This window comes from Xanthomonas sp. NCPPB 1132 (genome assembly GCF_056629235.1).
The window spans coordinates 3,094,826-3,207,762 of sequence record NZ_CM152819.1 but is presented as its reverse complement, the minus strand read 5'-3'; the positions used below and the strand labels follow the sequence as shown (position 1 = coordinate 3,207,762).

Below are 112,937 nucleotides of genomic sequence, written 5' to 3'. Positions count from 1 at the left end.
AAGCTGGCGACGCCGGCCGTGCCGAGGATCAGCATGGTCACCAGCGGCCCGGATTCCAGCGACATCAGCGCCATCGCGCCGGCCTCGCCGCGGCGGCCGTACTGCTGCATGAGCGCGGCGAACAGGCCGGCGTTGGTCATGTCCATCGCCGCGACCAGCGCCAGCACCGACATGCCGCTCCACAGGCCGGCGACGATGCCGCCCTGCGGCAGCAGGCGCGCGGCGATCACCGCGGTCAGCCACGCCACCGCGATCTTGGTCAGTACCAGCACGCCGGAGGCGCGCAGCACGCGGCCGCCGCTGCGCAGCCGGATCGAGGCGCCGAGGCAGAAGCACCACACCGCCAGGATCGGCACCAGCCCGCTGATCAGGCCCTGGGTGAATGAGCCGAACCAGGCGCCGGCCTGCGGCCACAGCGTGTGGCAGAGGGCGCCGAGCAGCAGTGGTGCCAGCATCATGCCGCCGGGAAGACGTTCGAGCGTGTGCTTGATCCGCATCGAGAGCTCCGTGTGTGGAGGCGCGGCGCGCGGCCGCGGCCCGACGACGGCGCCGGACGGGCGGTGTTGTACCGCAGCGCGGCGACCGGCGGGTGTCGCCGCGCGTGCGTGCGCGAGCCTCGGTTCAGTCGTGTTGCGGCCGTGGCATCGCCGGTCGCGCTTGCGCCGTGCGCCACATCGCATGTGCGCGGCCGAACGCGTCACGCCCGTGCGGCGGACCCCAGCAGCTTCAGCAAGGCCATCGCCGCTGCGGGATTGCGTTCCTTGGCGGCGCTGATGAAGTAGACGAAGACCTCGCGCGGCGTGGTCTTGGCCACGCTCGTATCCGCGTGCGGCAGCGTTTGCGGATCTTCGCCGCGGCGCCAGGCCTGTGCGTGCGCGGCCCAGGCCTGCAGTTCCTTGGGCGGGTAGCCATGGGCGAGGTCGGCGCGGCTGCGCATCAGCCGTGCATAGACGAAGTCGGTGCTCAGGTCGGCGAAGGAGGGAAAATCGGGCGAATCGGTGAACACCGTGGCCACGCCGCGCAGGCGGGTCAGCTGCAGCAGTTCCGGGCCGACACAGGCCGGATCGCGCACTTCCAGCACGTGGCGCAGCCGGTGTCCGCCGACCTTGTGCGGCAGCAGGTCGAGGAACGCGGCCAGGTCGTCCAGGTCCAGGCGATGGCCGTGCTCGAACTGCCACAGCAGCGGGCCGAGGCGATCGCCGAGACTGGCGATGCCGCCGACGAAATCCTCGATCTGTGTGCCGGCGCCGGCCAGCCGCCGCAAGGCGGTGATGCGCTTGGGCGCCTTGGCCGAGAACACGAAGCCCGGCGGCGTCTCGTCGCGCCAGCGCGCATAGGTCTCCGGCTTCTGCGCGCCGTAGTAGGTGCCGTTGATCTCGATGCTGGTGACGTGGCGGCTGGCGTACTCCAGCTCGCGGCGCTGTACCAGGCCCTGCGGGTAGAACATGCCGCCGCGCCATGGTGCGTAGGTCCAGCCGCCGATGCCGACGCGGATGCCGTCCGGCGCGGCCGGGGCGGAGTCGAAGAGGTCGTTCATGCGGGCGTGTCCGGCTGCGGGCGGGGGGCGATTGTGCCGCAGCGTGGGGTTGCGGGGTGTCGTCGCGAGACGCAGGGGCTGGACGTGTCGTGGCGATGGCGGCCGTGGCCTGCGTGGGGGTTCGGGGCGTGCGCGAGGTCGTATGGCGTACCGGCGGGCGCTTGCGGGGAAAAAGATGGAACGTGGTTGTGGCGTCGCGCTGCCTGGCTTGTCGACGTGGGCCATCAGCGCAGGCACCGGTCGAAGCGACAGTCGCCACGACGGCACTCGCCGTCGCTCTGTGGGCCTGCCGCAAACCGCCTGGCAGGCTCTACACTCGCCAGGTGCGCGCGCGGTGGCGTGCGGCTTCGGTTCCCCTTCTTCAGGAGCGACGCAGTTGAAGAGCATCTCGATGGGCTGCGGCCTGTTGCTGGCGATGAGCGCCACCGTGCAGGCGCAGGCGCCGGCCCCCACCGCAGTTCCCGCACCGGCGCCGGCCGCATTGCCGCCGGGGCTGCAGGATCTGGACGCGCAGGTGGAGCGCGTGCGCAAGCAGTTCGACGTGCCGGGCATCGCCATCGCCATCGTCAAGGACGGGCAGGTGGTGCTGGAGCGCGGCTATGGCGTGCGCGAACTCGGCAAGCCGGAACCGGTGGACGCGCAGACCCTGTTCGCCATCGCCTCCAACACCAAGGCCTTCACTGCCGCGGCGCTGTCGATCCTGGCCGACGAGGGCAAGCTCAAGCTGGAAGACCGGGTGGTGGACCACCTGCCGTGGTTCCAGATGTCCGATGCCTACGTCACCCGCGAGATGCGCGTGCGCGACCTGCTCAGCCATCGCAGCGGCCTGAGCCTGGGGGCGGGTGATCTGCTGTTCTGGCCGGCCACCAGTTACAGCAACGAAGAAGTGGTGCAGCGCCTGGCGCACGTGCCGCTGAAGGGCGGCTTCCGCGACCGCTACGCCTACGACAACATCCTCTACGCGGTGGCGCAGAAGCTGATCGAGCAGGTGTCCGGGCAGAGCTACGCCGACTTCGTGCGCCAGCGCATCTTCGTGCCGGTGGGCATGACCGGCGCGCGCATCAACAGCGACCATCTGCAGCCGGGCGATGCAGCTGCGGTCGGCCATGCGAAGTTCGATTTCCGCGAGCTGCGCACGGTGGCGCCGCTGACCTGGTCCAACAATTCCGGCGCCGGCGGCATCTACGCCAACGTGCACGACATGGCCAAGTGGATGCAGGTGCAGCTCGACGGCGGCCGCCTGCCGGCGGCCGATGGCCAGGCGCGGCAGTTGTTCAGTGCGCAGCGCCAGCAGGAGATGTGGCAGATGATCACGCCGATCGCGATCTCCGAGCCGAGCGTGCCGGAACTGCTGCCGGCCAGGCCCAACTTCGCCGGTTACGGCGAGGGTTGGAGCCTGAGCGACTACCGCGGGGCCAAGCTGGTCTGGCACACCGGCGGCTGGCCGGGCATGGTCTCGCGGCTGACCCTGGTGCCCGAGCGCAAGCTGGGCGTGATCGTGCTGACCAACCAGGAGGTCGGCGCCGCCTTCAACGCGATCACCTTGCGGGTGCTGGACGCCTACCTGGGCGCGCCGGCGACCGACTGGACCGCCGCCTACGCCAAGGCCGTGGCCAAGGCCGACGCCAACGCCGACGAGGACTGGGCCAAGCACGTCGCGGCGCGCGACGCCAAATCCACGCCGTCGCTGCCGCTGTCCGGCTACGCCGGCACCTACCGCGACCCGTGGTACGGCGACGTGGTGGTGCGCCAGCAGGGCAAGCGCCTGGAACTGCAATTCAGCAAGACCGCGCAACTGGTCGGCACCCTGGAGCACTGGCAGCACGACACCTTCATCGTCCGCTGGCGCGACCGCTCGCTCAATGCCGACGCCTTCATCAATTTCGCGCTCACGCCCGACGGCAAGGTGCGCGAGGCGCGCATGCAGGCGATCTCGCCGCTGACCGATTTCAGCTTCGATTTCCAGGATCTGGTGCTGACGCCAGAGTGAAGGCCGGGATTGGGGAGTGGGGATTCGGGATTCGTAGGAGTCAACTGTCATGCACCTGCGATGGCAGGAGGAGCGTACGGGGCCTGATCGCGCGCGATGGCATTGAGCCAGCGCAGGAACTTGTGCATGCAGGCGACGATGGCGACCTTGGCCGGCTTGCCCGCTGCGCGCAGGCGCGCGTAAGTGTTGGCCAAGGGGGATTTGGCGCGGATGCTGGCCCAGGTGGCCATGTACAGCACGCGCCGCACGTCGGCACGTCCGCCTTTGATGCGGCGCTGGCCTTTCCAGCAGCCGCTGTCGTGATTGAACGGGGCCAGCCCGACCAGGGCAGCGAGCTTGCGTGGCGGCAGCGTGCCCAGCTCTGGCAGCCGCGCGGCCAGAACCGCGCGCAGGATCGTCCCGAGCCCAGGCACCTTGGGTAGGCTTGAGCAGGTCTTGCCCTGCCGCTCGATCTCCTGCGTCAACGTCTGGATCTGCTGGTTCAGCAGGGCGATCACCTCTCGGCAGCGGTGTTGCACCTTGGCGCTGGTGATGTGCTCCAGGCGCCGCCGATGGACATCACGCTGGCTCACCAGGGTGGCACGCAGGTCCAGCAGTTCGCGAAGAGACTGCTGGTGCTCGGGTGCCACGGGCGTGGGCATGGTCGGGATGTGCTGGGCGGCGATGGCCAGCAGGCGCGCGTCCAGGGCATCGGTCTTGGCATGCAGGCCCAAGGCCTGGGCGAGCTTGCGCGGACGATCGGCAGGCATCCGCACCACGGGCAGGTCGGCCTGCCGCAACACTTGCAGCACGGCATGTTCGTAGCCGCCACTGGCTTCCAGCACGATCCGCTCGCAGCCCAGCTCGGCCAGGCGCTGGGCCAGCGCACGCTGCCCCTGTGGCGTATTGGGTTGGGTCCAGGTCTGCTCGTCCGGCAGGACATGAATGACCAGTTCGGCCTTGGATACATCGATCCCGACATGGCGTCGCATAGACGTTCTCCGCAGTAGACTTATGGACGAGAGCGCTCCTGCCGATGCCCATGCTTGTGGAGTTCGAGCTCGTCACTCGGGCAACTGTTCGGGCTTGTCAGGCAGGAGAACCGGAGTGCGGCGGCGCTGACTCCTACTCGTGCTTGCTGGCACTGCGGCTAAACGGCCTGCCGCACTCCGCTCTCACCTGCAACGATAGACCCTTATTTGACACAAGCGGCTTCAGCCGCGACCGGGCTTTACCGAGAAGGCCCGGTCGCGGCTGAAGCCGCTCCTACAGGTGGATGAAGCGCGCAGGGAGCCGCTTTTGCGAATCCCCAATCCCGAATCCCCAATCCCAGCGTCACGGTCAGTGACGCCATATACGCTACCCTGACGCCCCTTTTCAGGCATGACGTGGCGATGTTCCGCTGGTTCGAGTCCCTGATCGAGGTCTTTCCGAAGATCGAGACGCAGATGCCGCCGCGTGGGGTGGTGCGCTTCTATCTGCATTACCTGCGTCCGCTGTGGCCGCTGCTGCTGGCCACGCTGCTGGCCGGTCTCGCGCTGGCCCTGGTGGAAGTGGCGATGTTCGACTTCCTCGGGCGTATCGTCGACATGGTCGCCGAGCAGCCGGGGCCGGACTTCTTCCAGCGCCACGCGGGCGAACTGCTGTGGATGGCCTTCATCGTGCTGGTGGCGCGGCCGCTGTTCGTGGCCCTGCACAACCTGCTGGTGAACCAGGCGATCGTGCCCGGCCTGAGCAACCGCGCGCGCTGGCTGATGCACAACTACGTGGTGCGGCAGAGCCTTGGCTTCTTCCAGAACGACTTCGCCGGGCGCATCGCCAACCGGGTGATGCAGACCGGCACCTCGCTGCGCGAGTCGGCGGTGCAGATGGTCGATGCGCTCTGGTACATCGTGGTCTACACCGGCAGCGCGCTGTACCTGTTCGCGCAGGCCGATCCCTGGCTGATGGCGCCGCTGCTGGTGTGGGTGCTGGTCTACGTGGGGCTGATGGTCTACTTCGTGCCGCGGATGAAGCAGCGCGCCTGGATCGCCTCGGACGCACGCTCCAAGGCGATGGGCCGCATCGTCGACGGCTACACCAACATCGCCACGCTCAAGCTGTTCTCGCACGCCGGGCGCGAGCAGGCCTACGTGCGCGAGGCGATCGACGAACTGGCGGTCAAGCACCGCGGGCAGACCCGCATGACCACGGCGATGGACAGCGCCATCGCCATCGTCAACGGCTTCCTGATCGCGGTGACCTGCGGGCTGGCGCTGTGGCTGTGGAGCCGCGGCCAGATCAGCGTCGGCGCGATCACCCTGGCCACCGGCCTGGTGATCCGCATCCACAACATGTCCGGCTGGATCATGTGGACGGTCAACGGCATCTTCGAGGACATCGGCGCGGTGCAGGACGGTATGGAGACCATCGCGCAGCCGGCACAGGTGCAGGACCGCGCCGACGCGGTGCCGCTGCGCGTGGAGCGCGGCGAGGTGCGCTTCGAGCACATCCACTTCCACTACGGCAAGCGCGGCGGGGTCATCGCCGGGCTCGACCTGCAGGTGCGCGCGGGCGAGAAGATCGGCCTGGTCGGGCCATCCGGTGCCGGCAAGTCGACCCTGGTCAACGTGCTGCTGCGGCTGTACGACCTGGAGCAGGGCCGCATCCTGATCGACGGGCAGGACATCGCCGGCGTCACCCAGGAGAGCCTGCGCCAGCAGATCGGCCTGGTCACCCAGGACACCTCGCTGCTGCACCGCTCGATCCGCGACAACCTGCTGTACGGCCGCCCCGATGCCAGCGAGGCGCAATTGCGCGCCGCCGTGGCCAAGGCGCGCGCCGACGAGTTCATCGAGCAGTTGCAGGACGGCGAGGGCCAGCGCGGCTATGACGCGCAGGTCGGCGAGCGTGGGGTCAAGCTGTCCGGCGGCCAGCGCCAGCGCATCGCCATCGCCCGCGTGCTGCTCAAGGACGCGCCGATCCTGATCCTGGACGAGGCCACCTCGGCGCTGGATTCGGAAGTGGAGGCGGCGATCCAGGACAGCCTGGACGAGCTGATGGCGGGCAAGACGGTGATCGCGATCGCCCACCGGCTCTCCACCATCGCGCGGATGGACCGGCTGGTGGTGATGGACCGCGGCGCCATCGTCGAGACCGGCACCCATGCCGAACTGGTCGCCCGCGGCGGCCTGTACGCGCGGCTGTGGGCGCGCCAGACCGGCGGCTTCGTCGCGGCGGACTGACAACGGCGCCGCGCCAGGCGGCTGCGGCGCAGCGGAGCAGGGCACGCCTGGCGGCGCTGCAGGCGGGCGGCGAGACGCCGTGCCTGGCCCAGGGGCGGCGCCCGCCGCCCGGCAATGCGACAATGCGCGGCTTACCGACGTTCGCCAGACCATGTCCCGATTGCAGTTCCAGCTCCACACCACCGACGGCGCCGCCCGTCGCGGCCGCCTGACCTTCCCGCGCGGGACGGTCGAGACCCCCGCGTTCATGCCGGTGGGCACCTACGGCTCGGTCAAGGGCGTGCTACCCGAGCAGATCAAGGCGCTGGGCGCGCAGATCATCCTCGGCAACACCTTCCACCTGTATCTGCGCCCGGGCCTGGATGTGATCGGCGATCACGGCGGCCTGCACGGCTTTGCCCGCTGGGACGGGCCGATCCTCACCGATTCCGGCGGTTTCCAGGTGTTCTCGCTGGCGCATCGGCGAAAGATCAGCGAGCAGGGCGTCACCTTCGCCTCGCCGACCGACGGCGCCAAGGTGTTCCTGGGGCCGGAGGAGAGCATGAAGATCCAGCGGGTGCTCGATTCGGACATCGTGATGATCTTCGACGAGTGCACCCCGTACCCGGCCACCGAGGACGTGGCGCGGCGCTCGATGGAGCTGAGCCTGCGCTGGGCGCAGCGCTCGCGCGACGCGCACGATGCGCTGGGCAACGATGCGGCGCTGTTCGGCATCGTCCAGGGCGGCGTGCATGCGGACCTGCGCAGCCGCTCGATCGAGGGGCTGCAGGCGATCGGCTTCGACGGCTACGCGATCGGCGGCCTGGCGGTGGGCGAGCCGGAGCACGAGCGCAACGCCATGCTCGAGCACCTGCATCCGCGCCTGCCCGGCGACCGCCCGCGCTACCTGATGGGCGTGGGCCGGCCGGAGGACCTGGTCGAGGGCGTGGCCCGCGGCGTGGACATGTTCGACTGCGTGATGCCGACCCGCAACGCGCGCAACGGCCACTATTTCACCTCGTTCGGCACGGTGCGTATCCGCAACGCCAAGTACGAGCGCGACCTCGACCCGATCGAGCCGGGCTGCGGCTGCCACGCCTGCAGCAGCGGCTACACCCGTGCCTACCTGCGCCACTTGGACCGCTGCAACGAGATGCTGGCGCCGATGCTCGGCACCCTGCACAACCTCTGGTACTACCAGAAGCTGATGGCCGACATGCGCGCGGCGATCGCCGCGGGAACCTTTGCCCAGTTCCGGCGGTCCTTCTATGCGGCGCGCGGGGTCGAAGCCACGCCACTCCCGTCGGAGCAAGGCTAAAGCCCCTCTCCCCCCGGGAGAGGGGTTGGGGTGAGGGTCCGGGCGCAGCCTCGTGCAGTCCAAGTGACACGAGGGTCCGGGCGCAGCCTCGTGCAGTCGAAAGGACACGAGGCTTCGCCCGTACCCTCATCCGCCGCTGCGCGGCACCTTCCCCCGAGAAGGGGGCCGTGGGTCCCGTAGGGAGAAGGGAAGGGCGCGGCGGCCGTTCCGGGGGCAAGGGGAAGATCGTGGCATAATCGGCGGCTGCTTGCCGCCTCAAGGCAAACCAGCGGTCCGTGCCCCCAGGGCGGCGGGCTGCCCAAACCATAGGACGCACCCGATGAATCCGCTCGATTTCCTGATCCCCGTCGCCCAGGCCCAGACCGCCGGCGGCACCGCCCCGGCCGGTGGCGGCCTGCAGATGTTCCTGCTGCCCATCATCCTGATCGCGGTGATGTATTTCGTGATGATCCGGCCGCAGATGAAGCGCCAGAAGGAACACAAGTCTATGCTGGACAAGCTCGGCCGTGGCGACGAGGTCATCACCTCCGGCGGCGTGGCCGGCGTGGTCACCGACATCGGCGACAACTTCATCACCATCGAAGTGGCCGACAACGTGCGCATCCGCGTGCAGAAGGGCGCCGTCGGCAATGTCCTGCCGAAGGGCACGCTGAAGTCCGCCTGATCCATTTCTCCTACTGCTAGGCGCGACGCCGGCGTGGCGTCGTGCGGGGTCCCGCAATGCTCGAGTTTCCGCGCTGGAAGTATGTCCTCATCCTGATCGTGCTGGCGTTGAGCGCGTTGTACGCGCTGCCCAACGTGTACCAGAAGGATCCGTCGGTCCAGATCACCGCCAGCCGTGGCGGCAAGATCGACGACGCCCTGCGCGAGCGGGTCCTCGCCGACCTGAAGACGGCCGGGATCACCCCGAAGCGGGTCGACAAGGAAGGCGACAGCCTGATGGTACGCCTGCCGAACCTGCAGGCCCAGACCCGTGCCAACGACGTGCTGCGCCAGCAGGTGGGCGAGAACTACACGGTGGCGCTGAACCTGGCCTCGACCGTGCCGGACTGGCTGTCGCGGCTGGGCGGCAAGCCGATGGTGCTGGGCCTGGACCTGGTCGGCGGCGTGCACTTCGCGCTGCAGGTGGACCAGAAGGCGGCACTGGAAAAGCGCCTGGACGCCTTCGCCGAGGACATTCGCACCACCTTGCGCGACGCCCGTCTGGCCTACCGTTCGGTCGAGCGCCGTCCGGACAACAGCATCCAGGTCAGCCTGGGCGAGGGCGTGGACGCCAGCGCCGCGCGCGCCGCCATCGCCAAGGCGCAGCCGACCCTGAGCTATGCGGTATCCGGGCAGACCATCACGGTCACCGTGCCGGAGGCGGAGCTGAAGCAGATCGCCGCCGGCGCCATCGAGCAGAACCTCACCACGCTGCGTAACCGCGTCAACCAGCTGGGCGTGGCCGAGCCGATCATCCAGCGCCAGGGCGACGACCGCATCGTGGTCGAGCTGCCGGGCGTGCAGGACACCGCCGAGGCCAAGCGCATGATCGGCGCCACCGCCACGCTGGAGTTCCGCGGCGTGGTCGACGGCAATGCCGAGGACGCGGTGCGCAGCGGCAACATCCCGCCCGACGCCAAGGTCTACCGCCTGCGCGACAGCGGCGCCCCGGTGCTGCTGAGCAAGCGCGTGCTGGTGTCCGGCGACCAGATGGTCAACGCCACCGTCAGCACCGACCAGAACGGCATGCCGGCCGTGGCGGTGACGCTCAACAACGCCGCCGGCCAGCGCATGTTCGACTACACCAGCGCCAATACCGGCAAGCTGATGTCGGTGGTCTACATCGAACGCATCCCCACCGTGACCATGGTCGACGGCAAGGAAGTGCGCAGCGTGCGCGTCAACGAGGAGGCACTGGCGCCGACCCGCATCGCCGGCGTGTTCGGCAAGAACTTCCAGACCACCGGCCTGGAGAAGACCGAGGCCGAGAACCTGGCCAAGCTGCTGCGCGCCGGTTCGCTGGCCGCGCCGATGGACTTCGTCGAGGAATACGTGATCGGCCCCAGCCTGGGCGCGGAGAACGTGGAGCGCGGCATCACCGCAGTGGTCTACGCGTTCCTGTTCACCCTGGTGTTCTTCAGCGTGTACTACCGCATGTTCGGCCTGATCACCTCGGTCGCGCTGCTGATGAACCTGCTGATCGTGGTCTCGGTGATGTCGCTGTTCGGCGCCACCATGACCCTGCCGGGCTTCGCCGGCCTGGCGCTGTCGGTGGGCCTGTCGGTGGACGCCAACGTGCTGATCAACGAACGTATCCGCGAAGAGTTGCGGCTGGGCGTGCCGCCGAAGTCGGCGATCGCCGCCGGTTACGAGAAGGCCGGCGGCACCATCCTCGACGCCAACCTCACCGGTCTGATCGTCGGCGTGGCGCTGTACGCGTTCGGTACCGGCCCGCTGAAGGGCTTCGCGCTGACCATGATCATCGGCATCTTCGCCTCGATGTTCACCGCGATCACCGTGTCGCGCGCGCTGGCGGTGCTGATCTACGGCCGTCGCAAGAAGATCAAGTCCGTGGCGATCTGAGCCACGCACGCCACCTTCCGCACGTCCCCGCGCCGGCAGGCGCGGGGTCCAAAAAATCGCAGAGCGGTCTCCAATGAAAATCTTCCCGCTTCACCTGATCCCCAACGACACCAAGATCGACTTCATGCGCTGGCGGCACCCGACCCTGGTGCTGATGCTGGTGCTGGCGCTGGCCTCGTTCGCGGTGATCTTCGCCAAGGGCTTCAACTACGCGCTGGAGTTCACCGGCGGCGCACTGGTGCAGACCAGCTTTCAGAAGCCGGTCGACGTGGACCAGGTGCGCGAGCAACTGGGCAAGGCCGGCTTCGAGAACGCGCAGGTGCAGAACGTCGGCAGCGGCAACGAGGTGGTGATCCGCCTGCAGCCGCAGGGCGAGCACAACAACGAGGACATCACCAAGAACCTCGCCGAGCAGGTGCGCAAGGCGGTGAGCACGCCGCAGAACCCGGCCACGGTCAAGCCGGGCGAGTTCGTCGGCCCGCAGGTCGGCAAGGACCTGGCGCTGAACGGCGTCTACGCCACGGTGTTCATGCTGGTCGGCTTCCTGATCTACATCGCCTTCCGCTTCGAGTGGAAGTTCGCGGTGGTGGCCAGCCTGACCGCGCTGTTCGACCTGCTGGTGACGGTGGCCTACGTGTCGGTCACCGGCCGCGAGTTCGACCTCACCGTGCTGGCCGGCCTGCTGTCGGTGATGGGCTTTGCGATCAACGACATCATCGTGGTGTTCGACCGCGTGCGCGAGAACTTCCGCAGCCTGCGCGTGGAGCCAATCGAGGTACTGAACCGCTCGATCAACCAGACCCTGTCGCGGACGGTGATCACCGCGGTGATGTTCTTCCTGTCGGCGCTGGCGCTGTACCTGTACGGCGGCGAGTCGATGGAAGGCCTGGCGCTGACCCACATGATCGGCGCGGTGATCGTGGTGGTCTCCTCGGTGATCGTGGCGGTGCCGCTGCTGTCGATCGGGCCGTTCCAGGTCACCAAGCAGGACCTGCTGCCGAAGGCGAAGGATGTGGAGGCGCTGGCGCGTCGGCCCTGATGGGGCTGGGAGGGGGGAATCGGGAATGGGGAATCGTAGAAGCATGATTTTCTGGGCCTGAAACACTCCTCCTGCGAACAAAAAAGCCGCGCGGATGCGCGGCTTTTTCTTTTTGTGGATGCCGGGGCTTTAGTGGGGGCGATTTCCGCTTTGTGTAGGAGCGGCTTCAGCCGCGACGCGTTACCGGTAAGGCATCGCGGCTGAAGCCGCTCCTACAGGAACGTCTGCAGGGTTGCAGCGCGTGCCGGCATCATGGGACTGGGCCGTCGACGACGGCCCGTCCCTCTACAGTGTCCGTGCCGTGTGGGGCGTTCCGACTAGGCCGCGTTGGCGGTCGCGCGGGCGACCAGTTGCGCCACCATCGGGTAGGTCTCGCTGCGCACCTGGAACTGGCCCACGATCTCCACCAGGTCGCCGGCCTGCTGCTCCATCGCGCGTGCTGCGGCGGTGGCTTCTTCGACCAGGGCGGCGTTCTGCTGGGTGGTCTCGTCCATCTGGGTGACGGTCTGGTTGACCTGCTCGATGCCGGCGGACTGCTCCTGCGAGGCGGCGGCGATCTCGCCCATGATGTCGGTGACGCGCTGCACCGAGGCCACGATGTCCTGCATCGTCGTGCCGGCCTGGGCGACCAGGGTCGAGCCCGCGCTCACGCGCTCGACCGAGTCGTCGATCAGCGTCTTGATTTCCTTGGCGGCGCTGGCCGAGCGCTGGGCGAGGGTGCGGACCTCGCTGGCGACCACGGCGAAGCCGCGGCCCTGTTCGCCGGCACGGGCCGCCTCCACCGCGGCGTTGAGCGCCAGGATGTTGGTCTGGAAGGCGATGCCGTCGATCACCGAGATGATGTCGGCGATCTTCTTCGACGCGGTCTCGATGCCGCTCATGGTGTCCACCACCTGGCCGACCACCGCGCCGCGTTGCGAGGCGACCGCGGCCGCGCCGGCGGCGAGTTGGTTGGCCTGGCGTGCGTGCTCGGCGTTCTGCTTGACCGTGGCGGTCAGCTCCTCCATCGAGGCGGCGGTTTCCTCCAGGCTGGCGGCCTGCTGCTCGGTGCGGCGCGACAGGTCGTCGTTGCCGCTGGCGATCTCGCCGGCAGCGGTGTCGATGCTGGCCGCGGCCTGCTGGATGCGGCCGACCATGTCGGTCAGCTGCGCGACGGTGGCGTTGGCGTCGTCGCGCATCCGTGCAAACACGCCGTGGAACTCGCCCTGCATGGTCTGGGTGAGGTCGCCGGCGGCGATCGCGCGCAGCAACTGCGACAGCGCCGCCAGGTTGGTCTCGGTGCCGGTCATCATCGTGTTGAGGTTGGCGACCATGTCGTGGAAGGCGTGGCGGAAGCGCTGCGCTTCGCCGCGGCGCGAGAAGTCACCCTGCGCGGCGGCGCGCACCAGCAGGTCGATTTCGTGATTGATCGCGCCGAGGTTGCGCTTCACCTTGGCCATGGTCTCGGTCAGGATCGCCATCTCGCCGGGGAACTGCTCCAGGTCGCGGCTGAGGTCGCCTTCGGCGTACTCGCCCATCAGCGCGATCAGCCGCTGGTTGACCGCGATATGGCTGTGCACCAGGGCATTGGTGTCGCGCACCATGCGCCCGTAGTCGCCGGGGAAACGCGCTTCGTCCATGCGGAAGCTGATCTGGCCGGCGGCATGCTGCCGGGCCATCTCGGTCTGCGCCTGGATCACCGTGCGCAGCTCCTCCTGTATCTGCCGCATGTCGTTGAGCAGCGACGGCGCCTGCGTGCGCAGGCGCACGTCCTGCGACAGGTCGCCGCTGGCGATGCGGCGGACCACGTCGGCCGCGTAGGCGGGCTCGCCGCCGAGCTGGCGCATCAGGCTGTTGCGTACCAGCAGGCCGAGCAGGATCGCCGCGACGATGCCGACCAGCATGCCGCCCAGGCTGGTCCATTCGCCGGACTGCGCGCGCGCCTCGCTCTCGGCCTTGCGCACCTGCAGCAGCGCGCGTTCGGCGTTCTCGTACTGGCCGATGGTGGCGCGCAGCCCGTCCATCTGCTGCTTGCCGACGGTCCGGAACGCTTCCAACTGGGCGTCGTCGCTGTCGGCGACGGTGTTGCGCATATGCTCCACCGCCTTGCGCTTGGTGGCCATGAACTGCGCGTAGTCCTGCATCAGGGTCTGCAGGCGCGCCTGTTGCGCCGCGTTGTCGGCGGTCAGCTGCTTGGACTCCTGCCATTGCGCCTGGAACTCGCGTTCGCCGAGCTCGAACGGCTCCAGGTAGGAGGTATCGCGGGTCAGCGCGAAGCCGCGTGCGCCGCTCTCGATGTTGAGCAGGCTCACCAGCATGCGGTCGCCGAGGGTGATGACCTTGTAGGTATGCGCGTCCAGCGCGGCGGCGCTGGTGAACTTGCGGAAGCCGATCAGGCTGGTGATGCCCACCAGCAACAACATGGCGATCACGCCGCAGAAGCCGATTGCCAGGCGCTTGGTGACGGTGAGATGATGGAAGGACACGCGAGATCTCCGATAGATGCGAGAGAGCGGCGCCACCGGCTCCATTGCCGCAGGGACGGCAACGCAGGCACGGATCAGCGGGGGAAATTCGGGCAGAAACCCGCATCTGTATCGGCCGCGTTTTCGGGATCTTTAGGGGTTTTTTGCCGATCTCAGCGTGCGCATCGCCCCAGGCCGCGGTGCCTGCATGGCGCACGTCGTAGCGCGTTCTTCTACGCAAGCGCCAATCAAGCAGCGGTGAAGCGAACGACGTGCAGTGCGTGAGCATGGCGTGAGGCGTCTGGTGCGCCGTGTGCCGCCTCGGTCGATATGCCTTTTTTCGCAGGGCGCGGCCGGCATCGCGCGCGGCGATCGCCGGGAATCCCCGGGTGCGTGATCTGCGAATGTCGGGCACAAAAAAAGCCGCGCAAGTGCGCGGCTTTCTGCTGTTTCGATGTCGCTGCGCCGGCGCAGCGCCGGTCGCTTCGCTCAGAACTTCGCGTCGAACTCGCCGGCGAAGCCGGTGTTGACGATCAGCTTCTGCAGCGCGTCGCCGACCTTGAGGTTGCCGGCCACCACCTGGAACTGCTGTGGGCCGCGGTCGTCGATGCGGCCCAGGGTGCCGCCCTTGAAATCGGTGACGCGGCCGCCGGCCTCGCGCACCAGCAGCACGCCGGCGGCGATGTCCCAGGCCTTCACCCCGGCTTCGAAGTAGGCGTCGCTGCGGCCGCAGGCGACATAGGCCAGATCCAGCGCCGCCGAGCCGGTGCGGCGGATGTCCTCGGCCTGCACCAGCAGCGCATCCACGCACTTGAGCTGCGGGCTGGCGCGCTTGCGCTCGCGCGGGGCGAAGCCGGTGTGGACCATGGCGCCGTTGAGTTCCTTGCGCTCGCTGACGCGGATGCGGCGGTCGTTGAGCACCGCGCCGTTGCCGCGGCTGGCGGTGAACAGTTCGTTGCGGAGCGGATCGAAGATCACCGCGTCGACCGGCTCGCCGTTCTCGACCAGGGCGATCGACACGCAGTAGTGCGGAAAGCCGCGCAGGTAGTTGCTGGTGCCGTCGAGCGGGTCGATCACCCACATGTAGCGGCCGCCGCCCTGCACGCCGCCTTCCTCGCCCATCACGCCGTAGTCGGGATAGGCGCGGCGCAGTTCCTTGACGATCACCTTCTCCGCATCGGCATCGACTTCGCTGGCGTAGTCCATGCGGTCCTTCTGCACCACGTTCAGTGCTTCCAGGCGGTTGATGTGGCGCAACAGGACGTTGCCGGCGAGGCGGGCGGCCTTGACCATGACGGTGACGGCGGGTTTTTGCATGGCAAGCGCTCCCGAGAAGGCGGAGGTGGGTCTGGAGGAGGAAAAGAGCAGTCCGGCGCCAAGGCCGGCCGCACAGTTTACCATCTACGCCCCCGTTCTCTTCGCCTGCCGTGCTGCCATGACCGATTCCACCCGTATCCGCTTCGTCCTGGTCGGGACCCAGCATCCCGGCAACATCGGCGCGGCCGCGCGCGCGATGAAGACCATGGGGCTGTCGCGGCTGGTGCTGGTGGCGCCGGAGTGCGAACTCGAGACCGAGGCCTACCGGCGTTCTGCCGGGGCCGAGGACCTGCTGCAGCAGGCGCCGGTGTTGCCCGAGCTCAGCGACGCGGTGGCCGATTGCCGGCTGGTGCTGGGCTGCACCGCGCGCAGCCGCCGCGTGTCGCTGGAGGAACTGCTGCCGGCCGATGCCGCGCAGCGCCTGACCGCGACCAGCGCCGAGCCGGCGGAAGTGGCGCTGGTGTTCGGCCGCGAGCGCACCGGCCTGACCAACGAGGAACTGCAACTGTGCCATGCGGCCGTGCACATTCCTTCCGATCCGGCGTTCAGCTCGCTCAATCTGGCCGCGGCGGTGCAGGTGCTGGCCTACGAGCTGCGCCTGGCGCACTTGCGCGGCGTCGCCCCGGCGCCTGTGCCGGCACCGGGCTTCCGCGAGGCGCCGGCCAGTCATGCGCAGGTGGAAGGCCTGTTCGGGCAGTTGGCCGAGACCCTGGACGACATCGACTTCCACAAGGGGCGCGCCCCGGATTCGGCGATGCGCAAGCTGCGCCGGCTGTTCCTGCGCACCGAGCTGACCGAACAGGAGGTGCGCCTGCTGCGCGGCGTGCTGTCCGATGCGCAGCGCATGGCGCGGCTGGCCGGACAGGCCGGAAACTGAGGCCCGTCAAGGCGCGAAGGCGACGAGTGCGGCACCTGTCTCGAGGCACGGGCCGGGCCAGGGACACCGGCACGGAAGGCGCCATTCTGTGACGCTGTCACCGGCATGCGCTTTCGGCTAGGCTTTGCAAGGTCTATTTGGGGATCGCGGTTTGTCCAGTTCGCGTTGGCGGGTGGTCGTGGTGTGGCTGGCGCTGGCGATCTGCTGGCCCGCGTCCGTGCACGCGCGGCCCTCGGTGCTGGTGCTGGGGCGCATCAGCGACAACCCCAAGGCCCATTACGAGCAACTCAAGCCGCTGCTGGACTACGTGGTGCCGCGCATGCGCGAGGTCGGCATCACTTCCGGGCAGATCCTGATGGCCCGCGACAGCCAGCAGATGAGCAGTTACCTGCGCCGTGGCCGGGTCGACTGGGTCACCGAGACCGCCGCCACCGCCATGGCGCTGGAACAGCGCGGCGGCGCCAAGCCGCTGCTGCTGACCGAGCGCAACGGCGTGCGCCAGTACCACACCGTGTTCTTCGTGCGCCGCGACGGGCCCGTGCATGACCTGTCGGACCTGAAGGGACATACCCTGGCCCTGCAGAGCGCGCTGTCCACCAGCGCCTATCTGGTGCCGATGATGACGCTGTTTGAGCACGATCTGCACCCGGAGATCCTGCTCTCGACCAAGGACCAGCCCTCGGCGGACACGGTCGGCTATGTGTTCGCGCGCTCGGAGCTGAACATCGCCGCCTTCGTGCACAAGCACCTGGTGGATGCGGGGGCGTTCAGCAACCTCGACTGGGACGACGAGCGCCGCATTCCGCCGGCGTTCCTGCGCGATTTCCGGGTGATCTACCGCAGCGAGCCGTATCCGCGCGCAGTGGAGATGGTGCGCAGCGACCTGCCCACCGAGGTGGAGACGCGCTTGCGTGAGGTCCTGCTGCATGCCGCCGACGACCCGCAGGGGCGCGCGGCGCTGCGCCAGTTCTTCGGGACCTCCGGGTTCTATCCGATCGATCCGGCGTCGCAGAAGCGCCTGGACAGCCTGCGCGCCGGCGTGGCGCGGGTGAGGCTGGAAGTGGAATGAAGAGCATGCGTTTCGGGTTGCAGGCCAGGTTCCTGCTGGCCATGGGCGTGGCTGCGCTGCTGGTGATGGCGATCCTTGCCCTGCTGCTGGAGCGCCAGGCGGCGATGCAGCGCGAGGTGCGCACGCTCAGCGGCAACGCCATCCACAGCCTGTTCGACAGCAGCATGCGCACCCGCGGCGAGTCGCTGGCGCGGCAGTTGGCCGATTCGCTCGCCAATCCGGTGTACTACTCCGACCTGGACGCGATCGGCACGCAGGTGCGCGGCGCGCTGGGCTATGTCGCGGTGGCCTATGTGCTGGTCTACGACGCCGATGGGCGGCTGATCCACGACGGCAGCGAGGGCATGGCGGGGTACGGACAGCGCATGCGCGGGCCGATGGCCGAGGCCGCGATCCGCGCAAAGGGGCTGCTGGCCCAGGAGTCGCCGGAGTTCCTCGACGTGTCGATGCCGATCATGATCGGCGACCAGCGCGTGGGCGGGGTCCGGGTGGGCATGTCCTGGACGCGTGCGCAGGAATACGAGCGCAAGGCCGGGCAGAACCTCGACCAGCGCCTGGGCGAACTGGGCAAGCGCCATCTCGGCTGGTTGCTGCTGTTGCTGGCCGCGCTGGGCCTGACCGCGGCGATGGTGACGGTCTACGTGCAGCGCACCCTGGTAGCACCGTTGCGCTGGATGGCGGCGGCCGCGCGCCAGATCGAGGCCGGCAACTATGCGGTGGAGCGTCGCGACAGCGGCCGCCACGACGAGGTCAGCGAATTGCTGCGCGCGTTCGGGCGGATGAGCGAGGCGATCGCCCGCCACGACCGCGATGTGCGCCACATGGCCTACACCGATGCGTTGACCGGGCTCACCAACCGGCTCGCGTTCCGCGAGGCGCTGGACCATCGCATGCTGTCGGCACGCGCCTCGCAACGCCGGCTGGCGCTGCTGTTCGCTGATATCGACGACTTCAAGCGGATCAACGACACCCTCGGTCACGAGGCCGGCGACGAAGCCCTGCTGCAGTTCGCGCGGCGCATCCAGCTGGCCGTCGAGCAACTGGGCGGCGACGACGCGCTGCTGGCGCGCTTCGGTGGCGACGAGTTCGTGATCCTGGTGGAGGACGCGCAAGCGGCCAAGGTCGCCACCGCCCTGGCGCAGCGGCTGGTGCAGGAACTGCGCGAGCCACTGCGGATCCAGGGCCGCGAGGTGTTCATGGGCACCTCGATCGGCATCACCGTCTATCCGGGCGATGCCGAGGATGCGTCGGCGCTGTTGAAGAACGGCGACATCGCCATGTACCAGGCCAAGCTGGCCGGCAAGAACTGCCACCGCTTCTACAGCCGCGCGATGGACTATGCGGTGGAGCGGCGCGTGCACATGGAGCACGAGCTGCGCGGCGCCTGGGAGCGCGACGAACTCAAGCTGGCCTACCAGCCGATCTTCCGCACCCAGGACCGGCGCATGGTCGGCGTGGAAGTGCTGCTGCGCTGGCAGCATCCGGCGATGGGCACGATCTCGCCGACGGTGTTCATCGACGTGGCCGAGCAGAGCGGGCTGATCGAAAGCATCGGCCCCAAGGTGCTGCGCGCGGCCTGCAGCGAGGCCACCCAGTGGCGCCGCGCCGACGGCAGCGCCGACCTGTTCGTCTCGGTCAACGTCTCGCCGCGGCAGTTGCGCAGCGGCGATCTGCCCGAAGTGGTGGCCGACTGCCTGCGCGAGTCCGGGCTGCCGGCGGCGCAACTGCACCTGGAACTGACCGAGACCGCGGTGATCGGCGACGAGCTGCAGGCGGCAAGCATGCTGGCGCGGCTGCACCGCACCGGCGTCAAGGTCTGGCTGGACGACTTCGGCACCGGCTTCTCCGGCCTGAGTCACCTGCGCCAGGTGCCGGTGGACGGGGTCAAGATCGACAAGAGTTTCGTCGCCGACCTGCAGCGCGATCCGGACGATCTGGCGCTGACCACCGCGATCATCGCGATGGCGCATTCGCTGGACATCACCGTGGTCGCCGAGGGCATCGAGCAGGAGGCGCAGTTCGAGCTGTTGCGCGAGCGCGGCTGCGAACTGGGGCAGGGCTTCTGGCTCAGCCGCCCGCTCAGCGCCGAGGAGTTCCGCCAGTTGCTGGCCAGCGAGGATGCGTCGCCGGCCGATGCCTGAGGGTTGCCGCGGCGCCGCGGCCTGCGGCCGCCGCTCGCGTGGCGGTCGCCATCGCGCGGGTCAGGGCATCAATGGACGCTTGCCGGTGTCGCCGGCGATCTCGCGCACCAGCTTCGGCACCAGGTAGCCAGACAGGCGCGCGGCCAGCGCCTGGTGCAGCGCCAGCGCCGTGGCATCGTCGACTTCGAAATGGGCCACGCCCTGCACCCGGTCCAACTGGTGCAGGTAGTAGGGCAGCACGCCGGCGGCGAAGCTGCGCTCGCTCAGCGCGGCCAGCGCCTCCACGCTGTCGTTGACCCCGCGCAGCAGCACCGCCTGATTGAGCAGGTGCGCACCGGCCTCGCGCAGGCGCGCCAGCGCGGCATCGACGCCGGCATCGAATTCGTTGGCGTGGTTGGCGTGGATCACGAACGCCAGCGGCCACGGCAGTGCGCGCAGCCAGGCCAGCAGTGGCGCGTCGACGCGTTCGGGCAGCACCACCGGCAGGCGGCTGTGGATGCGCAGGCGCTTGAGCTGCGGCAGCGCCGCAAGCGCCTCGGTGAGTTCGACCAGTTTCGGGGTGGCCAGCGACAGCGGATCGCCGCCGGACAGGATCACTTCCTCGATGCTGGGGTCGGCCGCGATCGCCGCCACCGCCGTGCGCCAGCCATCGCGCGCGGCGGTCTCGTCGGCATACGGAAAGTGCCGGCGGAAGCAGTAGCGGCAGTGCACGGCGCAACTGCCGGTGGCCACCAGCAAGGCGCGGCCGCGGTATTTGTGGATCACCCCGTCGGCCTTCTTGGCCGCGGTGTCGCCGACCGCATCCAGGGCGAAGCCGGCGACCAGGCGCTGCTCGTCGTCGATCGGCAGCACCTGGCGCAGCAGCGGATCGTGTGGGTCGCCCGCGCGCATGCGCGCGACGAAGCTGCGCGGCACGCGCAGCGCGAACTGCGTCGCAGCCTGTTCGGAGACGTCCAGCGCCTGCGGGTCCAGGTCCAGCAAGGCCAGCAGTTCGCGCGGATCGCGCACCGCGTCGCGCCAGGCCTGCTGCCAGCGCGGCGGCGCGGCGGCGGGCAGGGGCGGGGACGGCTGCATCGGGCGGGGGGCTGCGGTTATCATAGGCGGTCATCACACGAGCGCCCGCCGTTGCGGCGGAGCTTCCATTCTATCCGGCCGGCCGCCGAACGCGGCGGGTTTGCCTTACCCGAGGAGTTTCAGATGGCCAGCTACGGCATGAACGACGTCAAGAACGGGATGAAGATCCTGGTCAACAGCGAGCCTGCGATCATCACCGATACCGAATACGTCAAGCCCGGCAAGGGCCAGGCGTTCACCCGCGTCAAGTACCGCTTCATCAAGTCCGGGCGCGTGGTCGAAATGACCATGAAGGCGACCGACAGCGTGGAAGCGGCCGACGTGGTCGACACTGACATGCAGTACCTGTACAGCGACGGCGAGTACTGGCACTTCATGCAGCAGGAAACCTTCGAGCAGGTGCAGGCCGACAAGGCCGGCGTCGGCGACGCCGCCAAGTGGATCAAGGGCGAGGAAGATTGCGTGGTGACGCTGTGGAACGGCACGCCGATCCAGGTCACCCCGCCGAACTTCGTCGAACTGAAGATCGTCGAGACCGACCCGGGCGTGCGCGGCGACACCTCCGGCGGCGGCGGCAAGCCGGCCACCCTGGAGACCGGCGCGGTGGTGCGCGTGCCGCTGTTCGTCGGCCAGGAGGAAGTGATCCGCGTCGACACGCGTTCGGGCGAATACGTCTCGCGCGTCAAGTAAGCCGGCACGCCCGCGGCCGCCGCCGGCCGCGGGCATGCGCACGCGCTGGCGTGCGGCGGCCAGGCAGCGCCAAGCGCCGGAGCGCCGCGCGGCGGTGAAGGACCACCTCGCTTCCAGGAATTTCCGTGACCACCAGCCACGCCGACAGCGTCGACAGCAAGTACCCGCACGACCGCGTCGTGTTCTTCAGCGATGCGGTCTTCGCCATCGCCATCACCTTGCTGGCGGTGGAGATCAAGGTGCCGGGGCATGCCGAGGTCGAGGCCGCCGGCGGCATCCTGGCCGCGCTGCACCGGATGCTGCCGCTGTTCATCGGCTTCGCGGTCAGCTTCCTGGTCACCGCGCTGTTCTGGAAGTCGCATCTGCAGCTGTGCCGGCACATTCGCCAGTTCGACGACCGGCTGATCTGGCTCAACGTGCTGCAGTTGCTGCTGATCGGCCTGCTGCCGTTCTCCACCGCGCTGTATTCGGACTATTTCGGCAGCCACGAGGCCTTCTCGGTGTACTGCGCGCATCTGGCGGCGATCGGCCTGGCCGGATACTGGCTGCATGCCTATGCGGTGCGCAAGGAAGGCCTGGCGCAGCGACTGGGTCCGCTGCAGACGCAGGCGATGAAGCTGCGCGCGGCGGTGTCGCCGGTGGTGTTCGCGTTGTGCATCCCGGTGGGCATGGTCGCACCCTGGCTGGGCCGCTTCGGCTTCCTGGCGATCTTCCTGCTGCAGTGGCTGGTGCTGCGCGTGTATCAGCGGCGCATCCGCCAGGCCCAGACGGCACCGGCACCGTGATCCTTCCTTTTCCAGAGTCCCTGCGATGACCTCCATTCCCGAATCCTGCGACCTGCTGATCGAAGCCGGCTACGTGGTCCCGATCGAGCCGCATGCGGTGGTGCTGGAAGACCACGCGGTGGCGGTGCGCGGCAGCGAGATCGTGGCGGTGCTGCCGACCGCCGAGGCGCGCACGCGCTTCGCCGCCGCGCGCACCGTCTCGCGCCCGGACGCGGCGCTGCTGCCGGGCCTGGTCAACGCGCACACGCACAATCCGATGACCCTGCTGCGCGGCATCGCCGACGACCTGCCGCTGATGGTGTGGCTGCAGCAGCACATCTGGCCGGTGGAGACCGCGGTGATCGGCCCGGAGTTCGTCGCCGACGGCACCGCGCTGGCCATCGCCGAGATGCTGCGCGGCGGCACCACCTGCGCCAACGAGAACTACTTCTTCGCCGACGTGCAGGCCGCGGTGTACAAGCAGCACGGCTTCCGCGCGCGAGTCGGCACGGTGATCATCGATTTCCCGACCGCCTGGGCCAAGACCTCCGACGAGTACTTCGCCCGCGCCTGCGAGGTGCACGACCAGTGGCGCGGCGATCCGCTGGTCGGCATCGCCTTCGCTCCGCATGCGCCGTACACGGTCAACGACGCCAACTTCGAGCGGGTGCGGATGCTGTCCGACCAGCTCGAGGTGCCGGTGCACCTGCACACCCACGAGACCGCGCAGGAAATCGCCGACTCGCTCAAGCAGTACGGGCAGCGCCCGCTGGCGCGGCTGGACCGGCTGGGCCTGGTCAACGACCGCCTGATCGCGGTGCACATGACCCAGCTCACCGACGCGGAGATCCACCTGTGCGCCGAGCGCGGGGTCAGCGTGGTGCATTGCCCCGAATCCAACCTCAAGCTCGCTTCCGGGTTCTGCCCGGCCTGCGCGCTGCAGCGTGCGGGCGTGAACCTGGCGATCGGCACCGACGGCTGCGCCAGCAACAACGACCTGGACATGTTCAGCGAGAACCGCACCGCGGCGATCCTGGCCAAGGCCGTGGCCAACGACGCCACCGCGCTGGACGCGGCCAGCACGCTGCGCGCGGCCACCCTGGGCGGCGCGCGCGCGCTGGGCTTCGGCGAGACGATCGGCTCGATCGAGCCGGGCAAGCAGGCCGACCTGATCTGCGTGGACCTGTCGGCGCTGGAGACCCAGCCGCTGCACAACGTGCTGTCGCAACTGGTGTACGCCACCGGCCGGCAGCAGGTCAGCGATGTGTGGATCGCCGGCCAGCCCAAGCTCAGCCAGCGCGTGCTGGTGGACATGGACGTCGACGCGCTGGTCGCCAATGCGCGCGAATGGCGCGAACGTATCCGCAGCGTCCACGCCTGATCCGCTATGTTCGCCGTGCCGCGCCGCGCGCGCGGCCCCAACGAGAATCCGCCATGACCGCTTCCGCCGCCAACGCCTCCGCCAATTTCGATCAGGCCGAACTGGACAAGTTCGGCGCCCTGGCCACCCGCTGGTGGGACGCCGACGGCCCGCAGAAGCCGCTGCACGCGCTCAACCCGGTGCGCCTGCGCTACGTCGCCGAGCGCCTGCCGCTGCGCGGGGCGACGGTGCTGGACGTGGGCTGCGGCGGCGGCCTGCTCAGCGAGGCGCTGGCCAAGGAGGGCGCGCAGGTCACCGCCATCGACCTGTCGCCGGAACTGATCAAGGTCGCGCGCCTGCACCAGTTCGAATCCGGGGTCGAGGTCGACTACCGCGTGCGGTCGGTCGAGGACCTGGCGGCGGCGCAGCCGGGCAGTTTCGATGCGATCACCTGCATGGAAATGCTCGAGCACGTGCCCGATCCGGCGGCGATCGTGCGCGCCTGCGCAACCCTGCTCAAGCCCGGCGGACAGCTGTTCCTGTCCACCCTCAACCGCACCCCGGCCGCGTTCGCCCTGGCCATCGTCGGTGCCGAGTACGTGGCACGGCTGCTGCCCACCGGCACCCACCGCTACCAGGATTTCATCAAGCCGGCGGAACTGGCCGCCTGGTTGCGCCAGGCCGAACTGCAGCTGCGCGACGTCAGCGGCCTGGCCTACGAGCCGTGGCGCAATCGTGCGCGGTTGTCGTCGCGGACCGAGGTGAATTACCTGGCGTGTGCGGCAAAGCCGGGAATCGGGAATGGGGAATAGGGAAGCGCCGCTGCCGCGGCGAGGGTATCCGCGGGTGGTGCTGTTCGATCTGGATGGCACGTTGCTGGACAGTGCGCCGGATCTGCTGGCCGCGGCCAATGCGCTGCTGGCCGAGCACGGGCGTCCTGCGCTCGACCTGGCGCAGTTGCGGCCGGTGGTGTCGAAGGGCTCGCGGGCGATGCTCGGCGTCGCCTTTCCGGATCTGCCCGCGACCGAACGCGATGCGCTGATCCCGGCGTTCCTGCGCCACTACGAGGCGCTGATCGGGCGCCATTCGCAGCCGTTCGGCGGCATCCCGGAACTGCTGCAGCGACTGGAAGACGCCGGCAGCGTGTGGGGCATCGTCACCAACAAGCCCGAGGCGCTGGCCCGGTTGATCCTGCCGCAGTTGCAGTGGGAGAAGCGCTGTGCGGTGCTGATCGGCGGCGACACGCTGCCCGAGCGCAAGCCGCATCCGTTGCCGCTGCAGGTCGCCGCGCAGCGGCTGGGCGTGGCGCCGCACGAGGTGGCCTACGTCGGCGACGACGAACGCGACATCCTCGCCGCGCGTGCCGCCGGCATGGCCTCGGTGGCGGTGCTGTGGGGCTACCGGCTGGACGAGGACGATCCGCTGGCCTGGCGCGCCGATGCGATGGTCGCTGCGCCCGTCGAGTTGCACGACGCCGCGGCTTGGCCGGTCAGCCCCGCCGTTCCTTGAAGCCGGGCGCTATCGCCGCGTTTGCAGCGACGCCGCGTAGAAGCCGCGACCGCCGTGTCGCTGCCGACGCGCCGACACCGCTCGGCATCTACCTATCACGCACGTAAACTGCGCGTTCTGCGCGACGACGCGCTCACTCCCGCGTTGCGCGACCTCTCTGTTGCGCGCGCCTGAATCCGGATCCACCGATCGCATGAGCAGTTCGTCCGCCCTGGATGCCTTCCTCGACAAATGGCGCCGCCGCTGGCCGGAATGGGCCGTGGCCGAGGCCTTCGTGCCGGCGCCGCAGCGCGCCCGCACCGTGGCCTGGTTCGCCCTGCTGCAGGAGTTCGACGACATCCTCAACATCCCCGGCGATCCGCTGCCGGCCGACGCCAAGCTGGCGTGGTGGGGCGAGGAACTGCGCAGTTGGGCCGGGCAGCGCTCGCGGCATCCGCTGGGCCGGGTACTGGAGCCGGTGGCCGCGCCGTGGACGCAACTGGCCGAGGCCTTGCCGAGCCTGCCGCAGGCGCGCGCGGCGGCGGCGGACACGGCGCATGCGCTGGAGCGGCTGGAGCCGTTCGCGCAGGCGGTGGTCGCGGTCGAGCGCGCACTGTTCGAGGCTCCCGCCGAGGGCGCCGCAGTGCCGGTCGCGCTGCAGGTGCTGGCGCAACGCCTGGCCGAGGGCGGCGCCGCGACCGCGCCGCTGGCGCTGCGCGGCGGCGAGGAGCCACAGCAGCGCGAGCGCTGGGCGCAGGCGCTGCTGAAACCCTGGCCGCGCCGCGTGCGTGGCCCGCGTCCGCGGCGCATCCTGTCGGCGCTGGCGCGTGCGCGGACCGTGCAGCAGGCGGCCGTCACGCCCAGGCCGCCCGGACAGATGGCGACGCTGTGGCGCGCCTGGTGGGCCGGGCTGGGCTGAGCCCGCCCGCCCACCGCGCCGGCATGCCTCAGGGCGCGCTGCCGGCGCCGCTGTTGGCGTACTCGTAGAAGCGGTTGGCCGAATTGCTGCAGTTGCTGCTGCAGTACGGCCGGCCGATGGTCGAGGCGTTCCACGGCGCGCTCTTGCGGATGTGCCCGCCCAGCGTCGAATCGCGGATCACCACCTTGCCGTTGGGCGAGGTGCCGTCGACGTAGTTGGACAGGCTGCCCACGCTCTCGTCCCAGGCCCGCCCCAGCCACACCGTGCCGCTGCCCGGACTGCCGACCGCATCGAAGGTGCTGCCGATGGCCAGGAAGCCGTAGCTGCTGCCCGGCCGGGTGCTGGGCGCGAAGATCACCCCGCCGTCGTTGGTGCCGCGGCGCGCGGCGGTGTAGCGGATGGTGCTGCCGGCGAACACCGCCACGCCCGAGCCGAAGATGAAGTCGGTGTCGCCCTCGATGGTGCCGCCCTTGAAATAGGCGCGGATCACCGTGTTGGCGCTGCCCGCGCTGACCAGCAGGGTGTCCTGGTTGCCGGTCAGCACCACGTTCTCCAGCACCGCCTTGTCGCCGCGCAACGCCAGCGCCACCGCCGACTGGTTGCTGCCGCTGTAGGTACCCTCGACGTAGCTGTTGACGATCGCCAGGTTGCGGGCCTGGAACTGCGCGGCGCGCACGGTCACGGTGCCGCTGTCGGAGGTACCGACGGTGCTGCTGGCGGCGTTGCTGGCGCAGGGATGGGTGGCGCTGCCGGTGGGCTTGGGCGTCGGGTTGGCATTGCCGAAGCGGATGGTGGTGCTGGCCGGGCTGCCGCCCAGGCCGAACAGGGTCAGCGGCGGCGCCGCGGCGGGGACGCAGACCACTTCGGTGTAGGTGCCCGGCGCCACGCTGATGTAGCGGCGCATGCTGCCGCCGGCGGCGACCGCGGCGTCCACCGCCGCCTGCACGGTGCGGTAGCGGGTGCTGCCGTCGGCCGCCACCGCGTAATCGGCCTGCAGCAACGCGACCCCGCCGCTCGGATCCCAGTTGTCGGTGACCAGCGCGCCGATCGGGCCGGCCTGGGCCAGGTGGCGGGCGACGGTCTGGTTGGCCGCCTCGCTGCTGGTCAGTTGCGGGCGCGACGCAGTGCCGGTCAGGGCCGGGGCATCGGCGACGACCCCGCCTGCCAGGGCGAGGGTGGAGGAAAGCAGCAACCAGCGCGATACGGTCATGGAAAGCCTCCGCTCAAGGATAGGGATCCGCGGCGGCGCTTGGTATGATACCGGTGTCATTCGCTCGTGCGATCCGGTGCCGTTCGCGGACCGGCGATAGTAGGGGCGTTCGCGTGCCGATGCCGGCCGACCTCGCAGCCAGAGGGCGGTTGTGTCGTTTCCATCACGATCAAGGATCCTCCGCCGCTGCCGAGCGCGTGGCGACGGGGGCGTACACGCTCATTCCAAGGGCGAAAGGGCCAAGGATGCGACGTTTCAGGACCTTGGCGGCCACGCCTTCGCGGCACTGCGGCATGCACCTGCGCAAACCTTCGCGAGCGTGCTGCGTGCGTGATGGCACCGTGAATTTGGATACGAGCGCCGCCGCGGCGTGCGCTACGCTCGATGCGGATCTCATCTGGAAGCCCATCGATTGAAGCGCCTGTGCCGTTGGTGCTGCCTGCTGCTGTGCCTGGGGATGGTCGGGTCGGCATTGGGGCAGGAGCTGCTGTTGCAACGGCTGGCCGCCGACCCGCCGGCGCCGGAGGTGGTGGCCGGGCGCCACGATGCCGCGTTCGCCGATGCCGGCCACGGCGCGACCCTGTACGAGCGCAGCAAGCGACCGACCTGGTGGCGCATCCGCGCCGACCGTGCGATCGGCAGCGAAGGCCAGCCGCAACTGGTGCTGCAGGCGCCCTACCTGACCCGGGTCGAGGCCTGGGTGCCGGGCTGCACCACGCCGACCCGGCGCGCGATCTACGGCGCCGACGCGGACCTGCGCTACTCGACCCGCGCCCTGGTGATCGCCCTGCCGCACGGATTGCCGGCCGGTGCCTCGATCTGGCTGCGGGTGCATGCGCCGGCGGCGATGCCGATGCCGGTGGGCATCGTGCCGCTGGCGCAGGTGCAGCGCGATGACCTGCGCTACGTCGGTTGGCGCGCCTTCATCCTCGGCTCGACCGCGGTGCTGGCGATCCTGGCGATCGCGTTGTGGGCGCGCCTGCGCGAGCCGATCTACGGGTACTTCACCGCCAACGTGATGTGCGTGCTGCTGTACCTGCTCGGCCTCGGCGGCGAGGCGCGCGCGGTGCCGGGCCTGGCCAGCGTGTTCGCATCCTCGCCGACGCCGATGCGCATCGTTGCCGCGCTCGGCGGCTTCTTCATCATCACCTTCCAGCGCCGGCAACTGGAGATGCAGCGGCAACTGCCGCGGCTGGACCGGGTGCTGCGGCTGTGCGCGCTGTTCCTGCTCGGCATCGCCGTGGCCTGCCTGCTGTCGGACGCGGCGGTGCTGAGCGTGCTCGGCAACCTCGGGCTGATCGTCGGCGCCGCACTGCTGCTGCCGTGCTGCCTGTTGCTGGCCTTGCGCGGGCAGCGCTACGCCTGGCCGTTGCTGGCCTCGTGGACCCCGCTGTGGATGCTGTGCGTGCTGCGCTGCCTGGAACTGACCGGGTGGTTGCGCCTGGACCTGGCCGCACCGGTGCTGGCGCACGGCATCAGCCTGGCGCTGGCGATCTCCTGCCTGCTGGTGACCTTCGGTCTGGCCGAGCAGATCCTGGAACTGCGGCGCGACCGCGATCGCGCCAGCCGCCTGGCGATGGTCGACGAACTCACCGGCCTGCTGACCCGCGCGGCGCTGCAGCAGCGCCTGGCCGAGGCGCTGGAGGACGCCGCGCGCCACGCGCAGCCGCTGGCGCTGGCCTACATCGACATCGACGATTTCAAGCGCATCAACGACCTCCATGGCCACGCCGGCGGCGACGCCTGCCTGCGCTGGGTCGCCGCCTGCGCGCGGGCGCGCCTGCGCAGCAGCGACACGCTCGGCCGCCAGGGCGGCGACGAGATGCTGCTGCTGATGCCCGGCGCCACCCTGGAGGCGGCGCGGCGCGTGGCCGAGGACATCCGCCAGCACATCGCCGCGCAGCCGCTGCCGCGCGAGGGCCAGGCGCTGTCATGCACGCTGAGCGTCGGCGTGGCGCAATGGCAGCGCGGCGAGAGCGCCGCGGCGCTGTTGCAGCGGGCCGATGCCGCGCTCTACGCCAGCAAGGCCGCCGGCCGCAACCGGGTCAGCGTTTCCGCATCCACCGCGTCACCCACCAAGGAGCCTCAGCCATGACTGCACAGCCCGCTTTGCCCGCGTTCGCTCCCGATCAGTTGCAGGTCGGCGACATCCTGTTGCAACTGGGCTGCGGCCCGGTCTCCGAACTGATCGCCTGGTGCGGCGACAGCATCTACAGCCATGCCGCCATCGTCGCCGACAACGGCGAGCTGATCGAGGCGGCGGCCAGCGGCGTGCGCCGCTATCCGCTGTCGCAGCGGCTGACCGACACCACCAACTACCTGATCATCGACGCCTACCGGCCGCTCAGCTACGCCTGCGTGGCGCTGGACGATGCCGATCGCGCCAGCGTGCTGGCCAAGGCGCAGTCGCTGCTGGGCGTCCCGTACCCGCTGGACAGCCTGGCCACGCTCGGCCTGCTGGTCGCCATACGCGGCAAGTGGCCGCAGCACTGGCTGGCGCGGATCGTGGTGCGCGAGGCGCTGGACCATCTGGTCCGCGACAACCCCTCGCACATGGTGTGCAGCGAAGTGGTGTACCGCGCGCTGGCCGAATGCGATGCGACGCCGCCGGGCCGGCTGGCGCCGCAGATCGTGCTCAGCGGGCCGACCCACATGCCGTTCCCGCCTTTGGACTGGAAGGCGCTGTGGCAGGAAGTGTGGCAACTGCTGCATCCGCAGCGGCAGCAGGCGCTGGGCGACATCGCGCAGCGCCTGGCGGCGGTGGAGGGCGCACCGGCCAGCCTGGCCGCCTCGGCGCTGACCACGGTCGCCGACGACGACCTGCTCAGCCGCGCCAACGCGGTCCGCGCCGGCCTGGGCCTGCCGCCGCTGGCGCCGGTCACCGATCAGGTGGAAGACAACGGCAGCCTGCTGCGCGAAGCCGGCGAAGAAGCGCCGGGCACGCCGTTGCCGCATCCCAATCCCAAGCTGGTCATGCCGCTGGATCTGGCCAACAGCCCCTCGCACGTGGTGCTGGGGCGCTTGTTGGAGGTGGTCACACCTGCGTAGGAAAGGCTGCGCGCCAGCGCATTGCACGAGGCTGCGCCCGTACCCTCATCCGCCCCTTCGGGGCACCTTCTCCCGAGGGGAGAAGGAAGAGCGCTCGCCACTCTCCCATTGGGAGAGGGGTCGGGGTGAGGGTGCGGCCTCCCGGCCACGCGCGCCAACGCACCTGACCCACCAACGCTCTACGGCTGCTTCGTGCGCTCCAGCACCAGCAACGGATCGATGCGCACATCGAACCAATTCATCCCCCAATGCAGATGCGGCCCGGTCGCGCGCCCGGTGGCGCCGACCGCGCCGATCACCTGACCCTGGGCGATGCGGTCGCCGACCTTCACGTTGATTCGCGACAAATGCAGGAAGTTGGAGCTGACGCCGTAGCCGTGATCCAGCAGCACGGTGCCGCCGGTCAGGTACAGGTCGGGAGCGGCGAAGGTGATGACGCCGGCGGCCGGGGCCTTGACCGGGGTGCCGGTGGGCACGGCGATGTCCATGCCGGAATGCCCGGCGCCGGGCTGGCCGTTGTAGACGCGGGCGTTGCCGAAGCGGCCGCTGATGCGGCCCTGCACCGGCCAGATGAACGGTGCGGCGAAATCGGTGCGCGGATCGTCGCGGTCGCGCGCGGCGGTGACCTGGGCCTGTTCGCGCTTGATCCGCTCGGCGATCGCCGGCGGCGGGTTCACCGTCTTCGGCGGCACGCCGTTGACCTGTTCCAGCGGCCAGTCGCGCGGCGTCACCGCGATCTCGACGGTTTCGCTGCCGCCATCCGGGCGCTGCACGGCGATGCGCAGCGGGCCGCGCTCGTCGCGGCCGATGCCGAACACCACGCTGCCGTAATCGCTGACCCGCAGGGTGCGGCCGGCGTACTGCACGCGGCTGCCGGGCGCGACTTTGCCGATCACCAGCGCGCCCTGCGAGGCGCTTTGCGGGAACACGCTGCGCGCCTCGGTGCCGGCCGCGGCCGGCGTCTGTGCATGCAGCGCCGGGGCGACCGGTGCGGCCAGCAGGACCAGCGCCAGTGCGGCGCCGGACACCAGGGCGCCGCGCATCAGCGGTCGAACGCCAGGCGCTGCCCGTTGGGGCTGCCGACCAGGCGGGTGCCGTCCCAGGCCAGCACGCCGTTGACCCAGGTCGCGGCGATCTTCGAGCGGAAGCTGCGGCCCTCGAACGGCGACCAGCCGCACTTGGACAGCACGTCCTCGCGGCGCACGGTGAACGCGGTGTCGTCGATCAGCACCAGATCGGCGTGGTAGCCCTCGCGCAGGAAGCCGCGCTCGTGCACGTCGAACAGCAGCGCCGGCGCGTGCGCGAACTTGTGCACCACCTGGGCTACGCTGAGCCGGCCTTCATGGACCAGTTCCAGCGCCGCGACCAGCGCGTACTGCACCAGCGGCAGGCCGGACGGCGCCTGCGCATACGGCTTGCTCTTCTCTTCCCAGGTGTGCGGGGCGTGGTCGGTGGCGAGCACATCGATCACGTCCTCGGCGATCGCGCGGATCAGCGCCTCGCGGTCGCTGGCGTCCTTGATCGCCGGGTTGCACTTGATCAGGTTGCCGAGCGTGGCGTAGTCGGCGCGGTCGAAGCGCAGGAAGTGGATGCAGGTCTCGGCGGTGATGCGCTTGCCCTGGATCGGGCCGGGCGTGAACAGTGCCAGTTCGTCGGCGGTGGAGATGTGCAGCACGTGCAGGCGGGTGCCGTGCTTCTTCGCCAGCGACACCGCCAGCTGCGAGGACTTCAGGCAGGCCTCGCGCGAGCGGATGTCCGGGTGCATGTCCGGGGTCAGCGCATCGCCGTACTTCTGCCGGAACGCGGCCAGGGTCGCGTCGATGGTCGGGGTGTCTTCGCAGTGGGTGATGATCGGCGTCGGCGCGTCGCGGAAGATCGCATCCAGGGTCTGCGGGTTGTCGACCAGCATATTGCCGGTGGAGGCGCCCATGAACACCTTGATGCCGGGCGCTGTCTTCGGGTCCAGGGTCTGGATCGCGGCCAGGTTGTCGTTGCTGGCGCCCAGGTAGAAGCCGTAGTTGCCCCAGGCGCGGCCGTGCGCGGCGTCGTACTTGGCCTGCAGCGCGGCGGCGTCGAGCGTCGGCGGGTTGGTGTTGGGCATGTCCATGAAGCTGGTCAGGCCGCCGGCCACCGCCGCCGCCGATTCGGTGGCGATGTCGCCCTTGTGGGTCAGGCCGGGTTCGCGGAAGTGCACCTGGTCGTCGATCATCCCGGGCAGCAGCCAGCGCCCGGCGGCGTCGACCACGGTCTCGCCCTCGCGCGCGGCCAGTTGCGGGGCGATCGCGGCGATGCGGCCATCGGCGATACGCAGGTCGCCCTGGGTTTCGCGGCCTTCGTTGACCAGGCGCGCGTTGACGATCAATGTGGAAGCGGACATCAGTGTTTTCCTTGGCAGCGGCAGGGTGGCGGCGCCGTGGGGTCGGGCACCGGGTCGAACCCGCCAGGATGGAAGGGGTGGCAGCGGCCGACGCGACGGGCGGCCATCCAGCCGCCGCGCACTGCGCCGAAACGGGCGATGGCGGTTACCGCGTACGCCGAGCAACTGGGCACGAAACGGCAGCGTGGCCCGAGCAGCGGGCTGATGAAGCGCTGGTACAGGCGCAGCAGGGCGATGAGAGCGCGGGCGATCACGCCACCATGATATGCCACTGTGCTCGACTAGGCGGGTCGCTCGGCGTATACGCCGCGTTGTTGCCGCGGGGGGTAGGGTAGGCTATAAAGGCCCGCTTTCCCGGGCCCCGGGAAGACCAAGGAAGAGCGTTCGTGGCTGCTAAAAAACCTGCAAAGAAGGCCGTCCAGGCCGCCAAGAAGCCTGCCAAGCCCGTCGCCAAGAAAGCGACGGTGTCCGCCGCCAGCAAACCGCCGAAGAAAGCCGCGCCTGCGAAGCCGGCGGCCAAGGTCGCCCCGGCCAAGTCGGCCAGCAAGGCCGTGGCCAAGAAGCCGGTGGCCAAGCCGGTCGCGGCGGCGCCGGCCAAGTCCGCTCCCGCCAAGAAAGCCCCGGCCAAGAAGGCGCCCGCCAAGCCGATCGCGGTCGCCAAGGCCTCGGCCAAGCCCGCGTCCGCCGCCAAGCCGGCAGCGAAGAAGACACCGGCGGCCAAGCCCGTGGCCAAGGCCGCGACCGCGCCCGCCAAATCCAAACCGGCCACTGCCCCCGTTGCACCCGCGGTGACCACCTCCGTACCGAAGTCGGCGCCCAAGCCGGCTGCGGCCAAGCCTGTCCCGGTCAAGCCCGCCGCGCCTGCCGCAGCACCGGCCCCCAAGCCCGTTGCCGCCAAGTCCGCCGCGCCGTCGACCCCGCCACAAAAGAATCCCGTGTCCGTTTCGAAATCCTCCGCGAAAACCCCCACCAAGTCCGAATCCACCCCGAAGGCGCCGGTCGCCAAGCCCACCGGCAAGGTCGCCGTGGCCGTGACCGCCAAGTCGAATGCGCCGGCCAAGCCGGCCAAGTACAAGGTGGTCGAGTACAAGACCGACGAGGCCACCGGCCGCCCGATCCTGCCCAAGGGCTACAAGCCGGCGGCGGACGAGGAGTACATGAGCGCGCTGCAGCAGGAGTACTTCCGCCAGCGCCTGCTCACCTGGCGCGCCGACCTGGTCGAGGAATCCAAGCAGACCATCGAGAACCTGCGCGACGAAGTCCGCGACATCGGCGACGAGGCCGAGCGCGCGACCCGCGAGACCGAGAACTCGCTGGAACTGCGGACCCGCGACCGCTACCGCAAGCTGATCGGCAAGATCGACAGCACGCTCAAGCGTCTGGACGCTGGCGACTACGGCTACTGCGTGGACACCGGCGAAGAGATCGGCCTGGAGCGCCTGGAGGCGCGCCTGACCGCCGAGCGCACCATCGACGCGCAGGAGCGCTGGGAGCACCTGCAGAAGCAGCAGGGCGACTGAGCGATCTCCGCCTTCAATGCGTCAAGGCAAGGCCCCGCTCGCGCGGGGCTTTGCGTTTTGGTCACCTCATCGCCGGTCCAGGCCGTTCGCCTGTCGGCGATGCCGCCTGTGGAAACCGGCGCCGCGGCATCGACGTGATGCTCGGCCGCGGGCCGATCCTGCGCGACGAGCCGCCTTCCTCTGCGTGAATGGGGCGTCGCGTGGTGGTTACACCGCGGCGTGAGCGACGGCGCCCTTTAGCGCACGCCGTTGACCAACCCGCTTTGCGCGTCCTTGCTGATCTGCAAGCCGGGGAGGGCGAAACTGTCCAGGTCCTGCTTGGTGGCTGCGAGGTCCAGCCCGACGATCGCCGACGTCTCCGGATCGACCTCCAGGCCCAGCGGCATCGCGGCGAACTGCACGTAGTCGCGGCTGGCGTTCCATTGCGGCTGCCCGCCGATGGCCTGCAATACCCGGTCGATGTGCGTGCCGGCCGGCTGGCCGAGCAGATCGAACGGTAACGGGGCGTCTGGACTGGCGGAGGCGATCAGGTTGGTGACCCGGTCGTTGCGAAAGCGCACCGCCAACGGCTGTAGCGGAGAGCGGTCGCCGGCTGTGGTTGCTGCGCCAGTTGCGCGTTGAACCCGCGCGGATACAGATACACCACACTGAGCGTGTCCGGATGTGCCGCATCGCTGCGGGTGATGTCCGGCTGCCCCAGTGCGGCCAGCACCTGTTGTTTGCGCATGCCGAGCGCGACGGGTCCGAGACGCGCGCACGGCGGGGGCAGGGTGGCGGCGCTGCTGGTGCCTGCAAAGGCCTGATGCAGCGCATGCGTGCAGGCCGCCGCATCGCTGCCGGCGGCACGAGCCTGCGGGTAGGCCATGCAGAGAGCGAGCAGGCCGAACAGCGGGAAGAACCGGGATGCCATGAGAAATCTCCGTGACGGGGGAGTGCGTGGCGAGGACCGGAGCGCTCCCGTCCTCGCCACAGGGTGAGTTAGTTGCCGTGCCAGCCTTCGCGGTGCCCGTAGGCGGTGATGAACGCGTTGCGCTGGTCGCTGTTCAACGATGACCACTGATCGGACGGATTCAGGCCCGAATTGGTGGTGATCGTGGTGATCATCTCCGAGGTCGGATTTTCGCCACTGCGTCTGCACCGACGCCGTAAGCGCCTGCGCGGCGATTACATCCGCTGCCCCTTCGGCGCTCCCTCGTTGGAGCACGCCAAGGTCAGGTCAAGTTGACGTACCGTCCAACGCGACGGCGTGTCCATCGTCCCCAGTGCACGGATGTGATAGGCGGGGCAGTCCGCATCTTCCTCTGGGTTGTTCTTGATGTCGCAGTTGCCTTCGATCAGGAAGGCGTTGTTCCCTTCGACACCGGTGCTGGCAAATTTCAATGCGGGGCAGCTGCCGAAGAGCCTCGACAAGACGATGTCGTTCTTCAGTACATACGCGATCGCCTGTTCTCCATCTGCTTGGGAAGAGGCTTGATGCGCGTGCAACGATCCTGGTACGGCAATAGCGAATGCCAACGCCATGCCTATGCACGGTAACCCAAAGGCTTTCATGTGGAGAACTTCAATAGGTGGTTGTCTGCCGGGTTGGCGGCGTCGCGCGTCCATTCCGAAAAGCGGGTTGAAACTTAATTCGTGGGAGATAATTTCGGCGGCTTCTTTCGTCATCCTTTCCGTACTTGATGGCTTTTTATCTTGTCTACAAATTGCGCTATCGTGGCGTTGGCGGGGTGCTGATTTGATCCTCAAATTCAACTGTTTAGTGCGGGAACTGCAGCGTCTTCGATAGCAATAGAAAGGTTTTAAATGTGCCTGTCATGACGGTGTCGCATAATACGGCGAGTGGTATATCGCCGTGTCGATGCTGGCAATCAATGTCATTGCTCGCAAATTATTTCAATCATGTATCCGGGGTTGCGTCGATAATGGAGTGCCGTCCTTGAACCGCAATGCCGACCTGGCCGAGTCATCCGTGCCCACGCGCCGCCGTCGCTGGCGCTTGCCGATCCTGATCGCCTTGTTGTTGCTCGCGGTCATTGCGCTGGGTCCACGGGTCAGCGTGGCCCTGCCGCAGGTGGCGGCGCCGGCGGTGCCGCAGAATCCGCTGGCGTTGCAGGCGTGGATCGATGCGCGCGAGCGCGCCATGCCGGGGCTACGCCCCGACAACCAGGCGCGGATCGTCTGGGCCGATCCGGCGCATCCGGGGCGCCGCGCGTGCGCCATGGTCTATCTGCACGGCTTTACCGCCAGCCAGGGCGAGGGCGCGCCCACGCACGTGCGGCTGGCGCGCAGCTTCGGCTGCAATCTGTATCTGCCGCGCCTGCCCGGGCACGGCTTGGTCGCGGCCGATGCGCTGCGTGGGGTCGATGCCGGGCGCCTGCTCGCCGGTGCGGCCGAGGCGCTGGCGGTGGCGCGTGTGCTCGGCGAGCGGGTAGTGGTGATCGGCAATTCGATGGGCGGCGCGCTGGCGGTGCAGGCGGTGGCGGCGAATCCGCGCCAGGTGCAGGCGCTGGTGCTGTGGTCGCCGCTGGTACGCGAATACGGCGACCAGTTGCAGCCGATGCTGTGGCCGTGGGGCGCGCAACTGTTGGCGTGGACGCACAACGGTGGCGATCCGATCCTGCGCTATCCGGTCGACAGCGCTTACTGGGCCGACGCCACGCACCTGGACGGTTACCGCGCGCTGGCAGCGCTGACCCGCGGCGGCATGCAGTCGGCGACCTATGCGCGCATCCATGTGCCGGTGTTCCTGGGCTACTACTATCGCGATCCGCAGCACCAGGACCGCACGGTGTCAGTGGCGGCGCTGCAGGCGATGTTCAAGCAGTTGGGAACGCCACCGGCCTTGCGTCAGGCAGTGGACTTTCCTGGGGCGGACAATCACGTGCTGGCCTCGCCGATCCGCTCGCACGCCGTGCCGGCGGTGTTCGCCGCCACCTGTCGGTTTCTGGCGGGGCAGGGCGGCCTGGTGCAGCCGGCCGGCGTGCCGGATTGCGCGCATGCCTGGGCCGACGACGAGGCGCAGGCGCGCGCGGTGGCGGCCGCGCGCTGAGCGCGGTCGTTGTGGCGAATCGAGGAAGCAGCGCGGTGCGGATCATGCATCGGCGCCAGGGCGCGTGATGCATGAAGAGCCGCGTTGTTTCGCGCCCGAGCGGCGACGACGCGCACGCGCGCCGTCAGCCGGGCCTACTGCAGGTCGCGCAGATCCAGATTGCGCAGCTTGGGCGCCTTCCACGCGGTGATGCCGACCACGCCCAGGGTCACGCAACCGCCCAGCACCACCGCCGGCACCAGGTGGATCAATCGCGCCATCACGCCGTCGTAGAACGCGCCAAGTTCGTTCGACGAGCCGATGAAGATGCCGTTGATCGAGGACACGCGGCCGCGCATCGCGTCCGGCGTGGCCAACTGCAGGATGGTCTGGCGCACGATCACCGAGACGCCGTCGCACATGCCGTAGACCAGCAGGATCGCCGCCGACAGCCAGAAGTGCCGCGACAGGCCGAAGGCGATGGTGCACAGGCCGAAACCGGCCACTGCCAGCAGCAGCACGCGTCCGGCATTGCGCTGCAGCGGGTGCCGCGCCAGCCACACGCCGACCAGGATCGAACCCAGTGCCGGCGCGCCGCGCAGGATGCCCAGGCCCTCGGGGCCGTAGTGCAGGATGTCGTGGATGAAGGCCGGCAGCATCGACACTGCGCCGCCCAGCAGTACCGAGAACATGTCCAGGGCCATCGCCCCGAGCATGATCTGGTTGGAGAACACGAACTGCGCACCTTCGGCGATGCTGCGGAAGATGGGTGCGCGCGGGCCTTCGTGCACCGGCTCGGACACGCGCAGCAGCCACAGCGCCAGCAGCGCCGCGCTCGAGGCGCCGATGGCGGTGCCGTAGGCCAGGCTCTTGCCGCCCCAGCCGACCAGCAGGCCGCCCAGCGCCGGGCCGATCACCATGCCGGCCTGGAATGCGACGCTGCCGACGCTGGCGCCGCGCGCATAGGCCTCGCGGGGCAGGACGCGGGCGAACAGCGCGTTGTACACCGGCGACAGGAACGCACGCGCCGCGCCGGTCAGGGCGATCGCCGCATAGATCGGCCACACGCCCTGCGCCGCCAGCCAGCCGCGGCTCACCGCCAGCAGCACCGCGGCGGTGGCGACCAGGCCGACGCTGGCGAGCATGCCGAGGTAGCGCCGTGGCAGGTGGTCGACCAGGTAGCCGGCGAACGGGGCGATGCAGAAGAACGGCAGGATCTCGGCCAGCCCGATAAGGCCCAGCGAGAACGGATCGCGGGTGATCTCGTAGATGTGCCAGCCCACCGTGACCGCGACGACCTGGTAGGACAGCATCGCCAGGATGCGGTAGGCCAGCACCAGGGCGAAGCCGGGGTGCGCCAGCAGCGTGCGCAAGGTCTGCGGCGGGGTGGGCAGCGGCGCGCTCATGCCTGCTGGGCGCGTGCGGTGTCCTGGATGAAGGCCAGCAGCGCGGCTAGGCCGTTGCTGCGGGTCGGCGACAGATGCTTGCCCAGGCCGATGGCGGCGACGAAGTCCGGCGCGGTGGCGAGGATGTCCGCGGCGCTGCGCCCGGAATAGACCCGCAGCGCCAGATAGATCAGCCCGGAGACGATCGCCGAATCGCTGATCGCATGGAACACCAGTCGCTCGGCATTGCCCTCGGGCACGATCCACACCATCGACTGGCAGCCGTGCAGGCGATGCTCCTCGGTCTTCCAGTGCTCGGGAAAGGCGGGCAGCTTGCGGCCGAGGTCGATCAGGTACTGGTAGCGCTCGGACCAGTCGCCGAAGAAGCCGAATTCCTCGGCGATGGCGGCCTGGGCGTCGGCGGGCGTGGGTTCGAGCGGAAAGTCGGTATCAGTCATCAGCAATCCAGAATCAAGCGATGGAAAGCCCCTCTCCCTCCGGGAGAGGGGTTGGGGTGAGGGTCCGGGCGCAGCCTCGTGAACTTGTCCATGCGAGTCGCTTCGCGTCGTGCCCTCATCCGGCGCCCGTACCCTCCATCCGCCCCTTCGGGGCACCTTCTCCCGAGGGGAGAAGGGAACAGCCGCGCTTCTTCTGACTTCGCGTGTGGTGTTCACCCACGCTTCCAACGTACACCCTGCGGCGTGTCCTCCAGGACAATGCCGGCGTCGGCCAGTTCCTGGCGGATGGCGTCGGCGCGGGCGAAGTCGCGGGCGTGCTTGGCGGCACTGCGGGCGTCAATCAGCGCCTGGATGCGGGCGTCGTCGTCGCTGCCGGCGCCCTGGAACCAGACCTGCGGATCCTGCTGCAGCAGGCCCAGGGCGAGGCCGGCGCCGAGCAGGCGGGCCTTGGCCTGGCGCAATGCGTCGGCACGTTGCGCCGCATCGGCAGGATCGGGACCGCCGGCCGGCGCCGCCTCGCGCAACGCCTGCCGCGCCTGGGTGGCCAGGCTCGACAGCACCGACAGCGCCAGCGGTGTGTTGAGGTCGTCGTCCAGTGCGTCTTCGATCTCGGCCGGAATGACCGCCTCGGCGTCGATGGCGTGCAGGTCGCGCAGCGTGCCATAGAGGCCGTCGAGCCGGGCGACCTGGGCCTGGATCAGGGCGTCGGACCAGTCCAGCGGCTGCCGGTAGTGCGCGCTCAGCAGCGCGCAGCGCAGGGCCTCCGGCCGATGCCGCTCGATCAGGTCGTGCACGGTCTCGATGTTGCCCAGCGACTTGCTCATCTTGGCGCCGCTGAAGGTCAGCATGCCGTTGTGCAGCCAGACGCGGGCGAAGGTCGCGCCGCCGTGGGCGCATTCGCTCTGTGCGATCTCGTTCTCGTGGTGCGGGAACTGCAGGTCGACGCCGCCGGCGTGGATGTCGATGGTCTCGCCCAGATGCGCGGCGGCCATCGCCGAGCACTCGATGTGCCAACCGGGGCGGCCGCGGCCCCACGGCGAGTCCCAGCCGGGCAGGTCGTCGCTGGAGGGCTTCCACAGCACGAAGTCGCCCGGGTCGCGCTTGTACGGGGCCACCTCGACGCGGGCGCCGGCCAGCATTTCCTCCGGGTCGCGCCGCGACAGCTTGCCGTAATCGGCGAAGCTGGCCACCGCGAACAGTACGTGGCCTTCGGCCGCGTAGGCGTGGCCGCTGGCGATCAGCCGCTCGATCATCGCCACGATGTGCGGGATGTGTGCGGTGGCCGCCGGCTCGATGTCCGGCGGAGTCACGCCCAGCGCGGCCATGTCCTGGCGGTAGATGGCGGCGAAGCGATCGGTGATGGCCGAGATCGGCACGCCCTGCGCCTGCGCGGCGGCGTTGATCTTGTCGTCCACGTCGGTGATGTTGCGGGCGTAGCGCAGCTTGCCGTAGCGGCGCCGCAGCAACGCCGCCAGCACGTCGAACACCACCGGGCCGCGGGCGTTGCCGATGTGCGCGTAGTTGTAGACGGTGGGGCCGCAGACGTAGAGCGTCGGGCCGGCCGCCGGATCGAGCGGTTCGAAGGCGTCGACCCGGCGGGTCAGGTTGTTGTGCAGGCGCAGGCTCATCGGCATCGGCGGTGGGGAAACCGCCCGATTCTACCGGCAGCCGTCCCGGGGCGGGCGCGGGGAGCGCCTTTCGGCTCGCGTTCAGCCCGACGCAAGCCGCCATGCCTACACTCGTGGGTCTGCCCTTGCGAAGCTGCTGCCGATGCGCCTGAACCCGTTGTTGCCGCTGGTCGGCCTCCTTGCCTGCGCCGCGGCGCCGGCCTGGGCGCAGGACTCCGAGGCGCGCAACCGGGTGGTGGTGATCGAGAACGTCAAGCTGGACTACGCCCAGGTCCTGAATGTGGAGCCGGTGTACCAGACCCTGCGCGCCACCCGCACCGAGCAGCAATGCGACCCGGCCCCCGCGCCTGCCCCGGCGGCGCCGGCGCCCAAGCCGGCCGAGGACGACAGCCGCTTGAACCGGTTGATGGATTCGGTGAAGGACATCTTCAGCCGCCGCCACGAGGAACCGGTCCCGGCCGCTGCGCCGGCCACGGCGCCGAACGGCGGACGCAACTGCCGCATGGTCGAGGTCGGCCGCGAGTTCCGCCGGCCCATCGCCTACGACGTGGACTATGTCTACAAGGGCACCAAGTACCGCTCGCGGCTGCCGGAAGATCCGGGCAACCGGCTGCGCATCCGCGTCTCCGTGGCCCCGTACGTGCCCGACGCGGTGGTGGTGCCGCCGCGCTGAGCGCCGCGTGCGCTTGCGCCTGTGGCGTGCGCGTGCGAGGATGCGCGCCGATGAAAGCGAACCTGCCCCAGCACGATCTCAGCGCCGCACGCATGGCCTCGGGCATGACGTCGCGCGCGCGTCGACCGGAATCCCACATTCTCGCTGGGTAACCGGAGCGTCGTGCCGTTCGTTCTGAAAACCCAGCCCGAGGCTGGGTTTTTTCGTTTTCATCGGCCGGAAAAGTTTCACCCGTAAAGAAACAACCCACAGCACCTCCCGCGCGTCCCGCGTCCCCACCGCTGCAAAGGATCGATCGATGTCTCTGAAGCACTTCTTGAACACCCAGGACTGGAGCCGCGCCGAGCTCGACGCGCTGCTGACCCAGGCGGCGCTGTTCAAGCGCAACCGCCTCGGCAGCGAGCTGAAGGGCAAGTCGATCGCGCTGGTGTTCTTCAACCCGTCCATGCGCACCCGCACCAGCTTCGAGCTGGGCGCGTTCCAGTTGGGCGGCCACGCGGTGGTGCTGCAGCCGGGCAAGGACGCGTGGCCGATCGAGTTCGACCTGGGCACGGTGATGGACGGCGACACCGAGGAGCACATCGCCGAGGTGGCGCGGGTGCTGGGCCGCTACGTCGACCTGATCGGCGTGCGCGCGTTCCCGAAGTTCGTCGACTGGGCCAAGGACCGCGAGGACGTGGTGCTGAAGAGCTTCGCCAAGTATTCGCCGGTGCCGGTGATCAACATGGAGACCATCACCCACCCGTGCCAGGAACTGGCGCATGCGCTGGCCCTGCAGGAGCACTTCGGCACCCGCGACCTGCGCGGCAAGAAGTACGTGCTGACCTGGACCTACCATCCCAAGCCGCTGAACACCGCGGTGGCCAATTCCGCGCTGACCATCGCCACCCGCCTGGGCATGGACGTGACCCTGCTGTGCCCGACCCCGGACTACGTGCTCGACGAGCGCTACATGGGCTGGGCCGCGCAGAACGTGCAGGAGAGTGGCGGCGCGCTGACCGTCAGCCACGACATCGACAGCGCCTACGCCGGCGCCGACGTGGTCTACGCCAAGAGCTGGGGCGCGCTGCCGTTCTTCGGCAACTGGGGCCCGGAGAAGCCGATCCGCGACCAGTACCAGCACTTCATCGTCGACGAACGCAAGATGGCGCTGACCAACAACGGCGTGTTCTCGCACTGCCTGCCGCTGCGCCGCAACGTCAAGGCCACCGACGCGGTGATGGACTCGCCCAACTGCATCGCCATCGACGAGGCCGAGAACCGCCTGCATGTGCAGAAGGCGATCATGGCGGCGCTTGCGTCGCAGGCGGGAATCGGGAATCGGGAATAGAGAATCGGTACAGCAACAGCGTTAGCCCCCACTTTTACGCGTGATAAGGAAACAACCATGAGCACCGCTTCCACCAATCCCGACTCCCCAATCCCCAATCCCGGCACCAAGGACATCGTCCTCGCCTTTTCCGGTGGTCTGGACACCAGCTTCTGCATCCCCTACCTGCAGGCCAAGGGCTATGCGGTGCACACGGTGTTCGCCGACACCGGCGGCGTGGATGCCGAGGAGCGCGACTTCATCGAGAAGCGCGCGGCGGAACTGGGCGCGGCCAGCCACGTCACCGTCGATGGCGGCCCGGCGATCTGGTCCGGCTTCGTCAAGCCGTTCGTGTGGGCCGGCGAGGGCTACCAGGGCCAGTACCCGCTGCTGGTGTCCGACCGCTACCTGATCGTCGATGCCGCGCTCAAGCGCGCCGAGGAGCTGGGCACCAAGACCATCGCCCACGGCTGCACCGGCATGGGCAACGACCAGGTGCGCTTCGACCTGGCGGTCAAGGCGCTGGGCGACTACGAGATCGTCGCGCCGATCCGCGAGATCCAGAAGGAACACACCCAGACCCGCGCCTACGAGCAGAAGTACCTGGAGGAGCGCGGCTTCGGCGTGCGTGCCAAGCAGCAGGCCTACACGATCAACGAGAACCTGCTCGGCCTGACCATGTCCGGCGGCGAGATCGACCGCTGGGAAGCGCCGGGCGAGGGCGCCCGCGGCTGGTGCGCGCCGCGCAGTGCGTGGCCGACCGAGCCGCTGACGGTGAAGCTGAAGTTCGTGCAGGGCGAGGCGGTCGAGCTCGACGGCAAGGCGCTGCCGGGCGAGCAGATCCTGGCCAAGCTCAACAAACTGTTCGCGCCCTACGGCGTGGGCCGTGGCGTGTATACCGGCGACACCGTGATCGGCCTGAAGGGCCGCATCGTGTTCGAGGCGCCGGGCCTGGTGTCGCTGCTGGCCGCGCACCGCGCGCTGGAGGACGCGGTGCTGACCAAGCAGCAGAACCGTTTCAAGCCGGACGTGGCGCGCAAGTGGGTGGAGCTGGTGTACGAAGGCTTCTACCACGATCCGCTGAAGACCGACCTAGAGGCGTTCCTGAAGTCGTCGCAGGCGATGGTCAACGGCGAAGTGACGCTGGAGACCCGCGGCGGCCGCGTCGATGCGGTGGCGGTGAAGTCGCCGCACCTGCTCAACGCCAAGGGCGCGACCTATGCGCAGTCGGCGGACTGGGGCGTGGCCGAGGCCGAGGGCTTCATCAAGCTGTTCGGGATGAGCTCGACGCTGTACGCGCAGGTCAATCGCTGACGCTCCGAAAAGCCCCTCTCCCTCCGGGAGAGGGGTTGGGGTGAGGGTACGGGCGAAGCCTCGCAATAGTTGATTGCGCGAGCTTCGCTAGGATCTTCACCTGCTAGCGCGATTGGCTTCACCAGGCTTCGCTCGTACCCTCATCCGCCCCTTTGGGGCACCTTCTCCCGAAGGGAGAAGGAACTGTCGTGATGGACCCCATGCACGCACTGCGCATCAGCACCGACAAGCAGGAACTGGATCTGCCGTTGATCCATCGCTTCCTCAGCGAGCAGGCCTACTGGAGCCTGGGCATCCCGCTGGACACGGTGCAGCGGGCGATCGCCGGTTCGCTGTGCTTCGGCGGCCATCTCGACGACGTGGGGCAGGTGGCGTTCGCCCGGGTGATCACCGACGGCGCGACGTTCGCCTATCTCGCCGACGTGTTCGTGCTCGACGCCTACCGCGGCCGCGGCTACGGCAAGCAACTGGTGGCGGCGGTGATGGCCCACCCGCAGCTGCAAGGCCTGCGTCGCTTCATGCTCGCCACCTCCGATGCGCATGCGCTGTATGCGCAGTACGGCTTCGCCGCGCCGGCGCGGCCGCAGACGCTGATGGAAGTGCTGCGTCCCGACATCTACCAGGCCGCGGCGACGGCCGCCTGATCCGATCCGCCATGACCGACCTGCTCGAATCCACCCTGAGCCACCTGAAAGAACTGGTGTCCTTCGACACCCGCAATCCGCCGCGGGCGATCGGCACCGATGGCATCTTCGACTACATCCGCGCGCAGCTGCCCGGTTTCGCGGTGGAGGTGATCGACCACGGCGCCGGCGCGGTCAGCCTGTATGCGGTGCGCGGCGCGCCGAAGTATCTGTTCAACGTGCACCTGGACACGGTGCCGGATTCCCCGCACTGGAGCGCGGATCCGCACAGCATGCGGCGCCTGGACGATCGCGTGGTCGGCCTGGGCGTGTGCGACATCAAGGGCGCGGCGGCGGCGCTGCTGGCCGCGGCCAATGCCGGCGATGGCGATGCCGCGTTCCTGTTCTCCAGCGACGAGGAAGCCAACGACCCGCGCTGCATCGCCGCGTTCCTGGCCCGCGGTATCGCCTACGAGGCGGTGCTGGTGGCCGAGCCGACCATGAGCGAGGCGGTGCTGGCGCATCGCGGCATCAGTTCGGTGCTGATGCGTTTCGCCGGCCGCGCCGGGCATGCGTCCGGCAAGCAGGACGCCGCGGCCAGCGCGCTGCACCAGGCGATGCGCTGGGGCGGCCGTGCGCTGGACCACGTGGAGTCGCTGGCGCACGCGCGCTTCGGCGGGCTGACCGGGCTGCGCTTCAACATCGGCCGCGTCGAGGGCGGGATCAAGGCCAACATGATCGCGCCGGCGGCGGAGCTGCGCTTCGGTTTCCGGCCGCTGCCGTCGATGGACGTGGATGCCTTGCTGGCGACCTTTGCCGGCTTCGCCGCGCCGGCCGCGGCGCATTTCGAGGAGACCTTCCGCGGGCCGAGCCTGCCGTCCGGCGACATCGCCCGCGCCGAGGACAAGCGCCTGGCCGCGCGCGACGTCGCCGATGCGCTGGAACTGCCGATCGGCAACGCGGTGGACTTCTGGACCGAGGCCTCGCTGTTCTCTGCCGGCGGCTACACCGCGCTGGTCTACGGCCCGGGCGACATCGCCCAGGCGCACACCGCCGACGAGTTCGTGACGCTGGAGCAACTGCAGCGCTACGCCGACTCGGTGCACCGCATCATCAACGGCGCGCGCTGAGCCGCGCGCCCTCCCACGCCGCCCGGACCGATCCCGCGATCGCGTCCACCCTGGATTCCTTCGGACACCGCCCCACGCCATGCACGCCAACCGCCAAACCCGCCAGACTATCGTGCGCCTGCTCTCGAGCATGGCCAGCGCGAAGGAGATCAGCCAGTACCTCAAGCGCTTCTCGCAACTGGACGCCAAGCGCTTCGCCGTGGTCAAGGTCGGCGGCGCGGTGCTGCGCGACGACCTGGAGGCGCTGACCTCCTCGCTGTCGTTCCTGCAGGAAGTGGGCCTGACCCCGATCGTGCTGCACGGCGCCGGCCCGCAGCTGGACACGGAACTGTCCGCCGCCGGCATCGAGAAGCAGACCGTCAACGGTCTGCGGGTGACGTCGCCGGAAGCGCTGGCGATCGTGCGCCGGGTGTTCCAGGCCTCCAACCTCAAGCTGGTCGAGGCGCTGCAGCAGAACGGCGCGCGCGCCACCTCGATCACCGGCGGCGTGTTCGAGGCGCAGTATCTGGACCGCGACACCTACGGGCTGGTCGGCGAGGTCACCGCGGTGAACCTGGCGCCGATCGAGGCCAGTCTGCAGGCCGGCTCGATCCCGGTCATCACCAGCCTGGGCGAGACACCCAGCGGGCAGATCCTCAACATCAACGCCGACTTCGCCGCCAACGAACTGGTGCAGGAACTGCAGCCGTACAAGATCATCTTCCTCACCGGCACCGGCGGCCTGCTCGACGAACAGGGCCGGGTGATCGATTCGATCAACCTGTCCACCGAGTACGACCACCTGATCGCGCAGCCGTGGATCCATGGCGGCATGAAGGTGAAGATCGAGCAGATCAAGGACCTGCTGGACCGGCTGCCGCTGGAGTCGTCGGTGTCGATCACGCGCCCGGCCGACCTTGCCAAGGAGCTGTTCACCCACAAGGGCTCGGGCACCCTGGTGCGGCGCGGCGAGAAGGTGCTGCGCGCCACGGCGTGGAGCGAGCTGGACCTGCCGCGGCTGAAGACCCTGATCGAATCCAGTTTCGGCCGCACCCTGGTGCCGGACTATTTCGACACCACCAAGCTGCTGCGCGCCTACGTCAGCGAGAACTACCGCACCGCGGTGATCCTGACCGACGAGGGCGGCTATACGTATCTGGACAAGTTCGCCGTGCTCGACGACGCGCAGGGCGAGGGCCTGGGGCGCGCGGTGTGGAACGTGATGCGCGAGGAAACGCCGCAGCTGTTCTGGCGCTCGCGCCACAACAACCAGGTCAACATCTTCTACTACGCCGAGTCCGACGGCTGCTTCAAGCAGGAGAAGTGGAAGGTGTTCTGGTACGGCCTGGACACCTTCGAGCAGATCCAGCACTGCGTGGCGCATTGCGCCACGCGCACGCCGACCCTGCAGGGTTGAGCGGAATCGTCCAGAGGACCCAGGCCATGTCCAGCATCGATCCCGAGCTTCCCGAATCCTGGCGCCAGGTGCCGACGCTGCGCGGCCGCCACGTCAGCCTGGAGCCGCTGCAGGCGGCGCACGCCGAGGGTTTGCGCAACGCCGTGCGCGACAGCGGCCTGGAGGCGCTGTGGTACACCAACGTACCAGCGCCGGAGCGGGTGGACGCCTATGTCGCCGCCGCGCTGGAGGTGCAGGCGCTGGGCCGGGTGCTGCCGTTCGTGGTGCGCGATGCGCAGGGCGAGATCGTCGGCAGCACGCGCTTCTACGGCCTGGATCCGCAGGTGCCGACCCTGTCGATCGGCTACACCTGGTATGCGCCGCGGGTGCAGCGCAGCGGCCTGAACACCGAGGCCAAGCTGCTGCTGCTCGGGCATGCCTTCGATACGCTTGGCTGCCTCAGCGTGGTGTTCGAGACCAGTTGGTTCAACCACGCCTCGCGCACCGCGATCGCGCGGCTGGGGGCCAAGCAGGACGGCGTGCTGCGCAACCACAAGCGCCACGCCGACGGCACCCCGCGCGACACCGTCATCTTCTCCATCATCGACACGGAATGGGCCGGGGTGAAACGCCACCTGCAGTTCCGCCTGGATTCGCACGCATGAACACTCCCATTCATTCCATCGGCATCGTCGGCGCCCGCGGCCACACCGGCGCCGAACTGATCCGCCTGATCGCCGCGCATCCGCAGTTGCGGCTGGCCTTCCTGTCTTCGCGCGAGCTGGACGGGCAGCGCGTCGACGCCCACCACGACGCTTACCAGGGCGAACTGCGCTACGAGAATCTCGACCCGGAAGCAGTGGCGTCCAAGCGTGCCGACGTGGTGGTGCTGGCGCTGCCCAACGGCAAGGCCGCGCCCTACGTGGCGGCGCTGGATGCGGCGGTCGCCGCCGGTGCGCCCGACCCGATCGTGGTCGATCTGTCTGCCGACTACCGCTTCGACCCGGCCTGGTACTACGGCCTGCCGGAACTGACCCGCGCCGGCTATGCCGGGCAGCGCCGCATCAGCAACCCTGGCTGCTACGCCACCGCGATGCAGTTGGCGATCGCGCCGCTGCGCGAGCAACTCGCCGGGCCGCCGCAGTGCTTCGGCGTGTCCGGCTATTCCGGCGCCGGCACCACGCCGTCGGACAAGAACAACCCGGCGCTGTTGCACGACAACCTGATGCCGTACGCGCTGACCGACCACATGCACGAGCGCGAAGTGTCTGCGCAGCTCGGCGTGCCGGTGGAGTTCATGCCGCACGTGGCGCCGCATTTCCGCGGCATCACCATGACCGTGAACCTGTGGCTGCAGCAGCCGCTGAAGTTGGAGGCGGTGCAGCAGCTGTATCGCGCCCGCTATGCCGGTGAGCCGCTGATCGAGGTAGTCGACGAGGCGCCGTGGGTCAGCCGCATCGCCGGCCGCCACGGTGTGCAGCTCGGCGGCTTCACCCTGGCCCCGGGCAACAAGCGGCTGGTGCTGGTGGCGACCCTGGACAACCTGCTCAAGGGCGCGGCGACGCAGGCGATGCAGAACCTCAATCTGGCGCTGGGCGTGGACGAACTGACCTCGATCCCGCGGATGGACGCGCCGCAGTAGGGCGTCACCTCAGCGCGGCATCCATCACCGTTGCAGCGCGCCGCTTTCCGAATCCCCATTCCCCAATCCCCATTCCCGGCCTTCCCCCAATGACCAACCTCCTCTGGCAGAAACCCGGCGTCGCCGTCGACACGCAGATCCAGGCCTTCCTGGCCGGCGACGACGTGCTCCTGGACCGCGAGTTCTTCCTGCACGACATCGCCGCCAGCGGCGCGCACGCCGAGGGTCTGCAGCGCATCGGCATCCTGTCTGCCGACGAACTGGCCGGGCTGCAGCGCGAGCTGGCGGTGCTGGCCGAGGATTTCCGCAGCGGCGCGTTCGTGCTGGATGCGCGCTTCGAGGACGGGCACTCGGCGATCGAGGCGCGGCTGACCGAACGCCTGGGCGATGCCGGGCGCAAGATCCACACCGGACGCAGTCGCAACGACCAGATCCTGGTCGCCACCCGGCTGTGGCTGAAGGACAAGCTGGCGCGGCTGGCGCAGCTCAGCGCGGAGATCGCCAAGGTGGCGCTGGACCGCGCGCAGGCCGAGCGCGATCTGCCGGTGCCCGGCTACACCCACATCCAGCGTGCCGTCGTGTCCTCGGCCGGCATGTGGTGGGCCGGTTGGGCCGAGGCCTTCATCGACGATGCCGTGCGCGCCCGCGACACCCTGCGCCTGGTCGACTGCAATCCGCTGGGCACCGCCGCCGGCTACGGCGTCAACCTGCCGCTGGACCGCGCCCACACCACCGCCGCGCTGGGCTTCGCGCGGCTGCAGGTCAGCCCGATCTACGCGCAGCTCTCGCGCGGCAAGTTCGAGATGGCCGCGCTGGAAGCGCTGGGCAGCGCCACCCTGGACCTGCGCCGCCTGGCCTGGGATCTGTCGCTGTTCACCAGCGGCGAATTCGGCTTCGTCGCGTTGCCGGCGCAGTACACCACCGGCAGCTCGATCATGCCCAACAAGCGCAATCCCGACGTGATCGAGCTGATGCGCGCCACCCACGCCAGCGTGGCCGCGGCGCGCACCGAGATCGAGCAGTTGCTGTCGTTGCCGTCGGGCTATCACCGCGACCTGCAGAGCAGCAAGGGTGCGATCTTCCACGGCTTCGGCCGCGGCCTGGCCGCGCTGGAGCTGCTGCCGGCGCTGCTGGCCAACCTGGAGTGGCGCGAGGACAGGCTGCGCGCGGCGATCGATTCGGGCATGTACGCCACCGACGTGGCGGTGGAAGCCGCAGTGGCCGGCGTGCCGTTCCGCGAGGCCTACCAGGCCGCCGCCGCGTCCGCCGACAGCGCAGGGCAGGGGCGTACGCCGGAAGGCAGCCTGGCCGCACGGGTCTCGCCGGGCGCCGCCGCCGATCTGCGCCTGGACGAGTTGCAGGCGCGTTGGCAGGCGCTGGACGCTTGATTGCCTGTGGGAGGGCTTCAGCCGCGACGCCTTGGTGCTAACGCGTCGGGGCTGAAGCCCCTCCCACAAAAAGCATTCGCTGCGACGCCGAACATGCAAACCGATTGCAGAAGGAACACCGTACGATGAAGCACTACCTGGTCCTGGCGATGCGCAAACCGAACTTCGACGAGCGCGTGGTCGCGCCGCATCTGGCCTTCCTCGACGACCTGCGCGCGCGCGGCTTGCTGGCGCTGACCGGCGGCTTCAGCGACCGCAGCGGCGGCGCCTACCTGCTGCAGGGCGTGGACGACCTGGCGCAGGCGCAGGCGATCGTCGCCGCCGATCCGCTGACGATCCAAGGTTGCTCCGACCTCACCGTGTACGAATGGAACACGCGCTGATCCCATGACCTCGCAGACGCCATCGCCCTTCGTCGAACAACGCCTGCCGCCTTGGCGGCGCGCGGTGCTCAAGGTCGGCAGCAGCCTGCTGGCCGCCGACGGCGGCGGGCTGACGCCGCGGTTCGCGCTGGGCCTGGCGCAGTTCGTCTCGGCCAACCTGGCGGCCGGGCGCGAACTGGTGATCGTGTCCTCCGGTGCGGTCGCCGCCGGCCGTGCCATCGTGCCCAAGGCCGCCGAGGCCGGTGCGGCGCTGGCCGCGCGGCAGGCGCTGGCCGCGCTCGGCCAGGCGCAGCTGATCGCGCTGTGGCAGCGCTTCTTCGAGCGGCCGGTGGCGCAGGTGCTGCTGACCCACGACGACCTGCGCAACCGTCGCCGTTATCTCAACGCGCGCGCCACCCTGGGCGAACTGTTGCGGCTGGGTGCGCTGCCGGTGGTCAACGAGAACGACACCGTCTCGGTGGACGAACTCAAGCTCGGCGACAACGACAATCTCGCCGCGATCGTCGCCGCCCTGGTCGACGCCGATGCGCTGTTCATCGCCACCGACATCGACGGCCTGTACACCGCCGACCCGCGCCGCGACCCGCAGGCACAGCCGCTGCACGAGGTGCAGGAACTGAGCGCGGCGGTGCTGGCCATGGCCGGTGGCAGCGGCAGCGGCGTGGGCACAGGCGGCATGCGCACCAAGCTGGAGGCCGCGGCCAAGGCCGGCGCCGCCGGCATCGAGACCTATCTGTTCAACGGCCGCAGTGCCGAGGTGGTGCGCGGCCTGGCCCAGGACAGCCTGCGCGGCACCCGCATCCATGCCGCGCGCACCCGCATCGCCGCGCGCAAGTACTGGCTGCGCCACGTGCCGGTGGAACCGGGGGCGATCCTGATCGATGCTGGCGCTGCCGCCGCACTGCTCGACAAGGGTGCCTCGCTGCTGCCGGGCGGCGTCGCCGGCGCCGTGGGCGAGTTCCGCCGCGGCGACATGGTGGAGGTGCGTCTGCGCGACGCGGCCGGGGAACGCTGCCTGGCGCGCGGGGTCAGCCAGTACGCGGCGGTGGACATCCGCCGCATCGCCGGCCGCCACTCGCGCGACATCGAGGCGATCCTGGGCTACAACTACGGCGAGAACGTGATCCATCGCGACGATCTGGTGGTGGTGCGGGAATCGGGAGTCGGCAATGGGGAATCGGCGTAAGCGCGCCAGCCCCGCGCCGGCCACGAAGGCGGCGCAAGGCCGGCACCTGCATCGCGCCTCGCACTCGCCGCTTCTGATTTCCCGGCGCCGCGCGTAGCCTTTTCGAATCCCGAATCCCGAATCCCGAATCCCGAATCCCGAATCCACCGGAGCCGCCCAATGACCTCCATCCGCACCCAGGCCCTGCACTGCCGCGATGCCGCGCAAGCGCTGGCGCAGTTGTCGTCGCCGGCCAAACAGGCGCTGCTGGAGGCGATGGCGGCGGCGCTGGAGGCGGATGCCGAAGCGATCCTCGCCGCCAATGCGCGCGATCTGGAGGCGGCGCGGGCCAAGGACGTCGGCAGCGCGATGCTCGATCGGCTGGCGCTGGACCGCAAACGGCTAGACGGCATCGCCACGGCGCTGCGCGAGGTGGCGGGCCTGCCCGACCCGGTGGGACAGGTCACCCGCGACGACGTGCGCCCCAACGGCATCCGCGTGCAGAAGATCCGCGTGCCGCTGGGCGTGGTGGCGATGATCTACGAGGCGCGCCCCAACGTCACCGCCGACGCCGCGGCGCTGTGCATCAAGGCCGGCAACGGGGTGATCCTGCGCGGCGGCTCCGAGGCGATCCATTCCAACACCGCCATCGCCGCGGCGCTACGCCGTGCCTTGCGCGAGGCCGGCATCGGCGAGGCCGCGTTGACCCTGGTGGAGGATCTGCGTCGCGAGACCATGCTGGAACTGCTGCAGCTCCACGACATCGTCGACCTGGCGATCCCGCGCGGCGGCGAAGGCCTGATCCGTTTCGTCGCCGAACACGCGCGGGTGCCGGTGATCAAGCAATACAAGGGCGTGTGCCATCTGTTCGTCGACGCCTCGGCGGACCTGGGCCTGGCGGTGAAGCTGCTGGTCGACGGCAAGACCACGCGGCCGGCCGCCTGCAATTCGCTGGAAACGCTGCTGGTGCACGCCGACGTGGCCGCGCGCTTCCTGCCGCTGGCCGCACAGGCGCTGCGCGCACGCGGTGTCGCCCTGCGCGGCGATGCCGCCACCCGCGCCGTGCTGCCGGACATCGACCCCGCCAGCGACGACGACTACGCCGCCGAGTATCTGGACCTGATCCTGGCGGTTGCGGTGGTGCCCGACCTGGACGCGGCGATCGCGCACATCCGCCGCTATGGCTCGGACCATACCGAAGTCATCGCCACCGCCGATGCGGCCAACGCGGAGGCGTTCGTGCAGGCGCTGCGCGCGGCGGTGGTGATGGTCAACGCCTCCTCGCGCTTCTCCGACGGCGGCGAACTGGGCCTGGGCGCGGAGATCGGCATCTCCACCACGCGCCTGCACGCCTACGGCCCGATGGGCCTGGAAGCGCTGACCGTGGAGCGCTTCGTGGTGCGCGGCGAGGGGCAGGTGCGGCACTGAGGTTCGCTGCCGCTTTCGATGGCGGCAGCTTTATGTAGGAGCGGCTTCAGCCGCGACGCGCCTTCCCGGTAACGCCCGTCGCGGCTGAAGCCGCTCCTACGAAGCCTGTCGTCGTCTCGACGCTCACAGCACCCGCAAACGTTCGCCGGGTGCCAGCTCCAGCGTGCGCCGCGTGCCGTTGAAGACGAGTTCGGTACGCGTGCCGCCGACGCTGCGCAGCACGATCCGCGTCGCCTTGCCGTCGCGCCATGCCAGGTCCACCACGAAGCCGCCGCGCGCGCCGATGCCGCTGACCTTGCCGCGTGCGGCCCAGGCCTTGGGCAGGGCCGGCAACAGCGCGATGTGGCCGGGCCGCGAATACAGCAGCATTTCCAGCATCGCGGTGGGCGTGCCGAAGTTGGCGTCGATCTGGAACACGCCGCCCAGCGTGGGGTCGCCGTGCTGGCTGAGGTCGTAGATGTCGAAGAAGTTCGGCGCGGTGCCGTTGCTGTGCACGATCGACGGTTTGAGGTTGGTCGCCACCAGCGCATAGGCGCGCTCGGCCTCGCCCAGCCGCGCCCAGCACAGCGCGCGCCAGGCGCAGGCCCAGCCGAAGCTGTGCATGCCGCGTGCCTCCAGCAGCGCGCGCGCGGCGGCAACCTGCGCGGGCGGGGCCAGGTCGGGATGCAGGCGATGGCCCGGATACAGGCCCATCAGCGGCGACAGGTGGCGGTGGTGCGCCTCGCCCAGGTCGTCCGGCGACATCCATTCCTGCAATTGCCCGCTGCGCGGGCTGATCTGCGGCAGGTACAGGCGCTGCCGCAGTCCGGCGATGGTCGCGGCATGCGCCGCATCGACATCGAGCAGCGCGCAGGCCTGGCAATACTGCCCGAACAGATTCCACACCAGCTCCTGCGCATAGGCGATGCCGCGCGCGTCCTCGGGGCCGTGTTCGGGCGACCAGTCGTGGTCGTCGACCAGGCGCGTCTGCCGGGATCCGTCGGCATCCAGGACCTCCAGTTCGATCAGCCGGGCCTGCCAGAACTCGCAGGCGCCCTTGAGCAGCGGATGGATCCGTTGCAGGTAGGCGCGGTCCTGGCTGTATTCGTAGTGCTGAAACAGGCTGTCGCACAGCCAGGCGTTGCCGGCCGGATGCCAGGACCAGCCGCAGCCGCCGAACGGATTGGTCGAGAACGCCACGGCCCAGCCGGCGACTTTGCCGGAGGTGTTGCGGAAGCGGTTGCGCGGGTCGTTGAAGTGCGCCTGGGTGATCTGCGTCCACGATGGCAACTGCGCCAGACAGTAGCGGGCGAGGGCGTCGAAGCACGGCCCCAGCCCGGCCGCGTCGGTCAGCCAATAGTTCATCTGCACATTGACGTCGCTGTGGTAATCGCTCATCCACGGCGGATCGTTGTTCTCCAGCCATAGCCCCTGCAGATTGATAGGCAGCGCGTCGCGCGAGGCGGCGATGGTCAGGTAGCGGCCGAACTGCAGGTACAGCGCTTCCAGTTCCGGGTCGGGCGTGTCCGCCGCGGCGCGCGCCTGCAGTCGCTCGGCGATGGCGAGCCGGCGCTGCGCCGGGCTGGAGCGGCCCAACGCCACCTGCATGGTGTCGAACAGGGCGCGGTGGTCGGCCACGTGCGTGTACAGCAGCGTCTCGGGTGGTAGTTGCGCCGCCGCCGCACACCGCTGCCTGGCCAGCGCCTGCGGATCCAGCGCCGGATCGCGGTAGTTCCTGGCCAGATCGGGCACGTAGTTGCTGCCGCCGCAGATCACGATGCGCAGCGCGCGGCAGTCACGGAAATGCAGCGTATCGCCCTGCAGTTCCACGCTGCCGTCGGAGGCGATCAGCCGCACATGCGCCCCGTGGCGCAGGCCGTTGGCCAGTGCGCCGGAACAGCCAAGTCCCCCGTCCGCATCGCCGTGCACGGGCGCATCGTGTGCGCTGACCAGGCGCAGCCGGCCGCTGTGCAGACCGCCTCCGCGCTGCTCCAGGTGGATCACGATGGCGTCGTCGGGGTGGCTGGCGAAGACGGTGCGGGTGAACTGCGCGGCGCCCAGCGCGTAGCGCACGTGCACGCAGCCGTTGCTCAGGTCCAGCTCGCGCGTGTAGTCGCGCAGTTGCGTTGGCGCATGGCCGTCCAGTTCCAGATACAGCCTGGCGAGCATCACGAAGCTGCCGAAGCTGTCCTTCTCGTAGTCGAACTGGCCCTGCGCGTCGAGCGTGTCGTTGCGCCCCCCTGTCCACAGGCTGGCATCGGAAAGGTACAGGACGTCGCGATCGGGCGCGCCGCCGACCAGGGCGCCGAGCCGGCCGTTGCCGATCGGCAGACCTTGCCGCAACACCTCCGCCTCGCTCGCGACGTTGGCGTACCGCATCCGCAGCGCCTGGGCCGGCGGCACCAGCGGCGAGCTGGCCGGGCGCAACGGCGCGGCCAGTGCGCGGCCGAACGCCGGCAGGCCGAGCAACGGCAGCATGGCGGCCAGGGCGCCGCCTTGCTTCAGGAAGGCGCGGCGACCGGCATTACCAGGCGGGTGATCGGAGCTGGTCATCGGGCGGGTCTCGACGGCGCCCCACGCGCGGCCGCGGCGATGGGCAGAAGCACCGTTGTACCTGCCGTGCGTGTTGCAGGGAAGGCGTTGCGTGCAGGGTCCGGTGCGTTTGCGCCGATGGCGTGCGGCGCGGCCGCAAGCGCGCGCAACCTTGGCGGCCGCCTGGCCGTTGCGCGCTCCGATCCCTCCACGTCCTGTCCTGGATGCAGCCGCACGGCGACGGCGTGCGGACACCGCCGCTCGGCGACACTTCCGCCCGGGCCGCGGTTGCGCCTACAGTCGGGGTCTGACTGCCCGGAGGTTTCATGCGCCCCATCGCCACCCGTTTGCTCGCCACCGTCGTCGCCACCGTGCTGGCCACGGCCGCCCACGCGCAGACCGCGCCGATGACCCCGGACATCACCGGCAAGCCGTTCGTCGCGCCGACGGCGGCCAACGACTACGTCAAGCGCGAGGTGATGATCCCGATGCGCGACGGGGTCAAGCTGCACACCGTGATCGTGCTGCCCAAGGGCGCGCACGGCGCGCCGATGCTGCTGACCCGTACGCCCTACGACGCCAGCGGCCGCGCCAGCCGGCTGGCCTCGCCGCACATGCGCGATCTGCTGCCGCAGGGCGACGAGGTGTTCGTCGACGGCGGCTACATCCGCGTGTTCCAGGACATCCGCGGCAAGTACGGCTCGGAGGGCGACTATGTGGTGACCCGACCGCTGCGCGGGCCGCTCAACCCGACCAAGGTCGACCACGCCACCGACGCCTGGGACACCATCGACTGGCTGGTCAAGCACGTGCCCGAATCCAACGGCAAGGTCGGCATGATCGGTTCGTCCTACGAGGGCTTCACCGTGGTGATGGCGCTGGCCGATCCGCATCCGGCGCTGAAGGTGGCCGCGCCGGAGAGCCCGATGATCGACGGCTGGATGGGCGACGACTGGCTCAACTACGGCGCCTTCCGCCAGGTCAACCTGGACTACTTCACCGGGCAGATGACCCGGCGCGGCAAGGGTGAGGGCATCCCGCGCCAGGGCTACGACGACTACAGCAACTTCCTGCGCGCCGGCTCGGCCGGCGACTATGCCAAGGCCGCCGGGCTGGAGCAGCTGCCGTGGTGGCGCAAGCTCACCGAGCACCCGGCCTACGATGCGTTCTGGCAGGAGCAGGCGCTGGACAAGGTGATGGCGCGCACTCCGCTGAAGGTGCCGACGATGTGGCTGCAGGGGCTGTGGGACCAGGAAGACATGTGGGGCGCGATCCACAGCTACGAGGCGATGGAGCCGCGCGACACCGGCAACGACAAGAACTACCTGGTGATGGGGCCGTGGCGGCACAGCCAGGTGAACTACGAGGGTGCCTCGCTGGGCGCCCTGCAGTTCGACGGCGACACCGCGCTGCAGTTCCGTCGCGACGTGCTCAAGCCGTTCTTCGACCAGTACCTGGTCGATGGCGCGCCCAAGGCCGACACGCCGCCGGTGCTGATCTACGACACCGGCGCCAACCACTGGGACCGCCTGCAGCGCTGGCCGCTGAGCTGCGCGCAGGGCTGCCCGGCGCAGAGCAAGCCGCTGTACCTGGAGGCCGGCGGCCGCGTCTCGTTCGAGGCGCCCAAGGCCGGGCAGGGCGAGTACACCGAGTACGTGTCCGACCCGGCCAAGCCGGTGCCGTTCGTGCCGCGCCCGGTGGTGTTCGGCGACCGCGACATGTGGACCACCTGGCTGGTGCACGACCAGCGCTTCGTCGACGGCCGCCCGGACGTGCTGACCTTCGTCAGCGAACCGCTGCAGACGCCGCTGCGCATCGCCGGCGCGCCGCAGGTGCACCTGCAGGCCTCCACCAGCGGCAGCGACAGCGACTGGGTGGTGAAGCTGATCGACGTGTACCCGGACCAGATGGCATCCGAGCCGAAGCTGGGCGGCTACGAGCTGCCGGTGTCGCTGGCGATCTTCCGCGGCCGCTACCGCGAAAGCTTCGAGCATCCGGCACCGCTGACCCCGAACCAGCCGCTGGCCTACCGCTTCGGCCTGCCCACCGCCAACCACACCTTCGAGCGCGGCCACCGGATCATGGTGCAGGTGCAGTCCACGCTGTTCCCGCTGTACGACCGCAACCCGCAGACCTACGTGCCGAACATCTACTTCGCCAAGCCGGGCGATTACCAGAAGGCGACGCAGCGGATCTGGCACACGCCGCAGCAGGCGAGCTACATCAGTTTGCCGGTGGAGTGAGCCAGTTCCCGATCCCGCGCGTCGTGCGCGGGATCGTGGTGGCGCCACGCGGTGCGGGGTATCGCCGGGGCGTTTACAGGTTGCGCAAGCCTTGCGTGATTTGCTCGATGCCGTCCTGCGGGTGGAAGTCCTTCCAGAGTCCGTTCGTGCCGGGCGGATTGGAGCGGATCAGCACTTCGCCGAGGGCAAGCGCAAAGGCCGTTCCCTGGCCGACCTCGTCGAAGGTCAGCGCGCGCGTGGTACCGGAGACCCGGATCTTCAGGTCATTGGCGAGTTTCTGGGCCGGCTCCCACAGTTCGTTATCGCCGAGCGTGCCCTGTTGCGTCGCGGTGCCGCTGGCGCAGTTCGCCAGCACCACCCAGGGGCACTGCGAGCCACGCACCAGCGTGGTCAGGCTGCCCAGCACGCCGCTCTTGAGCAGTTCGCTGCGGTGGCCGACCACAATCAGACTCATGTAGCCGTCCAGTGCGCTACTGGTGAGCTTGCGGCCGTCGATCACGTTCGAATAGGCCGCGAATCTGGCATGGAGGCGTTTCGCCTCGCGTTCTCCATCGTTGGCGGAATCCGGAATCCAGGTAATCAGGGTGTGGATGGTTTTGCCGGGCATGGAAGTGTCCTTCTGACGCGTCGGGAGGGCGGGCGCGTGATGCGCTCGGGCCGCTGACGCAATGCCGAGACAGGGGGCGGAATGCGAGCAGCGGTTCCCACGATGGACACTGATGTGCATCACCGGGATCGGTGCGGTGCCGATGTTCGCCGTCATGCCGACCGATCCGCGGCGCCGCCGCAAGAGACCATGCACGCCGCAGCAATGCGGGGGCGACGCCACGCCGTCGCGAGACCGGATTGCGGACACAAAAAAACCCGGAAAACTCTGGTTTTCCAGGCTTCTTGTGACCTTGAAACTGGTCGGGGAGACAGGATTCGAACCTGCGACCTCTACGTCCCGAACGTAGCGCTCTACCAGACTGAGCTACACCCCGAAGGAGCCGCACATGATACGGAGGTCTTCCGCATTCGGCAAGCGCCTTTGCAAAAAAATTTCAGTCCCCCGCGGCGGCCGCGTCCGCGGCATCCGCCGCGTTGCGCTCGCGCGCCTCGAACCACATGCCGTTGAGGATGGCGGCGGTGGAGGCCAGGCCCACACCGAGTATCCAGGCGAAGTACCACATGATCGTTTCTCCTTGCGGGCGCGTCAGTACGCGTTGGGGTTGTCGTCCAGGGAGGCGGCGGTGACCTTGCCCTTCAGCACGCGGTACACCCAGGTGGTGTAGCCGAGGATGATGGGCAGGAACAGCACGGTGGCCAGCAGCATGATCCACAGGGTCAGGTGGCTGCTGGAGGCGTCCCACACGGTCAGGCTGGAGCCCGGCTGGCTGGAGGACGGCAGCAGGAACGGGAAGATCGCAAAGCCCACGGTCAGGATGATGCCGGCGATGGCCGCACCGGAGGCGATGAAGGCCAGGCCGCCGCGGCGCTTGCGCAGCAGCACCGCGCTGAGCAGCAGGCCGAGCAGGCCGGCGGCCGGGGCCAGGGCGGTCAGCGGCATGGTCTGGTAGTTGTGCATCCAGCCGCCGACCTTGCCGAGCACGGCGGTCTTCAGCAGCGGGTTGGTGGCGCCGTCGGTGACCACCTGCGAGGTGACCGCGTAGCCGGGCAGGCCGGTGGCCACCCACACCCCGGCGCCGGCGAACAGCGCACAGGCCACCAGGGCGGCGACGCTGCCGTAGCGCGCCGCGCGCTCGGCCACCGGGCCGTCGGTCTTCAGCACCAGCATCGCCGCGCCGTGCGCCACCAGCATGCTCACGCTGAGCAGGCCGGCGAGCAGGGCGAACGGCATCAGCAGGCCGAAGAAGCTGCCGGTGTAGAACACCCGCAGGGTGTCGTCGAAGTGGAACGGCACGCCCAGCAGCACGTTGCCCACCGCCACGCCCATGATCAGCGCCGGGATGAAGCCGCCGAGGAACAGCGCCCAGTCCCAGCCGTTTCGCCAGCGCTGGCCGGGCAGCTTGCCGCGGAACTTGAACCCGACCGGGCGCAGGATCAGCGCGAACAGGATCACGAACATGGCCAGGTAGAAGCCGGAGAAGCTGACCGCGTACAGCGGCGGGAAAGCAGCGAAGATCGCGCCGCCGCCCAGGATCAACCAGACCTGGTTGCCCTCCCAGACCGGGCCGATGGTGTTGACCACCAGCCGGCGTTCGGCGTCGGTTTTGGCCACGAACGGCAGCAGCGCGCCGACGCCCAGGTCGAATCCGTCCATCACCGCGAAGCCGATCAGCAGGATGCCCAGCAGCAGCCACCAGATCACGCGCAGCGTGGTGTAGTCCAATGCAATGAAGTCCATGGTGTGTCTCCTGCCGGAATCAGAGGTGGCCGGCGGCCGCAGGTGCGGCGATCGGGGTGACGGGACGCGGGGCGGGTTGCAGCAGGGCAGGCAGGTCGTCCGGCCCCTTGCGGATCGCCTTGAGCATCAGCTTGATCTCGATGATCAGCAGCGTAGTGTAGATCGCCACGAAGCCGGCGAGGGTGATCAGAATGTCGTGCAGGGCCAGTCCGGAGGCGGCATAGAAGGTCGGCAGCACGCCTTCCACCGCCCACGGCTGGCGGCCGTACTCGGCGACGAACCAGCCGCACTCGATCGCGATCCACGGCGTCGGCAGGGTCCACAGCGCCAGCTTCAGGAACCAGCGCTTGTCTTCGAAGTTGTGCTTGCACGAGAACCACAGCGCCGCGGCGAAGAACGCGATCAGGTAGAAGCCCAGGCCGGCCATCACCCGGAACGTCCAGAACAGCGGCAGTACGCGCGGCACGGTGTCCAGCGCGGCCTTGGCGATCTCCTCCGGGGTGGCGTTGAGGATGTCCTCGCGGTAGCGCTTGAGCAGCAGGCCGTGGCCCAGGTCCTGCCAGTGGCGATCGAACACCGCGCGCGCCTCGGCGTCGTTGCGGTTGGCCTTGAGCCGTTGCAGCGCGCCGTAGGCGATCTGCCCGCCGCGCACGCGGTGCTCGGCGCGCTTGACCAGCTCCAGGATGCCCGGCACCGGCGTGTGCAGCGAGCGCGTGGCGATCAGGCCCATCAGGTACGGCACCTTGATCGCGTAGTCGTTCTTGCCGGTGGCCTGATTGGGGATGCCGAAGGCGGTGAAGTCGGCCGGCGCCTGCTCGGTTTCCCACATCGCCTCGATCGCGGCCAGCTTCATCTTCTGGTGTTCGTTGGCGGCGTAGCCGCTCTCGTCGCCCAGCACCACCACCGACAGCGAGGAGGCCAGGCCGAACGCGGCGGCCACCGCGAACGAGCGCCGGGCGATGTCGCGGTGCTTGCCGCGCAGCAGGTACAGCGCGCTGATCGACATCACGAACACCGCGCCGGTCACGTAGCCGGCGCTGACCGTGTGCACGAACTTGGCCTGCGCCACCGGGTTGAACACCACCGCCATGAAGTCGACCACTTCCATGCGCATGGTGTCCGGGTTGAACACCGCGCCGGTCGGGTTCTGCATCCAGCCGTTGGCGATCAGGATCCACACCGCCGACAGGTTGGTGCCCAGCGCCATCAGCCAGGTCACCATCAGGTGCTTGACCGGCGTGAGCTTGCTCCAGCCGAAGAAGAACAGGCCGATGAAGGTCGCTTCCAGGAAGAACGCCATCAGCCCTTCGATCGCCAGCGGCGCGCCGAAGATGTCGCCGACGTAGTGGCTGTAGTAGGACCAGTTCATGCCGAACTGGAACTCCATCACGATGCCGGTGGCCACGCCCATCGCAAAGTTGATGCCGAACAGCACGCCCCAGAACAGGGTCATGCGCCGCCACACGTCCTTGCGGGTCATGACGTACACGCTCTCCATGATCGCGATCATGAAGGACAGGCCCAGGGTGAGCGGGACGAACAGGAAGTGGTACATCGCGGTCATGGCGAACTGCAGCCGCGACAGCTCTACGACAGTGGTGTCGATCATGGCTGTGCTACCTCGTGGAAAATGTGCATCTGGGTGGCCGAGTGGCGGGAGATTGGAGGCGATCTTCCGCCGCGCCGGCGCGTTCGACCTTGATTCAGATCAATGTGCGAAACCGGCGTGCCCGGCATCGTGGCGGCCACGGTGGTTCCGGCCCGGAAGCGCCTTCCCCGCTAAACTGGCGGCTTCGTTCGCCGCGCCGAGCCCGTTTTGACCGATTCCGCCGAGCCGTCCGCCGCACTGCCCGCCGACACGCCGCAGCAGCGGCAGCAGCGCATGCGTTGGCTGGAGGCCCTGGCCGCGGCGGCGCGTGGCCGCCAGCGCCTGGCCGCGGCGGCGATCAGCGTGTCCGGCGCGCTGCTGATCGTGCAGGCCGGCGCCATCGCCTGGCTGGTGCAGGCGCTGCTGGTCGAGCGGCGCGAGCTGGCGCAGGCGCTGCCGGCCTTCGGCCTGCTGGCGCTGATGCTGGTCCTGCGCGCCGGGCTCGGCGCCGCCGCGCAGCGCGCCGCCGGCGATGTCGCCGATGCGGCCAAACTCGCGCTGCGTCGGCGCGTGTACCGGCAACTGCTGCAGCGCGGGCCGCTGTGGCTGCGCGGGCAGCGCAACGGCGAACTGGGCGAGCTGCTGCTGGCGCATGGCGATGCGCTGGACGGTTACTACGCCGGCTACCGGCCTGCGCGCTGGGAAGTGAGCGTGGTGCCGCTGCTGATCGTGCTGGCCGTGGCGTGGAGCGACTGGGTGGTCGGCCTGATCCTGTTGTTCACCGCACCACTGGTGCCGATCTTCATGATGCTGGTGGGCTGGGGCGCCGAGGCCGCCGGCCGCCGCCAGCTGCGCGAACTGGCGCGGATGGGCGGACACTTCGCCGACCGCCTCAAGGGCCTGGGCCTGTTGCGCCTGTACGGGCGTGGCGAGGACGAACTGCGCGGCATTGCCGCCGCCGCCGAAGGCGTGCGCGAGCGCACGCTGAAAGTGCTGCGCATCGCGTTCCTGTCGTCCACCGTGCTGGAGTTCTTCGCTTCGGTCAGCGTCGCCATCGTCGCGCTATACCTGGGCCTGAGCTACCTCGGCATGATCGCCCTGCACGCCAGCTTGCCGACCCTGGGCACCGGCGTGTTCTGCCTGCTGCTGGCGCCCGAGTTCTACGCGCCGCTGCGGCGCCTGGCCGCGCATTACCACGACCGCGCCAATGCGCTGGCCGCGGCGGCGGAGGTGGAGCGCCTGCTGGAAGGCCTGCCACAGGATGTGGATGCGCCGGTCGCGCGCGACCCGGGCGTGGCCGTACCGAGCGATGTTGCCGCCATGACGCCCATCGAGACCGATACCACTGCAGCGACGTTTTCCGTGCCCGCAGCGGCTGCAGCGCGTACCGAGCCATTGCTGCGTGCACGCGCGCTGCACCTGCGCCCGCTGGGCGCGCGCTGCGATGCGGTGCAGGAGCTGAGCTTCGACTTGCACGCCGGTCAGCGCCTGGCCCTGGTCGGGCCCAGCGGCAGCGGCAAGAGCACGCTGCTGGAAGCGTTGGCGGGGTGGTTGCCGCCGCGTGCGGGCGCCTTGCAGGTGCGCGCAGGGCTGCGCATCGGCTACGCGGGGCAGCGGCCGTATCTGTTCCACGGCAGCATCGCCGACAACCTGCGCCTGGCCGATCCGCAGGCCAGCGATGCGCAGGTGCGCGCGGCGGCCGAGGCGGCGCAGGTGCTGCGTTTCGCCGCACGTCTGCCGCAGGGCCTGGACACGCCGATCGGTGAGCGCGGTTTCGGCCTGTCCGGCGGCGAAGCGCGCCGTATCGGCCTGGCCCGGCTGTTGCTGCGCGATCCGGAACTGCTGTTGCTCGACGAACCGACCGCGTTCCTGGATGCGGACACCGAAGCGGACCTGCTGCACACGCTGGCGGAGTTCGCCCGCGGCCGCAGCGTGATCGTCGCCACCCACAGCGAAGCGGCGATGCGCTGGGCCGATGCGGTGCTGCGGTTGCCGGCACGCGACGCGTCCACCGCGACGCAGGAGACGCTGTCATGAGCGGCGGCACTCGCGACACCCTGCGCGGCGTGTTCGGCCGCCATCTCGGCCGGCTGCTGCTGACCGCACTGCTGGTGCTGTGCACGATGCTGGCCGGAGTCGGGCTGCTCGGCCTGTCCGGCGGCTTCCTCACCGCCGCAGCGCTGGCCGGCGCGGTCGGCATGGGCAGTGGGTTCAATTTCTTCTCGCCCTCGGCGGGCATCCGCGCACTGACCTTCGCCCGCATCGCCTCGCGCTACGGCGAAAAGCTGGTCGGGCACGACGCCACCCTGCGCATTGCGCGCGACCTGCGCGTGTGGTTCTTCCGCCGCGCGCTGCCGCTGGCGCCGGCGCGGCTCGGTGCCAGCCGCACCGGCGAATTGCTGGCGCGGCTGATGTCGGACATCGGCGAAGTCGACGGCCTGGTGGTACGCGCGCTGGCGCCGCTGGTGGCGCTGCTCGGCGTCGGCGCGATCGGCATCGCCGCGGCGGCGGCGATCCACTGGCCGGCGGCGCTGGTGCTGGCCGCGCTGGCGCTGGCGATCGGCGTCGGCGTGCCGTGGGTGGTGGCGCGCGGCGGCGAAGCTCGCGAACGCGCACGCGCGCAGCAGCGCGAAGCTCTGCGCACGCTGGCCTACGAAGGCCTGGAAGGCGCCGCCGACCTGGCCGCGCTCGAGGCGCAGGCCGCCTGGATCGCGCGCGTGGACGCCAGCGCGCACGTGCTGCGCGCCGAAGACCGGCGCCAGCGGCAGCGGTTGATCGGCGGCAACGCGCTGCACGCGCTGTGCGCGGCGCTGGGCCTGCTGGCGATGCTGTGGGTGGCGCTGGGCGCGGCGCGTGCCGATGCGATCAGCGCCGAACAGGCGGCGGGCCTGGTGTTCCTGACCGTGGCCCTGCTCGAGGTCTGGGCCGGCGCCGGCCTGGCCTGGCAGGCGCTGCAGTCCGGCCGCGTCGCCGCGCGGCGCCTGCAGGCGATCGCCGGGCAGGCGCCGCCGGTGCTCGACCCGGCGCAGCCGCAGGCGCTGCCGGCCACGGGCGAAGTGCAGTTCGACCACATCGTCTTCGCCTGGCCGGGCGAGACCCGGCGCGTGCTCGATGGTGTGTCCCTGCGCATCGCGCCGGGCGAGCGCATCGCCCTCTCCGGCGACAGCGGCAGCGGCAAGACCACCCTGTCGGCCTTGCTGCTACGCTTGTGGGATCCGCAACAGGGCAGCGTCCGCTACGCCGGCGTGGACCTGCGCGAGGTCGCCGAGGCGCAGTGGCACCGCCGCATCGCCTGGCTGCCACAGGGCGCGCCGGTGTTCGCCGGCAGCGTGCGCGACAACCTGCGCCTGGGCGATCCCGCTGCCGACGATGCGCGCCTGCAGCGCGTGCTCGCCGACGTGCGGCTCGACGCCTGGCTGCACGAAGTCGGTGGCCTCGATGCCTGGCTCGGCGAAAACGGCGCCACCATGTCCGCCGGCCAGGCCCGGCGCCTGGCCCTGGCCCGCGCCCTGCTGCGCGAGGCGCCGCTGCTGGTGCTGGACGAACCCACCGAAGGCCTGGACGTGGACACCGCGCAGGCGCTGCTGCGCGACCTGGCGCAGGCGTTGGGCCCGCGCAGCCTGCTGCTGATCAGCCACGATGCGCTGCCCGAGGGCGTGGTGCATGTGCGTTATCGGTTGCAGGAGGGGCGGCTGCAGGTCGAAACATAGCGCTACTGCGCAGCGCTTTGTAGGAGCGGCTTCAGCCGCGACCCGGCCTGACCGGGAACGCCGGTCGCGGCTGAAGCGCTCCTACAGCGCCATCTGGCGTCTTTCAGGCCGAGGTCTGAGATGGAATCAGGGATGCACGCCCCTGGCTTTCCGCACCATTGCGCGTGCAGGAGCAGGGCGTGTTCCCTTGCGTGGGATCAGCCACGACGAGCGAAATGCGTCATTACCCGCGCGCCATGGCGGACGTGCAGCTGCGCGCAGCCGCTACAGCGCGTCCAGAAACGCCCGCACCGCCGGTCCGAATCGCGCGAAATCCACCAGGAACGCATCGTGCCCCTGCGGCGAATCCAGCCCCAGGAACTGCGCCTGTGCGCCACCGGCGCGCAGGCCGTCGGCGATCTGTTGCTGCTGCTGCACCGGGAACAGGATGTCGGTGTTGGCGCCGATCGCCAGGGCGCGCTCGATGCGGATCGTGGCGATGCCTGCGAGCACGTCGCCGCCGGCAGGTTCGGCCAGGTCGAACCAGTCCATCGAGCGGCTCAGGTACAGATAGCAGTTCGGATCGAAGCGGCGCACGAAGCGGCGGGCATGGCCTTCGAGGTAGCTCTCGACCTGGAATTCCAGGCCGAACGGATCGTCGTCGGTCTGGTCCGAATCCAGGCGCACGCGGCCGAAGCGGCCGTCCCACTCCAGCGCCGAGCGGTAGGTGATCACGCCGAGCTTGCGCGCCATGCGCATGCCCGACTCGGGATAGGTCGCCTCGTCGTAGTCGCCGCCGTTCCAGTTCGGATCCAGCCGGATCGCCTCGCGCTGCAGCGAGCGGATCGCGATCGAGAACGGCAGCGCCTGCGCGCTGCCCGAGATGTTGATGTGGCTGCGCGCCAGGCCGGGATGCCGGTGCAGCAGCGCCAGTGCGGTCATGCCGCCCATCGAGTTGCCGATCACGCAGGCCAGTTGCGCGATGCCCAGCGCCCGCACCACCTGCGCGGCGGCGTCGGCACCGTCCTCGATCGACAGCTCCGGGAAGCGCAGGCGATACGGCTGGCCGTCGTCCGGATGCGCCGAGGCCGGGCCGGTCGAGCCCTTGCAACTGCCCAGCGAGTTCACGCAGATCACGAACCAGCGCTGCGTGTCGATCGGCTTGCCCGGGCCGAGCATGCCTTCCCACCAGCCGGGCGTGGGATCGTCGGCATTGGCCGCGGCATGCGCGTCGGGCGACAGCCCGGTGACGATCAGGATCGCGTTGTCGCGTGCGGCCGACAGCTTGCCCCAGGTTTCGTAAGCGACCCGCGCGCCGTGCAACTGGCCGCCACGCTTCATCGGGAACGGCGAGGGCAGGGCGAGGAAGCGGCTGCCGGGCGGGATGAATTCGGTCATGCGCCGATTCTAGCCGCGCCATCGCGCATGCGGCGTATGCGTGGTGCGAGATGGAGCATGCCGATGGCGATAGCCGCCGCTGGCTGCGCAGACGCGGGTCCGGCTTGTACGAGCCGTTTTTGCCGCGCAGGAGCGGCTTCAGCCGCGACGCGCGTTACCTGCAATGCCGTCGCGGCTGAAGCCGCTCCTGCGCGATGCTCCCGCCGTTGCGGGAGGCGCCTCTGGCGGCGGTCGACATCCACCGCGTCTGCACGAGGTCGCAGTGGTCATGGCTTGCCGATCACCAATTCCACCGGCGCGGTCGCCGGCAGGTTCACCGTCACCGGCGCCGATTCCACGTCACCCTCCTGGCGCATCGCGTTGCCGCTGGTCGACAGCCGCGCGACCACCTGCACCTGCTTGAGTTGCGAGAGCTTCTGCGTCGGCATCGGGCTGTCCGCGTCGCTCAGCGTCAGCCGCAACGGCAGCGCCTGCAGCGGATGCTTCTGCACCGCCACCGGCATCGGCGGGCCGCCCGGCACGCGCGCGATCACGAACACGCTGGCGTCGCCGCGCAGGCGCACGCGGGCTGCGAACGCCGGGTCCAGCGACACGGCCACGGTCAGGCTGGTGCTCGCCGGCGCCTGCGCATCCTGCGCAGTGGTGGCTGCGGCAGCGGGCAGGGCGGGCAGGCCGGCCGCGAGACGGGCGGCGTCGATCTGTGGCCGCAGCGCCGCGGCGGTGGCCGCGTCCACGCGCGGCAACAGCGCTTCCCAGGTGGCTGCGGCGGCGGCGTCCTGGCCGCGTTGGCGCTGGGCGATGCCAAGGAACCAGGCGCCGCGTTCGCTGCCCGGCGCCAATTGCAGGGCGTGCTGCAGCCAGGCCAGCGCCTGGTCGTCGAACTGCCGTTGCGGGTTGGCAATCGCCCGCGCCTCGGCGGCTTCGATCAGCAGCGGCGCCTGCTCCGGCGCCAGGCGCACCGCACGTGCGAATGCGGCCGCGGCCTCGGCGTTGTGGCCCAGCGACATCTGGCTGCGGCCGAGCAAGGCCCAGCCGTCGGCCCGGTTGGGATCCTTCGCCAGTGCCGCCTGCAATTGCTTCACGCCGTCCTCGAGCGTGCGTGGTGCCTCGCGGTTCTGCGCCTGCAGCGCACGCGGCGTGCCGACCAGCGCATACAGCGCCGCCGTCGCCACGCCCAGCGCCAGGATCGCCACCGCCAGCACCGCGCCCTTGCGGCCGCGGCTGCGCAGCGGCCACAGCACCACCGCGAACACCAGCGCCGCCAGCGCCACCGCCGCGGCCGACATGCCCCAACTCAGCATCGCCTCACCATTCCTGTTCGTCCTGCAGCGGCAGCGCGGTCGCCGCCGGCGCGCGTCGCCGCACCATCCGGATCAGCACCACGGCGCCGCCGGCCAGCAGCAGCAAGGGGCCGAACCACAGCAGCCAGGTGCGCGCTTCCAGCTGCGGCCGGTACAGCACGAACTCGCCGTAGCGATCGACCAGGAACTGCTTGATCTGCGCATCCGACTTGCCCTGTTGCATCAGCTCCAGCACTTCGCGGCGCAGGTCCATGGCGATCTGCGCGTGCGAGTCGGCCAGCGACTGGTTCTGGCATTGCACGCAGCGCAGTTCCGCGGTCAGCGCATGGAAGCGCGCCTCCTCGGCGGCGGAGCGGTAGGCCAGCGGCGTCGGATCGGACACCGGTTCGGCGTCGGCCAGCGTGGACCACGCCAGCAGCGCCAGCAGGCCCAGCCGCAGCGCAGGCCGGCGGTGCTGGCTCATGGCGTGTCCTTGCCCTGGGCGCGCGTCGGCGGGGCGTCGCGCTCGGCCTGCTCCAGTGCCGGCAGCAGTTCGTCGCGGATGATCGCATCGGTCAGCGGGCCGGCGTGCTTCCAGCGCACCACGCCGCGCGCATCGACCAGGAAGGTCTCCGGCGCCGCGGCCACGCCCCAGTCGATCGCGGTGCGCCCCTCGGGATCGAACAGCACCGCCAGGAACGGATTGCCCAACTGCTCCAGCCATCGCAACGCGTCCTCGCGGCTGTCCTTCCAGTCGTAGCCGATCACCCGCACGCGCTTGCTCAGCGCGAAGCGGGTCAACACCGGGTGTTCCTCGCGGCAGGCCGGGCACCAGCTGCCCCACACGTTGAGCACGTACGGCGCGCCGAGCAGCTCGCTGCTGCGCACGCGGATCGAGGCATCGTGCAGCAACGGCAGTGCGAACACCGGTGCCGGCTTGCCGATCAGCGCCGACGGCAGCGCGTCGCGATCGGCGCTGCCGGAGCGTTGCACCGCATACACCATCAACGCCAGCAGGCCGAGGAAGAACAGCGCACCCAGGACGATGGCGGGCAGCGGCAGGCGACGTGGAGCGGGAGCGGACATCAGGGGGTCTCCGGGGTACGACGGAAGCGCCGGTCGGCGGCGGTGACGAAACCGCCCAGCGCCATCAGCGCCGCGCCAAGCCAGATCCAGCGCACGAAAGGTTTGACGTGCACGCGCATCGCCCAGGCGTTGCCGCCCAGCGGCTCGCCGAGGGCGACGTACACATCGCCGAACAGGCCGGGGTGGATGCCGGCCTCGGTCATGTTCTGGCCGCCGCTGGCGTACAGGCGCTTTTCCGGGTGCAGCAGCGCCAGCGGGCGATCGTCGCGCAGCACCTGCACGTGCGCGCGCTCGGCTACGTAGTTGGGGCCCTTGCGCTGGTCCAGGCCCTGCAGTTCGAAGCGGTAGCGGCCCAGCTCCAGGTGCTGCCCCGGCGCCAGCGCCACTTCGCGCTGCTGCTCCAGCGCCTCGACCAGCAGCGCGCCGGCCAGGAACACCGCGATGCCGGCGTGGGCCAGGGTCATGCCCAGCATCTCAGCGGTGAAGCGGCTGCCCTTGAGCTGGCGCCGGCTCCACACGAAGCGCGCGGTGCCCAGCAGCACCCAGGTCGCGGCGGCGACGCCGGCAGCGGTCTTCCACGCGCCCTGCGGCGCCAGGAAGAAGCCGATCGCCCCGGCCAGCAGCGCCAGGCCCGCCCACGGCGCCAGCAGCGCCAGCGGCCGCGACGCCTGTTCGCGCTGCCAGCGGGTCAGCGGACCGAACGGCAGCAGCGCCACCAGCGGCGCCATCAGCACGATGAACAAGGTGCCGAAGTAGGGCGGCCCCACCGACAGCTTGCCCAGGTCCAGCGCATCGGCCAGCAGCGGATACAGCGTGCCCAGCAGCACCATCGCGCAGGCGCAGGTCAGCAGCAGGTTGTTGGCCAGCAGCAGGGTCTCGCGCGAGGCCGGGGCGAAGCGTTGCCGCGCCTCGTCGGCCGCCGCCGCCACGCGGCCGCCGCGCAGCGCGTACAGCAGCAGCGCGCCGCCGCACAGCAGGCTCAGGAACACCAGGATGAACAGGCCGCGGGCGGGGTCGGCGGCGAACGAGTGCACGCTGGTCAGCACGCCCGAGCGCACCAGGAAGGTGCCCAGCAACGATAGCGAGAATGCGGCGATCGCCAGCAGCAGGGTCCAGGCGCCGAAGCTGCCGCGCTTCTCGGTGACCGCCTGCGAATGCAGCAGCGCCGCGCCGGCCAGCCACGGCATGAAACTGGCGTTCTCCACCGGGTCCCAGAACCACCAGCCGCCCCAGCCCAGTTCGTAGTACGCCCACCAGCTGCCGAGGGCGATGCCGATGGTCAAAAAGCCCCAGGCCACGTTGGTCCACGGCCGCGTCCAGCGCAGCCAGCGCGCATCCACCTGGCCGTCCAGCAGCGCGGCGATGGCGAAGGCGAACGGCACCGCGAAGCCGACATAGCCGGCGTACAGCAGCGGCGGATGGATCACCAGGCCGGGATCCTGCAGCAGCGGATTGAGATCGCGCCCTTCCAGCGGCGCCGGCAGCAGCCGCGCGAACGGGTTGGAGGTGAACAGCAGGAACGCCAGGAAGCCGATGCTGACCAGCGCCAGGGTGCCGATCACCCGCGCGACGACGTGCGCCGGCAGGCGCCGCGAGTACAGCGCCACCGCGCCGGTCCACAGCGCCAGGATCAGCGTCCACAGCAGCAGCGAGCCCTCGTGCGCCCCCCACACCGCGGAGTAGCGGTACACCAGCGGCAGCAGCGAGTTGGAGTTCTCGGCGACGTAGGCCACCGAGAAATCCTGGGTCACGAGGGCGTGGGTGAGGATCGCGAAGGCGCCGGCGACCAGCGCCAGTTGCGCGAACGCGGCCGGCCGCGCCACGCCCATCCAGCGCGCATCGCCGCGCTGCGCGCCGGCCAGCGGCAGCGCCGCCTGCAACACCGCGGTGAGCAGGGCGAGGATCAGCAGGAGCTGACCGACCTCAGGCAGCATGGCGCTTGCGGAACGCGCGAGCGGGTAGGGCGGGACGCGCAGCGGATTGCGGGATGCACGTGGCGCGAGACTGCTCCCCGGGGTTCCGTCGCCGCTGCTTGGTGGTGCCAACGATCGGGCCAGCGCTGTTGCTTCGACGATTCCCCATTTCCCAATCCCGGTTCCCGCCGCCCCTCACTGCATCGCCCCCACGTCGTGCTTGCGATGCGCGCTGCCCATCTTGTCCGCCAGTTCCTTCGGCATGTAGGTCTCGTCGTGCTTGGCCAGCACGTCCTCGGCGACGAACACGCCGTCGTGCATGCTGCCGGTGGCCACCACCGCCTGGCCCTCGCGGAACAGGTCGGGCAGGATCCGGTCGTAGCGCACGGTCAGTTGCGCATCGCCGTCAGTGACCCGGAAGTGCGACTGCAGCGAACCGGGCGCGCGCTGGAACGAGCCCTTCTCGACCATGCCGCCGAGGCGGAAGCGCGCGTGCGCGCCGGTCTTGCCGGCCAGCACTTCGGCCGGGGTGTACAGGTAGGCGGCATTGCGCTGCAGCGCCATCGCCACCAGGGTGGTGGTCAGGCCGGCGGCCAGCACCAGCAGCATCAGCCACAGCAGGCGGCGCTTGCGCTGCGGGTTCATCGGCTCAGCTCCAGTGGCGGCGCCGGCTCGGCCTTGGCCTGGCGCTTGCGTTGCGCGCGCAGGCGCGCCGCGCGCAGCGCGTTGCGCACCTGCAGCCGCGCCAGCACGAAATCGACCAGCAGCACCCCGGCGAACACCGCATAGGCCCCGACCACATACGGCAGGTAGTTCATCCGCGCGCCTCCGCCAGCTGCGTCACCCAGTCCTTGCCGGCCTCGCGGCGCAGGTTGTCGGCGCGCGCGCGCGCCAGCAGCGAGCCGGCGAACCAGAACTTGGTCGCGGCCACCATCAGCCACAGCGGCGGCAGCATGCTCGGGTCCATGCTGGACTGGCCGAACAGGCGGATGGTCTGGCCCTGGTGCAGCGAGTTCCACCACACCACCGAATAGCGGATCACCGGCAGCAGCACCACGCCGACGATGGCCAGCAGCCCGGCCGCGCGCGCGGCGGTGCGCCGGTCCTCGATGGCCAGGTACAGGCCCATCACGCCGATGTACAGGAACAGCAGGATCAGTTCGGTGGTCAGGCGCGGGTCCCAGTCCCACCAGGCGCCCCACATCGGCTTGCCCCAGATGCTGCCGGTCAGCAGGGTGATCAGGGTGAAGGCGGCGCCGATCGGCGCGCAGGCCATCGCCAGGATCTCGCACAGCTTGATCCGCCACACCTGGGCGATGGCGGCGTACACGGCCATCAGCCCGAACACGAACAGGCTCATCCAGGCGCTGGGTACATGGATGTAGAGGATGCGGAAGGCGTCGCTCTGCAGGCGGTCGGCCGGCACCACGAACAGCGCCTGCCAGATGCCCACGCCGGCCAGCAGCAGCGCCGCCAGGTAGCACCACGGGGTCCAGCGCGCCGCGAAGCGATCGAAGGTCGGTGGCGAACCGAGTTGGTGGAACCAGCGGACGAGAGAGGCCATGCGGACGATTCTAGCTGGCGGAAGGCGGGCTTCGATGCGACAACTTTCGATGCGACAACGACGGAACGGCGAGGGAGCACTGCGCTTGCATGGTACGTCCGCCGCCGCGCCCGCGCTGCGCCAATGGCTCAGCTCAGCGAGATGCGGATCGCCGCCGCCGCCGCCAATGGCGCCAGCACCAGCCCCGCCACCAGGCCCGCGGCCAGCAACAGCAGGCCGCCGGCCGGGTCCAGGCCCTGCGCCGCCGCCGCCACGCTGCCGGCGCCGAACACCAGCACCGGCACGTACAGCGGCAAGGCCAGCAGCGCCACCAGGATGCCGGCGCGCTTCATGCCCACCGTCAGCGCCGCGACCACCGCGCCGAGCAGGCTCAGCAGCGGGGTCCCCAGCGCCAACGATGCCAGCAGCACCGGCATGCGGTCATGCGGCAGGTGCAGCAATTCGCCGAGCAGCGGCGCGGCCACGATCAGTGGCAAGGCGGTGGTGACCCAGTGCAGCAGCACGCGCACCAGCACCAGCCAGGCCAGCGGCACCGGTGCCAGCAGCCATTGCTCCAGCGAACCGTCCTCGGCATCGCTGCGGAACAGGCTGTCCAGCGCCAGCAGGCCGGCCAGCAGTACCGCCAGCCACAGCGCGGCACCGGCCACCTCGCCGAGCAGGCGCGGCTGGTTGCCCAGCGCCAGCGCGAACAGGGCCACGATCAGCAGGGCGAACAGCGCCGGCTGCAGCGCGTCGCCGCGGCGCCGCCACAGCAGGCGCAGGTCGCGCAGCAGCAGCGCCCGGGTGGCCTGCCACAGCGAGGGAACGGGCGTGGCCAGGCTCATGCAGCGACTCCGCTCAGGGTCAGCATGCGCGTGCGCACGGGCGGAGCGGCGTAGGCGCCATGGGTGGTGACCAGGGCCGCGCCGCCGCTGCGCAGGTGCGCGGCGATCATCCGGTTGACCAGGGTGATGCCGTCCAGGTCGAGGTTGGCGTAGGGCTCGTCGAGCAGCCACAGCGGCGCCGGCGACAGCCACATCCGCGCCAGCGCCAGGCGCTTCTTCTGCCCGGCCGACAACTGCCGTACCAGGGTGTCCTCGTAGCCGGCCAGGCCGACGATGGCCAGGGCGCTGCCGGGCATCTGCTTGGCGCGGCGCCCCTGCAACCCGCACAGATAGTGCAGGTTCTCCAGGGTGCTGAGGTCGGCCTTCAGCGCGCCGAGGTGGCCCAGGTAGGCCATGAAGCGGGCGCGGTCGCCGCGCCGCACCGGGTGGCCGTCGATCTCGATGCGCCCGGCCTCGGCGCGCAGCAGGCCGACCAGCACCCGCAGCAGGGTGGTCTTGCCGGCGCCGTTGTCGCCCTGCACCAGCAGCGCCTCGCCGGCATCCAGGTGGAAGTCCAGCGGACCGAACACCGCGGCGTCGTCGCGGGCGAACGTGAGCCCGTGCGCGGCCAGCAGCGGCGGCGGGGTGTACAGCGGATCGGTCATCGGCGAAGGCCGCGGCGATGGCGCGGCGGCGGGCGGCAAGGGAAGGCGCGCATTGTATCGGCATGCGGGCGTCCGGCGGATGCCGGCGACGGCCATGTGCGGCGATGTGCGCGCACTGCGGCGAGGGCGGCGGGCCGATGCCGCATCGCCGGCAAGCGGCTTTGCGTACACTCGGCGTTTTCCCGCTGCCCGCAGATCCCCCGCATGCATCCGCAGACCAAGCTGCCCAAGGTGGGCACCACCATCTTCACCGTGATGTCGCAACTGGCCGGCGAGCACGGCGCAGTCAACCTGGGCCAGGGCTTTCCCGACTTCCCGGTGCCGCCGCGGCTGATCGAGGCGCTGGACCGCGCCATGCGCGACGGCCACAACCAGTACCCGCCGATGACCGGCGTGCCGGCGTTGCGCCAGGCGATCGCCGAGAAGGCGCTGCGCTGCTACGGCGCCCAGGTCGATGCCGACACCGAGGTCACCGTCACCAGCGGCGCCACCGAGGCCCTGTTCAACGCCATCCACGCCGTGGTGCGCCCGGGCGAGGAGGTGATCGTGCTGGATCCGGCCTACGACAGCTACGAGCCGGCGATCGACCTGGCCGGCGCACGCGCGGTGCACGTGCCGCTGGACCCGCAGACGTTCGCGGTGGACTGGGAGCGGGTGCGCGCGGCGATCACCCCGCGCACCCGGCTGCTGATGCTCAACAGCCCGCACAACCCGTCCGGGGCGATGTTCGGTGCCGACGATCTGCAGGCGGTGACCGAGCTGCTGCGCGGCAGCGACATCTTCCTGATCTCCGACGAGGTCTACGAGCACATCGTGTTCGACGGCCGCCGCCACGAGTCGGTGCTGCGCTGGCCGGAACTGCGCGCGCGCGCCTTCGTCGTCTCCAGCTTCGGCAAGACCTACCACTGCACCGGCTGGAAGATCGGCTACGCGATCGCACCACCGGCGCTCAGCGCCGAGTTCCGCAAGGTCCACCAGTACAACACCTTCGCCAGCTTCGGCCCAGCCCAGCACGCCTTCGCCGCGATGATCCGCGAGGAGCCGGAGCACGACGAGCAGCTCGGCACGTTCTACCAGGCCAAGCGCGACCGCTTCCGCGAACAACTGCTGGGCACCCGGCTGAAGCCGCTGCCGGTGCCGGGGGGTTACTTCCAGCTCGTGGACTATTCGGCGGTCAGCGACCTGCCCGACACCGAGTTCGTGAAGTGGCTGACCATCGAGAAGGGCGTGGCGGCGATCCCGCTGTCGCCGTTCTACCAGGACCCGCCGCCCGCCCAGCGCCTTGCGCGGCTGTGCTTCGCCAAGAACGAGGCGACGCTGGATGCGGCGATCGAGCGCTTGCAGCGGCTCTGACGAGCCGCCGGGATTGGGGATTCGGGAATGGGGAATCGTAGAGGCGGGTTCCTGGGGCGGGGTGGGGCATGTCGGTGGCAGGCATCTATTTCGGCGTGACGTTTGGGCTGGCGGCGGTCTGCGCGGTGGTCGACGGGGCGCTGTTCTACGGGCATGTGCTGACCGGGCTGGCTGATCGCGGCCAGCGGGTGGGGATGGATTTCAGCGTGGTGCCGTTCCGGCGGCAGGCCTATGTGGACCGCTACCTCGCGCTGTTGACGCCGCAGGAGCGGGGCACGCTCGCCAACCGCCTGGTGCGGCACCTGCCATGGGTAACGCCTACACTGGGCCTGCTGTGCCTGGTCGGCACGATCTGCATCGGAGTACGTTGGGGATGACACAGGTGGCACAGGATTTGAGGATCTCGTTGGTCCAGGGCGATACCCGCTGGCACGATCCGGCCGGCAACCGCGCGCATTACGCCGAATTGCTGGCACCGCTGGCCGGCGTCACCGACCTGGTGGTCCTGCCGGAGACCTTCACCAGCGGCTTCTCCAACGATGCGCTGGCGCAGGCCGAGGACATGGACGGGCCGACCGTGGCGTGGATCCGCGAGCAGGCGGCGCGGCTGGGTGCGGCGGTGACCGGCAGCGTGCAGTTGCGCGTGCCCGACGCCGCTGGCGAGGCCAAGGTGTTCAACCGCCTGCTGTGGGCCACGCCGGACGGCGCGTTGCAGCATTACGACAAGCGGCATCTGTTCCGCTACGGCAACGAGCACCTGCGCTATGCCGCCGGCCGCGCGCGGCTGTGCGTGGAGTGGAAGGGCTGGCGGATCAATCCGCAGGTCTGCTACGACCTGCGCTTTCCGGTGTTCTGCCGCAACCGCTACGACGTCGAACGCCCGGGGCAGCTGGATTTCGACCTGCAGCTGTTCGTCGCCAACTGGCCGTCGGCGCGCGCCTACGCCTGGCGCACGCTGCTGCGCGCGCGTGCGATCGAGAACCTGTGCTTCGTGGCCGCGGTCAACCGCGTCGGCGTGGATGGCAACGACCTGCACTATGCCGGCGACAGCGCGGTGATCGATTTCCTCGGCCAGCCGCAACTGGAGATCCGCGAGCGCGAGCAGGTCGCCACCACCACCATCTCTGCCGCGGCGCTGGCGGCGCATCGCGCGCGCTTCCCGGCCATGCTCGATGCGGACGCCTTCAGCCTGGACGACTAGCCTCCGGCTCCGGTGACGTCGGAAACCTCATCGTGCTATTTCCGAGGACGCCCGTCGTAGGAGCGGCTTCAGCCGCGACGGGCGTTCCCGGCAACCCCTGTCGCGGCTGATTTCGAAAAGCCGGCAATAGCACGTCTCGTAGCATTTTTGCGGCAAGTTCGGCGGGTTCACTGTGGGAGGGACTTCAGTCCCGACGCATTGAGCCATCAGAAAGTGCTTCGCACGTCGCCGCTGCATGAGCGTTGACGCCCACAAAGCACAAAGTCAATCAGGCCGAGCCGCCGCAGACGAGTGCTGGAGATGCTTGGCGCCGGCCTTGCGTCCTGCCTGTGCTCCCACCAGACCAGACCGGACCTGCCCGCCGCGAGTGGAAATGCCTGCTGAACGCACCCGCGGCGCCCTGGCAGCCTTGTCGCGGCCACCACACCCCCGTTGCTACGCTCGCGCCTCGTCTTCCCACCGGTAATGCCCACATGATCAAGTCGCTTTCTCTGCTCGCACTGCTGGGCGCGGCCGCCCTGGCGCCGCAGGCCCAGGCCGCCGGCAACATCGATTGCAAGCTGTCCTTCAACCTGTCCGGTTGGTCGGTGTTCTACAAGACCGCCAAGGGCACCGGCACCATCACCTGCAACGACGGTGCGGTGATCCCGGTCAAGATCAGCAGCAAGGGCGGTGGCCTGACGGTCGGCAAGTCGAAGATCGTCGGCGGCCGCGGTACCTTCAGTGGCGCCTACAGCCTCAACGACCTGTTCGGCACCTATGCCGCCGCCGAAGCCCATGCGGGCGTGGTGAAGTCCAGCACCGCACAGGTCGTCACCAAGGGCGATATCTCGCTGGCCCTGGCGGGCACCGGCGAGGGCGTCGACCTCGGCGTCAATGTCGGCAATTTCGTGATCGAGCGCCGTCGGTAAGGCGCCACGTTCTGCTTGCGCTGCGGCGCAGGCAGAACCGACAAAAGGCGAAGAAAGCAAAGAATCCAGGCGCATCGCGCCTGGATTCTTTTTTAGGTCAACGGGTTCCGCAGCTACGCGCGGATGCCCGCCGTGCGGCGGATGTGCGAGGCGACCCGGCAAAGCGCGCCCTGGACGCGGACGCGCTTCGCGCGCGCTGCGTGCTTACTGCTGCGCGAACACCCACGCCAACTGGCCGCGCACCGGCTCCGGCGTCGCCAGCGCCTGGCGATACAGGGTACGTGCGGTCCAGCAGGCGTCCTCGTCGTTGGCCGTGGCGATCTGCGGCAACACCCGCATCAGGCGTTGCTGCTGGTCGGCGGGCAGCGACTTGACCAGCGTGCCCATCGCCGCCTGGATCTGCTGCGGCGCCACCGGCTGCGCCGGGGTCTTGTTCAACTCCGCGTCGGTGGCCTTCAGCGAGACGTCGAACCAGCGGTCGATCTGCGCCTGCGGCAGCTTTTCCAGGCCGGACAGCATGGCCGCGCTCAATGCCTGCGCATCGTTGGGATTGCCGCCGCGGGCCAGCACCGCGCACTGCGGCACGTCGACCTTGTCGCTGACCTGCGACAGGATCTCCAGGCGCTGTTCCAGCGTGGCATGGTCCAGCCGCGCGATGCCGTTCTGCGCCAGCTGGAACCCGGCCTGCTGCGCCTGCGGGCCGCTCTGCTTGAGCAGCGCCACGTAGCGCGGATCGTTGGCCAGCTTGCGCAGCATGCGATCGAACGGTGCGTGCAGCGGCGAACTGGCAGGGTAGGGGTTCTGCGCCGCGGCGATCTCTTCCTGAGCCTTCTGCTGCGCCTTCTGGCAGGCGGCGAGGCTCAGCACGCCGGCGATCAGCAGCGGCAGGGCGATCTTCATCTTCCGTGTCATCGGGATTCCTGGTCGGTGAGGGGCGGCCACCCGCGGCGGCCGCCAGAGGCGTGAGGATATCGGCTTCGTCCGCGCAGGGCGAACGGCGCGATGGCGGTCGCCCTGGTATCGCCACACGCATGTCGTGCCATGGCGGGGACACCGTCGGGGGCCGCTTCGGCTGCAGCCGTCACGGCCCTTTCCATTGAGTGCCGGCGTTCCCGGCGCCTATCATCCGATCCTGCCTCTGCACGCGAGATCGTCCGCATGAACCCCGGAATGCTTGTTGGCCTTGCCGCGCTTGGCCTCGGCGCTTCGTCCCCGGCCGCGCCGCCGCAGGCGGGCATCACGGACGCGGTCATCCAGCATCTGGACCTGACCTCGTTCCCCAACTCGGTCGGCCCGCGCCGCCTGCCGGGGAAGACGACGTTCGCGGACTATGGCTTCGTGGATGTCACGAAAACCGCCGATGGCGCGCGCCTGCTCCAGACCGACAAGGGCTGGATGATGCGCTTCGAGGTGCTGTCGGCCGATGCCACGTCCGTGCGCCTGTGCTTCCATGACACGGGATTGGCCAGGCCCGGCGAGCCACGCGCCCCCAGCTACAACGCAACCTCGGCGTTGCTGGTTTCGACAGCGTCTCAGGGCATGTGGACCGCCAGGCAGGTCCCTGCGGGGTTTGCGGACTGCAAGAACGATCCTGACGACGCGTGAGTGAACGAGCGGCCACGATGTGCGCCGTCGCACGTGCGTGAGGTGGATGCGGTGGCCTGGCCGCGCCGCCGTCCCTCGTTGTCGATAATGCTTTCTACGCAACAGGGCGCCGCTTGCGCAGGCGCCCTGTCGGGTGCGGTGCGCGCCGACGCGCGATGCGCCGGCGCCGCGACTCAGCCGCCGCGCGGACCGCGGTTGCCGCCGCCACCGGGACGGCCACCGCCACCCGGGCGGCCACCGGCCGGGCGATTGCCGCCGCCGGGACGTCCGCCCGGACCTGGGCCGCGCTTCTGGCCGCCTGCCGGGCGCGCGGCGCGCGGCGCGGCGCCGTAGGGGTTGAAGCCCGGGGTGGCGTGATCAGAGGGGAAGCTCGGCGCGTTGCCCGGATGCCCGTAGGGATGCGCCTTGCGCTGCTGGCCCTGGCCCGGACCGCGGCCCTGTCCAGCGCCCGCACCGGCGCCGGCACCGGCCGGACGCGGCTTGGCGTAGGGACGCCCTTGGCCCTGACCCTGGCCACGACCGCCGGGACCGGCGTTGCGGTGGCCGGTCGGGCCGGTGCTGACGCCATCGGGCACGTACCAGGTGCGGAACGCGGCCGGGTTGCCGTCCGGCAGCGGCTTGGGGCCCTTCGGCGTGCGCTGCTTGAACGGCTTCTGCGATTGCTTGGCGGCCATTTCGCCGCTCACGGTCAGGCCGCCGTGCGGCTTCTTGCCGCCGCGGCCGCGGCCGCGGTCCTCGCGGAAGGTGTCGAAGCGGCGCAGCTCGCGGCCTTCGTCGGCGGTGTTGTGGCCGTTGACGTAGGCGTTGCCGCCGCGGCCGACCTGCACGGTGGCCTTGGCCGCCTTGCGCTGGCCGATCACCGGCTGCAGGGTCAGCGCCGACGGGGTGCCTTCCTCCAGCTTCAGCTCGGCGCGCAGCGCCTCGACCTTGTCCTGCGCCAGCTCGACCGAGTGCCCGCGCAGCAGTTCGCGCGGCAGCGCGATCTTGCCGTAGCGGGTGCGCTTGAGCCGGCTGACCTGGCAGCCCTGCGATTCCCACAGGCGCCGCACTTCGCGGTTGCGGCCTTCCTTGACCACCACCCGGAACCAGTCGTGCGAGTCGGTGCCGCCGATGCGTTCGATCTCGTCGAACTTGGCGCCGCCGTCCTCCAGCAGCACGCCGCGCGAGAGCCGCTCGATCATGCTGTCGGGCACGGTCTCTTCGCCTTCCGGGGCGCGCACGCGCACCACGTATTCGCGCTCGATCTCGTAGGAGGGATGCATCATCGCGTTGGCCAGCTCGCCGTCGGTGGTGAGCAGCAGCAGACCGGTGGTGTTGATGTCCAGGCGGCCGATCGCGATCCAGCGCGCGCCCTTCAGCGCCGGCAGCGCCTCGAAGATGGTCGGACGGCCTTCGGGATCTTCGCGCGTGGTCACTTCGCCTTCGGGCTTGTTGTAGATCAGCACGCGCGAGGGCTCGGTCAGTGCGCTGGCGACGAAGCTGCGGCCGTCCAGCTCGATCTTGTCGCCGCTGCGGATCGACATGCCGGTCTGCGCGACCTCGCCGTTGACCTTGACCAGGCCGTCGGCGATGCGCTGTTCCAGCGCCCGGCGCGAGCCCAGCCCGGCCTGGGCCAGGACCTTGTGCAGGCGTTCTTCCAGTTTCGGCTGCTCGGCGGCAGCGGCGTCGCGCTTGAGCGAGAGCTTGTTCAACGACAGCTTGCGGGAGGTGTCACTCATTTACTTGGCTCCGGCCGGCGCGTTGCGCGTCGGCCTGTGGTTCGGAATCGGCATCGTCAACAGCCACGGTCGTCGTCGCGACGGCGTTGTCTTCGGCTTCGTTCGCATCCGCCGCGCGCTCTCCCGGCGCGGCTTCGGGTTCGCCCGTCGGGGCGGTCGTGGAATCCGTGGCCGTCGGCGCGTGGGCGTCGTCGGTCGCGGGGGTGTGCGGTGTTGCGGTGTCGCGTGCTTCTGCGTCGTCGTCGGCATCGGCCGCGTCTGCCTGCGCCGTCGCGGCGGGCTCAGCGGGTTCGCCGGCGGCTGCGGCCTGCGCCGTGGTGTCGCCCTGGTCGCCCTGGTCGTCGGCATCGCCCGGTGCGGCATCGGCCTGGGCCATGTCGCCGACCGGCAGCGCGTCGCGGTCCAGCGGCAGCTGCGGTTCCAGTTCGCCGATGTCCCTGAGTTCGGACAGCGGCGGCAGTTCGTCCAGGCGCTTGAGCCCGAAATAATCCAGGAAGGTCTTGGTGGTGCCGAACAGCGCCGGCTTGCCCGGCACGTCGCGGTGCCCGACCACGCGGATCCACTCGCGTTCTTCCAGGGCCTGGATGATGTTGCTGCTGACCGCCACGCCGCGCACCTGTTCGATCTCGCCGCGGGTGATCGGCTGCCGGTAGGCGATCAGCGCCAGGGTCTCCAGCGTGGCGCGGGTGTAGCGGGTCTTGCGCTCGGTCCACAGCCGCGCCACCCAGGCGTGCACGTCGCTGCGCACCTGGTAGCGGAACCCGGAGGCCACTTCGACCAGTTCCACACCACGGCCCTCGCAGGCCTCGCGCAGCAGTTCCAGCGCGCGCTCGATGCTGCCCGGCGGGGCGGGCTCCTCCTCCGGGAACAGCCCGTGCAACTGCGCCAGCGGCAACGGCTGGTTGGCGGCGAGCAGGGCGGCCTCGACGATGCGGTTGATCAGCGCTTGATCCATGCGGGGGCGGGTTCTCGGTGGACTCAGGTAGTGGCGTCGGCGGCGTCGCTGTCGTCGAACTCGCTGTTGAACTGCAGCGGCGCGTTGGTGTTGCCCAGCGCCAGCGATTTGACGTAGATCGGTGGCATCGGCGGCCGCTCGGTGGCCTCGGCGGGGACGTGCGCCAGCGGCTCCTGGACGATGTCCAGCAACTGCTCCTTGGCCAGTTCCAGCAATGCCAGGAAGGTGACCAGCACGCCGAGCTTGCCTTCCTCGGCACTGAACAGCGATTCGAAACGGTGGAACTTGCCGTCGTCCAGACGGCCCAGCACGTCGCCCATGCGCTGGCGCACGCTCAGCGCCTCGCGCTTGATCGCGTGGCCGCTGAACAGTTCGGCGCGCTTGAGCACGTCGTACAGCGCCAGCAGCATTTCCTTCAACTCCACCGGCGGCGGCAGCTTGACCGCGGCACGGTCCGGCACGTGGGCGTGCACCGGGGTGGTGTCGCGGTCCTGCCGCGGCAGCGCGTCGATGTCTTCGGCCGCCTGCTTGAAGCGTTCGTACTCCTGCAAGCGGCGGACCAGTTCCGCGCGCGGGTCCACTTCCTCGCCGTCCTCGGCAGGCGGCCGCGGCAGCAGCATCCGCGACTTGATCTCGGCCAGGATCGCGGCCATCACCAGGTATTCGGCCGCCAGTTCGAAGCGCAGCTCCTGCATCACGTTGATGTAGTCCACGTACTGCCGGGTGATCTCGGCGACGGGGATGTCCAGGATGTCCAGGTTCTGGCGGCGGATCAGGTACAGCAGCAGGTCCAGCGGGCCTTCGAACGCGTCCAGGATCACTTCCAGCGCATCCGGCGGGATGTACAGATCCTGCGGGATCTGCAGCACCGGCTGCCCATGCACGACCGCCAGCGGCATTTCCTGCTGCTGTGGCGGGGTCGTCTGGGTTGGCGGGTTCGCGTCGAGCGCGAGTTCGGAAGTCATCGGTTGGACATCGGTGTTGCGGTGGCGAAGGGCCGGGCAGGCGCGACCCGGCGCGGCTCCTTGCCGACAGTGCTGCGGTTCAAGGGCGCGTCGTTCCCGCAACGCGCTCGGTACTTCAACAAGACACACGACGCACGCCACGCGTGTCGCGGCGGCGGGACCTACGGAGGAGGACGTCTGCGCGGGCGGTGTCAGGCAGCGAATCGGTCGTCGGAAGGGGCTTGGGGTCGCCGATCACCGACGGGCCGCTGCATCCGGCCGCGTGCAATGGAACCAAGGGTAATGCGCCGGCGGGGTCGGTGTCCAGCGCCGCCGTGCCGGGCCAGGTCCTACAATGCCATGTCTATAGATAAGCAACGAGGGCGGAGACGCGATGTGGTACGTGATCGAGGGGTATGACGTGGCCGATGCGCTGCCGCGGCGGGCGGCGGCGCGGCCGGCGCATCTGCAGCGGCTGACCCAGTTGCAGCAGGCCGGACGGCTGTTGCTGGCCGGGCCGTGCCCGGCGATCGACGCCGAGGATCCGGGCCCGGCCGGCTTCAGCGGCAGCCTGGTGGTGGCCGCGTTCGACTCGCTGGCCGAGGCGCGGGCCTGGGCCGAGGCCGACCCGTATGTCGACGCCGGCGTCTATGCGCGGGTCGAGGTGCGGCCGTTCCGCAAGGTGCTGCCATGAGCCAGGTCGGCGCCGAGCGGGTGGCGCGGATCCGCGCCGCGCTGGAGGCGGCGTTCGCGCCGCAGGCGCTGGAGGTGGAGGACGACAGCCATCGTCATGCCGGCCACGCCGGCGCGCGCGATGGCCGCGGACATTTCAATGTCCGCGTGGTCAGTGCGGCCTTTGCCGGCATGGGGCCGCTGGCCCGACACCGCGCCGTCTACGCGGCGCTGGGCGAGATGATGCAGACCGATATTCATGCGCTGTCGATCCGCGCCGAGGTGCCGGGCACGGGCGGCTGACGCGCGCGGCGGGTGGGGTGCCGCTGGCCCGAAAACGGGGTGGGCACCCCGTGCAGAACCGGAATCTGCACCTGGATTATGTTGCACTGCGGTACGATTCCGGCCGCTTTCGCATTATCCAAGTGTCTGAAAAGCAATGATTTTATTGGGGAAATAACAAAAGGCTTCTGCCTTGCGCTGAAAACGATTACAGTCCGCGCCAGTTTCTCAAGGTCTCTGCCGCGGAGGGCGGCACGATGGCGAAGAGCGCGGTCACCATCAAAGATGTCGCACGCGAGGCCCGGGTCTCCGTGGCCACCGTGTCGCGTGCGCTCAACGGCCACGAGAACGTGGCCGCGCCCGTCCGGACCCTGGTCCTGGAAGTGGCCGAGCGCCTGCGCTACAGCCCGCATGCGGCCGCGCGCAGCCTCAGCAGCCGCCGCACCCAGACCCTGGGGGTGGTGCTGCCCGACCTGTACGGCGAATTCTTCTCCGAACTGATCCGCGGCATCGACGGCGCCGCCCGCGCGCGCCGCCAGCACCTGCTGGTGTCCAGCTACCACGGCGACCCGGAAGAGCAGGGACGGGCGCTGCGGGCGATGCGCGGCCGCGTCGACGGCCTGCTGGTGCTGTCGCCGTACGCCGAGCGCCCGGGCTTCCTCACCGACAACCTGCCGCAGGCGCTGCCGACGGTGTTGATCAACACCCACCTGCCGGGCACCGAGTACCCGGTGCTGAGCATCGACGACCATGCCGGCGCGGTGGCGATGACCGAACACCTGCTGGCGATGGGGCATCGCCGCATCGCCTTCATCGGCGGCCCGGAACTGAACTTCGATGCGCGCGAACGCCTGCGCGGCTTCCGCGACGCCATCGCACGTCATTCCGGCGAAGCGCACGGCCAGGAGTTTCCGGGCGACTTCGACGAGGCTTCCGGCTATCGCGCGGGGCAGGCGATGCTGCAGGCCGGCACGCTGCCCGATGCGGTGTTCGCCGCCAACGACATGACCGCGCTCGGCTGCCTCTATGCCTTCACCCAGAGCGGCGTGCGCGTGCCCGACGACATCGCGCTGGCCGGTTTCGACGACATTCCGCTGGCGCGTTTCGTTCACCCGTCTCTCACCACCATGCGCGTCAGCATCGCCGGGCTTGGTGAGCAGGCGATGCATCGCCTGCTGCAACTGATCGATCGGCCCGACGCCGACGACCGGCAGCGGCAGACCCTGGTTCCTACGTTGGTCGTGCGCGATTCCAGCACGGCCCGTTCCTGATGCGACGCGGTGTTCCGCGCCGCATCGCTTGTTCCACTTCGTTCCATCGAAGCACCACGCACCACCCATAACGAGCATCACGTCTTCCTGGAGGGAAAACCCCACATGCAACACACCCCGCACTCCGCCCGGCCCACGCGCAAGCTGTTGAGCTGCGCCCTCGCCAGTTGCCTGCTGTTGGGCGCCGCGCCGGCCTTCGCGCAAAGCACCGGCGCCACCATCCGCGGCCAGGTCAAGGTCGATTCGGCGCCGGCCGCGTCCGCGCAGGTCACCGCCACCAACCTGGCCACCGGTCTGAGCCGCAGCGTGCAGGCCAACAACGGCGTGTACTCGGTCGGCGGTCTGCCGCCGGGCTCCTATCGCATCGACGTCACCGCCGACGGCAAGACCACCTCGCAGAACGTCACCGTGCAGGTCGGCCAGACCGCCACCCTGGATCTGGGCGTGGGCGGCGAAGCGGCCACCGCCAACGGGCAGGGCGCGACCACGCTCGACGCGGTGCAGGTGCAGGCGCCGCCGGTGCTGGTGGAAACCCGCACCTCGGAGAACGCCACCTATATTTCCAACGTGCAGATCGAGAAGCTGCCGCAGGCCACGCGCAACTTCCTGGAGCTGGCCGACAGCGTGCCGAGCGTGCAGTTCCAGCGCGACGCCAAGGGCAACACCACGGTGCGCTCCGGCGCGACCTCGGCCAACGGCACCAACGTCTACATCGACGGCATCAGCCAGAAGAACTACGTGCTGACCGGCGGCGTCAGCGGCCAGGATTCCAGTCGCGGCAACCCGTTCCCGCAGTCGGCCATCGGCGAGTACAAGGTCATCACCTCCAACTACAAGGCCGAGTTCGACCAGGTCAGCAGCGCGGCGATCGTGGCCTCGACCAAGTCTGGCACCAACGATTTCCACGGCAGCTTCTTCTGGGATACGACCAACGACGACTGGCGCGCCGAAAGCCCGCTGGAGCGCAAGGCCGGCCAGCGCGACGACTTCTCCGAGACCCAGTACGGCGCCACCTTCAGCGGCCCGATCCTCAAGGACCGCGCGCACTTCTTCGTGGCCTACGAGGCCAAGGAATACACCACGCCGAACACGGTGATCCCGGGCGGCATCTACGCCGACCGCGTCGACCAGTTGCCGGCGCAGCTGCAGCCGCTGGTCGCCACCTACAGCACCCCGTTCAAGGAAGACCTGTACTTCGGCAAGATCGACTGGACCCTGGGCGACAACAACCTGTTCGAACTGACCGGCAAGTACCGCAAGGAAGACGAGCTGTCGGACATCGGTGAAACCACCACCTACCAGCACGGCAGCAGCAACGGGCAGAAGGAAAAGCGCGCCAACCTGCGCTGGCAATACAGCGGCGAGGCCTTCCTCAACGACCTGAACCTGAGCTACGAAAGCGCGTTCTGGACCCAGACCCCGCTCAACGACGGCAACGGCTACGTGCTGTCCTACGTGCCGCAGGCCGGCAACGAGACCACCATCCTCAGCGCCGGCGCCGGCAGCAGCTTCCAGAACAAGGGCCAGAAGGGCTGGACCCTGCAGGACGACCTGACCCTCAACAGCCTCGAGTGGCACGGCAGCCACACCATCAAGATGGGTGTGAAGTACAAGGACATCCAGCTCGATTCGACCCAGATCAATCCGGCCAATCCGCAGTACTACTACAACATCCTCAGCGACGTCGACACGCCGTACCGGGTGCGCTTCGGCGACACCGGCGACGGCGGCTCGGTGCAGTCGCAGAACAAGCAGTACGGCATCTACCTGCAGGACGACTGGGAGGTCAACGAGCACCTGACCCTGAACCTGGGCGTGCGCTACGACTACGAGAAGACCCCATCGTTCCTCGACTTCGTCACCCCGGCCGACGTCGCCAGCGCGCTGCTGAACTGGCGCAATCTGGACAACGCCAACTACGACATCGCCAACTACATCAGCACCGGCAACAACCGCAAGGCGTTCAAGGACGCCTGGCAGCCGCGCCTGGGCTTCTCCTACGACCTGTTCGGCGACCAGGCGCACGTGATCTACGGCGGTGCCGGTCGCGCCTATGACCGCAACCTGTTCGACTACCTGGCGCTGGAGCAGCTCAACAACAACTTCCGCTCCTACAGCTACTACTTCAGCAGCGCCAACACGCCGTGCCTCGGCCAGCCGTGCGTGGCCTGGGACCCGAGCTATGCGACCCAGGCCGGTCTGAACGGGCTGGCCGCCTCCACCACAGCCGGCACCGGCGGCGGCCGCGAGGTGTACCTGATCGACAACAACATCAAGGTGCCGTACTCCGACCAGTTCAGCCTGGGCATGCGCAACATGCTGCATTTCTGGGGCAACGACTGGTACACGGACGTGACCCTGAGCCACATCGTCAGCGAGGACGGTTTCGTGTTCCTGCGCGGCAACCGCCGTGCCGACGGTTCGTTCTTCCTGCCCGGCACCACCTCCGGCGTGCCCACCGACTCGCCCAACGGCTACAGCGCGATCGTGCTCGGCACCAACGGCCTGAAGACGCGCAACAACCAGCTGGCGCTGAAGCTGGACAAGCCCTACGACAAGGAATCGGGTTGGGGCCTGACCGTGGCCTATACCTTCTCCGACGCGAAGGAGAACCGTCAGTACGGCGAGCATTACGCGCTGGATCAGCCGTCGATGGCCGGCTACGGCTGGCGTGAGGCCGGCGGCATTCCGAAGAACCGCCTGGTGGTCACCGGCATCTACGACCTGCCGTACGACATCACCCTGTCGGCCAAGCTGTCGCTGGCCAGCCAGACCCCGCGCTACGGCACCAACTGCCTGGCGGGCAATGACCAGTGCTATATCATCCAGTACAAGCCGGACGCCACGCTGGGCTACAAGGAATTCAGCCTGGCGGCGAACAAGGAATGGGACACCGGGTCGGGCATCAAGTTCAATGTGCGCGCCGATGTCATCAACCTGTTCAACTGGACCAACTACGCGGACTACAACACCGATACCGGCACCTATGCCGACCTGAATACGGCGTTTGGCTCGCCGAGCGGCGTGCTGGCCTCGCCGATGCGGACGTTCAAGCTGTCGTTCGGCTTGAACTGGTAAGCAAGGTCGCCGCGGCTCCCCTCGGACGGGGGCCGCGGCGATGCGAAAGTGGGTTATTTTTTTGTGGGCGTGTAAACGATTTCACGGGGGGCGGGATGAAGAAGCAGCGCAGTTTCATCAGGTTTTCGTTGATGCTGATGGCAGCAGGGGTGCTGCTGACGGCGTGCAAGAAGACCGACGAGGAGCCGAAGGCGGTGGAGAAGAAGCCGGTCAAGGTCATCCTGGTCGAGGCCGAGTTGCCGCCGAAACTGCTGAAGCCGGAACTGCCCCCGCTGTTCGAGGACATCGAACGCCGCACCTTCCAGTTCTTCTGGGACACCACCAACGAGCAGAACGGCATGGCGGTGGACCGCTATCCGTCGCGGCCGTTCGCCTCCATCGCCTCGATCGGCTTCGCCCTGACCGTGTATCCGATCGGTTATGAAAACGGCTGGATCAGCCGCGAGCAGGCGGTGCAGCGCACCCTGACCACGCTGCGCTTCCTGCGCGACGTGCCGGTCGGCCCGCAGCGCACCGGCCGCGCCGGCTACAAGGGCTTCTATTACCACTTCCTGGACATGCAGAAGGGGCTGCGCTACGACCAGTGGGTGGAATTGTCGACCATCGATACCGCGCTGCTGATGATGGGCGTGCTGTTCGCCCAGTCCTACTACGACGGCGACACCGCCGACGAGAAGGAGATCCGCCAGATCGCCGACACCCTGTACCGGCGGGTGGACTGGCCGTGGATGCAGCAGCGCAAGCCGCTGATCACGATGGGCTGGTATCCCGAGCGCGGCTTCATCCAGCACGACTGGATGGGCTACAACGAAGGCATGATGGTGTATCTGCTGGCGTTGGGTTCGCCCACCCATCCGATCGAGCCGGACGCGTGGCAGGAATGGACCCGCACCTACAACAAGGACTGGGGCGTGTACTACGGCCAGGAGTACCTGGCGTTCGGTCCGCTGTTCGCGCACCAGTACAACCACGTCTGGATCGACTTCCGCGACATCCAGGACCAGTACATGCGCGAGCATGGCATCGACTACTTCCTCAACAGCCGCCGCGCCACGCTGGCGCAGCGCGAGTACGCCATCGACAATCCGATGAAGTGGAAGGAGTACGGCGAGAATGTCTGGGGCCTGACCGCCAGCGACGGTCCGCAGAACACCACCCAGGAGTACCGCGGCGAGCAGCGCCAGTTCTTCCACTACCGCACCCGCGGCGCCGGCCTGTTCGAGGCCTTCGACGACGGCACCATCGCGCCGACCGCGGCGGTGTCCTCGATCGTGTTCGCGCCGGAGGTGGTGATTCCGGCGACCCAGGAAATGCACAAGCGCTTCGGCGACTTCCTGTATTCGAGCTACGGCTTCCTGGATTCGTTCAACCCCAGCTTCAACTACGATATTCCGCTCAAGACCGGCCGCATGATTCCCAACCGCGGCTGGGTGGCCGGCGACTATATCGGCATCGACCAGGGTGCGATCGTCACCATGATCGCCAACTACCGCAACGAGTTCGTCTGGAACGTGATGAAGAAGAACAAGTACCTGCGCACCGGGCTGGAGCGCGCCGGCTTCACCGGCGGCTGGCTGACCCCGGAGGGCGAGGCCCAGCCGCTGCCCAAGAAGGACGAGCAGGCGGCCAATGCACGTGCGCTGGGCATCGCCGAGTCGCGTGCCGCCGTCGCCGAGGCGCAGTCCAACCCAGCCCAGCGCCAGCCGCAGCAACCGGAATGAGCACAGCACGCATGATCGGTCGTTGGCTTTCGCTGGGTGTGCTGATGTTGGTTGTGTGCGGCTGCGCACGCGCGCCGCAGGGCGAGGTGGTGCGGTTCTGGGCGATGGGCCGCGAGGCCGAGGTGGTGGCCGAGCTGATCCCGCAGTTCGAGAAGGAGAATCCCGGCATCCACGTGGACATCCAGAACATTCCGTGGACCGCCGCGCACGAGAAGCTGCTCACCGCCTTCGCCGCCGACGGCCTGCCGGACGTGTGCCAGTTGGGCAACACCTGGATCCCGGAGTTCGCCGAACTGGGCACGCTGCAGCCGCTGCAGCCCTACGTCGACCGCTCCAAGGTGGTCGATCCGAAGGACTACTTCCCGGGCATCTGGGACACCAGCGTCATCGATGGCCACCTCTACGGCATCCCCTGGTACGTGGACACGCGCCTGCTGTTCTATCGCAAGGACATGCTGCGCGACGCCGGGGTGACCAAGCTGCCGCAGACCTGGGCCGAGTGGGAGCAGGCGATGGCGGCGGTGAAAAAGCATGTCGGGCCGAAGCGCTACGCCATCCTGATGCCGCTCAACGAGTTCGAGCAGCAGTTGTCGCTGGGCCTGCAGATGCCCGATCCGCTGCTGCGCGACCACGACAACTACGGCAACTTCAACAGCCCCGGCTTCCGCAAGGCGCTGGCGTTCTACGCCAACATGTTCGACCAGGGCTGGGCGCCGAAGATGTCGGAGACGCAGATCTCCAACGTCTGGGACGAGTTCTTCAACGGGTTCTACGCGTTCTACATCTCCGGCCCGTGGAATATCCGCGAGTTCCGCAAGGTGCAGCCGGCCGCGCTCAAGGACCAGTGGGGCACGATGCCGCTGCCCGGCCCGGACGGCCCCGGCGCCGGCATCGCCGGCGGCACCAGCCTGGTGATCTTCCGCAAGTCCGAGCACAAGGACGCGGCCTGGAAGCTGATCGAGTTCCTGTCGCGGCCGCAGATCCAGGCGCGCTTCCACGCGCTGATCGGCGACATGCCGCCGCGGCGCAGCACCTGGGCGTATCCGTCGCTGGCCGAGGATCCGCTGGCGCATGCGTTCCGCGATCAGCTGGAACGGGTCAAGCCCGCACCGAAGGTGCTGGAGTGGGAGCGCATCGTGCAGGAGATGCGGCTGGCCACCGAGCGCGTGGTGCGTGGCGGTGAGCCGCAGGAGAAGGCGATGCGGGAACTGGACAAGCGCGTCGACGAGATCCTGGAGAAACGCCGCTGGATCCACCAGCAGCATCGCGAAGACACGGCGGCGCCGGCCGCGGGAGCGGCGCCATGAAGCGCGGTTCCCTGATCGGCTGGCTGTTCGCCGGCCCGGCGCTGATCGTGATCGGCGTGTTCTTCGGCCTGCCGGTGCTGTCTGCGCTGGCGCTGAGCGTCACCGACTTCGACCTGTATTCGCTGGCCGACCGCCACAATCTGCGCTTCGTCGGCTTCGGCAACTACATCGAGTTGCTGCAGACGCCGATGTTCTGGAAGTCGCTGTGGAACACCACGTACTTCGTGATCGTCGGCGTGCCGCTGTCGATCGGCGCTTCGCTGGGCGCGGCGCTGCTGCTGAACGCGCCGGTGGCACGCTTCAAGGCGCTGTTCCGCACCGCGCTGTTCGCGCCGGTGGTGACCACGCTGGTGGCGGTGGCGGTGATCTGGCGCTACCTGTTCCACACCAGCTACGGCCTGGTCAACTACGGCCTGGCGCACCTGGGCATCGGCCCGATCGACTGGCTCGGCGACCCGCACTGGGCGATGCCGACCATCATGCTGTTCGCGGTGTGGAAGAACTTCGGCTACAACATGGTGATCTTCCTCGCCGGCCTGCAGGCGATCCCGCAGGACCTATACGAGGCCGCGCGCATCGACGGTGCCTCGAAGTGGCGGCAGTTCCTGCACATCACCCTGCCGATGCTGGGGCCGGTGCTGCTGGTGGTCGGGGTGATCACCGTGTCCGGCTACTTCCAGTTGTTCGCCGAACCCTATGTGATGACCCGTGGCGACCCGCTGCAAAGCACGGTCAGCGTGCTGTATTACATGTTCGAGGAAGGCTTCAAGTGGTGGAACCTCGGCCGCGCCTCGGCGGTGGCGTTCCTGCTGTTCCTGATCATCCTGGGAGTGACGACGGTGATGCTGCGCTTCGGCCGCAAGAGGGACCTGGTATGAGCCGGGAGATCGGCGCCTCGCGCTGGAACACGCTGCTGGTCAACGGCGGGCTGCTGCTGCTCGCCGTGATCAGCCTGGCGCCGCTGTTGTGGATGGTGTCGGTGTCGTTCATGCCGGCGGGGCAGGCCAGCCGCTTCCCGCCGCCGATGCTGCCCACCGGCGCCACCCTGGCCAACTACGGCGAGCTGTTCTCGCGCACCGGCATGGCCCGCAACTTCGCCAACAGCCTGCTGGTGTCGTGCGCGATCACCTTCGGCTCGCTGCTGATCAACACCATGGCCGGCTATGCCTTCGCCAAGCTGCGCTTCGTCGGCAAGGAACGGATCTTCCAGATCCTGCTGGCGGCGCTGGTGATTCCGGCGCAGGTGGCGATGCTGCCGCTGTTCCTGCTGATGAAGCAACTGCACCTGGTCAACAACTTCGGCGGCGTGGTCGTGCCGGCGCTGGCGACGGTGTTCGGCATCTTCCTGGTGCGCCAGTACGCGCGGTCGATCCCGGACGAGCTGCTGGAGGCCGCGCGCATCGACGGTGCCGGCGAGCTGCGGATCTTCTTCCAGATCGTGCTGCCGATGCTCAAGCCGGTGCTGGTGACGCTGACCATCTTCACCTTCATGGCCGCGTGGAACGACTTCATGTGGCCGCTGATCGTGCTGACCGACCAGGAGCACTACACCTTGCCGGTGGCGCTGGCGGCGCTGTCGCGCGAGCACATCATGGACGTGGAGATGATGATGGCCGGTGCGGTGGTCACGGTGATCCCGGTGCTGGCGCTGTTCCTGGCGCTGCAGCGCTACTACATCCAGGGCCTGCTGCTGGGTAGTGTGAAGGGGTGAGGCGCAACGCTTGCGCGCCACTGGCGCGCGTTGCGCCGAACGCCCGGCCATGGATGGTCGGGCCGGACGTTCCGGTGTCGGAGAGACACGCCATGGATGGGTATCATCGAGCGTCGTAGGCGCAAACCGTACCGAACGCGTGGCCTTGGGCGCACGCCTGTAGGAGCGGCTTCAGCCGCGACAGTGGCACGGGATACTCCATCGGGGCCGACGCCCCTCGACAGAAGCAGATACGACGAACGCAACGGGGAACACGATGAGGGACGGGATGGCGACGACGTACGCACGCGCGATGCTGGCGATGCTGGGACTGGCGGCCGCCCAGGCGGTCGCTGCGCCGCCGACCTCCACGGTGACGCTGGACAGTTTCAACGATCTGGACAAGTGGCAGATCGTCGTCTCCAACCAGGTCACCGCCTCGACCCGGCTGGTGCAGGCGCCCAGCGGCGGCCGCGCCAAGGCGCTGTGCCTGGACTACGACTTCAACGGCGTGTCCGGCTACGCCGGGATCCGCCGCAGCGTGCCGATCGACTACCCGGACAACTACCAGTTCGCGTTCCAGCTGCGCGGCGAGTCGCCGAGCAACGACCTGCAGTTCAAGCTGACCGACGCCAGCGGCGACAACGTGTGGTGGGTCAACCGTCCGCGCTACGACTTCCCCACGCAGTGGAGCACGGTCACCTACAAGAAGCGGCAGATCGACAAGGCCTGGGGGCCGAGCCCGGAGAAGGAGCTGACCCGCAGCGCGCAGATCGAGTTCACCATCTACAACCAGGTCGGCGGCGCCGGCACGGTGTGCTTCGACCAGCTGACCCTGACCCCGTTGCCGCCGCAGGACACCTCGCCGCTGACGGTCAAGGTCAGCGCCGATACCGCGCCGGCGCTGGAGCAGCGCATCGCCGACGGCAAGCCGGACACGGTCTGGTACAGCGGCAACGCCAAGAACCAGACGATCATGCTGGACCTGGGCAAGGTGCGCGAGTTCGGCGGCGCCAAGGTGCAGTGGGCGCCGGGCGTGTACGCCTCGCGCTACACCGTGCAGGGCTCGGCCGACGGCCGTAGCTGGCGCGAGTTGCGCACCGTGACCGCCGGCAACGGCGGCACCGACTGGCTGGCGCTGCCGGAGACCGAGGCGCGCTACGTGCGCTTCGATCTGCAGGACGGCCCCAGCTTCCGCTACGGCATCGCCGACATTGCGTTGCAGCCGCTGGCTTTCGCCGCGACCCAGAACGACTTCATCAAGTCGGTGGCGGCGCAGTCCACCCGTGGCTGGTTCCCGCGCGGTTTCAGCGGCGAGCAGCCGTACTGGACCATCGTCGGCCTGGACGGCGGCCGCGAGCAGGGCCTGGTCGGCGAGGATGGCGCGATCGAGGTGGGCAAGGGCGGCTTCAGCATCGAGCCGTTCCTGCTGCTGGACGGCAAGCGCTTGAGCTGGGCCGACGTCAAGACCGCGCAGAGTCTGCAGGACGACTACCTGCCGATTCCCAGCGTGGACTGGAGCCACGACAACGCCGCGCTGCGCGTGACCGCGTTCGTGCAGGGCGAGCCGGATCAGGCGCAACTGGTGGCGCGCTACCGGCTCAGCAATCCGAGCAAGCAGCCGCACGACTACACCCTGGCGCTGGCGGTGCGTCCGTTCCAGGTCAATCCGCCCAGCCAGTTCCTCAACACCGTCGGCGGGGTCAGCCCGATCCGCTCGCTCGCCTTCGCCGGGACACAGGTGCAGGTCAACGGCCAGCCGCGGGTGTTCGCGGTGCAGAAGCCGGATGCCGCCTACGCCACCGCGTTCGATGCCGGCATCGATGTCGAACGGCTGAGCACCGACGCCAGCGGCCTGCCGCAGCAGGCGCAGGATCCGGACGGATTGGCCTCCGGCGCCTTGCTGTACCGCGGGCGGCTGGCCCCGGGCGAGGTGCGCGAGGTGGCGCTGGTGATCCCGCAGACCGGCAACGCCGCGCTGCCAGCCGGGTTCGATGCGGCACGCGCGCAGCAGCAGGTCGCCGCGCAGTGGCACGAGAAGCTGGACCGCGTGCAGTTGCATGTGCCGGCGCAGGGCAAGGCGGTCACCGACACGCTGCGCACCGCGCTGGCGCACATGCTGATCTCGCGGATCGGCCCGCGCCTGCAGCCGGGCACGCGCTCGTACTCGCGCAGCTGGATCCGCGACGGCGCGATGATTTCCGAAGGCCTGCTGCGGCTGGGCCGCGCCGACGTGGTCCGCGAATACGTGGAATGGTACGCGCCGTACCAGTTCGCCAATGGCATGGTGCCGTGCTGCGTGGACGACCGCGGCAGCGACCCGGTGCCGGAGAACGACAGCCATGGCGAACTGATCTACAGCGTCGCCGATTACTACCGCTACAGCGGCGACCGCGCCTTCCTGGAACAGATGTGGCCGCACGTCCTCGGTGCGTACACCTACATGGAGCAGTTGCGGCTGAGCGAGCGCACCGACGAGAACCGCGCCCGCAATGCGGCCTTCTACGGGATGATGCCGGTGTCGATCAGCCACGAGGGCTATTCGGCCAAGCCGATGCACTCGTACTGGGACAACTTCTGGGCGCTGCGCGGCTACAAGGATGCGGTGAGCATCGCCGCCGAACTCGGCCGCATCGACGATGCCGCGCGCTTCGCCGCCTCGCGCGACCAGTTCCGCCAGGACCTGTACGCCTCGCTGGACGCGGCCACCCAGCAGCACCACATCAATTTCCTGCCGGGCTCGGCGGAACTGGGCGATTTCGATCCGACCTCGACCACCATCGCGCTGGCGCCGGGCGGCGAGCAGGGCCGGTTGCCGCAGGCGCTGCTCGACAACACCTTCGAGCGCTACTGGAGCGAATTCGTCGGCCGCCGCGACGGCACCCGCGAGTGGAAGGATTACACCCCCTACGAGTGGCGCAACGTGTCCGCGTTCGTGCGCCTGGGCTGGCGCGAGCGCGCGTGGGAGGCCACGCAGTTCTTCTTCAAGGACCGCACGCCGCAGGCGTGGAACCAGTGGGCCGAGGTGGTCTCGCGCACGCCGCGCAAACCGTTCTTCCTCGGCGACCTGCCGCATGCCTGGGTCGCCTCGGACTTCGTGCGCTCGGTGCTGGACATGTTCGCCTACGCCCGCGACGTCGACGACAGCCTGGTGCTGGCCGCCGGCATCCCCGCCGACTGGCTCGACGGCAAGGGCGTGGCGATCGAGCAATTGCGCACCCCGCAGGGCCCGCTGAGCTATCAGCTGCGGCGGCAGAAGAACCGCCTGCTGCTGAACATCCCCGAGGGCCTGCGCATGCCCAGCGGCGGCCTGGTGCTGCCGTGGCCATACCCGGGCGAACCGGGCCGCACCCTGGTCAACGGCGAAACCGCGCAGTGGGAGCACGGCGAACTGCGCATCCACGCGTTGCCGGCGGATGTGCAGATTGAGGTGCGTTGAGGTCGGGAATCGGGAGTGGGGAATCGGGAATCGCAACAGCAAAAGAAAAGCGCCGGCATGCCGGCGCTTTTTTTGCTTCTGGAGTCCTGAGCTGTGAGAGCCGAGGTTCGGGCTTTTACCGATTCCCGATTCCCGACTCCCGATTCCCGGCTTCACGCACGATCGCGGCCGCCTTCGCCGAGCTCTCGCGCACCTTGTCCCAGGCGCCGTCGGCCAGCCAGTCCTTGGGCACCATCCACGAGCCGCCGATGCAGACCACGTTGGGCTGGGCCAGGTACTCGGCGGCGGTGCTTTCGCCGATGCCGCCGGTGGGGCACAGCTTGAGCTCGGCCAGGGGGCCGGCCAGGCCCTTGAGCATCGCCAGGCCGCCGACGGCGGAGGCGGGGAACAGCTTGCAGACGCGGAAGCCGCGTTCCATCAGCGCCAGCAGCTCGCTGGGGGTGGCCGCGCCCGGCACCACCGGCAGCGGCGCCTGCGCCAGGGCATCGGCCAGGGTCGGGGTGGTGCCCGGGGTGACGATGAAGTCGGCGCCGGCGTCGATCGACTGCTGCAACTGGGTGGCGTTGAGCACGGTGCCGGCGCCGATCACGATGTCCGGCAGTTCGCGCTTGAGCATCGCCAGCGCTTCCATCGCCACCGGCGTGCGCAGGGTCAGTTCGATCGCCGGCAGGCCGCCTTCCAGCAGCGCGGCCGAGACGCGGCGCGCTTCTTCCAGGGTGTGGACGGTGACGACGGGCAGGATGCCGGCCGCGCGCAGCAGCTGTTCGGCCTTGGTCTGGTGTTCGGCGATGGTCATGGGCGTCTCGGTTGCGAAGGGGGGCGAGGCCCCGGCCGCGCACGGCCGGGGCAGGGTGAGGCAGGCGGCGGCTCAGGCGTCCTTGGATTCGTGCGGCGCGGCGGCGGCCTCGGCATCGCGGCCCAGGTCGTACTCGGCGTCGTAGTTCCACAGGTCGCCGTCGGCGGCCGGCGGGCCGCAGGAGATCGACAGCGCGCCCTGGTCGGCGGGACCGACCATGCGGCGGTTGAGCCCGAACAGGTTGCGGCCCAGGTCGTGCGCGGCCGGCGCGGTGTTCGGCGCCAGCGGGCGCGCGGCCCACTCGGCGGCGTCCACCAGCACTTCCAGGGTGCCGGCCTCGCCGTCCAGGCGCACGATGTCGCCTTCGCGCACGCGGGCGATCGGGCCGCCGCGCGCCGCTTCCGGGGTCACGTGGATGGCCGCGGGGAACTTGCCGGACGCACCGGACAGGCGCCCGTCGGTGACCAGCGCCACGCGCCGGCCCTGGTTCTGCAGCAGGCCCAGCAGCGGCGCCAGCGAATGCAGTTCCGGCATGCCGTTGGCCTGCGGGCCCTGGTAGCGCAGCACCACCACGAAGTCGTGCGGCAGCGCGCCGGCGGCGTGCAGCTTGTTCAGCGCCTGCGGCGCGTCGATCACCACGGCCGGCGCTTCGATGGTGCGGAACTGCGGCTTCACCGCCGACAGCTTGATCAGCGAGCGGCCGAGGTTGCCGCGCAGCAGGCGCAGGCCGCCCTGCGCCTCGAACGGGTTGGACGCCGGGCGCACCACCGCCTCGTCGGCGCTCTTGGCCGGGCTCGGCACGTAGCTCAGCTTGCCGTCCTGCAGGCACGGCTCGTCGCCGTAGGCGCGCATGCCGCCGGGTACGATGGTGGCCAGGTCGTCGTGCATCAGCCCGGCGTCCATCAGCTCGCGGAACACGAAGCCGATGCCACCGGCGGCGGCGAAGTGGTTCACGTCGGCCTCGCCGTTCGGATACACCCGCGCCAGCAGCGGCACCAGTTGCGACAGCGCGTCCAGGTCGTCCCAGGTCAGCACGATGCCGGCCGCGCGCGCCACCGCCAGCCAGTGGATGGTGTGGTTGGTGGAGCCGCCGGTGGCCATCAGCGCGACCACCGCGTTGACGATGGCGCGCTCGTCGATCAAGCGGCCCAGCGGACGGAAGTCGTTGCCCAGGGCGGTGATGCGCAGCGCGCGCTCGGTCGCCTGCTGGGTCAGCGCCTCGCGCAGCGGGGTGCCGGGGTTGACGAACGAGGCGCCCGGCAATTGCACGCCCATCGCTTCCAGCAGCACCTGGTTGGAGTTGGCGGTGCCGTAGAAGGTGCAGGTGCCGGGGGCGTGGTAGGACGCCGATTCGGCGGCCAGCAGTTCCTCGCGGGTGGCCTGGCCGGCGGCGTAGCGCTCGCGCACCTCGGCCTTCTGCTTGTTGGGGATGCCCGGGGTCATCGGCCCGGCCGGCACGAACACCGCCGGCAGGTGGCCGAAGGCCAGCGCGCCGATCAGCAGGCCCGGCACGATCTTGTCGCACACGCCCAGGTACAGGCTGGTGTCGAACATGTCGTGGCTGAGGCCGATCGCGGTGGCCTGGGCGATCACGTCGCGCGAGAACAGCGACAGCTCCATGCCCGGCCGGCCCTGGGTCACGCCGTCGCACATCGCCGGCACGCCGCCGGCCACCTGCGCGGTGGCGCCGAGCGCGCGCGCGGTGCTGCGGATGATCTCCGGGTAGTGCTCGAACGGCTGGTGCGCCGAGAGCATGTCGTTGTAGGCGGTGATGATGCCGAGGTTGGGGGTGGTCCCACCTTCCAGCCGGCTTTTGTCGGTGGGGCCGCAGGCGGCGAAGCCGTGGGCGAGGTTGCCGCAGCTCAGGCGGCTACGGAACGGACCGTCGCGCAGCGCGGCGTCGATGCCGGCCAGGTAGGCACGCCGCGACGGCGCACTGCGCTGGCGGATGCGTTCGGTGATCGCGTGGAGGGTCGGATGCAGGCTCATTGGCGGACGTGGCTATGAAGGGGGGAATCGGGAAACGGGAATCGGGAATCGGAAGAGCGGGAATCGGCAACAGGGAAATCGGAAGAGCGGAAAAGCGTCAGCGCGCAGCCGTTGCCAATCCCTAATCACCAATCCCCAATCCCGGCCTCACTCGCACCAATGCACGCGCAGGCGCGCACCCGGCGTATCGAAGGCGACGCGGATCGGATACTCGTGCGGGTCGGTGCCGGCCAGCGCGCGCTCCAGCACCTCCAGCTTCTGCTTGCCGCGCAACAGCAGCATGCGCTGGCCGATCGGCGCCAGGCCGGCCGGGGTCAGGGTGATGCGCAGCGGCCAGGTGTTGGCGCCGGGGCAGCCTGTGGCGTCGAGCGCGGCGTAGGGCAGCGGGTTGGTCAGCGCCTTGTTCAGGTCGGTGGCGCCGGGAAACAGCGAAGCGGTGTGGCCGTCGCCGCCCATGCCCAGCACCGCCATGCACGCGGCCGGGGCGTGCTGCGCGTGCAGGTTGGCGGCGTGCACGCTCTCCTGCAGCGGCTTGCCGACCCGCACCAGCGGTTCGAAACGCGCCTCCTCGGCGCGGTCCAGCAGGCTGTGCCGGACCAGGTAGGCGTTGCTGTCGCTGTCCTGCGGCGACAGCCAGCGCTCGTCGACCAGGCCGACTTCCAGCTTCGACCAGTCCAGCGGCAACTCGGCCAGCGCCTGGTACACCGGGGCCGGGGTGGTGCCGCCGGACAGCAGCAGGCGCGCGCCGCCGCGGCGCTGGATCTCCTCGCGCAGCGCGGTGCCGATCTCGGCCGCCGCCGCGTCGATCCATTCGTCCGGATCGTCGTAGCGGATCAGCGTGATGCGGTCGGACAGCGTGGGGCTCATGCGATGGCTCCTGGGGATTGCCGCGCGGCGTCCACCGCGTAGGCGGCGGCGCCGAGCAGGCCGGGACGGGGGTGGATCACCGCCAGCGACGGCACCCGCGCCATGATCGACGAAAACCGGCCCTTGTGCTCGAAGCGCTGGCGGAACCCGGAATGCTGGATCGCGTCGAGCATCTTCGGCACCAGCCCGCCGGTCAGGAACACGCCGTCCCAGGCGCCCTGCATCAGCACCAGATCGCCGGCGATGGCGCCGAACACGGCGCAGAACACGTCCACCGTGCGCATCGCCCGGTAGTCGCCCTGCGCGGCGCGCGCGGTGATGTCCTCCGGCTGCAGCGGGCCCGGATCGTCGCCGGCGATCTCGCTGAGCGCGCGGTGGATGTTGACCAGGCCAGGGCCGCAGATCAGGCGCTCGTTGGAGACGCGGCCGAACTGCTGCGACAGCAGCTCCAGGATGCGGATCTCCTCCGGCGTGCCCGGCGGGAAGCTGACGTGGCCGCCCTCGGTCTCCAGCGGAAAGCAGCGCCCGCCGCGCATCAGCAGGCCGCCCACGCCCAGGCCGGTGCCGGGGCCGATCACCCCGTAGTTGCGCGGCACCTCGACCGGCGACGGCGTCCAGCTGGCGCCGCCGACCTGGACCACGTCCTGCGGCCGCAGCAGGCTGATCGCCATCGCCTGCGCGGCGAAATCGTTGATCAGGTGCAGTTCGTCGAAGCCGAGCATGGCGCGGGTGCGCGCCCGCGAGATCACCCACGGATGGTTGGTGATGCGCGCCTCGTCGCCGTCGACGCGGCCGGCGACCGCGAAGGTGCCGCTGCGCGCGTCCACCCCGGTCTGTTCCAGGTAATGGCGGGCGGCGTCGCCCAGCGACGGGAATTCCACCACCGCGTAGGTCTGGGTGCTGTCGTCGAGCAGCGGCACCGAGGCGTCGAGATCGGCGAGGGCGAAACGGGCATTGGTGCCGCCGATGTCGGCGACCAGCACCGGGCGCTGCGGCGCGCTCATTGCGCGACCTTCGGCGCGGCACCGGACTGGTCGCAGGAGACGTAGGCCTGCGCTTCCTGCGGCCCCCAGCTGCCGGCCGGGTAGGGCAGCAGCGGCAGGTGCGCCTGCGCCCAGGCGGCGCTGACGCTGTCGATCCAGGCCCAGGCGGCGCGGACTTCGTCGTCGCGCACGAACAGCGCATGGTTGCCGTTGAGCGCGTCGAGCATCAGCCGCTCGTAGGCGATGCGCCGGTGCAGGCCGGTGGGCACCGACAGTTCCAGTTCCAGCGGCTGCAGTTCCAGCGCGCCCCATTCCGGGCCGGCCAGGCTGCTCATCAGCCCCAGTTCGATGTTCTCCTGCGGCTGCAACTGGAAGGTCAGCCGGTTCGGCGCCACCTGCTGCGCGGCCGGGCGCTCGAACAGCCAGTGGGTGACCGGCTTGAGCGTGACCACCACGCGGGTGGAGCGCTCGGCCAGGCGCTTGCCGGTGCACAGGCGGAACGGCACCCCGGCCCAGCGCCAGTTGTCGATGTAGGCGGTGACCGCGGCGAAGGTTTCCACGTCGCTGCCTTCCGGCGGCTGGTAGGCCTGCGCCGGCTGGCCGTTGATGGTGCCGGCGGTGTAGCGCCCGCGCACGCTGTCGCGGGCGGCATGCTCTGCGCTCAGCGGACGCAGCGCGCGCAGCACCTTGACCTTCTCGTCGCGGATGCGGTCGGCTTCCAGCGACGCCGGCGGCTCCATCGCCACCAGGCACAGCAACTGCAGGATATGGCTCTGCACCATGTCGCGCAGCGCGCCGGAGCGCGCGTAGTAGGCGTCGCGGCCGTCCACGCCCTCGCTCTCGGCGACCAGGATGTCCACCGACTCGATGTAGTTGCGGTTCCACACCGCTTCCAGCAGCGTGTTGCCGAAGCGCAGCGCGATCAGGTTCTGCACCGCGGCCTTGCCCAGGTAGTGGTCCAGGCGGAACACGCGGTCCTCGTCGATCAGCGCGCCGATCGCCTGCACGATCTCGCGGGCGCTGTCCGAATCGTGGCCGATCGGCTTCTCCAGCATCAGCCGGTGCGGCGCGGCCAGGGCGCCGCCCAGGGCCAGTCCCTGGCAGGTGCTGATGTACAGCCCCGGCGGGATCGCCAGGTAGCTCACGCAGCGGCGCGCGGTCAGGTCGCGCACCGCGGCGGCCACCGATTCGGCATCGCGCAGGTCCACCGAGCGGTAGTCGATGCGCGCCAGCAGCGCCTGCACGATCGATTCGCCGATCTGCGGCATCGCCGCCTGCAGGCGCGGCTTGAGGAGTTCGTGGAACTTGGCGGTGTCGTGCGGCGACAGCGCCAGTGCGCGAATGCGGAAGTCTTCCGGCAGGAAGCCGTCGTCGAGCATGCGCAGCAGCGAGGGGAACAGGTAGCGCTGGGCCAGATCGCCGGTGGCGCCGAACAACAGGAAGGTATCGTGCATCGACCGGGTTTCGGTTTCGGGTGACATGGTGTCGATCACCTGGGGGCTAGGAGTGACGTGGCGTGGGAAAGCGAACGGCGGCGACGGCCTGTATCCGGCCGGTTCGGGCGAGAGCGTGACGCGGGAGGGCCGCCAGGCGGGAACGCACGATCCAGGAGATGAATACGACTGCCAGACCTCTGAGCATACCTCTCCAATGCCTCATGCTGCAGGTCGGTCGTCATCCGGCAGGATGACGGCGGCGCGCCGGAGCGGCGGCTGGCGGATCGCATTGCATGCCCTCCCAGGCTCGATGTTGCCCCGTGAAAACGGTTACATGGCAGAATACCGCATCGCGATCCATTGTTGCCTGCGCGCGGGCATGATGCGACCCGAATTCGTATGCACTGCCCTCGGGAGGGACCGGCGGCAGCCCGTTCCTCACTGCCGGAAACCGGATACATGGCGAAAGTACAACTGGACAACATCCGCAAGGTCTACGACAACGGCCAGGTCGCCGTGCACGGGGCCAGCTTCGAAGTGGCCGACGGCGAACTGATGGTGCTGGTCGGGCCCTCGGGCTGCGGCAAGTCCACGCTGCTGCGGATGATCGCCGGCCTGGAAGAGATCAGCGGCGGCGAGCTGCGCATCGGCGAGCGCGTGGTCAACGAGGTGGCGCCGAAGGACCGCGACATCGCCATGGTGTTCCAGAGCTATGCGCTGTACCCGCACATGACCGTGGCCGAGAACCTGGCGTTCGGGCTCAAGCTGCGCGGCGAGAGCAAGGAGGTCATCCGCCAGCGCGTGGCCGCCGCCGCCGACACCCTGGGCCTGACCCCGATGCTGGACAAGCTGCCGCGCGCCATGTCCGGCGGCCAGCGCCAGCGCGTGGCGCTGGGCCGCGCGCTGGTGCGCGAGCCGGCGGTGTTCCTGCTCGACGAGCCGCTGTCCAACCTGGACGCCAAGCTGCGCCATTCGGTGCGTACCGAGATCGCGCAGCTGCACCGCAAACTCGGCACCACCATGATCTACGTCACCCACGACCAGGTCGAGGCGATGACCCTCGGCCAGCGCATCGTCGTGCTCAAGGACGGTGTGATCCAGCAGATCGACACGCCGATGGCGCTGTACGACCGCCCGGCCAACCTGTTCGTGGCCGGTTTCCTCGGCAGCCCGGCGATGAACGTGCTGCGCGGGCGGCTGGTGGAGGAGGGCGGCTTGCAGCTGCAGTTGCAGGACGGCGGGCGGGTGCCGCTGCCGGGTGCGCAGGTTGCGCCGCAGTGGTTGGGCCGTGAGCTGGCGATCGGCGTGCGGCCGGAGCACCTGCAGCCCAGCGACGACGCGCAGGGCGGCTTCGAGGCCACCATCGAGGTGATCGAGCCGGTCGGCAACGAGATCTTCGTCAATCTCAGCCACGGCGCGCAGCCACTGGTGATGCGGGTGGCGCCGCGTGCGCTGCCGGGCCTGGGCGAGCGCCTGCGGGTGGCGGTGCGCGGCGATGCGCTGCACTTCTTCGATGCCGAGAGTGGGGGGCGCCTGGAGAGTGGGGAATCGGGAATCGGGAATCGGGAATAGCAAAAGCAACAGCGAAAGCGCCGGCGCGCTCAGCGCGCCAGGCCGTCGATCAGAGGCTGCCACCTTGCGGGGTGGCCGTCGATGTCCAGTTCCGCCGGCGGCGCCTCCTCGAGCGGCAGCACCGCCAATGCCAGGGTGCCGGCGACGCTGACCACGCTGCCGAACGGCTGGCCGTCGCGCAGCACCGGTGCGTCGATCGCGACGGGCGCATCCACTTCCAGCAACTGCACGGCGCGCTTGGCCTTGCCCAGGAAGTGGGTGCGGGCGACGATTTCCTGGCCGGGGTAGCAGCCCTTCTTGACGCTGAAGGCGTGCAGCCGGTCCAGGCCCAACTGTTGCGGCGTCCATTGTTCGCGCTGGCTCGGCGCAAGCCGGGCCAGGCCCAGGCGCAGGTCGGCCGCGCGCCAGGCCTCCGCCAGTGCCGGGTCGGCAACAGGCGCATCCGCCGCTGGCGCCGGCACCAGCCGCAGGGTGCGCGGCAGGCCGTCGCCGCCCATGTCCAGTTCGATCACGCCGGCCTCATCGCGCGCCGACGCCGCGCCCCGGGCCTGCTCGGGTAGGCTCAAACGACCGAAGGCATGCAGCGTGTCCTCGACCGTGACGCGCAGCTTGCGCCGGAACACGAAGCGGCCCAGTGCCGTTGCCAGTTCCTCGGCGCCGCCGTCGGCCAGCAGCATCAGCAAGGCGTCGTCGGCCTGGCGCAGCAGCGCGAACACCGCGATCACCCGGCCCTTGGCGGTGAGCCAGGCGTTCCATTGCCATTGCCCGGGCGCCAGCGCCTGCACGTCGTTGGCGAATTGCGCATGGGCGAAGGCCGCTGCATCCGGACCGCGCAATGCGACGTATTGCAGGTGTGGCAAGGCGGAAAAACCGCCGGATTCCAGATTCAGGTTGTCAGGCACGAGAGGGGAGGACTAAAATTGACGAGTTGTGAGACCCGCATGATAGGCCAACCAACCCCCACACCCGAGTCCGATCCCGAAACGCAGCGGCCTGCCGAGGACACCCCTCCGCAGACCGAGCCTGCGCCGCGGGAGATCGGCGGGCGCGGCGGCCTCGAGCCGACGCGCTACGGCGACTGGGAGAAAAACGGACGCTGCATCGATTTTTGAGCAGCTTTGAGCCAACGCGGCCTTAAGCACGCCGCCCAGCCGAGACAACGAGCCCAGCGAATGGCTACGCGCGAACGTCCCCTTTCCCCGCATCTGCAGGTCTATCGCTGGCAGATCCAGATGGTCACGTCCATCCTGCACCGTGCCACCGGCATCGTGCTGTCGGTCGGTGCCCTGATCATCGCCGCCGCGCTGCTGGTGCTGATGCTCGGCCCGGCGTCCTGGAACTGCTTCCGTGGCATGGCCGGCGCCTGGTACGGCCAGGTATTCCTGTTCGCCTGGAGCTGGGCCTTCGCCTACCACCTGTGCAACGGCCTGCGCCACATCGTGCAGGACTTCGGCCACGGCTACAGCATCCCCGCGTTCGTGCGCAGCAGCTGGATGTCGGTGGTCGGCAGCCTGGTGATCGTGGCGCTGATCTGGGCCTACGTCCTCCACGGAGCCGCCGCATGAGCCGCTATCGCACCCCCCTGAAGAACGTCCGCGGCCTGGGCGCGGCCAAGTCCGGTACCGAGCATTTCGTGCTGCAGCGGCTCACCGCTACCGCGCTGGTCGGCCTGACCGTGTGGTTCCTGGTGTTCGTGCTGAGCCTGCTCGGCGCCGACTACGTCACCGCCACCGAAGCGGTGGCCAAGCCGTGGAACGCGGTGCTGCTGGTGGGCTTCCTGATCGCGATGTTCTGGCACGCGCAGATCGGCCTGCAGGTCATCCTCGAAGATTACGTACACAACTCGCTGCTGGCCCTGGCGCTGCAGACCACGGTGAAGTTCGTCGCCGTGCTCGGCGCGATCGTCGGTGTATTCGCGGTCGCCCGCATCGCGCTGGGCAGCGCCTGATCGGCGCCCGGAACAGGAACTCAGATTCGATGTCCGCTTACAAGATCACCGAACACAAGTACGACATGGTCGTGGTCGGCGCCGGCGGCGCCGGCCTGCGCGCCACCTTCGGCCTGGCCCAGAAGGGCCTGCAGACGGTCTGCCTGACCAAGGTCTTCCCGACCCGTTCGCACACCGTGGCCGCGCAGGGCGGCATCTCCGCCGCGCTCGGCAACATGGGCGAGGACGACTGGCGTTACCACTTCTACGACACCATCAAGGGCTCGGACTGGCTGGGCGACCAGGACGCCATCGAGTACATGTGCCGCGAGGCGATCCCGGCGATCATCGAGCTGGAGCATTACGGCGTGCCGTTCAGCCGCACCGAGGACGGCAAGATCTACCAGCGTCCGTTCGGCGGCATGACCACCAAGTACGGCGAAGGCCCGTCCGCGCAGCGCACCTGCGCCGCCGCCGACCGTACCGGTCACGCCATGCTGCACACGCTGTACCAGCAGTCGCTGGCGCACAACGCGCGCTTCATGATCGAGTACTTCGCGCTCGACCTGATCTTCGACGAGGAAGGCGCCTGCCGCGGCGTGCTCGCCCTGGACATGGCCGAAGGCTCGCTGCACCTGTTCCGCGCCCACGGCGTGGTGCTGGCCACCGGCGGTTACGGCCGCGCCTACTTCAGCGCCACCTCGGCGCACACCTGCACCGGCGACGGCGGTGGCCTGGTGATGCGCGCCGGCCTGCCGATGCAGGACATGGAGTTCGTGCAGTTCCACCCGACCGGCATCTACGGCGCCGGCTGCCTGATCACCGAAGGCGTGCGCGGCGAAGGCGGTATCCTGCGCAACAGCAGCGGCGAACGCTTCATGGAGCGCTACGCGCCGCACTACAAGGATCTGGCCTCGCGCGACGTGGTGTCGCGTTCGATGACCATCGAGATCCGCGAAGGCCGCGGCGTCGGCGAGCACAAGGACCACATCCTGCTCGACCTGACCCACCTCGGCCCGGGCGTGATCGACGACAAGCTGCCCGGCATCGCCGAGAGCGCGCGCATCTTCGCCGGCGTCGACGTGCACAAGCAGCCGATCCCGGTGATCCCGACCGTGCACTACAACATGGGCGGCATCCCGACCAATTACCACGGCGAAGTGGTGCGCAAGGACGGCGACAACCCCGATGCGGTGGTGCCGGGCCTGTACGCCATCGGCGAGGCCGCCTGCGTGTCGGTGCACGGCGCCAACCGCCTGGGCTCCAACTCGCTGCTCGACCTGGTGGTGTTCGGCCGCGCGGTGGCCAACCGCTGCGCCGAGACGATCAAGACCGGCGCCCCGCACAAGGGGCTGCCGGGCGACGCCTGCGACAAGGCGCTGGGCCTGCTGGACAAGCTGCGCAACGCCAACGGCAGCACCCCGACCTCGGTGATCCGCGACAAGATGCAGCGCACCATGCAGTCCGACGCGGCGGTGTTCCGCACCAGCAAGACGCTGAAGGAAGGCGTGGACAAGATGGCCGACATCTTCGCCAGCTTCGAGGACGTCAAGGTGTCCGACCGCTCGCTGGTGTGGAACTCCGACCTGATCGAGACCTACGAGCTGAACAACCTGCTGCTCAACGCAGTGGCGACGATCAACTCGGCCGAACAGCGCAAGGAAAGCCGCGGCGCGCACGCCCACGAGGATTTCCCCGGCCGCGACGACGTCAACTGGCAGAAGCACACGCTGGTCACCGTCGACGACAAGGGCCAGTGCAGCTTCGACTACCGCCCGGTGCACATGTACACGCTCAGCAAGGACGTGGACGTGGTGCCGCCGAAGCCGCGCGTTTACTGACCACAGCCGGGAAACGGGAGTAGGGAATCGGGAATCGAGAACAGCGCATGCGCTCTTCGCTCCCGCTTCCCATTCCCCATTCCCCAATCCCCATTCCCGGATTTTAAAGCCATGGCAGAGTTCACCCTCCCCAAGAATTCCAAGATCGGCAAGGGCAAGCACTTTCCCGCCAAGGGCGCGAAGAACGTGCGGACCTTCAAGGTCTACCGGTGGAATCCGGACGACGACAGCAACCCGCGGACCGACACCTACGAGGTGGACCTGGACGCGTGCGGCCCGATGGTTCTGGACGCGCTGATCAAGATCAAGAACGAGATCGACCCGACCCTGACCTTCCGCCGCTCGTGCCGCGAGGGCATCTGCGGCTCGTGCGCGATGAACATCGACGGCACCAATACGCTGGCCTGCACCAAGGCGATCAGCGACTGCGGCAAGAAGGAAGTGCCGATCTACCCGCTGCCGCACATGAGCGTGGTCAAGGATCTGGTGCCGGACCTGACCCACTTCTACGCGCAGTACGCCTCGATCAAGCCGTGGATCCGCACCCAGACCCCGCCGCCGCCGGACCGCGAGCGGCTGCAGTCGCCGGAGGACCGCAAGAAGCTCGACGGCCTGTACGAGTGCATCCTGTGCGCCTGCTGCTCGACCAGCTGCCCGAGCTACTGGTGGAACGGCGAGCGTTACCTGGGTCCGGCGATCCTGCTGCAGGCCTACCGCTGGATCATCGACTCGCGCGACGAGGACACCGGTGCGCGCCTGGACGATCTGGAAGATCCGTTCAAGCTGTACCGCTGCCACACCATCATGAACTGCGCGCGGACCTGCCCGAAGGGCCTGAACCCGGCGCTGGCGATCGCCGAGATCAAGAAGCTGATGATGGCGCGCCGCGCCTGATCGCAGCGGCGCACGTTCCAAGCGGCGGGCCTTCCCGCCGACCGCGCGGCACCTGCTTTCGGGTTCGGTGCCGCGTTCGTTTTCGGCGGCTGCCGTGCGGAGCCGCCCCCAGGCAAGGGCGCATGCGATGGACGAGAGCACCGAACTGAAGAAGCTGCGCTGGCGCTGCCGGCGCGGCATGCGCGAACTGGACCAGCTGTTCGGCCGCTATCTGGACCGGCGCTGGGGGGAAGCTTCCGAAGCCGAGCGCGGGGTTTTCCTATACCTGCTCGATTGCGAGGACGATAAGTTGTGGCGCTGGTTCATGGGCTACGAGGCCTGTCCCGATGCACGCGCCGCCGATCTCATCGCTTCCATCCGCGCCATGCCGGCTTGACTGGCGCCCCTCGCGCTGGCTGCTGGCCGCGCTGACCCTGCTCGGCGCGCTGGCGCCGCTGTCGCTGCTCGGTTCCGACCTGCCGCCACGCCTGGCCTGGCCGGCCGCCGTGCTGGCGCTGCTGTACGCGGCGTGGCTGCTGCGCCGCGAGGCCGGGCGGGCGCCGCTCACGTTGATGCTTCCTGCCGGTGCCGGTTCGCCCAGCGTCGACGGCGCGGCGGTGAGCGACCTGCAGATTGCCTGGCGCGGGCCGCTGGCGTTCGTGTGCTGGCGCGACGCGCAGGGGCGTACGCAGCGCCTGGCGTGGTGGCCGGACACGCTGCCGCCGGCGGCACGACGTGAACTGCGTCTGGCCGCTGCCGCCCATGCCGCTTCGTCTGCGCCGCCGCAAATGGCACCATAGCGCTCCCTGGATGGTGGCTGCGCATGTTCAAACCCTTACCCGTGGCCATCGGCCTGCGCTATCTGCGCGCCAAGCGCCGCAACAATTTCATCTCCTTCATCTCCATGGCCTCGATCCTCGGTATCGCCCTGGGCGTCACCGTGCTGATCACCACCCTGGCGGTGATGAGCGGGTTCCAGAAGGAGATCCGCGACCGCCTGCTGCAGATGGCCGCACACGCCACGGTCAGCGCGCAGGGCGCGCCGATGGAGGACTGGCAGCACGCGGTGGACGTGGCCATGCGCGACAAGCGCGTCGCCGGCGCCGCGCCCTACGTCGAGGAAGAGGCGCTGCTGACCGGCCAGCGCAACCAGCCGGCGATCGTCCGCGGCATCCTGCCCAAGGAAGAGGCCAAGGTCTCGGTGCTGGCGCAGAAGATGAAGCAGGGCTCGGTCGACAGCCTGACCCCGGGGTCCTACAACATCCTGCTTGGCCAGGAGCTGGCGCTGTGGCTGGGCGTGGGCGTCGGCGACAAGGTGGTGGTGATGCTCGGCGAGCCGCAGGCCAGCCCGATGGGCATGGTGCCGCGCTACAAGCGCTTCACCGTCAGCGGCATCTTCGAGGCCGGCTACAACGAGATCGACCGTGGCCTGGCGGTGACCAGCATGCCCGACCTGCAGCGGGTGCTGCGCATGGGCGACGGCGTCACCGGCGTGCGTCTGAAGCTGTACGACATGGACCAGGCCTGGAACGTGGCGCGCGACCTGGCGCTGAACCTGCACGGCCCCTACATGGTCAGCGACTGGACCCGCGAGAACGCCAACCTCTACCAGTCGCTGAAGATGGAAAAGACGGTGATGGGCATCCTGCTGTCGCTGATCATCGCGATGGGCGCGTTCAACCTGGTGTCCTCGCAGGTGATGCTGGTGACCGACAAGCAGGCCGATATCGCCATCCTGCGCACGCTGGGACTGAGCCCGGGCGGGGTGATGCAGGTGTTCATGGTGCAGGGCACGCTGATCGGCGTGATCGGCACCGTCGCCGGCGTGATCGGCGGCATCGTGCTGACGCTCAACCTGGAGCGGATCCTGGCCGGCATCGAGGCGGTGTTCAACATCAAGCTGCTGCCTGAGGACGTCTACTACATCACCGGCCTGCCTACCGACATGCAGCCGCACGACGTCATGGTGATCACCATCGTGGCCTTGCTGATGAGCTTCCTGGCCACGCTGTACCCGGCCTGGCGTGCGGCGCGCACGCAGCCGGCGGAGGCGCTGCGCTATGAATGAGGGCCGGGAATCGGGAATGGGGAATCGGGAATCGGGAATGCAGAAGCCACAAGCGGGCGCGGCGATCCGCGCCGAAGGCCTGGCCAAGACCTACGCCGAAGGCAAGATGCGCACGCCGGTGTTCGACGGCCTTGAGCTGAGCGTGGCCGCTGGCGAGACCGTGGCCATCGTCGGCGCGTCCGGTGCCGGCAAGAGCACCTTGCTGCACCTGCTCGGCGGCCTCGACGTGCCCACCTCCGGCGAGGTCTACGTGGCCGGGCAGCGCATGTCGGCGCTGACCGACGCGGCGCGCGGGCAGTTGCGCAACCGCTCGCTGGGCTTTGTCTACCAGTTCCATCACCTGCTGCCCGAGTTCACCGCACTGGAGAACGTGATGATGCCGGTGCTGCTGGGCGGCGCGCCGATGCCCGATGCCGATGCGCGCGCGCGGGCGCTGCTGGAATCGGTGGGCCTGGGCCATCGTCTGGAACACAAGCCGGGCGAGCTGTCCGGCGGCGAGCGCCAGCGCGCCGCGGTGGCGCGTGCGCTGGTCAATCGCCCGGCCTGCGTGCTCGGCGACGAGCCGACCGGCAACCTCGACGACAAGACCGCGGCCAACGTGTTCGCGCTGATGCTCGAACTCAACCGTGCGCAGCGCACCAGCCTGGTCCTGGTCACCCACGACCGCAGCCTGGCGCGCAAGCTGGACCGGGTGCTGGAACTGCATCAGGGCAAGCTGCGCGAATTGGCGCCTGCGGATATTTGAGCGAGTGTGGTGGCGGCCGCATGTGCCGCCGTCTTGCACGTTCTGGGGCAGGGTCGCGGCCTGAGGTCGCGAGCCGCTGAAGTCTGTTGCATGCGCGGCCGGGCGTGACAGCCTGGCTTGCTGTGCAGCGCTCGCGGTCACGACAAGAGCAGTGTCCTGCGACCCGATGCAGTGCGCGTCGGGACTGAAGTCCCTCCCACAGTGCACATCGCCGCTTCGCTGAGCGGTGGAGGGATGTGAGGCTCCACGAATGAGGCAGCAAGTTGCAGCGGCTTCCTTGCATCTGCCGACGCCGAAGATCCTCGGACAGGCGGAAGCACTTCTAGCGCAAGCGCCCCGTAGGAGCGGCTTCAGCCACGATGGAGCATCACCGGTAGAGCCCGTCGCGGCTGAAAGCCGCTCCTACACGTGTCACCCAGCCGCGTGCCTCAGGGAATCACCCGCTGCGCGCGCAGTCGCGTGAACAGTTCCAGGAACGAGGCGCGGCTGTCGTAATAGCCCAAGAAACCAAGGTCGCGGCTCTTGGTCATGTCGTTGACGCACTCGATCTCGCGGCCGAGGTCGGCATCGGTGTGCCACCACGAGGCGAGCTGGTTGACGTCCGCCTGCACCAGCCCATGCTGCTCGGCGATCTCGCGCCACAGCGCCGGCGCGGTGTCCTGCAGGCGCGCTTGCAGCGGCATCGGCGCCTCCGGATAGGGGGCAGGGTCCAGGCCGAAGAACGCGGCGATCTCGCCCCACATCCAGCGCCAGCGGAACACGTCGCCGTTGACCGTGTTGAAGGCCTGGTTGCGTGCGGCCGGATTGGTCGCCGCCCAGGCCAGCTGGCGGCCGAGCAGGCTGGCGTCGGTGAGGTCGGTGAGGCTGTCCCACTGCGCGCGCGAGCCGGGAAACACGAACGGCTGCCCGGTGTGCTTGCACAGCGTCGCATACACCGCCAGGGTCACGCCCATGTTCATCGCATTGCTGCCGTTGGCCTGGCCGATCATGGTGTGCGAGCGGTGCACGCTCCAGCCGAAGCCATGGCGCGCGGCGGCGTCGAACAGCAGGTCTTCCAGCGTGTAGTAGAAATTCTCGCCCGGCTGCCGCGGTTCGCTCTCGCGGAACGGCGTCTCGGCCTTGCCGCTGCCGTAGTGCTCGAACGAGCCCAGGTAGTGCTTGGTGCCGGTGACCAGCGCCATGTGCTGCAGCGGCGCGCTGTCCAGGCCTTCGCACAGATGCCGCAGCATCGCGCCGTTGGCGGCGACGTTCTCCTTCTCGGTGTCGCGCCGGGTCCAGGTGCAGAAGAACACGTGGGTGATCGGTAGCCCGCGCAGCGCGGCCACGGTGGCCTCGCGGTCGAGCAGATCGGCCGCCACCGGAATCACGCCTTCCTGCGGCACCGGGCGGCGCGCCAGCCCATAGACGGTCCAGCCGTCGGCGACCAGGACGTTGGCGAGGTTGTAGCCGGAGATGCCAGTGACTCCGACGATCAAAGCGATGCCCTTGCGCATGCGCGAACTCCTTACGACGTGGGGTATCGCACCATAGGCGCGGGGCGATGAAGCTGCGGCGAACTGCGCCGGGACTGTGACGCGGCGCGCGCTTGGCTTAGGCAAATTCTGACGCGGTGTCCCGGCGTAGCCCGATGGCCCGCGTCGAATCGCGATGCGATGCTGGCACGGCGATCGCGATGGCATTGCACGTTGTGGATGCCCGCGCGGACTCGCGTCGTTGCGTCCGATCCGCCGATGCCAAGGAGGGCAAAC

The 112,937-nt window shown here is 69.3% G+C and carries 99 protein-coding genes, 1 tRNA gene and 1 pseudogene (1 of these 101 cut by a window edge); 58 read left to right on the top strand and 43 right to left on the bottom strand.

Annotated elements, in window-relative coordinates:
* Window positions 1-497 carry the 5' portion of a 2-keto-3-deoxygluconate permease gene (locus AC1G9L_RS13700; RefSeq protein WP_481069315.1) on the bottom strand. It extends 478 nt beyond the left edge of the window, so the window shows 497 of its 975 coding nt (coding positions 1-497); the start codon lies at window positions 495-497; its stop codon lies beyond the left edge, outside the window.
* A gap of 200 nt (window positions 498-697) precedes the next feature.
* A complete protein-coding gene (locus AC1G9L_RS13695) occupies window positions 698-1,537 on the bottom strand; it encodes a DUF72 domain-containing protein (RefSeq protein WP_481069314.1) in 840 nt (279 codons plus the stop codon).
* A 415-nt stretch (window positions 1,538-1,952) separates the two neighbouring features.
* On the opposite strand from AC1G9L_RS13695, the gene AC1G9L_RS13690 reads away from it, so the two are divergent.
* The gene (locus AC1G9L_RS13690; RefSeq protein WP_481071136.1) at window positions 1,953-3,527 is read left to right on the top strand and encodes a serine hydrolase; all 1,575 of its coding nucleotides are present in this window, start codon (window positions 1,953-1,955) and stop codon (window positions 3,525-3,527) included.
* 47 nt (window positions 3,528-3,574) lie between these two features.
* On the opposite strand, the gene AC1G9L_RS13685 is transcribed toward AC1G9L_RS13690, so the two are convergent.
* Window positions 3,575-4,498, bottom strand: coding sequence for an IS110 family transposase (locus tag AC1G9L_RS13685; protein ID WP_481069313.1), 924 nt, complete (start codon window positions 4,496-4,498; stop codon window positions 3,575-3,577).
* A gap of 402 nt (window positions 4,499-4,900) precedes the next feature.
* Between AC1G9L_RS13685 and AC1G9L_RS13680 the strand changes: the two genes are divergently transcribed.
* From AC1G9L_RS13680 to secF, 5 genes are all read left to right on the top strand, one after another.
* Window positions 4,901-6,730, top strand: coding sequence for an ABC transporter ATP-binding protein (locus tag AC1G9L_RS13680; RefSeq protein ID WP_010343513.1), 1,830 nt, complete (start codon window positions 4,901-4,903; stop codon window positions 6,728-6,730).
* Between the two features lie 151 nt (window positions 6,731-6,881).
* Window positions 6,882-8,027, top strand: coding sequence for a tRNA guanosine(34) transglycosylase Tgt (tgt, locus tag AC1G9L_RS13675; protein ID WP_043095645.1), 1,146 nt, complete (start codon window positions 6,882-6,884; stop codon window positions 8,025-8,027).
* 319 nt (window positions 8,028-8,346) lie between these two features.
* The gene (gene yajC, locus AC1G9L_RS13670) at window positions 8,347-8,691 is read left to right on the top strand and encodes a preprotein translocase subunit YajC (RefSeq protein ID WP_010343515.1); all 345 of its coding nucleotides are present in this window, start codon (window positions 8,347-8,349) and stop codon (window positions 8,689-8,691) included.
* A 56-nt stretch (window positions 8,692-8,747) separates the two neighbouring features.
* On the top strand, window positions 8,748-10,592 hold the full coding sequence (gene secD / locus AC1G9L_RS13665) for a protein translocase subunit SecD (protein ID WP_019801257.1): 1,845 nt from the start codon (window positions 8,748-8,750) through the stop codon (window positions 10,590-10,592).
* A gap of 73 nt (window positions 10,593-10,665) precedes the next feature.
* Complete coding sequence (gene secF, locus AC1G9L_RS13660; protein WP_019801256.1) at window positions 10,666-11,631, top strand: protein translocase subunit SecF; 966 nt, start codon at window positions 10,666-10,668, stop codon at window positions 11,629-11,631.
* Between the two features lie 317 nt (window positions 11,632-11,948).
* On the opposite strand, the gene AC1G9L_RS13655 is transcribed toward secF, so the two are convergent.
* Window positions 11,949-14,096: a methyl-accepting chemotaxis protein gene (locus AC1G9L_RS13655; RefSeq protein ID WP_481069312.1), complete on the bottom strand. Its 2,148-nt coding sequence runs from the start codon at window positions 14,094-14,096 to the stop codon at window positions 11,949-11,951.
* A 468-nt stretch (window positions 14,097-14,564) separates the two neighbouring features.
* The gene (locus AC1G9L_RS13650) at window positions 14,565-15,392 is read right to left on the bottom strand and encodes an inositol monophosphatase family protein (RefSeq protein ID WP_010343521.1); all 828 of its coding nucleotides are present in this window, start codon (window positions 15,390-15,392) and stop codon (window positions 14,565-14,567) included.
* Between the two features lie 118 nt (window positions 15,393-15,510).
* Here AC1G9L_RS13650 and AC1G9L_RS13645 point away from each other — a divergent pair, with 118 nt between their 5' ends.
* The 3 genes from AC1G9L_RS13645 (at window position 15,511) to AC1G9L_RS13635 (ending at window position 19,479) form a co-directional block, all read left to right on the top strand.
* Window positions 15,511-16,269 carry a TrmJ/YjtD family RNA methyltransferase gene (locus AC1G9L_RS13645; RefSeq protein WP_019802255.1) on the top strand — a complete coding sequence of 253 codons (759 nt, stop codon included), beginning with the start codon at window positions 15,511-15,513 and terminating at the stop codon, window positions 16,267-16,269.
* Between the two features lie 151 nt (window positions 16,270-16,420).
* Complete coding sequence (locus AC1G9L_RS13640) at window positions 16,421-17,338, top strand: phosphate/phosphite/phosphonate ABC transporter substrate-binding protein (protein WP_442538137.1); 918 nt, start codon at window positions 16,421-16,423, stop codon at window positions 17,336-17,338.
* On the top strand, window positions 17,335-19,479 hold the full coding sequence (locus AC1G9L_RS13635) for a putative bifunctional diguanylate cyclase/phosphodiesterase (protein WP_019802257.1): 2,145 nt from the start codon (window positions 17,335-17,337) through the stop codon (window positions 19,477-19,479). Before AC1G9L_RS13640 ends, AC1G9L_RS13635 begins: the two co-directional genes overlap by 4 nt.
* Before the next feature lie 60 nt (window positions 19,480-19,539).
* On the opposite strand, the gene epmB is transcribed toward AC1G9L_RS13635, so the two are convergent.
* Window positions 19,540-20,577 (bottom strand): EF-P beta-lysylation protein EpmB, encoded by a 1,038-nt coding sequence (epmB, locus tag AC1G9L_RS13630; protein ID WP_481069311.1) that lies wholly within the window; start codon window positions 20,575-20,577, stop codon window positions 19,540-19,542.
* 99 nt (window positions 20,578-20,676) lie between these two features.
* On the opposite strand from epmB, the gene efp reads away from it, so the two are divergent.
* The 6 genes from efp to AC1G9L_RS13600 all read left to right on the top strand — a co-directional run bounded on the left by efp (window position 20,677) and on the right by AC1G9L_RS13600 (window position 25,774).
* Window positions 20,677-21,243, top strand: coding sequence for an elongation factor P (gene efp / locus AC1G9L_RS13625; protein WP_010343528.1), 567 nt, complete (start codon window positions 20,677-20,679; stop codon window positions 21,241-21,243).
* 125 nt (window positions 21,244-21,368) lie between these two features.
* A complete protein-coding gene (locus AC1G9L_RS13620; RefSeq protein ID WP_019799487.1) occupies window positions 21,369-22,028 on the top strand; it encodes a TMEM175 family protein in 660 nt (219 codons plus the stop codon).
* Window positions 22,029-22,053: 25 nt separating this feature from the next.
* A complete protein-coding gene (locus tag AC1G9L_RS13615) occupies window positions 22,054-23,388 on the top strand; it encodes a TRZ/ATZ family hydrolase (protein WP_019799486.1) in 1,335 nt (444 codons plus the stop codon).
* 53 nt (window positions 23,389-23,441) lie between these two features.
* A complete protein-coding gene (gene ubiG, locus AC1G9L_RS13610) occupies window positions 23,442-24,179 on the top strand; it encodes a bifunctional 2-polyprenyl-6-hydroxyphenol methylase/3-demethylubiquinol 3-O-methyltransferase UbiG (RefSeq protein ID WP_019799485.1) in 738 nt (245 codons plus the stop codon).
* On the top strand, window positions 24,169-24,876 hold the full coding sequence (locus AC1G9L_RS13605) for a phosphoglycolate phosphatase (RefSeq protein ID WP_481069310.1): 708 nt from the start codon (window positions 24,169-24,171) through the stop codon (window positions 24,874-24,876). The genes ubiG and AC1G9L_RS13605 overlap by 11 nt, the downstream gene beginning before the upstream one ends.
* A 193-nt stretch (window positions 24,877-25,069) precedes the next feature.
* Complete coding sequence (locus AC1G9L_RS13600; RefSeq protein WP_481069309.1) at window positions 25,070-25,774, top strand: squalene/phytoene synthase family protein; 705 nt, start codon at window positions 25,070-25,072, stop codon at window positions 25,772-25,774.
* A gap of 28 nt (window positions 25,775-25,802) precedes the next feature.
* Here the strand turns inward: AC1G9L_RS13600 and AC1G9L_RS13595 are convergent, their stop codons facing one another.
* Window positions 25,803-26,984 carry a putative acyl-CoA thioester hydrolase gene (locus AC1G9L_RS13595; protein WP_481069308.1) on the bottom strand — a complete coding sequence of 394 codons (1,182 nt, stop codon included), beginning with the start codon at window positions 26,982-26,984 and terminating at the stop codon, window positions 25,803-25,805.
* Window positions 26,985-27,396: 412 nt separating this feature from the next.
* Between AC1G9L_RS13595 and AC1G9L_RS13590 the strand changes: the two genes are divergently transcribed.
* Both AC1G9L_RS13590 and AC1G9L_RS13585 read left to right on the top strand, forming a co-directional pair.
* Window positions 27,397-29,079: a sensor domain-containing diguanylate cyclase gene (locus tag AC1G9L_RS13590; RefSeq protein ID WP_481069307.1), complete on the top strand. Its 1,683-nt coding sequence runs from the start codon at window positions 27,397-27,399 to the stop codon at window positions 29,077-29,079.
* Complete coding sequence (locus AC1G9L_RS13585; RefSeq protein ID WP_481069306.1) at window positions 29,076-30,032, top strand: hypothetical protein; 957 nt, start codon at window positions 29,076-29,078, stop codon at window positions 30,030-30,032. The genes AC1G9L_RS13590 and AC1G9L_RS13585 overlap by 4 nt, the downstream gene beginning before the upstream one ends.
* Before the next feature lie 179 nt (window positions 30,033-30,211).
* On the opposite strand, the gene AC1G9L_RS13580 is transcribed toward AC1G9L_RS13585, so the two are convergent.
* Genes AC1G9L_RS13580 through yidD form a run of 3 tightly spaced genes read right to left on the bottom strand, consistent with a single transcriptional unit; the run spans window position 30,212 to window position 32,681 of the window.
* Window positions 30,212-31,075: a M23 family metallopeptidase gene (locus AC1G9L_RS13580; protein ID WP_481069305.1), complete on the bottom strand. Its 864-nt coding sequence runs from the start codon at window positions 31,073-31,075 to the stop codon at window positions 30,212-30,214.
* Window positions 31,075-32,409: a dihydroorotase gene (locus tag AC1G9L_RS13575; protein WP_481069304.1), complete on the bottom strand. Its 1,335-nt coding sequence runs from the start codon at window positions 32,407-32,409 to the stop codon at window positions 31,075-31,077. Before AC1G9L_RS13575 ends, AC1G9L_RS13580 begins: the two co-directional genes overlap by 1 nt.
* Entirely contained in the window at window positions 32,409-32,681 is a 273-nt protein-coding gene (gene yidD, locus AC1G9L_RS13570) for a membrane protein insertion efficiency factor YidD (RefSeq protein WP_010343540.1), read from the bottom strand. Before yidD ends, AC1G9L_RS13575 begins: the two co-directional genes overlap by 1 nt.
* A 114-nt stretch (window positions 32,682-32,795) precedes the next feature.
* Between yidD and dksA the strand changes: the two genes are divergently transcribed.
* On the top strand, window positions 32,796-33,929 hold the full coding sequence (gene dksA / locus AC1G9L_RS13565) for an RNA polymerase-binding protein DksA (protein WP_481069303.1): 1,134 nt from the start codon (window positions 32,796-32,798) through the stop codon (window positions 33,927-33,929).
* 236 nt (window positions 33,930-34,165) lie between these two features.
* On the opposite strand, the pseudogene AC1G9L_RS13560 reads toward dksA, so the two are convergent.
* The 3 genes and pseudogenes from AC1G9L_RS13560 to AC1G9L_RS13550 all read right to left on the bottom strand — a co-directional run bounded on the left by AC1G9L_RS13560 (window position 34,166) and on the right by AC1G9L_RS13550 (window position 35,594).
* Window positions 34,166-34,839, bottom strand: a pseudogene (locus tag AC1G9L_RS13560) (secreted signal peptide protein).
* Window positions 34,840-34,907: 68 nt separating this feature from the next.
* Window positions 34,908-35,033 carry a hypothetical protein gene (locus AC1G9L_RS13555; protein WP_019799365.1) on the bottom strand — a complete coding sequence of 42 codons (126 nt, stop codon included), beginning with the start codon at window positions 35,031-35,033 and terminating at the stop codon, window positions 34,908-34,910.
* Between the two features lie 60 nt (window positions 35,034-35,093).
* The gene (locus AC1G9L_RS13550; RefSeq protein WP_481069302.1) at window positions 35,094-35,594 is read right to left on the bottom strand and encodes a hypothetical protein; all 501 of its coding nucleotides are present in this window, start codon (window positions 35,592-35,594) and stop codon (window positions 35,094-35,096) included.
* A gap of 271 nt (window positions 35,595-35,865) precedes the next feature.
* Between AC1G9L_RS13550 and AC1G9L_RS13545 the strand changes: the two genes are divergently transcribed.
* Window positions 35,866-36,978 (top strand): alpha/beta hydrolase, encoded by a 1,113-nt coding sequence (locus tag AC1G9L_RS13545; protein WP_481069301.1) that lies wholly within the window; start codon window positions 35,866-35,868, stop codon window positions 36,976-36,978.
* Window positions 36,979-37,112: 134 nt separating this feature from the next.
* Here AC1G9L_RS13545 and AC1G9L_RS13540 read toward each other — a convergent pair whose 3' ends face one another.
* The 3 genes from AC1G9L_RS13540 to cysS form a co-directional block, all read right to left on the bottom strand.
* Entirely contained in the window at window positions 37,113-38,363 is a 1,251-nt protein-coding gene (locus AC1G9L_RS13540; RefSeq protein WP_481069300.1) for an MFS transporter, read from the bottom strand.
* Window positions 38,360-38,800: a SufE family protein gene (locus tag AC1G9L_RS13535; RefSeq protein ID WP_017912501.1), complete on the bottom strand. Its 441-nt coding sequence runs from the start codon at window positions 38,798-38,800 to the stop codon at window positions 38,360-38,362. The genes AC1G9L_RS13540 and AC1G9L_RS13535 overlap by 4 nt, the downstream gene beginning before the upstream one ends.
* Before the next feature lie 212 nt (window positions 38,801-39,012).
* The gene (cysS, locus tag AC1G9L_RS13530) at window positions 39,013-40,428 is read right to left on the bottom strand and encodes a cysteine--tRNA ligase (RefSeq protein WP_019799887.1); all 1,416 of its coding nucleotides are present in this window, start codon (window positions 40,426-40,428) and stop codon (window positions 39,013-39,015) included.
* A 142-nt stretch (window positions 40,429-40,570) separates the two neighbouring features.
* On the opposite strand from cysS, the gene AC1G9L_RS13525 reads away from it, so the two are divergent.
* From AC1G9L_RS13525 to AC1G9L_RS13470, 12 genes are all read left to right on the top strand, one after another.
* Complete coding sequence (locus AC1G9L_RS13525) at window positions 40,571-41,101, top strand: hypothetical protein (RefSeq protein WP_019799888.1); 531 nt, start codon at window positions 40,571-40,573, stop codon at window positions 41,099-41,101.
* A 298-nt stretch (window positions 41,102-41,399) separates the two neighbouring features.
* A complete protein-coding gene (locus tag AC1G9L_RS13520) occupies window positions 41,400-42,431 on the top strand; it encodes an N-acetylornithine carbamoyltransferase (RefSeq protein WP_481069299.1) in 1,032 nt (343 codons plus the stop codon).
* Window positions 42,432-42,488: 57 nt separating this feature from the next.
* Window positions 42,489-43,724, top strand: a complete 1,236-nt coding sequence (locus AC1G9L_RS13515; RefSeq protein ID WP_019799890.1) for an argininosuccinate synthase — start codon at window positions 42,489-42,491, stop codon at window positions 43,722-43,724.
* A gap of 191 nt (window positions 43,725-43,915) precedes the next feature.
* Window positions 43,916-44,368 (top strand): GNAT family N-acetyltransferase, encoded by a 453-nt coding sequence (locus tag AC1G9L_RS13510; protein WP_019799891.1) that lies wholly within the window; start codon window positions 43,916-43,918, stop codon window positions 44,366-44,368.
* An 11-nt stretch (window positions 44,369-44,379) separates the two neighbouring features.
* Window positions 44,380-45,477: an acetylornithine deacetylase gene (locus AC1G9L_RS13505; protein ID WP_019799892.1), complete on the top strand. Its 1,098-nt coding sequence runs from the start codon at window positions 44,380-44,382 to the stop codon at window positions 45,475-45,477.
* Between the two features lie 79 nt (window positions 45,478-45,556).
* Window positions 45,557-46,873 carry an acetylglutamate kinase gene (locus AC1G9L_RS13500; RefSeq protein ID WP_019799893.1) on the top strand — a complete coding sequence of 439 codons (1,317 nt, stop codon included), beginning with the start codon at window positions 45,557-45,559 and terminating at the stop codon, window positions 46,871-46,873.
* Window positions 46,874-46,899: 26 nt separating this feature from the next.
* Complete coding sequence (locus AC1G9L_RS13495; protein WP_019799894.1) at window positions 46,900-47,517, top strand: GNAT family N-acetyltransferase; 618 nt, start codon at window positions 46,900-46,902, stop codon at window positions 47,515-47,517.
* Window positions 47,514-48,494 carry an N-acetyl-gamma-glutamyl-phosphate reductase gene (gene argC / locus AC1G9L_RS13490; RefSeq protein ID WP_019799895.1) on the top strand — a complete coding sequence of 327 codons (981 nt, stop codon included), beginning with the start codon at window positions 47,514-47,516 and terminating at the stop codon, window positions 48,492-48,494. The genes AC1G9L_RS13495 and argC overlap by 4 nt, the downstream gene beginning before the upstream one ends.
* 89 nt (window positions 48,495-48,583) lie before the next feature.
* Window positions 48,584-49,882: an argininosuccinate lyase gene (gene argH, locus AC1G9L_RS13485; RefSeq protein WP_019799896.1), complete on the top strand. Its 1,299-nt coding sequence runs from the start codon at window positions 48,584-48,586 to the stop codon at window positions 49,880-49,882.
* Between the two features lie 125 nt (window positions 49,883-50,007).
* Window positions 50,008-50,265, top strand: coding sequence for a YciI family protein (locus AC1G9L_RS13480; RefSeq protein WP_019799897.1), 258 nt, complete (start codon window positions 50,008-50,010; stop codon window positions 50,263-50,265).
* Window positions 50,266-50,269: 4 nt separating this feature from the next.
* Complete coding sequence (gene proB / locus AC1G9L_RS13475) at window positions 50,270-51,451, top strand: glutamate 5-kinase (protein ID WP_481069298.1); 1,182 nt, start codon at window positions 50,270-50,272, stop codon at window positions 51,449-51,451.
* Window positions 51,452-51,610: 159 nt separating this feature from the next.
* On the top strand, window positions 51,611-52,858 hold the full coding sequence (locus tag AC1G9L_RS13470; protein ID WP_019800465.1) for a glutamate-5-semialdehyde dehydrogenase: 1,248 nt from the start codon (window positions 51,611-51,613) through the stop codon (window positions 52,856-52,858).
* Window positions 52,859-52,981: 123 nt separating this feature from the next.
* On the opposite strand, the gene AC1G9L_RS13465 is transcribed toward AC1G9L_RS13470, so the two are convergent.
* Window positions 52,982-55,390: a glycosyl hydrolase family 95 catalytic domain-containing protein gene (locus AC1G9L_RS13465; protein ID WP_481069297.1), complete on the bottom strand. Its 2,409-nt coding sequence runs from the start codon at window positions 55,388-55,390 to the stop codon at window positions 52,982-52,984.
* 305 nt (window positions 55,391-55,695) lie between these two features.
* On the opposite strand from AC1G9L_RS13465, the gene AC1G9L_RS13460 reads away from it, so the two are divergent.
* Complete coding sequence (locus AC1G9L_RS13460; protein WP_019801404.1) at window positions 55,696-57,612, top strand: CocE/NonD family hydrolase; 1,917 nt, start codon at window positions 55,696-55,698, stop codon at window positions 57,610-57,612.
* A gap of 73 nt (window positions 57,613-57,685) precedes the next feature.
* On the opposite strand, the gene AC1G9L_RS13455 is transcribed toward AC1G9L_RS13460, so the two are convergent.
* The 5 genes from AC1G9L_RS13455 to AC1G9L_RS13435 all read right to left on the bottom strand — a co-directional run bounded on the left by AC1G9L_RS13455 (window position 57,686) and on the right by AC1G9L_RS13435 (window position 61,568).
* Entirely contained in the window at window positions 57,686-58,375 is a 690-nt protein-coding gene (locus tag AC1G9L_RS13455) for a hypothetical protein (protein ID WP_481069296.1), read from the bottom strand.
* A 143-nt stretch (window positions 58,376-58,518) separates the two neighbouring features.
* Window positions 58,519-58,595, bottom strand: a tRNA-Pro gene (locus AC1G9L_RS13450).
* Window positions 58,596-58,655: 60 nt separating this feature from the next.
* Window positions 58,656-58,784, bottom strand: coding sequence for a cytochrome bd-I oxidase subunit CydX (gene cydX / locus AC1G9L_RS13445; RefSeq protein ID WP_010343450.1), 129 nt, complete (start codon window positions 58,782-58,784; stop codon window positions 58,656-58,658).
* A 23-nt stretch (window positions 58,785-58,807) separates the two neighbouring features.
* Complete coding sequence (cydB, locus tag AC1G9L_RS13440; protein WP_481069295.1) at window positions 58,808-59,959, bottom strand: cytochrome d ubiquinol oxidase subunit II; 1,152 nt, start codon at window positions 59,957-59,959, stop codon at window positions 58,808-58,810.
* 19 nt (window positions 59,960-59,978) lie between these two features.
* Window positions 59,979-61,568, bottom strand: coding sequence for a cytochrome ubiquinol oxidase subunit I (locus AC1G9L_RS13435; RefSeq protein ID WP_019801400.1), 1,590 nt, complete (start codon window positions 61,566-61,568; stop codon window positions 59,979-59,981).
* Between the two features lie 273 nt (window positions 61,569-61,841).
* Here AC1G9L_RS13435 and cydD point away from each other — a divergent pair, with 273 nt between their 5' ends.
* Together cydD and cydC are read left to right on the top strand one after the other, a co-directional pair.
* Entirely contained in the window at window positions 61,842-63,584 is a 1,743-nt protein-coding gene (gene cydD, locus AC1G9L_RS13430; RefSeq protein ID WP_481071134.1) for a thiol reductant ABC exporter subunit CydD, read from the top strand.
* The gene (gene cydC, locus AC1G9L_RS13425) at window positions 63,581-65,257 is read left to right on the top strand and encodes a thiol reductant ABC exporter subunit CydC (protein ID WP_481069294.1); all 1,677 of its coding nucleotides are present in this window, start codon (window positions 63,581-63,583) and stop codon (window positions 65,255-65,257) included. Before cydD ends, cydC begins: the two co-directional genes overlap by 4 nt.
* A 264-nt stretch (window positions 65,258-65,521) precedes the next feature.
* Here cydC and metX read toward each other — a convergent pair whose 3' ends face one another.
* The 10 genes from metX to ccmA all read right to left on the bottom strand — a co-directional run bounded on the left by metX (window position 65,522) and on the right by ccmA (window position 73,945).
* Window positions 65,522-66,634, bottom strand: coding sequence for a homoserine O-acetyltransferase MetX (gene metX / locus AC1G9L_RS13420; protein WP_019800761.1), 1,113 nt, complete (start codon window positions 66,632-66,634; stop codon window positions 65,522-65,524).
* A gap of 266 nt (window positions 66,635-66,900) precedes the next feature.
* A complete protein-coding gene (locus tag AC1G9L_RS13415) occupies window positions 66,901-67,935 on the bottom strand; it encodes a tetratricopeptide repeat protein (protein WP_481069293.1) in 1,035 nt (344 codons plus the stop codon).
* Between the two features lie 4 nt (window positions 67,936-67,939).
* Window positions 67,940-68,398, bottom strand: coding sequence for a cytochrome c-type biogenesis protein (locus AC1G9L_RS13410; protein ID WP_481069292.1), 459 nt, complete (start codon window positions 68,396-68,398; stop codon window positions 67,940-67,942).
* Window positions 68,395-69,000 carry a DsbE family thiol:disulfide interchange protein gene (locus tag AC1G9L_RS13405; protein WP_019802033.1) on the bottom strand — a complete coding sequence of 202 codons (606 nt, stop codon included), beginning with the start codon at window positions 68,998-69,000 and terminating at the stop codon, window positions 68,395-68,397. Before AC1G9L_RS13405 ends, AC1G9L_RS13410 begins: the two co-directional genes overlap by 4 nt.
* Window positions 69,000-70,934, bottom strand: a complete 1,935-nt coding sequence (locus AC1G9L_RS13400) for a heme lyase CcmF/NrfE family subunit (protein WP_481069291.1) — start codon at window positions 70,932-70,934, stop codon at window positions 69,000-69,002. The genes AC1G9L_RS13405 and AC1G9L_RS13400 overlap by 1 nt, the downstream gene beginning before the upstream one ends.
* 174 nt (window positions 70,935-71,108) lie before the next feature.
* Window positions 71,109-71,558: a cytochrome c maturation protein CcmE gene (ccmE, locus tag AC1G9L_RS13395; protein ID WP_010343775.1), complete on the bottom strand. Its 450-nt coding sequence runs from the start codon at window positions 71,556-71,558 to the stop codon at window positions 71,109-71,111.
* Window positions 71,555-71,731: a heme exporter protein CcmD gene (locus AC1G9L_RS13390; protein ID WP_019800949.1), complete on the bottom strand. Its 177-nt coding sequence runs from the start codon at window positions 71,729-71,731 to the stop codon at window positions 71,555-71,557. Before AC1G9L_RS13390 ends, ccmE begins: the two co-directional genes overlap by 4 nt.
* On the bottom strand, window positions 71,728-72,477 hold the full coding sequence (gene ccmC / locus AC1G9L_RS13385) for a heme ABC transporter permease CcmC (protein WP_010343777.1): 750 nt from the start codon (window positions 72,475-72,477) through the stop codon (window positions 71,728-71,730). Before ccmC ends, AC1G9L_RS13390 begins: the two co-directional genes overlap by 4 nt.
* A gap of 128 nt (window positions 72,478-72,605) precedes the next feature.
* Entirely contained in the window at window positions 72,606-73,301 is a 696-nt protein-coding gene (ccmB, locus tag AC1G9L_RS13380) for a heme exporter protein CcmB (RefSeq protein ID WP_017907306.1), read from the bottom strand.
* Entirely contained in the window at window positions 73,298-73,945 is a 648-nt protein-coding gene (gene ccmA, locus AC1G9L_RS13375) for a heme ABC exporter ATP-binding protein CcmA (protein WP_010343781.1), read from the bottom strand. Before ccmA ends, ccmB begins: the two co-directional genes overlap by 4 nt.
* A 204-nt stretch (window positions 73,946-74,149) precedes the next feature.
* Between ccmA and AC1G9L_RS13370 the strand changes: the two genes are divergently transcribed.
* From AC1G9L_RS13370 to AC1G9L_RS13355, 4 genes are all read left to right on the top strand, one after another.
* The gene (locus AC1G9L_RS13370) at window positions 74,150-75,298 is read left to right on the top strand and encodes a methionine aminotransferase (protein ID WP_019799731.1); all 1,149 of its coding nucleotides are present in this window, start codon (window positions 74,150-74,152) and stop codon (window positions 75,296-75,298) included.
* Window positions 75,299-75,366: 68 nt separating this feature from the next.
* Complete coding sequence (locus tag AC1G9L_RS13365; RefSeq protein WP_010343783.1) at window positions 75,367-75,675, top strand: hypothetical protein; 309 nt, start codon at window positions 75,367-75,369, stop codon at window positions 75,673-75,675.
* Window positions 75,672-76,499 carry an amidohydrolase gene (locus AC1G9L_RS13360; RefSeq protein WP_010343785.1) on the top strand — a complete coding sequence of 276 codons (828 nt, stop codon included), beginning with the start codon at window positions 75,672-75,674 and terminating at the stop codon, window positions 76,497-76,499. The genes AC1G9L_RS13365 and AC1G9L_RS13360 overlap by 4 nt, the downstream gene beginning before the upstream one ends.
* Window positions 76,500-76,972: 473 nt before the next feature.
* A complete protein-coding gene (locus AC1G9L_RS13355; protein ID WP_010343786.1) occupies window positions 76,973-77,410 on the top strand; it encodes a hypothetical protein in 438 nt (145 codons plus the stop codon).
* A 204-nt stretch (window positions 77,411-77,614) separates the two neighbouring features.
* Here AC1G9L_RS13355 and AC1G9L_RS13350 read toward each other — a convergent pair whose 3' ends face one another.
* A complete protein-coding gene (locus AC1G9L_RS13350; protein WP_481069290.1) occupies window positions 77,615-78,322 on the bottom strand; it encodes a hypothetical protein in 708 nt (235 codons plus the stop codon).
* Window positions 78,323-78,568: 246 nt separating this feature from the next.
* On the opposite strand from AC1G9L_RS13350, the gene AC1G9L_RS13345 reads away from it, so the two are divergent.
* Window positions 78,569-79,015, top strand: a complete 447-nt coding sequence (locus AC1G9L_RS13345) for a hypothetical protein (RefSeq protein WP_019799734.1) — start codon at window positions 78,569-78,571, stop codon at window positions 79,013-79,015.
* Window positions 79,016-79,188: 173 nt separating this feature from the next.
* On the opposite strand, the gene AC1G9L_RS13340 is transcribed toward AC1G9L_RS13345, so the two are convergent.
* Genes AC1G9L_RS13340 through AC1G9L_RS13330 form a run of 3 tightly spaced genes read right to left on the bottom strand, consistent with a single transcriptional unit; the run spans window position 79,189 to window position 82,653 of the window.
* Window positions 79,189-80,733, bottom strand: a complete 1,545-nt coding sequence (locus tag AC1G9L_RS13340) for a pseudouridine synthase (protein ID WP_371182606.1) — start codon at window positions 80,731-80,733, stop codon at window positions 79,189-79,191.
* Window positions 80,726-81,688: an SMC-Scp complex subunit ScpB gene (scpB, locus tag AC1G9L_RS13335; RefSeq protein ID WP_481069289.1), complete on the bottom strand. Its 963-nt coding sequence runs from the start codon at window positions 81,686-81,688 to the stop codon at window positions 80,726-80,728. The genes AC1G9L_RS13340 and scpB overlap by 8 nt, the downstream gene beginning before the upstream one ends.
* Before the next feature lie 23 nt (window positions 81,689-81,711).
* Window positions 81,712-82,653: a segregation and condensation protein A gene (locus tag AC1G9L_RS13330; RefSeq protein WP_010342676.1), complete on the bottom strand. Its 942-nt coding sequence runs from the start codon at window positions 82,651-82,653 to the stop codon at window positions 81,712-81,714.
* Window positions 82,654-83,026: 373 nt separating this feature from the next.
* Here AC1G9L_RS13330 and AC1G9L_RS13325 point away from each other — a divergent pair, with 373 nt between their 5' ends.
* From AC1G9L_RS13325 to AC1G9L_RS13285, 9 genes are all read left to right on the top strand, one after another.
* Complete coding sequence (locus AC1G9L_RS13325) at window positions 83,027-83,326, top strand: YciI family protein (protein ID WP_481069288.1); 300 nt, start codon at window positions 83,027-83,029, stop codon at window positions 83,324-83,326.
* Window positions 83,323-83,607 (top strand): BolA family protein, encoded by a 285-nt coding sequence (locus AC1G9L_RS13320; protein WP_010342674.1) that lies wholly within the window; start codon window positions 83,323-83,325, stop codon window positions 83,605-83,607. The genes AC1G9L_RS13325 and AC1G9L_RS13320 overlap by 4 nt, the downstream gene beginning before the upstream one ends.
* 236 nt (window positions 83,608-83,843) lie before the next feature.
* Entirely contained in the window at window positions 83,844-84,857 is a 1,014-nt protein-coding gene (locus AC1G9L_RS13315) for a LacI family DNA-binding transcriptional regulator (protein WP_019799344.1), read from the top strand.
* 105 nt (window positions 84,858-84,962) lie between these two features.
* On the top strand, window positions 84,963-87,935 hold the full coding sequence (locus AC1G9L_RS13310; protein WP_019799345.1) for a TonB-dependent receptor domain-containing protein: 2,973 nt from the start codon (window positions 84,963-84,965) through the stop codon (window positions 87,933-87,935).
* 131 nt (window positions 87,936-88,066) lie between these two features.
* Entirely contained in the window at window positions 88,067-89,656 is a 1,590-nt protein-coding gene (locus AC1G9L_RS13305; protein ID WP_481069287.1) for a glucoamylase family protein, read from the top strand.
* Window positions 89,657-89,667: 11 nt separating this feature from the next.
* Window positions 89,668-90,963, top strand: coding sequence for a sugar ABC transporter substrate-binding protein (locus AC1G9L_RS13300; RefSeq protein WP_481069286.1), 1,296 nt, complete (start codon window positions 89,668-89,670; stop codon window positions 90,961-90,963).
* Window positions 90,960-91,841 (top strand): carbohydrate ABC transporter permease, encoded by an 882-nt coding sequence (locus AC1G9L_RS13295; RefSeq protein ID WP_010342668.1) that lies wholly within the window; start codon window positions 90,960-90,962, stop codon window positions 91,839-91,841. Before AC1G9L_RS13300 ends, AC1G9L_RS13295 begins: the two co-directional genes overlap by 4 nt.
* Entirely contained in the window at window positions 91,838-92,674 is an 837-nt protein-coding gene (locus tag AC1G9L_RS13290; protein ID WP_010342667.1) for a carbohydrate ABC transporter permease, read from the top strand. Before AC1G9L_RS13295 ends, AC1G9L_RS13290 begins: the two co-directional genes overlap by 4 nt.
* Window positions 92,675-92,975: 301 nt before the next feature.
* Window positions 92,976-96,092, top strand: a complete 3,117-nt coding sequence (locus AC1G9L_RS13285) for a discoidin domain-containing protein (RefSeq protein ID WP_481071132.1) — start codon at window positions 92,976-92,978, stop codon at window positions 96,090-96,092.
* A 115-nt stretch (window positions 96,093-96,207) separates the two neighbouring features.
* Here the strand turns inward: AC1G9L_RS13285 and AC1G9L_RS13280 are convergent, their stop codons facing one another.
* The 5 genes from AC1G9L_RS13280 to zwf form a co-directional block, all read right to left on the bottom strand.
* Window positions 96,208-96,888, bottom strand: a complete 681-nt coding sequence (locus AC1G9L_RS13280) for a bifunctional 4-hydroxy-2-oxoglutarate aldolase/2-dehydro-3-deoxy-phosphogluconate aldolase (protein WP_010342665.1) — start codon at window positions 96,886-96,888, stop codon at window positions 96,208-96,210.
* 72 nt (window positions 96,889-96,960) lie between these two features.
* Entirely contained in the window at window positions 96,961-98,877 is a 1,917-nt protein-coding gene (gene edd, locus AC1G9L_RS13275; RefSeq protein ID WP_481069285.1) for a phosphogluconate dehydratase, read from the bottom strand.
* A gap of 147 nt (window positions 98,878-99,024) precedes the next feature.
* A complete protein-coding gene (gene pgl, locus AC1G9L_RS13270) occupies window positions 99,025-99,744 on the bottom strand; it encodes a 6-phosphogluconolactonase (RefSeq protein WP_010342663.1) in 720 nt (239 codons plus the stop codon).
* Complete coding sequence (glk, locus tag AC1G9L_RS13265) at window positions 99,741-100,748, bottom strand: glucokinase (protein WP_017917730.1); 1,008 nt, start codon at window positions 100,746-100,748, stop codon at window positions 99,741-99,743. The genes pgl and glk overlap by 4 nt, the downstream gene beginning before the upstream one ends.
* Window positions 100,745-102,208, bottom strand: a complete 1,464-nt coding sequence (gene zwf / locus AC1G9L_RS13260) for a glucose-6-phosphate dehydrogenase (protein ID WP_481069284.1) — start codon at window positions 102,206-102,208, stop codon at window positions 100,745-100,747. The genes glk and zwf overlap by 4 nt, the downstream gene beginning before the upstream one ends.
* Window positions 102,209-102,622: 414 nt before the next feature.
* On the opposite strand from zwf, the gene AC1G9L_RS13255 reads away from it, so the two are divergent.
* Window positions 102,623-103,735, top strand: coding sequence for a sn-glycerol-3-phosphate ABC transporter ATP-binding protein UgpC (locus tag AC1G9L_RS13255; protein ID WP_019799284.1), 1,113 nt, complete (start codon window positions 102,623-102,625; stop codon window positions 103,733-103,735).
* A gap of 29 nt (window positions 103,736-103,764) precedes the next feature.
* Here the strand turns inward: AC1G9L_RS13255 and ygfZ are convergent, their stop codons facing one another.
* Window positions 103,765-104,637, bottom strand: a complete 873-nt coding sequence (gene ygfZ / locus AC1G9L_RS13250; protein ID WP_481069283.1) for a CAF17-like 4Fe-4S cluster assembly/insertion protein YgfZ — start codon at window positions 104,635-104,637, stop codon at window positions 103,765-103,767.
* Here ygfZ and AC1G9L_RS13245 point away from each other — a divergent pair.
* The 9 genes from AC1G9L_RS13245 (at window position 104,539) to lolD (ending at window position 111,189) form a co-directional block, all read left to right on the top strand.
* Window positions 104,539-104,847: a DUF1674 domain-containing protein gene (locus AC1G9L_RS13245; RefSeq protein ID WP_309252725.1), complete on the top strand. Its 309-nt coding sequence runs from the start codon at window positions 104,539-104,541 to the stop codon at window positions 104,845-104,847. The genes ygfZ and AC1G9L_RS13245 overlap by 99 nt on opposite strands.
* Before the next feature lie 60 nt (window positions 104,848-104,907).
* On the top strand, window positions 104,908-105,300 hold the full coding sequence (gene sdhC / locus AC1G9L_RS13240) for a succinate dehydrogenase, cytochrome b556 subunit (protein ID WP_026144277.1): 393 nt from the start codon (window positions 104,908-104,910) through the stop codon (window positions 105,298-105,300).
* A complete protein-coding gene (gene sdhD, locus AC1G9L_RS13235) occupies window positions 105,297-105,683 on the top strand; it encodes a succinate dehydrogenase, hydrophobic membrane anchor protein (protein WP_017908440.1) in 387 nt (128 codons plus the stop codon). Before sdhC ends, sdhD begins: the two co-directional genes overlap by 4 nt.
* A 29-nt stretch (window positions 105,684-105,712) precedes the next feature.
* On the top strand, window positions 105,713-107,503 hold the full coding sequence (sdhA, locus tag AC1G9L_RS13230; RefSeq protein ID WP_019800466.1) for a succinate dehydrogenase flavoprotein subunit: 1,791 nt from the start codon (window positions 105,713-105,715) through the stop codon (window positions 107,501-107,503).
* 111 nt (window positions 107,504-107,614) lie between these two features.
* Window positions 107,615-108,397, top strand: coding sequence for a succinate dehydrogenase iron-sulfur subunit (locus AC1G9L_RS13225; RefSeq protein WP_017908442.1), 783 nt, complete (start codon window positions 107,615-107,617; stop codon window positions 108,395-108,397).
* A 127-nt stretch (window positions 108,398-108,524) separates the two neighbouring features.
* Window positions 108,525-108,773 carry an FAD assembly factor SdhE gene (locus tag AC1G9L_RS13220; protein WP_010342652.1) on the top strand — a complete coding sequence of 83 codons (249 nt, stop codon included), beginning with the start codon at window positions 108,525-108,527 and terminating at the stop codon, window positions 108,771-108,773.
* Window positions 108,724-109,176, top strand: coding sequence for a hypothetical protein (locus tag AC1G9L_RS13215; RefSeq protein WP_481069282.1), 453 nt, complete (start codon window positions 108,724-108,726; stop codon window positions 109,174-109,176). The genes AC1G9L_RS13220 and AC1G9L_RS13215 overlap by 50 nt, the downstream gene beginning before the upstream one ends.
* 23 nt (window positions 109,177-109,199) lie before the next feature.
* Window positions 109,200-110,444: a lipoprotein-releasing ABC transporter permease subunit gene (locus AC1G9L_RS13210; RefSeq protein ID WP_010342649.1), complete on the top strand. Its 1,245-nt coding sequence runs from the start codon at window positions 109,200-109,202 to the stop codon at window positions 110,442-110,444.
* Between the two features lie 37 nt (window positions 110,445-110,481).
* On the top strand, window positions 110,482-111,189 hold the full coding sequence (gene lolD, locus AC1G9L_RS13205) for a lipoprotein-releasing ABC transporter ATP-binding protein LolD (protein WP_019800856.1): 708 nt from the start codon (window positions 110,482-110,484) through the stop codon (window positions 111,187-111,189).
* Window positions 111,190-111,617: 428 nt separating this feature from the next.
* Here the strand turns inward: lolD and AC1G9L_RS13200 are convergent, their stop codons facing one another.
* Window positions 111,618-112,682 (bottom strand): NAD-dependent epimerase/dehydratase family protein, encoded by a 1,065-nt coding sequence (locus tag AC1G9L_RS13200; protein WP_019800855.1) that lies wholly within the window; start codon window positions 112,680-112,682, stop codon window positions 111,618-111,620.
* Between the last annotated feature and the right edge of the window lie 255 nt (window positions 112,683-112,937).

Coding starts and splice junctions, on each gene's coding strand:
- AC1G9L_RS13520 (WP_481069299.1), top strand. CDS start 41,400: ATGTCTCTGAAGCACTTCTTGAACACCCAGGACTGGAGCCGCGCCGAG.
- AC1G9L_RS13345 (WP_019799734.1), top strand. CDS start 78,569: ATGAACCCCGGAATGCTTGTTGGCCTTGCCGCGCTTGGCCTCGGCGCT.
- AC1G9L_RS13280 (WP_010342665.1), bottom strand. CDS start 96,888: ATGACCATCGCCGAACACCAGACCAAGGCCGAACAGCTGCTGCGCGCG.
- lolD (WP_019800856.1), top strand. CDS start 110,482: ATGCAGAAGCCACAAGCGGGCGCGGCGATCCGCGCCGAAGGCCTGGCC.
- AC1G9L_RS13355 (WP_010343786.1), top strand. CDS start 76,973: ATGATCAAGTCGCTTTCTCTGCTCGCACTGCTGGGCGCGGCCGCCCTG.
- AC1G9L_RS13635 (WP_019802257.1), top strand. CDS start 17,335: ATGAAGAGCATGCGTTTCGGGTTGCAGGCCAGGTTCCTGCTGGCCATG.
- AC1G9L_RS13255 (WP_019799284.1), top strand. CDS start 102,623: ATGGCGAAAGTACAACTGGACAACATCCGCAAGGTCTACGACAACGGC.
- proB (WP_481069298.1), top strand. CDS start 50,270: ATGACCTCGCAGACGCCATCGCCCTTCGTCGAACAACGCCTGCCGCCT.
- AC1G9L_RS13210 (WP_010342649.1), top strand. CDS start 109,200: ATGTTCAAACCCTTACCCGTGGCCATCGGCCTGCGCTATCTGCGCGCC.
- AC1G9L_RS13315 (WP_019799344.1), top strand. CDS start 83,844: ATGGCGAAGAGCGCGGTCACCATCAAAGATGTCGCACGCGAGGCCCGG.
- AC1G9L_RS13690 (WP_481071136.1), top strand. CDS start 1,953: ATGAGCGCCACCGTGCAGGCGCAGGCGCCGGCCCCCACCGCAGTTCCC.
- AC1G9L_RS13350 (WP_481069290.1), bottom strand. CDS start 78,322: ATGACACGGAAGATGAAGATCGCCCTGCCGCTGCTGATCGCCGGCGTG.
- cysS (WP_019799887.1), bottom strand. CDS start 40,428: ATGAGCCTGCGCCTGCACAACAACCTGACCCGCCGGGTCGACGCCTTC.
- cydX (WP_010343450.1), bottom strand. CDS start 58,784: ATGTGGTACTTCGCCTGGATACTCGGTGTGGGCCTGGCCTCCACCGCC.
- AC1G9L_RS13575 (WP_481069304.1), bottom strand. CDS start 32,409: ATGTCCGCTTCCACATTGATCGTCAACGCGCGCCTGGTCAACGAAGGC.
- AC1G9L_RS13365 (WP_010343783.1), top strand. CDS start 75,367: ATGTCGGTGGCAGGCATCTATTTCGGCGTGACGTTTGGGCTGGCGGCG.
- cydD (WP_481071134.1), top strand. CDS start 61,842: ATGCGTTGGCTGGAGGCCCTGGCCGCGGCGGCGCGTGGCCGCCAGCGC.
- AC1G9L_RS13290 (WP_010342667.1), top strand. CDS start 91,838: ATGAGCCGGGAGATCGGCGCCTCGCGCTGGAACACGCTGCTGGTCAAC.
- AC1G9L_RS13650 (WP_010343521.1), bottom strand. CDS start 15,392: ATGCAAAAACCCGCCGTCACCGTCATGGTCAAGGCCGCCCGCCTCGCC.
- metX (WP_019800761.1), bottom strand. CDS start 66,634: ATGACCGAATTCATCCCGCCCGGCAGCCGCTTCCTCGCCCTGCCCTCG.
- AC1G9L_RS13680 (WP_010343513.1), top strand. CDS start 4,901: ATGTTCCGCTGGTTCGAGTCCCTGATCGAGGTCTTTCCGAAGATCGAG.
- ubiG (WP_019799485.1), top strand. CDS start 23,442: ATGACCGCTTCCGCCGCCAACGCCTCCGCCAATTTCGATCAGGCCGAA.
- AC1G9L_RS13310 (WP_019799345.1), top strand. CDS start 84,963: ATGCAACACACCCCGCACTCCGCCCGGCCCACGCGCAAGCTGTTGAGC.
- AC1G9L_RS13325 (WP_481069288.1), top strand. CDS start 83,027: ATGTGGTACGTGATCGAGGGGTATGACGTGGCCGATGCGCTGCCGCGG.
- AC1G9L_RS13585 (WP_481069306.1), top strand. CDS start 29,076: ATGACTGCACAGCCCGCTTTGCCCGCGTTCGCTCCCGATCAGTTGCAG.
- AC1G9L_RS13510 (WP_019799891.1), top strand. CDS start 43,916: ATGGACCCCATGCACGCACTGCGCATCAGCACCGACAAGCAGGAACTG.
- AC1G9L_RS13245 (WP_309252725.1), top strand. CDS start 104,539: ATGGGCGAAGGCCGCTGCATCCGGACCGCGCAATGCGACGTATTGCAG.
- pgl (WP_010342663.1), bottom strand. CDS start 99,744: ATGAGCCCCACGCTGTCCGACCGCATCACGCTGATCCGCTACGACGAT.
- AC1G9L_RS13220 (WP_010342652.1), top strand. CDS start 108,525: ATGGACGAGAGCACCGAACTGAAGAAGCTGCGCTGGCGCTGCCGGCGC.
- AC1G9L_RS13615 (WP_019799486.1), top strand. CDS start 22,054: ATGACCTCCATTCCCGAATCCTGCGACCTGCTGATCGAAGCCGGCTAC.
- AC1G9L_RS13320 (WP_010342674.1), top strand. CDS start 83,323: ATGAGCCAGGTCGGCGCCGAGCGGGTGGCGCGGATCCGCGCCGCGCTG.
- scpB (WP_481069289.1), bottom strand. CDS start 81,688: ATGGATCAAGCGCTGATCAACCGCATCGTCGAGGCCGCCCTGCTCGCC.
- argC (WP_019799895.1), top strand. CDS start 47,514: ATGAACACTCCCATTCATTCCATCGGCATCGTCGGCGCCCGCGGCCAC.
- AC1G9L_RS13400 (WP_481069291.1), bottom strand. CDS start 70,934: ATGCTGCCTGAGGTCGGTCAGCTCCTGCTGATCCTCGCCCTGCTCACC.
- AC1G9L_RS13645 (WP_019802255.1), top strand. CDS start 15,511: ATGACCGATTCCACCCGTATCCGCTTCGTCCTGGTCGGGACCCAGCAT.
- AC1G9L_RS13465 (WP_481069297.1), bottom strand. CDS start 55,390: ATGACCAGCTCCGATCACCCGCCTGGTAATGCCGGTCGCCGCGCCTTC.
- AC1G9L_RS13525 (WP_019799888.1), top strand. CDS start 40,571: ATGCGCCTGAACCCGTTGTTGCCGCTGGTCGGCCTCCTTGCCTGCGCC.
- sdhD (WP_017908440.1), top strand. CDS start 105,297: ATGAGCCGCTATCGCACCCCCCTGAAGAACGTCCGCGGCCTGGGCGCG.
- AC1G9L_RS13455 (WP_481069296.1), bottom strand. CDS start 58,375: ATGACGGCGAACATCGGCACCGCACCGATCCCGGTGATGCACATCAGT.
- cydC (WP_481069294.1), top strand. CDS start 63,581: ATGAGCGGCGGCACTCGCGACACCCTGCGCGGCGTGTTCGGCCGCCAT.
- AC1G9L_RS13200 (WP_019800855.1), bottom strand. CDS start 112,682: ATGCGCAAGGGCATCGCTTTGATCGTCGGAGTCACTGGCATCTCCGGC.
- AC1G9L_RS13360 (WP_010343785.1), top strand. CDS start 75,672: ATGACACAGGTGGCACAGGATTTGAGGATCTCGTTGGTCCAGGGCGAT.
- AC1G9L_RS13580 (WP_481069305.1), bottom strand. CDS start 31,075: ATGCGCGGCGCCCTGGTGTCCGGCGCCGCACTGGCGCTGGTCCTGCTG.
- ccmB (WP_017907306.1), bottom strand. CDS start 73,301: ATGAGCCTGGCCACGCCCGTTCCCTCGCTGTGGCAGGCCACCCGGGCG.
- glk (WP_017917730.1), bottom strand. CDS start 100,748: ATGAGCGCGCCGCAGCGCCCGGTGCTGGTCGCCGACATCGGCGGCACC.
- AC1G9L_RS13405 (WP_019802033.1), bottom strand. CDS start 69,000: ATGTCCGCTCCCGCTCCACGTCGCCTGCCGCTGCCCGCCATCGTCCTG.
- AC1G9L_RS13550 (WP_481069302.1), bottom strand. CDS start 35,594: ATGACGAAAGAAGCCGCCGAAATTATCTCCCACGAATTAAGTTTCAAC.
- ccmE (WP_010343775.1), bottom strand. CDS start 71,558: ATGAACCCGCAGCGCAAGCGCCGCCTGCTGTGGCTGATGCTGCTGGTG.
- AC1G9L_RS13695 (WP_481069314.1), bottom strand. CDS start 1,537: ATGAACGACCTCTTCGACTCCGCCCCGGCCGCGCCGGACGGCATCCGC.
- epmB (WP_481069311.1), bottom strand. CDS start 20,577: ATGATAACCGCAGCCCCCCGCCCGATGCAGCCGTCCCCGCCCCTGCCC.
- AC1G9L_RS13410 (WP_481069292.1), bottom strand. CDS start 68,398: ATGAGCCAGCACCGCCGGCCTGCGCTGCGGCTGGGCCTGCTGGCGCTG.
- AC1G9L_RS13500 (WP_019799893.1), top strand. CDS start 45,557: ATGCACGCCAACCGCCAAACCCGCCAGACTATCGTGCGCCTGCTCTCG.
- argH (WP_019799896.1), top strand. CDS start 48,584: ATGACCAACCTCCTCTGGCAGAAACCCGGCGTCGCCGTCGACACGCAG.
- AC1G9L_RS13340 (WP_371182606.1), bottom strand. CDS start 80,733: ATGAGTGACACCTCCCGCAAGCTGTCGTTGAACAAGCTCTCGCTCAAG.
- edd (WP_481069285.1), bottom strand. CDS start 98,877: ATGAGCCTGCATCCGACCCTCCACGCGATCACCGAACGCATCCGCCAG.
- AC1G9L_RS13295 (WP_010342668.1), top strand. CDS start 90,960: ATGAAGCGCGGTTCCCTGATCGGCTGGCTGTTCGCCGGCCCGGCGCTG.
- cydB (WP_481069295.1), bottom strand. CDS start 59,959: ATGGACTTCATTGCATTGGACTACACCACGCTGCGCGTGATCTGGTGG.
- AC1G9L_RS13225 (WP_017908442.1), top strand. CDS start 107,615: ATGGCAGAGTTCACCCTCCCCAAGAATTCCAAGATCGGCAAGGGCAAG.
- AC1G9L_RS13460 (WP_019801404.1), top strand. CDS start 55,696: ATGCGCCCCATCGCCACCCGTTTGCTCGCCACCGTCGTCGCCACCGTG.
- AC1G9L_RS13505 (WP_019799892.1), top strand. CDS start 44,380: ATGACCGACCTGCTCGAATCCACCCTGAGCCACCTGAAAGAACTGGTG.
- AC1G9L_RS13435 (WP_019801400.1), bottom strand. CDS start 61,568: ATGATCGACACCACTGTCGTAGAGCTGTCGCGGCTGCAGTTCGCCATG.
- AC1G9L_RS13215 (WP_481069282.1), top strand. CDS start 108,724: ATGCACGCGCCGCCGATCTCATCGCTTCCATCCGCGCCATGCCGGCTT.
- yajC (WP_010343515.1), top strand. CDS start 8,347: ATGAATCCGCTCGATTTCCTGATCCCCGTCGCCCAGGCCCAGACCGCC.
- AC1G9L_RS13330 (WP_010342676.1), bottom strand. CDS start 82,653: ATGACTTCCGAACTCGCGCTCGACGCGAACCCGCCAACCCAGACGACC.
- tgt (WP_043095645.1), top strand. CDS start 6,882: ATGTCCCGATTGCAGTTCCAGCTCCACACCACCGACGGCGCCGCCCGT.
- AC1G9L_RS13305 (WP_481069287.1), top strand. CDS start 88,067: ATGCTGATGGCAGCAGGGGTGCTGCTGACGGCGTGCAAGAAGACCGAC.
- AC1G9L_RS13600 (WP_481069309.1), top strand. CDS start 25,070: ATGAGCAGTTCGTCCGCCCTGGATGCCTTCCTCGACAAATGGCGCCGC.
- secF (WP_019801256.1), top strand. CDS start 10,666: ATGAAAATCTTCCCGCTTCACCTGATCCCCAACGACACCAAGATCGAC.
- sdhA (WP_019800466.1), top strand. CDS start 105,713: ATGTCCGCTTACAAGATCACCGAACACAAGTACGACATGGTCGTGGTC.
- AC1G9L_RS13535 (WP_017912501.1), bottom strand. CDS start 38,800: ATGACTGATACCGACTTTCCGCTCGAACCCACGCCCGCCGACGCCCAG.
- AC1G9L_RS13685 (WP_481069313.1), bottom strand. CDS start 4,498: ATGCGACGCCATGTCGGGATCGATGTATCCAAGGCCGAACTGGTCATT.
- AC1G9L_RS13415 (WP_481069293.1), bottom strand. CDS start 67,935: ATGCTGAGTTGGGGCATGTCGGCCGCGGCGGTGGCGCTGGCGGCGCTG.
- sdhC (WP_026144277.1), top strand. CDS start 104,908: ATGGCTACGCGCGAACGTCCCCTTTCCCCGCATCTGCAGGTCTATCGC.
- AC1G9L_RS13595 (WP_481069308.1), bottom strand. CDS start 26,984: ATGACCGTATCGCGCTGGTTGCTGCTTTCCTCCACCCTCGCCCTGGCA.
- AC1G9L_RS13470 (WP_019800465.1), top strand. CDS start 51,611: ATGACCTCCATCCGCACCCAGGCCCTGCACTGCCGCGATGCCGCGCAA.
- secD (WP_019801257.1), top strand. CDS start 8,748: ATGCTCGAGTTTCCGCGCTGGAAGTATGTCCTCATCCTGATCGTGCTG.
- AC1G9L_RS13480 (WP_019799897.1), top strand. CDS start 50,008: ATGAAGCACTACCTGGTCCTGGCGATGCGCAAACCGAACTTCGACGAG.
- efp (WP_010343528.1), top strand. CDS start 20,677: ATGGCCAGCTACGGCATGAACGACGTCAAGAACGGGATGAAGATCCTG.
- ccmA (WP_010343781.1), bottom strand. CDS start 73,945: ATGACCGATCCGCTGTACACCCCGCCGCCGCTGCTGGCCGCGCACGGG.
- AC1G9L_RS13555 (WP_019799365.1), bottom strand. CDS start 35,033: ATGATCACCACGATCACCACCAATTCGGGCCTGAATCCGTCCGATCAG.
- zwf (WP_481069284.1), bottom strand. CDS start 102,208: ATGTCACCCGAAACCGAAACCCGGTCGATGCACGATACCTTCCTGTTG.
- AC1G9L_RS13370 (WP_019799731.1), top strand. CDS start 74,150: ATGCATCCGCAGACCAAGCTGCCCAAGGTGGGCACCACCATCTTCACC.
- ccmC (WP_010343777.1), bottom strand. CDS start 72,477: ATGGCCTCTCTCGTCCGCTGGTTCCACCAACTCGGTTCGCCACCGACC.
- AC1G9L_RS13390 (WP_019800949.1), bottom strand. CDS start 71,731: ATGAACTACCTGCCGTATGTGGTCGGGGCCTATGCGGTGTTCGCCGGG.
- AC1G9L_RS13605 (WP_481069310.1), top strand. CDS start 24,169: ATGGGGAATAGGGAAGCGCCGCTGCCGCGGCGAGGGTATCCGCGGGTG.
- AC1G9L_RS13540 (WP_481069300.1), bottom strand. CDS start 38,363: ATGAGCGCGCCGCTGCCCACCCCGCCGCAGACCTTGCGCACGCTGCTG.
- AC1G9L_RS13300 (WP_481069286.1), top strand. CDS start 89,668: ATGATCGGTCGTTGGCTTTCGCTGGGTGTGCTGATGTTGGTTGTGTGC.
- AC1G9L_RS13495 (WP_019799894.1), top strand. CDS start 46,900: ATGTCCAGCATCGATCCCGAGCTTCCCGAATCCTGGCGCCAGGTGCCG.
- AC1G9L_RS13515 (WP_019799890.1), top strand. CDS start 42,489: ATGAGCACCGCTTCCACCAATCCCGACTCCCCAATCCCCAATCCCGGC.
- AC1G9L_RS13285 (WP_481071132.1), top strand. CDS start 92,976: ATGCTGGGACTGGCGGCCGCCCAGGCGGTCGCTGCGCCGCCGACCTCC.